Source organism: uncultured Tateyamaria sp. (assembly GCF_947504105.1).
GTDB lineage: Bacteria > Pseudomonadota > Alphaproteobacteria > Rhodobacterales > Rhodobacteraceae > Tateyamaria.
In genome coordinates this window covers 109,740-220,360 of the sequence record NZ_CANNGP010000002.1, presented here as the reverse complement: position 1 = coordinate 220,360, position 110,621 = coordinate 109,740, and the positions used below count along the sequence as shown (strand labels likewise).

At 58.4% G+C, this 110,621-nt stretch carries 106 protein-coding genes and 1 pseudogene (1 of these 107 only partly in view); 50 read left to right on the top strand and 57 right to left on the bottom strand.

Annotation, left to right across the window (positions count from 1 at the left end):
* Positions 1-552: 552 nt before the first annotated feature.
* Complete coding sequence (locus Q1A75_RS02665; RefSeq protein WP_299555613.1) at positions 553-900, bottom strand: DUF2794 domain-containing protein; 348 nt, start codon at positions 898-900, stop codon at positions 553-555.
* 115 nt (positions 901-1,015) lie between these two features.
* Between Q1A75_RS02665 and paaI the strand changes: the two genes are divergently transcribed.
* The gene (paaI, locus tag Q1A75_RS02660; RefSeq protein WP_299555611.1) at positions 1,016-1,450 is read left to right on the top strand and encodes a hydroxyphenylacetyl-CoA thioesterase PaaI; all 435 of its coding nucleotides are present in this window, start codon (positions 1,016-1,018) and stop codon (positions 1,448-1,450) included.
* Positions 1,447-2,739, top strand: a complete 1,293-nt coding sequence (paaK, locus tag Q1A75_RS02655; protein ID WP_299555610.1) for a phenylacetate--CoA ligase PaaK — start codon at positions 1,447-1,449, stop codon at positions 2,737-2,739. Before paaI ends, paaK begins: the two co-directional genes overlap by 4 nt.
* Positions 2,740-2,751: 12 nt before the next feature.
* Here paaK and Q1A75_RS02650 read toward each other — a convergent pair whose 3' ends face one another.
* The 3 genes from Q1A75_RS02650 to Q1A75_RS02640 all read right to left on the bottom strand — a co-directional run bounded on the left by Q1A75_RS02650 (position 2,752) and on the right by Q1A75_RS02640 (position 5,741).
* Positions 2,752-3,294 (bottom strand): septation protein IspZ, encoded by a 543-nt coding sequence (locus tag Q1A75_RS02650; RefSeq protein WP_299555609.1) that lies wholly within the window; start codon positions 3,292-3,294, stop codon positions 2,752-2,754.
* A 93-nt stretch (positions 3,295-3,387) separates the two neighbouring features.
* Entirely contained in the window at positions 3,388-5,046 is a 1,659-nt protein-coding gene (locus Q1A75_RS02645; RefSeq protein ID WP_299555607.1) for a DNA polymerase Y family protein, read from the bottom strand.
* A 77-nt stretch (positions 5,047-5,123) separates the two neighbouring features.
* Positions 5,124-5,741 (bottom strand): TetR/AcrR family transcriptional regulator, encoded by a 618-nt coding sequence (locus tag Q1A75_RS02640; RefSeq protein WP_299555605.1) that lies wholly within the window; start codon positions 5,739-5,741, stop codon positions 5,124-5,126.
* Positions 5,742-5,917: 176 nt separating this feature from the next.
* Here Q1A75_RS02640 and Q1A75_RS02635 point away from each other — a divergent pair, with 176 nt between their 5' ends.
* The 6 genes from Q1A75_RS02635 to Q1A75_RS02610 all read left to right on the top strand — a co-directional run bounded on the left by Q1A75_RS02635 (position 5,918) and on the right by Q1A75_RS02610 (position 10,657).
* Complete coding sequence (locus tag Q1A75_RS02635; RefSeq protein ID WP_299555603.1) at positions 5,918-6,841, top strand: AEC family transporter; 924 nt, start codon at positions 5,918-5,920, stop codon at positions 6,839-6,841.
* Positions 6,842-6,941: 100 nt separating this feature from the next.
* Positions 6,942-7,772: an S-formylglutathione hydrolase gene (fghA, locus tag Q1A75_RS02630; RefSeq protein ID WP_299555601.1), complete on the top strand. Its 831-nt coding sequence runs from the start codon at positions 6,942-6,944 to the stop codon at positions 7,770-7,772.
* Positions 7,769-8,218 (top strand): YaiI/YqxD family protein, encoded by a 450-nt coding sequence (locus Q1A75_RS02625; protein ID WP_299555599.1) that lies wholly within the window; start codon positions 7,769-7,771, stop codon positions 8,216-8,218. The genes fghA and Q1A75_RS02625 overlap by 4 nt, the downstream gene beginning before the upstream one ends.
* The gene (locus tag Q1A75_RS02620) at positions 8,215-8,835 is read left to right on the top strand and encodes an HAD family phosphatase (RefSeq protein ID WP_299555597.1); all 621 of its coding nucleotides are present in this window, start codon (positions 8,215-8,217) and stop codon (positions 8,833-8,835) included. The genes Q1A75_RS02625 and Q1A75_RS02620 overlap by 4 nt, the downstream gene beginning before the upstream one ends.
* Positions 8,832-9,746: an ornithine cyclodeaminase gene (locus Q1A75_RS02615; protein WP_299555595.1), complete on the top strand. Its 915-nt coding sequence runs from the start codon at positions 8,832-8,834 to the stop codon at positions 9,744-9,746. The genes Q1A75_RS02620 and Q1A75_RS02615 overlap by 4 nt, the downstream gene beginning before the upstream one ends.
* Entirely contained in the window at positions 9,743-10,657 is a 915-nt protein-coding gene (locus Q1A75_RS02610; RefSeq protein ID WP_299555593.1) for an alpha/beta hydrolase, read from the top strand. Before Q1A75_RS02615 ends, Q1A75_RS02610 begins: the two co-directional genes overlap by 4 nt.
* Here the strand turns inward: Q1A75_RS02610 and Q1A75_RS02605 are convergent.
* Complete coding sequence (locus tag Q1A75_RS02605; RefSeq protein WP_299555591.1) at positions 10,654-11,895, bottom strand: MFS transporter; 1,242 nt, start codon at positions 11,893-11,895, stop codon at positions 10,654-10,656. The two genes, Q1A75_RS02610 and Q1A75_RS02605, sit on opposite strands and share 4 nt — an antisense overlap.
* 135 nt (positions 11,896-12,030) lie before the next feature.
* On the opposite strand from Q1A75_RS02605, the gene zapE reads away from it, so the two are divergent.
* Entirely contained in the window at positions 12,031-13,086 is a 1,056-nt protein-coding gene (gene zapE / locus Q1A75_RS02600; RefSeq protein ID WP_299555589.1) for a cell division protein ZapE, read from the top strand.
* Here zapE and Q1A75_RS02595 read toward each other — a convergent pair.
* The 5 genes from Q1A75_RS02595 to Q1A75_RS02575 form a co-directional block, all read right to left on the bottom strand.
* Positions 13,083-13,658 (bottom strand): hypothetical protein, encoded by a 576-nt coding sequence (locus tag Q1A75_RS02595; RefSeq protein ID WP_299555587.1) that lies wholly within the window; start codon positions 13,656-13,658, stop codon positions 13,083-13,085. The genes zapE and Q1A75_RS02595 overlap by 4 nt on opposite strands.
* 139 nt (positions 13,659-13,797) lie before the next feature.
* The gene (locus Q1A75_RS02590) at positions 13,798-15,075 is read right to left on the bottom strand and encodes a folylpolyglutamate synthase/dihydrofolate synthase family protein (protein ID WP_299555585.1); all 1,278 of its coding nucleotides are present in this window, start codon (positions 15,073-15,075) and stop codon (positions 13,798-13,800) included.
* Entirely contained in the window at positions 15,072-16,013 is a 942-nt protein-coding gene (accD, locus tag Q1A75_RS02585; protein WP_299555583.1) for an acetyl-CoA carboxylase, carboxyltransferase subunit beta, read from the bottom strand. The genes Q1A75_RS02590 and accD overlap by 4 nt, the downstream gene beginning before the upstream one ends.
* 57 nt (positions 16,014-16,070) lie before the next feature.
* On the bottom strand, positions 16,071-16,976 hold the full coding sequence (locus tag Q1A75_RS02580; RefSeq protein ID WP_299555581.1) for a CPBP family intramembrane glutamic endopeptidase: 906 nt from the start codon (positions 16,974-16,976) through the stop codon (positions 16,071-16,073).
* Entirely contained in the window at positions 16,976-20,059 is a 3,084-nt protein-coding gene (locus tag Q1A75_RS02575; RefSeq protein ID WP_299555579.1) for an ABC transporter transmembrane domain-containing protein, read from the bottom strand. The genes Q1A75_RS02580 and Q1A75_RS02575 overlap by 1 nt, the downstream gene beginning before the upstream one ends.
* 166 nt (positions 20,060-20,225) lie before the next feature.
* Between Q1A75_RS02575 and ilvD the strand changes: the two genes are divergently transcribed.
* Genes ilvD through Q1A75_RS02555 form a run of 4 tightly spaced genes read left to right on the top strand, consistent with a single transcriptional unit; the run spans position 20,226 to position 23,825 of the window.
* Positions 20,226-21,989: a dihydroxy-acid dehydratase gene (gene ilvD, locus Q1A75_RS02570; protein WP_299591812.1), complete on the top strand. Its 1,764-nt coding sequence runs from the start codon at positions 20,226-20,228 to the stop codon at positions 21,987-21,989.
* A complete protein-coding gene (locus Q1A75_RS02565; RefSeq protein ID WP_299548161.1) occupies positions 21,970-22,617 on the top strand; it encodes a hypothetical protein in 648 nt (215 codons plus the stop codon). Before ilvD ends, Q1A75_RS02565 begins: the two co-directional genes overlap by 20 nt.
* Before the next feature lie 49 nt (positions 22,618-22,666).
* On the top strand, positions 22,667-23,440 hold the full coding sequence (locus Q1A75_RS02560) for a DUF6478 family protein (RefSeq protein WP_299548158.1): 774 nt from the start codon (positions 22,667-22,669) through the stop codon (positions 23,438-23,440).
* A gap of 13 nt (positions 23,441-23,453) precedes the next feature.
* A complete protein-coding gene (locus Q1A75_RS02555) occupies positions 23,454-23,825 on the top strand; it encodes a hypothetical protein (protein ID WP_299548154.1) in 372 nt (123 codons plus the stop codon).
* On the opposite strand, the gene Q1A75_RS24240 is transcribed toward Q1A75_RS02555, so the two are convergent.
* From Q1A75_RS24240 to Q1A75_RS02535, 5 genes are all read right to left on the bottom strand, one after another.
* Entirely contained in the window at positions 23,822-23,923 is a 102-nt protein-coding gene (locus Q1A75_RS24240) for a DUF2783 domain-containing protein (protein ID WP_366142164.1), read from the bottom strand. The two genes, Q1A75_RS02555 and Q1A75_RS24240, sit on opposite strands and share 4 nt — an antisense overlap.
* A 563-nt stretch (positions 23,924-24,486) precedes the next feature.
* Positions 24,487-25,131 (bottom strand): maleylacetoacetate isomerase, encoded by a 645-nt coding sequence (gene maiA, locus Q1A75_RS02550; RefSeq protein ID WP_299548151.1) that lies wholly within the window; start codon positions 25,129-25,131, stop codon positions 24,487-24,489.
* Positions 25,132-25,191: 60 nt separating this feature from the next.
* On the bottom strand, positions 25,192-26,193 hold the full coding sequence (locus Q1A75_RS02545; protein WP_299548148.1) for an ABC transporter substrate-binding protein: 1,002 nt from the start codon (positions 26,191-26,193) through the stop codon (positions 25,192-25,194).
* Positions 26,172-27,527 carry a sensor histidine kinase gene (locus Q1A75_RS02540; protein ID WP_299548145.1) on the bottom strand — a complete coding sequence of 452 codons (1,356 nt, stop codon included), beginning with the start codon at positions 27,525-27,527 and terminating at the stop codon, positions 26,172-26,174. Before Q1A75_RS02540 ends, Q1A75_RS02545 begins: the two co-directional genes overlap by 22 nt.
* Positions 27,517-28,182, bottom strand: coding sequence for a response regulator transcription factor (locus Q1A75_RS02535; protein ID WP_299548189.1), 666 nt, complete (start codon positions 28,180-28,182; stop codon positions 27,517-27,519). Before Q1A75_RS02535 ends, Q1A75_RS02540 begins: the two co-directional genes overlap by 11 nt.
* Before the next feature lie 104 nt (positions 28,183-28,286).
* Between Q1A75_RS02535 and Q1A75_RS02530 the strand changes: the two genes are divergently transcribed.
* The 5 genes from Q1A75_RS02530 (at position 28,287) to Q1A75_RS02510 (ending at position 33,387) form a co-directional block, all read left to right on the top strand.
* Positions 28,287-29,270 carry a tripartite tricarboxylate transporter substrate-binding protein gene (locus Q1A75_RS02530; RefSeq protein WP_299548142.1) on the top strand — a complete coding sequence of 328 codons (984 nt, stop codon included), beginning with the start codon at positions 28,287-28,289 and terminating at the stop codon, positions 29,268-29,270.
* Positions 29,271-29,413: 143 nt separating this feature from the next.
* On the top strand, positions 29,414-29,908 hold the full coding sequence (locus Q1A75_RS02525) for a tripartite tricarboxylate transporter TctB family protein (RefSeq protein WP_299548139.1): 495 nt from the start codon (positions 29,414-29,416) through the stop codon (positions 29,906-29,908).
* Positions 29,909-29,912: 4 nt separating this feature from the next.
* Entirely contained in the window at positions 29,913-31,427 is a 1,515-nt protein-coding gene (locus Q1A75_RS02520) for a tripartite tricarboxylate transporter permease (RefSeq protein ID WP_299548136.1), read from the top strand.
* Between the two features lie 23 nt (positions 31,428-31,450).
* Positions 31,451-32,608 (top strand): CoA transferase, encoded by a 1,158-nt coding sequence (locus tag Q1A75_RS02515; RefSeq protein WP_366142163.1) that lies wholly within the window; start codon positions 31,451-31,453, stop codon positions 32,606-32,608.
* A complete protein-coding gene (locus Q1A75_RS02510; RefSeq protein WP_299548133.1) occupies positions 32,605-33,387 on the top strand; it encodes a citryl-CoA lyase in 783 nt (260 codons plus the stop codon). Before Q1A75_RS02515 ends, Q1A75_RS02510 begins: the two co-directional genes overlap by 4 nt.
* On the opposite strand, the gene Q1A75_RS02505 is transcribed toward Q1A75_RS02510, so the two are convergent.
* The 3 genes from Q1A75_RS02505 to Q1A75_RS02495 all read right to left on the bottom strand — a co-directional run bounded on the left by Q1A75_RS02505 (position 33,384) and on the right by Q1A75_RS02495 (position 37,456).
* Positions 33,384-34,151, bottom strand: coding sequence for an SDR family NAD(P)-dependent oxidoreductase (locus Q1A75_RS02505; RefSeq protein ID WP_299548130.1), 768 nt, complete (start codon positions 34,149-34,151; stop codon positions 33,384-33,386). The genes Q1A75_RS02510 and Q1A75_RS02505 overlap by 4 nt on opposite strands.
* Entirely contained in the window at positions 34,148-35,182 is a 1,035-nt protein-coding gene (locus tag Q1A75_RS02500; RefSeq protein WP_299548127.1) for an alcohol dehydrogenase catalytic domain-containing protein, read from the bottom strand. The genes Q1A75_RS02505 and Q1A75_RS02500 overlap by 4 nt, the downstream gene beginning before the upstream one ends.
* 90 nt (positions 35,183-35,272) lie before the next feature.
* The gene (locus Q1A75_RS02495) at positions 35,273-37,456 is read right to left on the bottom strand and encodes an alpha-ketoacid dehydrogenase subunit alpha/beta (protein WP_299548124.1); all 2,184 of its coding nucleotides are present in this window, start codon (positions 37,454-37,456) and stop codon (positions 35,273-35,275) included.
* A 171-nt stretch (positions 37,457-37,627) separates the two neighbouring features.
* Here Q1A75_RS02495 and pcaF point away from each other — a divergent pair, with 171 nt between their 5' ends.
* The 15 genes from pcaF (at position 37,628) to Q1A75_RS02420 (ending at position 49,889) form a co-directional block, all read left to right on the top strand.
* A complete protein-coding gene (pcaF, locus tag Q1A75_RS02490) occupies positions 37,628-38,830 on the top strand; it encodes a 3-oxoadipyl-CoA thiolase (RefSeq protein WP_299548121.1) in 1,203 nt (400 codons plus the stop codon).
* A 4-nt stretch (positions 38,831-38,834) separates the two neighbouring features.
* Complete coding sequence (paaA, locus tag Q1A75_RS02485; protein WP_299548118.1) at positions 38,835-39,812, top strand: 1,2-phenylacetyl-CoA epoxidase subunit PaaA; 978 nt, start codon at positions 38,835-38,837, stop codon at positions 39,810-39,812.
* Positions 39,809-40,093: a 1,2-phenylacetyl-CoA epoxidase subunit PaaB gene (gene paaB, locus Q1A75_RS02480; RefSeq protein WP_299548115.1), complete on the top strand. Its 285-nt coding sequence runs from the start codon at positions 39,809-39,811 to the stop codon at positions 40,091-40,093. The genes paaA and paaB overlap by 4 nt, the downstream gene beginning before the upstream one ends.
* A gap of 20 nt (positions 40,094-40,113) precedes the next feature.
* On the top strand, positions 40,114-40,812 hold the full coding sequence (paaC, locus tag Q1A75_RS02475; protein ID WP_299548186.1) for a 1,2-phenylacetyl-CoA epoxidase subunit PaaC: 699 nt from the start codon (positions 40,114-40,116) through the stop codon (positions 40,810-40,812).
* The gene (gene paaD / locus Q1A75_RS02470) at positions 40,812-41,273 is read left to right on the top strand and encodes a 1,2-phenylacetyl-CoA epoxidase subunit PaaD (RefSeq protein ID WP_299548113.1); all 462 of its coding nucleotides are present in this window, start codon (positions 40,812-40,814) and stop codon (positions 41,271-41,273) included. The genes paaC and paaD overlap by 1 nt, the downstream gene beginning before the upstream one ends.
* Positions 41,270-42,334 (top strand): 2Fe-2S iron-sulfur cluster-binding protein, encoded by a 1,065-nt coding sequence (locus tag Q1A75_RS02465; protein ID WP_299548111.1) that lies wholly within the window; start codon positions 41,270-41,272, stop codon positions 42,332-42,334. Before paaD ends, Q1A75_RS02465 begins: the two co-directional genes overlap by 4 nt.
* Before the next feature lie 10 nt (positions 42,335-42,344).
* Complete coding sequence (gene paaZ, locus Q1A75_RS02460; protein WP_299548109.1) at positions 42,345-44,360, top strand: phenylacetic acid degradation bifunctional protein PaaZ; 2,016 nt, start codon at positions 42,345-42,347, stop codon at positions 44,358-44,360.
* A complete protein-coding gene (locus Q1A75_RS02455) occupies positions 44,350-45,096 on the top strand; it encodes a PaaX family transcriptional regulator C-terminal domain-containing protein (protein ID WP_366142162.1) in 747 nt (248 codons plus the stop codon). Before paaZ ends, Q1A75_RS02455 begins: the two co-directional genes overlap by 11 nt.
* Before the next feature lie 42 nt (positions 45,097-45,138).
* Positions 45,139-45,753 (top strand): ribonuclease D, encoded by a 615-nt coding sequence (locus Q1A75_RS02450; RefSeq protein ID WP_299548106.1) that lies wholly within the window; start codon positions 45,139-45,141, stop codon positions 45,751-45,753.
* The gene (locus tag Q1A75_RS02445; protein WP_299548103.1) at positions 45,750-46,733 is read left to right on the top strand and encodes a KpsF/GutQ family sugar-phosphate isomerase; all 984 of its coding nucleotides are present in this window, start codon (positions 45,750-45,752) and stop codon (positions 46,731-46,733) included. Before Q1A75_RS02450 ends, Q1A75_RS02445 begins: the two co-directional genes overlap by 4 nt.
* A gap of 10 nt (positions 46,734-46,743) precedes the next feature.
* Positions 46,744-47,340 (top strand): hypothetical protein, encoded by a 597-nt coding sequence (locus tag Q1A75_RS02440; protein ID WP_299548100.1) that lies wholly within the window; start codon positions 46,744-46,746, stop codon positions 47,338-47,340.
* A 7-nt stretch (positions 47,341-47,347) separates the two neighbouring features.
* On the top strand, positions 47,348-47,836 hold the full coding sequence (lptA, locus tag Q1A75_RS02435) for a lipopolysaccharide transport periplasmic protein LptA (protein ID WP_299548098.1): 489 nt from the start codon (positions 47,348-47,350) through the stop codon (positions 47,834-47,836).
* A complete protein-coding gene (gene lptB, locus Q1A75_RS02430) occupies positions 47,836-48,594 on the top strand; it encodes an LPS export ABC transporter ATP-binding protein (RefSeq protein ID WP_299548095.1) in 759 nt (252 codons plus the stop codon). Before lptA ends, lptB begins: the two co-directional genes overlap by 1 nt.
* A gap of 230 nt (positions 48,595-48,824) precedes the next feature.
* Positions 48,825-49,388 (top strand): ribosome-associated translation inhibitor RaiA, encoded by a 564-nt coding sequence (gene raiA, locus Q1A75_RS02425; protein ID WP_299548092.1) that lies wholly within the window; start codon positions 48,825-48,827, stop codon positions 49,386-49,388.
* 36 nt (positions 49,389-49,424) lie between these two features.
* Positions 49,425-49,889, top strand: coding sequence for a PTS sugar transporter subunit IIA (locus Q1A75_RS02420; protein WP_299548089.1), 465 nt, complete (start codon positions 49,425-49,427; stop codon positions 49,887-49,889).
* Here the strand turns inward: Q1A75_RS02420 and Q1A75_RS02415 are convergent.
* The 8 genes from Q1A75_RS02415 to cysQ form a co-directional block, all read right to left on the bottom strand.
* The gene (locus tag Q1A75_RS02415) at positions 49,886-51,313 is read right to left on the bottom strand and encodes a nodulation protein NodH (protein WP_299548086.1); all 1,428 of its coding nucleotides are present in this window, start codon (positions 51,311-51,313) and stop codon (positions 49,886-49,888) included. The genes Q1A75_RS02420 and Q1A75_RS02415 overlap by 4 nt on opposite strands.
* A gap of 6 nt (positions 51,314-51,319) precedes the next feature.
* Positions 51,320-53,017: a beta-1,6-N-acetylglucosaminyltransferase gene (locus Q1A75_RS02410; RefSeq protein WP_299548083.1), complete on the bottom strand. Its 1,698-nt coding sequence runs from the start codon at positions 53,015-53,017 to the stop codon at positions 51,320-51,322.
* Complete coding sequence (locus Q1A75_RS02405) at positions 53,014-54,024, bottom strand: glycosyltransferase family 2 protein (protein WP_299548080.1); 1,011 nt, start codon at positions 54,022-54,024, stop codon at positions 53,014-53,016. The genes Q1A75_RS02410 and Q1A75_RS02405 overlap by 4 nt, the downstream gene beginning before the upstream one ends.
* A 47-nt stretch (positions 54,025-54,071) precedes the next feature.
* Complete coding sequence (locus Q1A75_RS02400; protein WP_299548077.1) at positions 54,072-55,211, bottom strand: glycosyltransferase family 1 protein; 1,140 nt, start codon at positions 55,209-55,211, stop codon at positions 54,072-54,074.
* A 376-nt stretch (positions 55,212-55,587) separates the two neighbouring features.
* Positions 55,588-56,481, bottom strand: a complete 894-nt coding sequence (gene galU, locus Q1A75_RS02395; RefSeq protein WP_299548074.1) for a UTP--glucose-1-phosphate uridylyltransferase GalU — start codon at positions 56,479-56,481, stop codon at positions 55,588-55,590.
* A 125-nt stretch (positions 56,482-56,606) separates the two neighbouring features.
* The gene (locus Q1A75_RS02390) at positions 56,607-57,836 is read right to left on the bottom strand and encodes a glycosyltransferase (protein WP_299548071.1); all 1,230 of its coding nucleotides are present in this window, start codon (positions 57,834-57,836) and stop codon (positions 56,607-56,609) included.
* Positions 57,833-58,633 (bottom strand): manno-octulosonate cytidylyltransferase, encoded by an 801-nt coding sequence (locus Q1A75_RS02385; RefSeq protein ID WP_299548068.1) that lies wholly within the window; start codon positions 58,631-58,633, stop codon positions 57,833-57,835. Before Q1A75_RS02385 ends, Q1A75_RS02390 begins: the two co-directional genes overlap by 4 nt.
* Positions 58,633-59,430 carry a 3'(2'),5'-bisphosphate nucleotidase CysQ gene (gene cysQ / locus Q1A75_RS02380; protein ID WP_299548065.1) on the bottom strand — a complete coding sequence of 266 codons (798 nt, stop codon included), beginning with the start codon at positions 59,428-59,430 and terminating at the stop codon, positions 58,633-58,635. Before cysQ ends, Q1A75_RS02385 begins: the two co-directional genes overlap by 1 nt.
* A gap of 119 nt (positions 59,431-59,549) precedes the next feature.
* Between cysQ and Q1A75_RS02375 the strand changes: the two genes are divergently transcribed.
* Positions 59,550-60,374 (top strand): ABC transporter permease, encoded by an 825-nt coding sequence (locus tag Q1A75_RS02375; protein ID WP_299548183.1) that lies wholly within the window; start codon positions 59,550-59,552, stop codon positions 60,372-60,374.
* A gap of 28 nt (positions 60,375-60,402) precedes the next feature.
* Here the strand turns inward: Q1A75_RS02375 and Q1A75_RS02370 are convergent, their stop codons facing one another.
* Together Q1A75_RS02370 and Q1A75_RS02365 are read right to left on the bottom strand one after the other, a co-directional pair.
* Complete coding sequence (locus Q1A75_RS02370; protein ID WP_299548062.1) at positions 60,403-61,515, bottom strand: porin; 1,113 nt, start codon at positions 61,513-61,515, stop codon at positions 60,403-60,405.
* A 177-nt stretch (positions 61,516-61,692) separates the two neighbouring features.
* A complete protein-coding gene (locus tag Q1A75_RS02365; RefSeq protein ID WP_299548059.1) occupies positions 61,693-62,301 on the bottom strand; it encodes an alpha-ketoglutarate-dependent dioxygenase AlkB in 609 nt (202 codons plus the stop codon).
* A 191-nt stretch (positions 62,302-62,492) separates the two neighbouring features.
* Between Q1A75_RS02365 and dnaK the strand changes: the two genes are divergently transcribed.
* From dnaK to radC, 3 genes are all read left to right on the top strand, one after another.
* Positions 62,493-64,403 (top strand): molecular chaperone DnaK, encoded by a 1,911-nt coding sequence (gene dnaK / locus Q1A75_RS02360; protein WP_299548056.1) that lies wholly within the window; start codon positions 62,493-62,495, stop codon positions 64,401-64,403.
* Positions 64,404-64,481: 78 nt separating this feature from the next.
* Entirely contained in the window at positions 64,482-65,636 is a 1,155-nt protein-coding gene (dnaJ, locus tag Q1A75_RS02355; protein WP_299548053.1) for a molecular chaperone DnaJ, read from the top strand.
* A gap of 163 nt (positions 65,637-65,799) precedes the next feature.
* Entirely contained in the window at positions 65,800-66,549 is a 750-nt protein-coding gene (radC, locus tag Q1A75_RS02350) for a DNA repair protein RadC (RefSeq protein WP_299548050.1), read from the top strand.
* Here radC and Q1A75_RS02345 read toward each other — a convergent pair.
* The 3 genes from Q1A75_RS02345 to secA form a co-directional block, all read right to left on the bottom strand.
* Positions 66,546-68,099 carry a substrate-binding domain-containing protein gene (locus Q1A75_RS02345; RefSeq protein ID WP_299548047.1) on the bottom strand — a complete coding sequence of 518 codons (1,554 nt, stop codon included), beginning with the start codon at positions 68,097-68,099 and terminating at the stop codon, positions 66,546-66,548. The two genes, radC and Q1A75_RS02345, sit on opposite strands and share 4 nt — an antisense overlap.
* A 21-nt stretch (positions 68,100-68,120) precedes the next feature.
* On the bottom strand, positions 68,121-69,131 hold the full coding sequence (locus tag Q1A75_RS02340) for a hypothetical protein (RefSeq protein ID WP_299548044.1): 1,011 nt from the start codon (positions 69,129-69,131) through the stop codon (positions 68,121-68,123).
* Between the two features lie 108 nt (positions 69,132-69,239).
* On the bottom strand, positions 69,240-71,939 hold the full coding sequence (gene secA, locus Q1A75_RS02335; RefSeq protein ID WP_299548041.1) for a preprotein translocase subunit SecA: 2,700 nt from the start codon (positions 71,937-71,939) through the stop codon (positions 69,240-69,242).
* A 177-nt stretch (positions 71,940-72,116) separates the two neighbouring features.
* On the opposite strand from secA, the gene Q1A75_RS02330 reads away from it, so the two are divergent.
* The 4 genes from Q1A75_RS02330 (at position 72,117) to Q1A75_RS02315 (ending at position 74,835) form a co-directional block, all read left to right on the top strand.
* Positions 72,117-72,956 carry a peptidylprolyl isomerase gene (locus Q1A75_RS02330; RefSeq protein ID WP_299548038.1) on the top strand — a complete coding sequence of 280 codons (840 nt, stop codon included), beginning with the start codon at positions 72,117-72,119 and terminating at the stop codon, positions 72,954-72,956.
* Positions 72,957-72,959: 3 nt separating this feature from the next.
* Positions 72,960-74,186 carry a bifunctional glutamate N-acetyltransferase/amino-acid acetyltransferase ArgJ gene (gene argJ / locus Q1A75_RS02325; RefSeq protein ID WP_299548035.1) on the top strand — a complete coding sequence of 409 codons (1,227 nt, stop codon included), beginning with the start codon at positions 72,960-72,962 and terminating at the stop codon, positions 74,184-74,186.
* Positions 74,183-74,581 (top strand): 8-oxo-dGTP diphosphatase MutT, encoded by a 399-nt coding sequence (gene mutT, locus Q1A75_RS02320; RefSeq protein WP_299548032.1) that lies wholly within the window; start codon positions 74,183-74,185, stop codon positions 74,579-74,581. The genes argJ and mutT overlap by 4 nt, the downstream gene beginning before the upstream one ends.
* A gap of 119 nt (positions 74,582-74,700) precedes the next feature.
* Complete coding sequence (locus Q1A75_RS02315) at positions 74,701-74,835, top strand: hypothetical protein (RefSeq protein WP_299548029.1); 135 nt, start codon at positions 74,701-74,703, stop codon at positions 74,833-74,835.
* Between the two features lie 70 nt (positions 74,836-74,905).
* Here the strand turns inward: Q1A75_RS02315 and infB are convergent, their stop codons facing one another.
* The 6 genes from infB to pip all read right to left on the bottom strand — a co-directional run bounded on the left by infB (position 74,906) and on the right by pip (position 82,106).
* Positions 74,906-77,377: a translation initiation factor IF-2 gene (gene infB, locus Q1A75_RS02310; RefSeq protein ID WP_299548025.1), complete on the bottom strand. Its 2,472-nt coding sequence runs from the start codon at positions 77,375-77,377 to the stop codon at positions 74,906-74,908.
* Between the two features lie 9 nt (positions 77,378-77,386).
* Positions 77,387-78,007 carry an RNA-binding protein gene (locus tag Q1A75_RS02305; protein ID WP_299548022.1) on the bottom strand — a complete coding sequence of 207 codons (621 nt, stop codon included), beginning with the start codon at positions 78,005-78,007 and terminating at the stop codon, positions 77,387-77,389.
* 22 nt (positions 78,008-78,029) lie between these two features.
* Positions 78,030-79,649 carry a transcription termination factor NusA gene (gene nusA / locus Q1A75_RS02300; protein ID WP_299548019.1) on the bottom strand — a complete coding sequence of 540 codons (1,620 nt, stop codon included), beginning with the start codon at positions 79,647-79,649 and terminating at the stop codon, positions 78,030-78,032.
* Complete coding sequence (rimP, locus tag Q1A75_RS02295) at positions 79,649-80,242, bottom strand: ribosome maturation factor RimP (RefSeq protein WP_299203203.1); 594 nt, start codon at positions 80,240-80,242, stop codon at positions 79,649-79,651. The genes nusA and rimP overlap by 1 nt, the downstream gene beginning before the upstream one ends.
* Positions 80,243-80,367: 125 nt before the next feature.
* Positions 80,368-81,138, bottom strand: a complete 771-nt coding sequence (locus Q1A75_RS02290; protein WP_299548016.1) for an ABC transporter substrate-binding protein — start codon at positions 81,136-81,138, stop codon at positions 80,368-80,370.
* Positions 81,135-82,106 carry a prolyl aminopeptidase gene (pip, locus tag Q1A75_RS02285; RefSeq protein ID WP_299548014.1) on the bottom strand — a complete coding sequence of 324 codons (972 nt, stop codon included), beginning with the start codon at positions 82,104-82,106 and terminating at the stop codon, positions 81,135-81,137. The genes Q1A75_RS02290 and pip overlap by 4 nt, the downstream gene beginning before the upstream one ends.
* A 49-nt stretch (positions 82,107-82,155) precedes the next feature.
* On the opposite strand from pip, the gene ubiG reads away from it, so the two are divergent.
* Complete coding sequence (gene ubiG, locus Q1A75_RS02280; protein WP_299548011.1) at positions 82,156-82,902, top strand: bifunctional 2-polyprenyl-6-hydroxyphenol methylase/3-demethylubiquinol 3-O-methyltransferase UbiG; 747 nt, start codon at positions 82,156-82,158, stop codon at positions 82,900-82,902.
* On the opposite strand, the gene Q1A75_RS02275 is transcribed toward ubiG, so the two are convergent.
* The 4 genes from Q1A75_RS02275 to Q1A75_RS02260 are packed head-to-tail and all read right to left on the bottom strand — an operon-like array spanning position 82,889 to position 85,203.
* Entirely contained in the window at positions 82,889-83,341 is a 453-nt protein-coding gene (locus tag Q1A75_RS02275) for a MarR family transcriptional regulator (RefSeq protein WP_299548008.1), read from the bottom strand. The genes ubiG and Q1A75_RS02275 overlap by 14 nt on opposite strands.
* A gap of 6 nt (positions 83,342-83,347) precedes the next feature.
* Positions 83,348-84,178: a carbon-nitrogen hydrolase family protein gene (locus tag Q1A75_RS02270; RefSeq protein ID WP_299548005.1), complete on the bottom strand. Its 831-nt coding sequence runs from the start codon at positions 84,176-84,178 to the stop codon at positions 83,348-83,350.
* Complete coding sequence (gene grxC, locus Q1A75_RS02265) at positions 84,179-84,436, bottom strand: glutaredoxin 3 (RefSeq protein WP_299548003.1); 258 nt, start codon at positions 84,434-84,436, stop codon at positions 84,179-84,181. It lies immediately after the preceding gene.
* A gap of 41 nt (positions 84,437-84,477) precedes the next feature.
* Entirely contained in the window at positions 84,478-85,203 is a 726-nt protein-coding gene (locus Q1A75_RS02260) for a ComF family protein (protein ID WP_299548001.1), read from the bottom strand.
* 21 nt (positions 85,204-85,224) lie between these two features.
* Here Q1A75_RS02260 and Q1A75_RS02255 point away from each other — a divergent pair, with 21 nt between their 5' ends.
* Both Q1A75_RS02255 and hemH read left to right on the top strand, forming a co-directional pair.
* Positions 85,225-86,043, top strand: coding sequence for a methyltransferase domain-containing protein (locus tag Q1A75_RS02255; protein WP_299547999.1), 819 nt, complete (start codon positions 85,225-85,227; stop codon positions 86,041-86,043).
* Between the two features lie 54 nt (positions 86,044-86,097).
* Entirely contained in the window at positions 86,098-87,159 is a 1,062-nt protein-coding gene (hemH, locus tag Q1A75_RS02250) for a ferrochelatase (protein WP_299548179.1), read from the top strand.
* Between the two features lie 69 nt (positions 87,160-87,228).
* Here hemH and Q1A75_RS02245 read toward each other — a convergent pair whose 3' ends face one another.
* Both Q1A75_RS02245 and Q1A75_RS02240 read right to left on the bottom strand, forming a co-directional pair.
* Positions 87,229-87,408: a hypothetical protein gene (locus Q1A75_RS02245; protein WP_189367251.1), complete on the bottom strand. Its 180-nt coding sequence runs from the start codon at positions 87,406-87,408 to the stop codon at positions 87,229-87,231.
* A gap of 138 nt (positions 87,409-87,546) precedes the next feature.
* Complete coding sequence (locus Q1A75_RS02240; RefSeq protein WP_299547997.1) at positions 87,547-88,140, bottom strand: L,D-transpeptidase; 594 nt, start codon at positions 88,138-88,140, stop codon at positions 87,547-87,549.
* Positions 88,141-88,311: 171 nt separating this feature from the next.
* Here Q1A75_RS02240 and Q1A75_RS02235 point away from each other — a divergent pair, with 171 nt between their 5' ends.
* A complete protein-coding gene (locus tag Q1A75_RS02235) occupies positions 88,312-88,956 on the top strand; it encodes a CAP domain-containing protein (protein WP_299547995.1) in 645 nt (214 codons plus the stop codon).
* Here the strand turns inward: Q1A75_RS02235 and Q1A75_RS02230 are convergent, their stop codons facing one another.
* The 8 genes from Q1A75_RS02230 to Q1A75_RS02195 all read right to left on the bottom strand — a co-directional run bounded on the left by Q1A75_RS02230 (position 88,957) and on the right by Q1A75_RS02195 (position 98,169).
* Entirely contained in the window at positions 88,957-89,457 is a 501-nt protein-coding gene (locus Q1A75_RS02230) for a L,D-transpeptidase family protein (protein WP_299547993.1), read from the bottom strand.
* A 105-nt stretch (positions 89,458-89,562) separates the two neighbouring features.
* A complete protein-coding gene (locus tag Q1A75_RS02225) occupies positions 89,563-90,330 on the bottom strand; it encodes an ion transporter (protein ID WP_299547991.1) in 768 nt (255 codons plus the stop codon).
* An 11-nt stretch (positions 90,331-90,341) separates the two neighbouring features.
* The gene (locus Q1A75_RS02220; RefSeq protein WP_299547989.1) at positions 90,342-91,571 is read right to left on the bottom strand and encodes a class I SAM-dependent RNA methyltransferase; all 1,230 of its coding nucleotides are present in this window, start codon (positions 91,569-91,571) and stop codon (positions 90,342-90,344) included.
* A gap of 39 nt (positions 91,572-91,610) precedes the next feature.
* A complete protein-coding gene (locus tag Q1A75_RS02215) occupies positions 91,611-93,443 on the bottom strand; it encodes an ABC transporter ATP-binding protein (RefSeq protein WP_299547987.1) in 1,833 nt (610 codons plus the stop codon).
* Positions 93,440-95,281, bottom strand: coding sequence for an ABC transporter ATP-binding protein (locus tag Q1A75_RS02210; protein ID WP_299547985.1), 1,842 nt, complete (start codon positions 95,279-95,281; stop codon positions 93,440-93,442). Before Q1A75_RS02210 ends, Q1A75_RS02215 begins: the two co-directional genes overlap by 4 nt.
* 164 nt (positions 95,282-95,445) lie before the next feature.
* Positions 95,446-96,618 carry a CCA tRNA nucleotidyltransferase gene (locus Q1A75_RS02205; protein ID WP_299547983.1) on the bottom strand — a complete coding sequence of 391 codons (1,173 nt, stop codon included), beginning with the start codon at positions 96,616-96,618 and terminating at the stop codon, positions 95,446-95,448.
* Positions 96,591-97,190, bottom strand: coding sequence for a CoA pyrophosphatase (locus tag Q1A75_RS02200; RefSeq protein WP_299547980.1), 600 nt, complete (start codon positions 97,188-97,190; stop codon positions 96,591-96,593). Before Q1A75_RS02200 ends, Q1A75_RS02205 begins: the two co-directional genes overlap by 28 nt.
* A complete protein-coding gene (locus Q1A75_RS02195) occupies positions 97,183-98,169 on the bottom strand; it encodes an Hsp33 family molecular chaperone HslO (RefSeq protein ID WP_299547978.1) in 987 nt (328 codons plus the stop codon). Before Q1A75_RS02195 ends, Q1A75_RS02200 begins: the two co-directional genes overlap by 8 nt.
* Before the next feature lie 76 nt (positions 98,170-98,245).
* On the opposite strand from Q1A75_RS02195, the pseudogene Q1A75_RS02190 reads away from it, so the two are divergent.
* A pseudogene (locus Q1A75_RS02190) lies at positions 98,246-98,683 on the top strand (NUDIX hydrolase).
* Here the strand turns inward: Q1A75_RS02190 and Q1A75_RS02185 are convergent.
* The gene (locus Q1A75_RS02185) at positions 98,671-99,954 is read right to left on the bottom strand and encodes a SpoIIE family protein phosphatase (protein ID WP_299547976.1); all 1,284 of its coding nucleotides are present in this window, start codon (positions 99,952-99,954) and stop codon (positions 98,671-98,673) included. The pseudogene Q1A75_RS02190 and the gene Q1A75_RS02185 overlap by 13 nt on opposite strands.
* Positions 99,955-100,103: 149 nt before the next feature.
* Between Q1A75_RS02185 and Q1A75_RS02180 the strand changes: the two genes are divergently transcribed.
* Positions 100,104-100,436, top strand: coding sequence for an Hpt domain-containing protein (locus tag Q1A75_RS02180; protein ID WP_299547974.1), 333 nt, complete (start codon positions 100,104-100,106; stop codon positions 100,434-100,436).
* Here the strand turns inward: Q1A75_RS02180 and ilvA are convergent.
* Complete coding sequence (gene ilvA / locus Q1A75_RS02175; RefSeq protein WP_299547971.1) at positions 100,433-101,659, bottom strand: threonine ammonia-lyase IlvA; 1,227 nt, start codon at positions 101,657-101,659, stop codon at positions 100,433-100,435. The two genes, Q1A75_RS02180 and ilvA, sit on opposite strands and share 4 nt — an antisense overlap.
* 117 nt (positions 101,660-101,776) lie before the next feature.
* On the opposite strand from ilvA, the gene Q1A75_RS02170 reads away from it, so the two are divergent.
* Positions 101,777-102,994, top strand: coding sequence for an argininosuccinate synthase (locus Q1A75_RS02170; RefSeq protein WP_299547968.1), 1,218 nt, complete (start codon positions 101,777-101,779; stop codon positions 102,992-102,994).
* Here the strand turns inward: Q1A75_RS02170 and Q1A75_RS02165 are convergent.
* Positions 102,987-103,691, bottom strand: a complete 705-nt coding sequence (locus Q1A75_RS02165; RefSeq protein ID WP_299547966.1) for an HAD family hydrolase — start codon at positions 103,689-103,691, stop codon at positions 102,987-102,989. The genes Q1A75_RS02170 and Q1A75_RS02165 overlap by 8 nt on opposite strands.
* A gap of 122 nt (positions 103,692-103,813) precedes the next feature.
* On the opposite strand from Q1A75_RS02165, the gene msrA reads away from it, so the two are divergent.
* Positions 103,814-104,473 carry a peptide-methionine (S)-S-oxide reductase MsrA gene (gene msrA / locus Q1A75_RS02160; protein ID WP_299547963.1) on the top strand — a complete coding sequence of 220 codons (660 nt, stop codon included), beginning with the start codon at positions 103,814-103,816 and terminating at the stop codon, positions 104,471-104,473.
* Here the strand turns inward: msrA and Q1A75_RS02155 are convergent.
* Both Q1A75_RS02155 and Q1A75_RS02150 read right to left on the bottom strand, forming a co-directional pair.
* Positions 104,470-105,345, bottom strand: coding sequence for a ribokinase (locus tag Q1A75_RS02155; RefSeq protein WP_299547960.1), 876 nt, complete (start codon positions 105,343-105,345; stop codon positions 104,470-104,472). The genes msrA and Q1A75_RS02155 overlap by 4 nt on opposite strands.
* Positions 105,345-107,600 carry an NADP-dependent malic enzyme gene (locus tag Q1A75_RS02150; RefSeq protein WP_299547958.1) on the bottom strand — a complete coding sequence of 752 codons (2,256 nt, stop codon included), beginning with the start codon at positions 107,598-107,600 and terminating at the stop codon, positions 105,345-105,347. Before Q1A75_RS02150 ends, Q1A75_RS02155 begins: the two co-directional genes overlap by 1 nt.
* Positions 107,601-107,721: 121 nt before the next feature.
* Here Q1A75_RS02150 and mutS point away from each other — a divergent pair, with 121 nt between their 5' ends.
* The gene (gene mutS, locus Q1A75_RS02145; RefSeq protein WP_299548176.1) at positions 107,722-110,352 is read left to right on the top strand and encodes a DNA mismatch repair protein MutS; all 2,631 of its coding nucleotides are present in this window, start codon (positions 107,722-107,724) and stop codon (positions 110,350-110,352) included.
* Between the two features lie 33 nt (positions 110,353-110,385).
* Here the strand turns inward: mutS and Q1A75_RS02140 are convergent, their stop codons facing one another.
* On the bottom strand, positions 110,386-110,621 hold the final stretch of the coding sequence (locus Q1A75_RS02140) for a nucleotide exchange factor GrpE (protein WP_299547956.1). It continues 328 nt past the right edge of the window; 236 of the gene's 564 nt are visible here — the last part of the coding sequence; the start codon falls outside the window, past its right edge — the gene reads right to left on this strand; it ends in the stop codon at positions 110,386-110,388.

Genomic DNA, 110,621 nt, shown 5'->3' with positions numbered 1-110,621 from the left:
CCACCCACCAGCCCCGGAAACCATCGTCCAGATCGACCAAAGGCCGGTCATGCACTAACCAAGTTGGACTAACTTGGCGGTCCTGAGCAGAGAGTAGCTTAAGTTGCGCCAGATCTTGTCCAACAATTGGGGAGTGGCTCATTGCCGAGACCGTGTTCGAGATTGTCACCTGACGATCATCGGACAGGTTATGAACCGTCAGGCTAGCCTTCGAGACTTCAAATACAATGATGTTGGCGATCTACCTCGCTCAAGTTGCTGCTCATATCTTTGTCGTTCTCCTTGACTGTGCTCGGCCACGAAGGCCCTTCTACCGTTCGGATAGCCGGACTGATGTGGCAGGTGGCAAAATACTTTACGACCACAGATCGGGTTATTCCTGGGGGAGACCCACCCGCCACCAGTTCCCCAGATAGCTATCCAAGAAACCGACCGCCTTCATCTTCTCATAGAAGAAAATGGAGGCAATACCGTACGCATAACCGTCCGGGGAGCTCGAACGGACAGACAGCCCCTTCGTCAGAAAAAATGAACGTCCCTGCGCAGCAGACCTTACTCGACAGCGCGGATTAGTTTACGCTCCAACACCCGCAAAACGGTCTTCAGATCCTGCCCACGGCGCAACACCTGCCCGTCCATACCGATAACAGAATACATTCCCTGCTTTCCCCGCAGCTTCGGACGCTTCTCGATCCGGTACATCGGGTTCTCGGCCGTCCGGCGAAACACAGAGAAAACGGCCACATCACGCAAGCACGAAATCCCGTAATCTCGCCATTCCCCAGCCGCCACCATGCGGCCGTAAAGAGACAGGATCACCGACAGCTCGGTTCGGTGAAAGGCCACCTGCGGGCTCGGCATTTCGCGTGAGTTGGACGGGGGAGGCGTATGCAACGTCATGTCGCCACAGTTGCGCGACCGGACCACAATTTCAAGAGCCATACCAACATGCTTGAAAGCGTTACAAAACAAAGGCAAAGTCACGGAAGTCTGAAACGCATGGGGAGGATGCCGGATGACACCGGAAGAGCGCGCCCGGCGCAGTGCTGATACGATGTGGGCGACCGATGAGGCCAGCCATGCGCTGGGGATGCGTATCAGCCATATCGCCCCCGGTGCCGCGACACTGACAATGCAGGTGCGTAAACACATGCTGAACGGGCACGGCATCTGCCATGGCGGCATGATCTTTACGCTTGCTGACAGTGCGTTTGCCTTTGCCTGCAATACGTACAACCAGTTGACTGTCGCCCAGCAGAACCAGATCACGTACCTGTCACCGGGACAGCCGGACGAGACACTCACGGCAACAGCCATCGAAACGGCGCGACAAGGCCGCTCCGGCACCTATGATGTCACCGTCACAGGCGAAGACGGTCGCAAGATTGCCCTGTTCCGCGGCCTCTCACGCACAATCGCAGGCACGCATTTTGACGAGGGCCGAGAATGAAAGACCTTACACCTGACAGCAACACGCTCGATCCCATCGAAATCGCCAGCCGGGACGAGATTGTGGCGCTGCAACTCGACCGCCTGAAATGGTCCCTGAACCACGCCTACGCGAGTGTGCCCCATTACAAGGCCGCTTTCGACGCGACGGGCATCCACCCTGACGACCTGACATCGCTCAACGATCTTGCGAAATTTCCCTTCACCACCAAGCAGGACCTGCGCGCAAACTACCCGTTCGACATGTTTGCCGTACCCCGTGATCAGGTGAAACGCATCCACGCCTCCTCGGGCACCACGGGTCAACCGACGGTGGTGGGCTACACCGAAAACGATCTTGCCAACTGGGGCCAGGTCGTTGCCCGCAGCCTGCGGGCAGCGGGCATGCAACCCGGGGACCTTCTGCACAACGCCTATGGCTACGGTTTGTTCACCGGTGGGCTTGGCATCCACCTTGGCGCCGATGCCCTCGGGCTGACCACCATACCCATCTCGGGCGGCATGACCCCACGACAGGTCCGGCTGATCGAAGACTTCAAACCCAAGGGGATCACGGTCACACCATCCTATGCACTGTCGGTACTGGACGAATTCAACGCCCAAGGCCTCGACCCGCGCGCCTCTTCCCTTGAAGTGGGAATTTTCGGCGCGGAACCCTGGACCAACGCCATGCGGACCGAGATCGAGCAGGCGTTCGACATGCACGCCGTCGACATCTACGGACTGTCTGAAGTTATCGGCCCTGGTGTGTCGATGGAATGCGTCGAAACCAAGGACGGGCTGCACATCTGGGAAGATCATTTCTTTCCCGAAATCATCAACCCCGACACCGGCGAACCCGTCGCGGATGGCGAAATGGGGGAACTTGTCTTTACCTCCCTGACCAAGGAGGCATTCCCGATCATACGGTACCGCACCCGCGACCTGACACGGCTGCTGCCCGGCACGGCGCGCAGCATGCGGAGGATGGAAAAAGTGACAGGGCGCAGCGACGACATGATCATCTTGCGCGGCGTCAATGTCTTCCCCACCCAGATCGAGGAATGCCTGATGGCCACGCCCGGCCTTTCCCCTCATTTCCAGATTGAACTGACCAAGCCGGACCGCATGGACCAGATGCGCGTACTTTGCGAAGCGGAGGACACCAGCACAAACCACACAGATGCCGGAAAATACCTGGCTGGCCAGATCAAACAAACCATCGGCATCACCGTGGCAGTTGATGTGGCTGATCCGGGGCAGGTTGAACGGTCGCAGGGCAAGGCTGTGCGGATCGTGGACAAACGATAAAGGCACGGTCGCTCAGGCTTTGCCCTCCTCGATCCAGTAGTATTCCGCCACCACGCGTGTCGCGATCCAGATCAGACCAAACAGCACAGGGTCCGACAGGACATTGTAGATGGCCCAGTGATCAGTGGTCAAAGCCCGTCTGGCCACCTCGTTCGCTCCGGCCGAAAGCAACATGATTGCGATCCATGCAGCATGTAACACATGCCAGCCCGATGGTTCGATCTGCAGCACATACCCAAGGGTACGCTGCAAAAGGCTAGGCCGTGCCAGGGCACCGACTGCAAGAATTCCAGCAAAGGCCAGCGCACCGACGGTGGGGCGGATCAAAACAAATGTCTCGTCATTCAGGACAATACCAAACGCGGTCAGGATCAGGGCAAGGACCAGCGTTGAAACAGCCAGCCATGGCACGCTGCCATCCCACCGCCATCGCATCCCGACGGCCAGCGCTGTGGCCACAACTGCGGTTGCGGCAGCCCACAGCAGCCCACCAATCGCGTGCCCCAGCAGAAACGCAGCGCCCGGTAGCAGTTCAAGAACAAGTCGGCGATCCATTCGCGCAATAAAGGCACGCGACAAGAGCGTCGCAAGCGGCCCGCGACAAAAACCAACGGCAATTTATGTGCGACGGTGGAGTGCAGCATGCGCCTAGGCAAAGGACCCATGACAAAACCACCCGGGCGACATGCCGCCACCATGGGCATAGAATAGCCACAACCTCTGCCCGTCCTCGGTGTCCGTGACCCAATAATCCCGCGTGCCCGATCGCCAGTTGGGGTCGTCCAGCCACCATTCCGGCGCAATCCGCTCAGGTCCGATGGCCCGTTGCCGCTTCAAATCCATGCCACGCCATCGGAATATCTCGGGCAGTTTGGGTGTGGCCGGGGCGTGTACGGGTTCGGGATGCCACAGCAGCAAAGGACGTGGATTGGTCGGTCTGGGCCAAGGCCCATCATGCGGCTTCGACCACGCAGCCGCCGTAATTTTATGGGATTTTTCGGGGATATGACTGTCCGCCGGCTCAAAACGCCGGATCGCCTCCAATCCGACACGCGCACCCAGCCGCCCGATCAGATCATCCATGGCGTTGGCATTGTTAAGCCGCGCCTGTACCGCCGCCCCCGCCTCGCGGTGGCCCACGATCATAACGTCATGGACGGGCTCGACCTGTACCGCCAACAAGCGGATCATATCGATCCCAAAACCCGCATCGATGTCCTCGATTTTCATCTCCAGCAGGTGACGGATACGGTGTGGATCGTGACCGGGACGGGCCAGACCTACCTCGACCACCTCAACCGCGTGGTCACTGCGATACGCCTGCAGCATCACATGCCGCGTTCCTTTTCCCTTTTCTTCCAACATTTTGCACAGACGGGGTAGCATACGGTCGATGGCTGCCATCACGTCCTCAGCCAGCCCAATGGGATCGGGCAAGGTCATCCGTACGGCAAAATGATCAGGCGCCTTAGTCGGCGATACAGGCTCGGGCACGCTGCCCATCGCCTGATCCAACCGCAGCACCAACCCCCGGCCAAAACGACGCGCCAACCCGGCGCGTGGTTGGCCCAGCAAGTCTCCCACGCGGCGCAACCCAAGGCGACCCAACTGCGCTGACATATCAGGCTCCAATCGCAGGGCGGCAATCGGTAAGGGGGACAACGCACTATAGGTCTGACCAGGCGGTGCAATCCGTGTGATGTCAGGGGCCTGGGCCGTAAAAGTCGGGGCGGATCCGCCTTTGGTCCAATGCCGCCGCTTGCCTGCACGCGACCGGGTGGCGCGGGCCTCCTGATCAATAGAATCCCCAGACCGATCCGAGCCTGCCGCTTGGCCCGTATATCGGGACAAGGCCCATGCTGCACCTCGTGTATCGGCAAGCCCCATCAAAACACTCAGACCCAGATCAGTACAATCATCCTGCACGACCTGCATCAACTGCTCTTCCCCTCCGAACAGATGCGCACAGCCAGTCAAGTCAATAACCAGCGCATCACCATCCTCAGGCGCGACCCACGGGCTGAACCGACCCGCCCAGCGTTGCAGTGCTTCCAGAAACTGCGCCTCGCCCTGCGGACTGCGGGGAAAGGTCAGTAATCCAGGGCACATGGCATGAGCATCACGCACGGGCTGACCAACCTGCAGCCCCACCGCCTGTGCCTCCCCGCTCAAAGACGTGATGACCTGCATGTTCTGATGTTCTTCGACTACGGCCACAGGCTGATCTCCCAGAATGGGTTGGCGACGGATCAGACGTTCGGCCCCCAGCCGGGGGAACCAGATGGACAGGATGCGACGGTTGAGCATACAGAAATGTTCATTATTTGTTCTCTCCCTGAATACGCTGAGTCGGCTTTCAGAGTCGAGCAATCAGATCAGGAAAATCAGGGGCCGTAGCGGGCCAGGAACGTCTTGACCGCATTGTCGACGACTCTGTCGATATCTTCATCGGACACCGTGTCGATCACCCCGAACATCAGGCGCGGCCAGACGTCAGCCTTGCACAGCTCGCCAAACTGATCGGCAGCAAGGGTGAAATCATCGATCTTCAGATCACCCCGTGCGCCCGCAGCTCGGAAATACTCACCCATCACGGCCCGCATACGCTCAGGGCCAGACTTGTAGAAGGCACGCCCGATCTCTGGAAAGCGGTCTGATTCTGCGACGCATATCCGAAAGATCTGTTGCCCAAACTTCGATGTGATAAACCGCAGGAAATGTTTGCCAGCCTGACACAACACATCCCGCGGGGCGGCATTCATATCGATAAAGTCCACGGCAGACTGGCTTTGGCGCGTGCATTCCATGTTGGCGACTTCCATGAACAGCAAACGCTTGTCAGGGAAATAGCTGTAAAGCGTCGCCTTGCTGACGCCTGCGGCGCGCGCAATGTCATCCACACTTGCGCCTTCAAACCCATCTACCATGAACACATCGCGCGCACCGTCCAGCACCTGGTCGAATTTACGGCCCTTACGGACGATGGGGGTTGCGTCGTTCATCTGGCGTCCTGTTTTGCGGGATGATGCACAATATAAACCGATCTGTTCACTTTCTATAAGAAAAAGCGCGCAATAGATATGAGATATTGTGCTGGCACATCGGCCCAAGGTTCATTTCGCCCGCACCGGGCATATCAACAGTGGATAGAAATTCGCGCAACGGCTATCCAAGTCTCATGCTGCCTATACTGCTCAAAACACTTCCCTTTTTTACATTGATCGGCCTGGGCTATTGGGCGGGGCGCACCAAATTTTTCACGGAGGAGGCAACCGCATATCTGACCAAGTTCGTGTTCTATTTTGCACTGTCGGCGATGATCTTCCGCTTCGCCGCAAACCTGGAACTGGCGGAGGTATGGGATGGACGGCTGGTTGCCGCATACCTCTGGGGCACCGCATTCGTTTACGGCATTGCAACACTCGTCGGCTTCTTGCGCGGACTCGACGTGCAAACCAACGCGGTCGAGGCACAATGCGCCGTGATTGGAAACGCAGGTTTTCTTGGCCTGCCCATGCTGGCGCTTCTCTTTGGCCCACAGGCGATCGGCCCTGTGATGCTGGTGCTGGCCACCGACCTGATCGTCTTTTCCAGCCTGATCGTCATCCTGATCACCGTTGGGCGCGACGGGCGCATGTCGCCCGCAATCTTCAAGACCATTGGCATGGGGCTGATCAAAAACCCGATGATCGTTGCCATGGCGCTTGGTCTGACGTGGTCCGGCCTGCAAATACCAATCCCTGACCCCATGAATGATTTTCTGAGCATCTTAGGTGGCGCCGCCACACCAGGCGCACTCTTTGCCATCGGGGCCTCGCTTGCGTCAAAATCAACCGAACGCATCCAAATCGCGGGCTGGCTCAGCTTTTGCAAACTTGTGCTGCACCCCACCTTTGTCGCGTTCTCGGCGATCATTCTGTTCAATGTTGAACCGTTCGGTGCAGCCATGATCATCGCCTGTGCCGCCATGCCTGTGGCGGGCAACGTCTACATGCTGGCCCAACACTATAGCGTCGCTCCACAACGCGTCTCAGCGGCCATTCTTGTCTCGACCACACTCAGTGTCGCAACTTTGACGGCAGTTATTGCCTGGATAAGCTGAGCCTGCTTCATCTTGCCAAACAAACTCCCGCCGGAGGCTCCCGAAACTTGCCGCACGGCCCACCGCCAGATAGCGATAGGGCAACGAAAGGATCACGCCCATGGAAACCAAATCCGAAAACGCCTGCTTCGGCGGCACCCAAGGGGTCTACACCCACGCCTCGTCCGCCTGCTCCTGTGACATGACATTCGGACTGTTCCTGCCCGAAGAGGCCAAGGAAGGCCCGGTGCCCCTACTGTGGTACCTGTCGGGCCTGACTTGCACACACGAGAACGCAATGACGAAAGCGGGGGCGCAAGCCTGGGCGGCGGACCATGGCATCGCGCTTTGCTTTCCTGACACATCCCCCCGTGGCGATGATATCGCCGATGATGATGGCTACGATCTGGGCAAAGGCGCGGGCTTTTACGTGAACGCGACGGAACAGCCTTGGGCATCCCATTACCGCATGTGGGACTATGTGATGGACGAGTTGCCTGCGCTGCTCGGATACACCTTTGCCCTCGACATGGACCGCCAGTCGATCACCGGACACTCAATGGGCGGGCACGGCGCATTGACCATGGCGATGTCCCTGCAGGGACAATTCCGATCTGTGTCCGCATTTTCGCCCATCACCAACCCAACCGCCAGCGATTGGGGGCGTAAGCAACTGACTGCATATCTGGGCACCAACGAAGAACTTTGGTCGCCACATGATGCGACGCGGTGCATGCGCGCACATGGCTTCGATGGCCCGATGCTGATCGACACAGGCACCGATGATCAGTTCATTGACCTTCTAAAACCCGAGGCGCTGGCCGAAGCCGCCGCCGCCCGCCGCCAGCAGATCCAGTTCCGCATGCAACCGGGATATGACCATTCGTATTTCTTCGTCTCGACCTTCATGGAAAATCACGTCGCCTTTCACGCAGAACATCTGTGGGCATGACAACGCTCTACATCGACGCTGACGCCTGTCCTGTGAAGACAGAGGCAGAGCGGGTCGCCACCCGGCACAAGGTCCCCATGAAAGTGGTGTCCAATGGCGGACTGCGCCCCTCGCCAAACCCATTGGTAGAGACTGTTATCGTCCCAGATGGTCCTGATATCGCCGACATGTGGATCGCAGAGCGGGCCGGTCCCGGCGACGTGGTGATCACCGGCGATATCCCCCTTGCCGCCAAATGCGTGCAAGCTGGCGCGCGGGTTCTAAAACACAATGGTGAGGCTCTGACACAGGCTAATATTGGAAACGTGCTGGCAACCCGTGACCTGATGACGGACCTGCGCGCGGCGGATCCGTTTCGCCAAGGCGGTGGCAAAGGCTTTACCAAGGCAGACAGATCGCGTTTTCTGGACGCATTGGAACGAGAATTGAGAGCAGCAAAAAGATGACAATCAAAGCCGTCGTATTCGATATTGGAAATGTGCTGATCGAATGGCAACCCGAACGCTTCTATGACGGCGCAATCGGCGAAGAACGTCGCAAGGCGATGTTTGCCGAGGTCGACCTGCACGGCATCAATGAAAAGGTCGATCTGGGCCACCCCTTTACTGAAACCATCTATGCCGCTGCAACGGAGTATCCCGCGTGGCACGACGAGATTCGCATGTGGCACGACCGCTGGATCGAGATGGCCTCGCCTGCCATTGACCGCTCGGTCCGTTTGATGAAGGCATTGCAGGCAAACGGTACCCCGGTTTTTTCACTGACCAATTTCGGGATCAAAAGCTATGATTATGCCGCGACCCAATACGACTTTCTGCATGCCTTCGACCGCGATTTCATCTCGGGTCATATGCAGGTTATCAAACCTGACCCGACGATCTACGAGATGCTGGAGAACGCAAGCGGACTGCGGGGCGACAGCCTGATTTTCACCGATGACCGCGCCGACAACATTGCCGCCGCGCAGGCGCGCGGCTGGCGCACGCACCACTTCGAAGGGCCCGACGGTTGGGCCAACCGTCTGGTCGCAGAGGGGCTGCTGACCGAAAGCGAGGCGGCGTGACATCCGTTCCCGTCATCCCTTTTGCCGAGGGCGAAGCCCTGCTGGACTGGATCGGCCTGACCGATGCGATGGCCGCTGGACATACACTTCCCAAAGCCGAGATCGGGGATACGTTCCTTTACCGGGATCCCGATACGCTGCTTAGCCGGGCAGCTTGGATCGACGGGATGGGAATGGCGGTCAAAACGGCAACCGTGTTTCCCGGTAATCCGGGTCGTGGCGCGCCGATGATCAATGGTGGCGTCAACCTGTATTCCGACGGCGACGGCACACTGCAAGCGATCATCGACTTTCATCTGGTGACCAAGTGGAAGACGGCGGGCGACAGCCTGCTGGCGGCGCGCAGGTTGGCCCGCCCGGACAGCCGGAACATCCTGATCGTGGGAGCTGGCACTGTCGGTCGGTCCTTGCACGATGCTTATTCCGCGGTCTTTCCGGAGGCGCATTTCCAAGTCTGGAACCGCACCCGCGCCAATGCGCTGGCCATGGCAACAGAACGCCCGATGCTAACGGTCGCCGGTGATCTGGAACAGGCTGTGCGCAGCGCCGATATCATCACCAGCGCCACCATGTCGACCGAACCGCTGATCATGGGCGAGTGGCTGCAACCCGGCCAGCATATCGACCTGATCGGCGCCTACCGTCCGGACATGCGCGAGGTCGATGATGCCGCGCTGCTGAAATCACGCGTCTTTGTTGACAGTTTTGACACCACCATCAACCACATCGGCGAGGTGAAGATCCCGCTCGAAGCCGGTACAATCAACCGCGACCACATGTTGGCCGACTACTATGATCTAGACGCATTCAAACGCACGCCCGACGACATCACACTGTTCAAGAATGGCGGTGGCACGCATTTGGACCTGATGACAAGCCGGTACATCCTTGATCGCTGGACAGCCAAATGATGTGGGTCACGCTGATCCTACTTGGCCTGCTGGCAATTCCCGTCACCACGGAACTCACCCGTTCGGGCATGACTGATGCCGTACGCGACAAGGCGCCGGGCCAGTTTGCGCTTCTGTCGCAAGGCACCACACATTTTGAATGGATGGGGCCGGAACGTGGTCCTGTGGCGGTTTGTATTCACGGCCTGACCACTCCGTCTTTCGTCTGGTACGGGATGGCCAAAGGGCTGGCGCTAATGGGGTTTCGGGTGCTGGTCTATGACCTCTATGGCCGTGGATATTCTGACCGGGTAAGAGGCAAACAGGATGCAGACTTCTTTGACAGGCAGCTGACCGACCTTCTGACACATGAGAATGCAGGCGATCACCTGACGGTGCTGGGCTATTCGATGGGCGGGGCCGTTGCGGCCCATTTTGCCGCGCGCCATCCCCAACGGGTCAAACAGCTCATTCTATTGGCCCCTGCGGGCATGTTCAAACTCGCAGGACCCAAGATCGCCCTGGCCCGTGATCTGCCCGTACTTGGCGATTGGCTGTTCCTTGCCGCCTATCCTTGGCAAGTCCGCCGTGGGATCGCATCCGAAGCGCACCTGCCTTCATCGGTCGAGAGCATCTATGATCTCCAAGAGGAAGAAACCGGGCGTCGCGGGTTCTTTCCCGCCGTTCTCTCCAGTCTGCGCGGGCTGCTGCGGACGCCATGCGAAGACCAGCATCGTGTCATCGCCGCCCTGGGTGTTCCCGTTCTGGCAGTCTGGGGCGATCAGGATAATGTGATTCCGCTGACGTGCAAGGACACGCTGGCAGAATGGAATCCGGCCGTCCATCAGACCGTAATCCAAGGCGCAGGTCACGCCCTACTCCATACTCATACTGATGTGGTGCTGGATGCGATCCGGGAATCTCGCGGCTAAGCGGCAGCGGGCTGGGCCAAGGGTCGCTCGCGGATCGGCAAGTGCACGATGGCACTAAAAGCGCCGATCGCAATCCCGATCCACCATACCTGCTCGTAAGAGCCGTACAGATCGTACAAACGACCACCCAACCACACACCCAGAAAAGACCCCAACTGATGGCTTAGAAACACGATGCCATAGAGCGTGCCCATGTATCGCAAACCGTAAATATGCGCGACCAACCCGGACGTGAGCGGTACGGTCGCCAACCACAACGCACCCATGGCAATGGAAAAGACAATGACCGTCATCGGCGTCATGGGAAAGATGATGAACAGGGACGCCACCACGGTCCGACCGGCGTAAATGCCCGCCAAAAGGTACTTTTTCGGGAAATGCTTGCCCGCCCAACCGGCAAGCAACGTACCTGCAATATTCGCCAGACCAATCAGCGACAGCGCAATCGCGCCCAAGGCGGATGTCGTTGTGATGCCGATGTTGTGCAGCATGCCACCCGGCACGATCGGCCCGCACACCTCGGTCACGAAGGCGGGCAGATGCGCGGTCATGAATGCAACCTGATAACCGCACGAAAAGAAGCCCAGGAAGATCAGGGTATAAGACGGATCGCGAAAGGCCTTGATCAGGACCTGACCCAGCGTTTCCTCCAATTCAGCCTTTGTGGCCATGGGCGGCACGCGCATGGCAGGCAAGGTCAGCACAAGCAGGACGACCGCAAGCGCAAACCACAAGAACACCGACTGCCACGGCATGAAACTCAGCATCCACTCGGCCACGGGTGCGCCAAAGATCTGACCAGCAGAGCCCATGGCCGCCACGATCGCCAGCGACATCGATCGGTTTTCATCACTGCTGGCGCGGCCCACAACAGCAAGGATCACACCAAAACCGGTCCCGGCGACGCCAAAACCAACAAGCCAAGCATACAACTGATGTTCAATTGGCGTCGTCGCGCCCGCACTCAGCACAAGTCCCACCGCGTACAGGATTACCCCCATGATAATCGCCTTGCGGTCCCCGATCTTTTCGGCAATGGCGCCAAAGATCGGCTGCCCGATACCCCAAGCCAGGTTCTGGATAGCGATGGCCAGCGAAAACTCTGTTCGCAGCCAGCCGAACTCCTCGGCAATGGGAATCTGGAACACACCGAACGACGCGCGCACGGCAAAGCTGATCATGATGATGATGCAGCCCACGATCAGAACAGGGGTAAAGATGGGGGTCCGGGCGGTCATGGCAATGCCTTCAAAACTGTACTGCGACTGTATGGACCTGATGGCGTGCGTCAAATCAGGAATTCTGGGGGGCGCTTAACCATTCCTGAACCGACCGTGCTTCCCATGGACGGACCTGCACGCTACCACGGGGAAATGACTGATTTGCTGACTGAATATCAGGCGCTTGTAGCCAAGGGCGATTTGCAGGCAGACCCTGCACAACTGGCCATTCTGCCAGAGTTTGAACGCATCCGCGCCGCCCTTACCGCGCCCGTCAAAAAGGGGCTGTTCCGCAAGGCCACCGAGCCGCCCAGGGGGCTGTACCTGTGGGGCGGCGTGGGGCGCGGCAAATCAATGCTGATGGACTTCTTTGCATCGCGGCTTGATGTGCCAGCCCGGCGCGTTCACTTCCATGCCTTCATGCAGGAAATCCATGCCGCAATGCACATCGCCCGCAAGCGCGGTGTGGACGATGCCATCGCGCCTGTTGCCGCCGACGTTGCCGCATCGGTCCGCTTGCTGGCTTTCGATGAAATGCAGATCACGGATATCACCGACGCCATGATCGTCGGGCGACTGTTCGAAGCCCTTTTCGCTGCAGGCGTTGTTGTAGTCACCACATCCAACCGCGTCCCGGACGACTTGTACAAGGACGGGCTGAACCGCCAACTGTTCGTGCCATTCATCGATCTGCTCAAGGACAAGATGACAGTTTGGGAACTGGCCTCGCCCACCGATTATCGACAGGACAGGTTGTCGGGCAGCCCGGTTTACTTCTCTCCCTTGGGGGCCGCGGCGCGGGCCGAGATGGACAATATCTGGGCCGACCTGTCAGGTGGCGCGGCTGAGCAACTTGACCTGACGGTCAACGGGCGCGCCGTGACCGTACCCCTGTTTCGCAGCGGTATCGGGCGCAGCAGTTTTTTCGACCTGTGCTCAAAACCGCTTGGCCCTGCCGACTACCTCGCCATCGCCGAAGCGTGCAAAGTGCTGATGATTGATAACATTCCCTGCCTGGGACGCAGCAACTTCAACGAAGCCAAACGGTTCGTCACCCTGATCGACGCGCTGTACGAAGCGCGTGTGCGACTGATCTGCTCGGCTGCTGACACGCCCGAGATGTTATATCTGGAAGGGGAAGGGACCTTCGAATTCGAACGTACGGCATCGCGCTTGCGGGAAATGCAAAGCGCAGATTGGGCGGTCTAACCCTGCGACTGGCTGACCAACGCGGCCAACAGGGTTTCCGTGTCCAGACGCCCTGCCGCCGTGGTCAACTGCCGGGGCAACGTGAACTCACCCCGCGCCGCCGCCGTGTTCAAAAGTGCGTCTATATAGGCGTTTGATTGGCCTTCGGTCAGGGCTTGGACCAGCAACGCCTGCAAACGGTCATCTTGCGTGAGCGTGTGACCGAAGCCGATCAGGACAATACTTGTCAGACTGCGCAAATCCGTGTGCCGCGCATCGTTATCCGTCAGGCGGATCGGCTGCCGCAGCTGACGGCTCACAGCTTCGGATGCTGACACGGGTCGAGTACCCAGCAAGGAGGCGTCCGCACGGGTCACTTCCGCATCGGACAGTGCAGGATCAGCCGCAATCGACGTATCAGCGAAATACTGATTTTCAACTGCCGCGCCGCTGGGCTGCAGCAGGATCAACCCAATCGTCACAACCAGAAAGGCCGCGGCGATCACCAGCATCTTGATGTTGGATGAGGAATATTCCTCGGATTCTATGGCCGCTTGTGGCGGCTGATCGGCCGGGTCATGACGCCTGAACATACTGCTTCCCCAAAAGCAGACCCGTCACGGTTGATCCGTGTTGGGGTCGAAATAATATACTAAATATAGCAAATACGACCCCGTTTGGTCAACATCGTGCGTGTCGACCAAGGTACGCGTCTACCAGCAGTCATGCTTTTCAGCCGTTGTCGCGCAACACCGCTCCGGCCAGATAGAGCGACCCACAGATCAAAACACGTGCGTTCGGGTCGCGTGTAAGGATCGCCTCCAAAGCCGTGCCAACATCGTCGGCCTCATGCGCCGTCATGCCGACATCACGCGCAGCCTTGGCGGTCTCGGCGGCGGGCAGTGTGTTGGCCTCTCCCGGGATCGACAGGGCGGTCAGGCTGTCTACCTCGGTCGCAAGTGGGGCCATGTAACCACGCGCGTCCTTTGTGTTCAGCATTCCGCAGATCAAGTGCGTTGGCCGCTTGGGCAAGCTTTGCAAGACGCTGGAAAGGGCCGCACCCGCCGCCGGGTTATGCCCCCCGTCCAACCACAGCTCTGCGCCTGCCTGCACCGCACGTTCGGCCAGTGGACCCGAACGCAGGCGCTGCATCCGCGCGGGCCAGTGCGCTTGGGTCACGGCAGCATGACAGGCGCCTTCGTCACAGCCCAGATGGCGCAGTGCCGCCAGCGCCATTCCGGCATTCTGGATCTGGTGATCACCCGGCAATGCTGGGCGCGGCAGGTCCAGCAGACCCGCCTCGTCCTGATAGATCATGCCGTCACGTTCCGGCGCGGCATGCCAATGCTGCCCATAGGCTTGCAAAGGTGCGCCCAGCCGCGCAGCCTGCGCCTCGATCACATCCAGTCCGTCTTCGTCCTGCGGGCCGACAATGCAGGGCACACTACGCTTGATAATCCCGGCCTTTTCACCGGCGATCTTGGCCAGCGTATCCCCCAGAAACGCTTCGTGATCCATGGACACGGGCGTGATGATCGTCAGCGCCGGCGCATCAATGATATTGGTCGCGTCCAACCGCCCGCCAAGGCCAACCTCAAGCAACGTGTAATCGGCGGGTGTCCGGGCAAAGGCAAGGATCGCGGCACAGGTCGTGATCTCGAAATAGGTGATATCGGCACCACCGTTTGCAGCATAGCATTCATCAAGGTAAGCGGTCAGATCGGCTTCCGAGATCAACTCTCCGGCCAGTCGGACCCGCTCGTGAAAGCGTGCCAGATGGGGGGATGTATAGGCGTGAACCCGATGCCCCGCCGCCTCAAGCCCCGCGCGGATCATGGCCTGGGTCGATCCCTTGCCATTGGTCCCTGCGATATGGATGACAGGCGGCAAATCGTTCTGCGGATTGCCCAGCGCCTCTAGCAGCCGCCACACGCGGTCCAACGTCAGGTCAATCACCTTGGGGTGCAGCGCCATCATCCTTGCAAGGATGGCGTCAGAACCGCTGCTCATTCCTTGAGAGCGTCTTCGGCGACGGGTTCTTCTTCCGGTGCAGGATCAGCATCAGGGTCAGGGGCTGGCAAATCGCCTTTGATGGCAGGGGGCTGACCCGTCAGCATGCGCGTGATGGTGATCAGCTCTTCCCGCATCTCAGTCCTTTTGGTCACACGGTCGAGCATGCCGTGATCCAGCAGGTACTCGGCCCTCTGGAACCCTTCAGGCAGTTTTTCGCGAATGGTCTGTTCAATGACGCGCGGTCCGGCAAAACAGATCAGGGCGTTGGGTTCGGCCATATGTACGTCACCCAACATGGCATAGGACGCCGTCACACCACCGGTCGTCGGATGGGTCAGAACGACAATGTAGGGCAGACCCGCCTCTTTCAGCATCTGCACCGCCACTGTGGTGCGCGGCATCTGCATCAGGCTCAGGATACCCTCCTGCATCCGCGCGCCTCCGGCAGCAGAGAACAGGATCAACGGGCGTTTCAGCTTCACCGCTTCTTCAGCCGCAGCGATGATGGCATTGCCCACATACATGCCCATCGACCCACCCATAAAGGAAAAATCCTGCGCGCAGGCAACGATGGGCGTGCGTCCAATCTCACCACAGGCAACGAGCATCGCCTCACCTTCGCCCGTAGATTTCTGGGCAGCCTTCATCCGGTCCGGGTATCTCTTTTGATCACGGAAATTCAGCGGATCAGCCAAGGGGGCAGGCACCTCGACCTCGGTAAAGATACCGCCGTCAAAAAGGGCCGTGAACCGATCCCGCGGCGTGATCGCCATGTGGTGATTGCAGTTGGTGCAGACGTTCAGGTTGTCCGACAACTCACGGTGAAACAGCATGGTGCCGCACTCATCGCACTTGGTCCACAGATTGTCCGGGGTTTCGCGCCGCGAAAAGATCGAGTTGATCCGGGGCCGGACGTAATTGGTGATCCAGTTCATGTGGGCTTCCTGCTGCCGTTCTGCATTTCAGATAATCCGGTGGACCGGCAAATGCAATCAGGCGCGGATGGCAATGCGGGCAGCCAGCCAACTGACCAGCATGAACCCGAAGTCCACTGGCAACCATGCAGCCATCGCCGCTTCATCCGCGATGCCAAAGGGCAGAACATACAACGCAAGGCCCGACATCTCATCCGGGGTGGCGGTCAGGACCATGGCAGAGATGTTGTTGGAAAAGTGGAGCGCGATCGCCGGTCCCAACGTGCCGGACCGGGCGGTCAGATCGGCCATAAGCAGACCAAATAGGGTGGCCCAAAGGGCAATCGTCAACGCGTTGCTGCCCGCGCTTTCGGGCAGGTAATGGCCTGCGCCGAACAGGACAGCAGGGGCGACCATCCATATAAGGGGCGACCGAAACCGCGCCGCCAACTGCTGTTGAAGATAACCGCGAAACAGCACCTCCTCGGCACCAACCTGTACCAGCACGGCAACAAGGGCAAAGGGCAGCAGGAACAGCCACCGACCAACAGGCATGTTCAGATCAAGCGGCGCGCCAACATCGTATGGCGGCAGCACCCACAGCGCCACGGTCAGCAGTACCATCATGAACAGAACGGCCCCGAAGTGCCGCACAGCCGGACCAAATGGCCCAATCAATGTCGAAGGGCGCCTCTTGTGCACCATGATGACAACCATGCCCGATGCCACGGCCAAAAGGCCCAGCTGAAACAGCAGCAGCAGCATACCACCCGCTGTCTGACCCGTGCGCGCATCCCGCAAGAGCGTCCTGGCCGTCTCCGGCTCAAGCAGGCTAAGAATAGTGCCAAACACCAATTGGCTGAGCACAAGAAAAAAGCCGGCCACCAGCACAAGGCCAAGGGTCAGTCGCCACAGCTGCGCCCGATCCAGTGCCGGTGCAATGAACCGAGCGTGCGGTCGGTAATCGAAGCTCAACACACCCATCAGGTGTCCAGCGGTGGGGGCGGCGGCCCCTCGTCCTGAGGAATTTGGACATTGGCTTGGCGCAACAGTTCCGCCGCACCGGTCAGGTGGCCTGCCACAGTGTGCAGAAGGCTCATCAGAACAGATGGATCGTTTTCCAGAACCGAGCGGAACTCGGCGGCCCCAATGCGCAGGAACGTGACGTCGGTCAAGGCAGTCAAATGCAATTGCCGTGGTTCGTTGAGGATGATGGCCAGATCGCCAATCAGACGTCCGGGTTCAATCACGGACACATGCCAGTCCGTGCCATCCGTCGCATCATAACTCAGTACTGCACTGCCTTTGACGCACAGATAAGCCGCGTCCGGCTTTTCATCCATCGAGAAGATGCGCTGTCCCGCCTCGGCCGTGTACCATTGCGCGGCAAACGCCAAGAGCCGCTGGTTCCGACTCTCGACGCCGGAAAACAGTTCGGCCCGAGCAATCACGCGCAGTTTGCGGCTCAGATCATCGGTGTCATCGTCATCCTCGTCATGAGCCTGAACCCCATCGATGCGCCCATCCTTGATCTCGACAAACAGGTCATAAGCATCCGGATTGTTGAAATTCTCCTCCAGGAAAATCAGCGTCGCCTCGGGCAACAGCTTGCGCAGCGCTGACCGGGTCTCGCGCCTTTGATCAGCGCTGTGGCTGGCCAGGGCGCGGTCCAGAACAAGGACATCGGGACGTTTGATGCCCGCACGGGAAAAGGCTGCCCGTTCATGGAAAATGGTGGGCAGGTTGTTCCCACCCAATCCGGTGCGGATGTCAAAAATGGTTTCGGCCACTTGGCGGCGCAGCCCGTTGTCGTTGATCAACTCCGCAACCAAATCCTCGACCAACTCACCCTTGGCGCCGGCCACCATGGAAACCCGACCATACAACGCATTTTCCAGCAGGCTCAGGCGCGGCAAATACGTGTCCGGTGCGATAGGAATGAAGATTTCCTCGGTCTGCGCCCGCAAGGCGGCCCCGCTCGTCTTGCGGATCTGCACGATCTCGTTCTTGAAGCTTTCGGGAAAGGCCGGGCCAATCTGTTCCGCGGTAAAGGCGAACGGCACAGTCAGCAGCAATGAAAACTCGTCGTCGGTCAGCGCTACATCGCCCCGTTCGCGGCGCCGTTGCGCGATATCCACAAGCTCCTCGTACATTTCTTCTTCGATGTTGAGCGCGGTAAAAAGCGGGTGCCCTGTGCCGTCGCGGCCAAAGGTCTGGTGCAGCGTCTCGATCAGGGTTTGCGAGATGGCGATACCTTGTTCGGCCAACCCATGTTCAAAGACCAGGTTGATGAACCGATGATCCCGGGCAAGTCCCTGCTGGGAAATCTCGCGCGAGGGCGACGCAAACAAAAGGTTCCCGCCCAATGGGACCGCCGGGTTAAACTCGTCTGGGTCAAAGCGATACACCTCATCCAGCACGCCCTTTTCGCGCAGACACGCTTCGACTGCAGGGCGCAGATCGACGATCGCCTTGGCAAGCTCAGGGTGTTTCTGCGGGTCGATATGACTGACCAGCATGCGGCGGAACATGAACTCGTCAATGCCCATCGCCTCGACCAGTTCGAACCACCACGCACGGACCTCATCCTCGGTTCCAAGCCCGGCAAGGCTGGGGTCCACCCAATCCGCATCCACACGGTCCACACTGTTGCCGGAACGTTGCGCTTCCGTCGTGTATCGATCCTTGCGACTCTGATCCCAAGGCACGGTATTCGGACGGGTCATCAGCGGCATCAACAGGTTGCTGCCAAGGGTACCGTCAAACAGGTATGGGCGGGACTGAGCATAGCCGATCCTGGCGGCCACGACCTCTTGATGCAGTTCCGACAGATCATGCTCGGCAATGGTGATCGTTCCTCGGGTTGGCAGCACCTCGCGTGTCAGCAGCTCGGCCAGCGCGGTTCGTTCGGTCTGGTTCTTGACCTGGATCGCAACCCGTGCACCCTTTGGAATGGTCAGATCAATCCGCTCCAACACAGGCGTGTTTTCGGCATTGCGAATGGTCACGTTGTCCAGAACGATATCGCCCTGCAGATGCGGAATGACCTCGGGCTCTCCCTCAAACAGCGCTTCGTCGATCATGTCGCGCGGGGCAAAGCGGTCAGTCACGATCTCCCAGCGCAGCGACATGTCCTGCGTCTGGTTGTAATAGGTCAACAACTCTTTCCACGGGCTGGACAGGTCCTTGTAGGCGGCAATGGCCGCCACAAGCGCACCCACCGTGATGTCACCCCGAATGGCAAGGTACCCGCCCACCGAATAGAAGAAGAACGGGGTCAGCTGCGTGATGAAGTTGTTGAGAAACTTCATGAAGAACTTCTGCTGATAGATCTTGAACCGCAGTTCAAAAATCCGGCCCAGCCGGTCGGTGAACTGCGCCTGCCGATAGCGCAGACCGCCATTGGTGCGCAGATCCGATATGCCTGCGGCACTCTCGCCAATCTCAGCCGAAAAGGCGCGGACCTGCTTGATCCGGTCTTTGTTCAGCAAATTGATCCGGCGCTGCAGCATCGGAATGATCCACGCCTGCAGCGGGATCAACGCAATCCCTGCCAACCCGAACCACACGGACTGTAAAAACAGGAAGACCACGATGATCAGCATCTGGCCCGCCTGGAACACCGGTTGGGCCACCATATCGCCCATCAGGCCGCCCATCGGCTCGGCCTCGGATGTGACCATGCTGACCAGCTCGCCCTGGCTGGTGGATCGGAAGTAGCTGCGCGGAAAACGCAGCATGCGACTGATCAGCTGGAAGCGGAAGCGTCGCAGCAGGCGTTCAGCTGTCACCCCCTTCATCGTGTTCAGGCGCATCTTGAGCAAACCGTGCGCCAACACCGCAGCCAGATATCCAAGACACAGGGCCAGCAGGAATTGAATCTGGCTTAGCTCAAAACCAAAGGCGTTGATGATATCGCCCGAAGCGCCGATCGCATCATTGATGATGCGCTTGGGCAGCTCAAGCGTGGCGTACAGAAACGGGAACGTCACAACGGTCAGCGCAAGCAACATCAGCTGATCGCGCTTTGAGTGCTTCCAGATAAAAGCAAAAATGCTGGAATCCATGGTCCATCCCAATCGGCGGCGCCCCTGTCCAATTGGCTGCCAATGCAACCCGGCGCTACGCGTTGGAAACAACTAGTGCCAGCAACGCTTTATTACAACCGCGGGCGCTTGCAGCAGCGCAGGGCAATGGCTATTGCAGTGCGGACGCTTTCAGGGGAGACGCCAGATGCTTAAAGGCAAGTTCGATAAGTCCAAGCTACCCAGCCGACACGTGACCGAAGGACCTGCGCGCGCGCCGCACCGGTCCTACTACTACGCCATGGGTATGACCGAGCATGAGATTCACCAACCGCTCGTCGGCGTGGCAACCTGCTGGAACGAAGCAGCCCCCTGCAACATTGCACTGAACCGTCAGGCACAATCAGTGAAGATGGGTGTGAAATCAGCCGATGGCACACCTCGCGAATTCACCACCATCACCGTGACCGACGGCATCGCCATGGGGCACGAAGGCATGCGCTCGTCGCTAGCCTCGCGCGAAGCCATTGCGGACACGGTCGAACTCACCATGCGCGGCCACTGCTATGACGCGCTTGTGGGCCTCGCGGGTTGCGACAAATCCCTGCCGGGCATGATGATGGCGATGATCCGTCTGAACGTGCCTTCTGTGTTCCTCTATGGTGGGTCCATCCTGCCAGGCCGTGCGCCCGTCGGCGCCCAGGTACCCGCGGAATATGCCAACCGCGACCTGACCGTGCAGGACATGTTCGAAGCGGTTGGCCACCAGCAAAACGGCACCATGACCGAGGCGGAACTGGACGTGCTCGAACGCGTCGCCTGCCCCTCTGCCGGGGCCTGCGGCGGCCAGTTCACCGCCAACACCATGGCGTGTGTGTCCGAAGCGATCGGCCTCGCCTTGCCAAACTCCGCCGGTGCCCCTGCACCCTACGAGTCGCGCGACCAATATGCCGAAGCATCCGGTGCGGCCGTGATGAACCTCATCGAAAAGAACATCCGCGCCCGGGACATCTGCACACGCCAAGCGTTCGAAAACGCGGCCCGCGTGGTTGCCTGCACGGGCGGCTCCACCAACGCCGGTCTGCACCTGCCCGCCATGGCGCACGAGGCCGGGATCGATTTCTACCTCGATGACGTTTGCGAGATTTTCCGCGACACACCCTACTTTGTCGACCTGAAACCAGGCGGCCAATACGTCGCCAAGGACATGTACGAAGCGGGCGGCATCTATGTGGTGATGAAGGAACTACGCAAAGCGGGCCTGATCCACGAGGATTGCATGACCGCCACCGGCAACTCCATCGGCGAAGAGCTGGACAAGATCAGCCTCGAAGCCGACGGGCGTGTGATCTATCCCATCGAAAACCCGATCACCAAGACGGGCGGCGTTGTGGGCCTGAAGGGCAACGTGGCCCCCGAAGGTGCCATCGTGAAGGTCGCCGGCATGGAAGCGCAACACCAGGTATTCACAGGCCCCGCCCGCGTGTTCGAATGCGAGCAGGACGCCTTTGAATCGGTCCAGAACCGCACTTACGAAGAAGGCGACGTATTCGTCATCCGTAACGAAGGGCCGTCCAGCGGCCCCGGCATGCGCGAAATGCTGGCAACCACGGCGGCCCTGTCCGGTCAGGGCATGGGCAAGAAGGTGGCGCTGATCACCGATGGCAGGTTCTCGGGTGCGACGCGCGGCTTCTGCATCGGACACGTCGGCCCTGAAGCGGCACATGGTGGCCCCATCGCGTTACTGAAAGACGGCGACATGATCACCATCAACGCGATCGAAGGGTCGATTAACGTCGCCCTCTCGGACGAAGAGCTGGCGGAACGCAAGGCAGCCTGGACCGGCGCGCGCGAAACCATCTACGCCTCGGGCGCGCTGTGGAAATACGCGCAACTTGTGGGCGAAACATACAAGGGTGCGGTCACGCATCCGGGCGCCAAGGCGGAACGACATGAATACTGGGACCTGTAAGGGTCTCCTGCTCGGCGCACTCTTCCTGGGTCTTGCGGCATGCGAAGATTTCGCAGCGTTCGACCTTGATGGGTCAACCGGCGAAAACCTTGCCCTGCGCGGTGCAAAGCTGGCAGGCGGCACGATAAAGCTGGTGCCGCCACCCGGCTTCTGTGTCGACAAGCGCAGCCTGCGCCAAAGCTTTGCGCTCATGGCACGCTGCGACACGTTGGGCGGACGGGTCACGACGAATGCCCCGCTTGCCATTATCACCGCCACAACGGTCAAGGCGAATAATGCTGCGCAAATCAGCACATCAGAGTTCGAAAGCACGTCCGAGACGGTGATCAAACGCATTGAGGACGCACCGCTTGCGCTGGTCCAGATCAAGGGCACACCCCCCAGTCCCGATATGCGCGACACGTATTGGCGTGGCGCTGCCCGGATAGGGGATCACGTGATCGGTCTCACCCTTTATGAAAGGGCGAATGGCACGAGTTTGGGCGACAGCGCGCCCAATTTACTTGTGAAAACCATTGAGCAGACACAGGAACAGTCCATCGTCGCCGCCGTTACGTTTCAGGACAATTCTGCAACGCAGGCGCCGAAACCGGCAGGCCGGGGGTTTCTCTCGGGTTTATTTGAGTGAAACCTTTGACATAGATAAACTACCGGCACGGAACCGGGCGCAAGGGCATATGGCAGGCAACCGCATCTCATTCATGGACAAGGTAACGCATCGACGTACGGTGCGCCGCTGGGCACGCGCGGCCCGCAATGCCAACGATGCCCACCTGTCCGAACTGCGTGGCCTGCGTTCAGCCGCGCGGCTGCTGCGCAGCCATCTGGATCGCCTCATCCACCGTGCCGACGAACGTCTGGCCCTACCCGCCATCGGCTCAACCGCATTCCCTCGCCCGCACAACGCCGATTGGGCGTGGCGCCCCGAACTCTGGCGCGGATCGCTGCCCAACCCGGGCATGTCGTCGGTTCAGACGAAATCCATGCTCGGGAACGAAGTCACGCTGTTCCACGACTGCGCTTTCAGTGAACTGACCCTCCGCCAGCTTCGTAACCTGCGCGAAGAGGATCTGGCCCCCTACGGCGTGCGCCTCGATGTCTTCAAGTTCGACGGCTCGTTCCTGTCGCTTGTGATCGATCTGCCCGAGGATGCGGTCAAGGGCATGACCAAGAACCACCTTCTGGGCATGAACACGATTGTCGAGATGGAAAAACCGCTGGAAATCTTTGCGCGCCTCAACGTGCGCCATGGCCCCAACACCGAACAGATCGTGCGTGAACTGCCCTTGAACCAGGAAGACGTGACAGTCGAGTTTGACCTCGCCTATTCCAAGCTGAACGAAAAGCGGGTTGAACGGGCTTGGATCGACCTGATCTTTGAAGGCCCCGAAATGAACCAGGTCACCCTGCGTGACCTCACCTTCTCGCGCCGTCCGCGCGCCGCCTTGTGATGAAAGGGACGCGATGAGCACTCTGACCCTCACACCCACCAAGATGCGCTACGGGATCTGGCAGGGATTGATCCAGCAGAACGGCACCGGCGTGCCCCAGATCAAGGTGACACACCTGAACAACGACGTCCCGGACGTTCAGGTGACGGAACAAGGCGAAGACGGGAAATGGTTACTGCAGGTGCCCGTCCCAGCCGAGGCGATTGCCGACGGTGTGCAGGTCTTTGTCATCACCGACGCCACCAATGACGAAAAACTGGGCCATTTCACCCTGATCGCGGGCGAAGCACTGGGCGACGATATCCGGGGCGAAGTGGCGCTGCTGCGCGAAGAACTCGACATGCTCAAACGCGCCTTCCGCCGTCACTGCGTCGAAACCAGCTAGCGCTGAGCCGCCTTCAGGACGGCCCGCAGCACGTCCAGATCCCCGATATGGTTGGCAAGGATCAGGATCCGCCGCGCGGCAACCGATCCAGCAGACAGGTCTTCCCCGGTTTCACACCCACCGCGTTTGCTCTCACTCGGGTCGGAGCGGGCCAGTCCAGCATGCCGGACCGGTTCAGCAACAACCCATCATACACATTGCACCGACAACCGCCCCGAATTGACCAATAGACAGGAAAAGACATGGTCCCGCGCCGACTCCAGCACCGGCGTTCCCTTACGCACAAAATCGAGAGCAAGTGCCATGCGGATTGGACCGCCGCCACAAAGTAAGAACAGGATGCCGCTGCGCAGGTAGAGCCGGGATATGATGGGGGCGTATGGATAGGGTTTGAAAGCTATGTCATAGCGCAAATCGACAGTGGTCTACCACGGCAACGCCTCCCACGCATCTTTCAGCGCCCCAACACGGACCGCACCTTCCCGACCAAACGTGGGGGGGCCTGTGCTTCTAAAATTACCTCACTGTCATCGCCGATGACCATGCCGGAGTTCGGATCACTCTCGGCAATAAAGGCCTACGGACCATACGTGATCTCGTCAAAGATGATGGTCTTTTCGGTCAAGTGCCCCAAGAGTAAAAGGCCATGTGCCAGATCCTGTCAGGAGGCGTCGGGTTGCTCGTCGGGATGGGCTGCGGCGATGGCAGGGACGTTCAGACAGGCCGCCTCAATCCGCTGCACCTTGGGAAAGGGGGTCAGATCAACCCCCCAGCGATGCGCGTTATAGACCTGCGCGACAAGGCACAGATCGGCAAGGTCGGGCGCATGCCCAAAGGCAAAGGGCGTGTCGTCCTGCACCAACGCCTCGAACGCGGTAAATCCTTCGACCATCCAGTGCCGCATCCATGCCATCGCCTCATCGGTATCCGCGCCATAGGCGTCGCACAGATGAGTCACGACGCGCAGGTTGTTCACCGGATGCACGTCGACCGCCACAGTATGGGCCGCCGCCTGTACGCGTGCACGCGCCACAGGATCAGCTGGCAACAGGGACGGTTCGGGCCACCGCGCCTCGATATAGTCCAAGATCGCCAGCGATTGGGTCAGCACGCTGCCATCTTCCAACACCAGTGTCGGCACGCCCTTGCCCGGGTTCATCTCGGCATAGGCTTCGTCCTTCTGCGCTCCGGCCAACAGGTCCACCGGCACCGTTTCAAACGGCACACCCTTCAGGTGCAGCGCCGCACGCACGCGGTAAGACGTTGTCGAACGCCAATAGCTGTACAGGGTCAAAGGGGCGGTCATGCAGGCGTCCATCAGCAAAGTCGTCGTATCGGTAACTGTTGATTTTGTAACCAACAAGCCTCAGCGCAGCAGCGCCGACGACCAGGCCTCAAGAAACAGCTCTCGTTTCAGCCGGTCCAGGTAGACCAGCAAACCGGGATCAAGGCTGACGACGTTCAGCACCTGTGCATCCGCATCCCCAATCGATGGCAAGGGAAAGCCGGGCCGATCCTGCGCCGCCCAAGCCCCGGACGTCAGGTAAGACACCATTGCCTCAGCCGCGCCGCCCACATCCGTGCTGTCCAGCACCAGCGCCGTGCGCATCATCGTCGTGGCGAAATCCTCGGGCGTGATGATTGTGACCGTGTCCAGCGTCTCGGGTCGGGTCGACGCATAGCTTCCCAGCACATTATAGGCCACGAACAATTCACCCGAGGCCAAATCGTCGATCATATCGCCCGAACAACAATACAGCTGCGCATCCAGGTTCCCGAACACCTCCATCAGCCGCCAGAACGTCTCGGACGCGCGGGCATCTTGCGTAGCGAACAGGTAGCCCAGACCAGACAACCGCACGTCGTAGGTGCCAAGCCGCCCACGAAAATGCTCAGGGTCCGCGCGCAGGGCCTCGATCAACTCCTGCCGCGTGCTGGGCAGTGGGCGCCCTTTGAACGCTGCGCGGTTCAGTACCACGGTCGCAGGTTCCAGCGTGAAACCAAACACACTCTGCCGCCACTGCGACCCGCCCTGTTGCGCCAAGCCGGGCAAGCGGCGCGCCAGCCCGTCATTCGCCAGCTTCAATTGCAAATCCATGGCGCTCGAGATCACCACGTCAAAGCAATCGCCACACTCGGCAATCAGCGTCACTATATCTGCCGACCCAGCCACAGCATAATCCACCGAGACTGATGGATTGCGCGCGATGAACCCCTCTAAAATCGGCGCGAAAATGTCAGTGTCGGTGCTCGACAACACGCGCAGTGTCACACCGTCCTCTCCATGGAACATCTGGCGGTCTTCCAGCTCTGCTGCGACGAGCACACCCGCCCAAAGGCACAGGATCACAGATACAAAGTTGCGCATGCCCCACCCTCATCCAAGTTCGCCAGTCCCAGCCGCCCGCCATGGGCTTCGGCCACATCCTGCGCGATGGTCAGACCCAAACCAGAGCCCACCGTATCGCCGGCGTTCGCCCCACGTTGAAAACGTTTTGACAGCTCCGCCATCTGCTCGGTCGGAAACCCGCCACCCTCGTCACACACGACAATCGCGACCGGATCACGCTGCACCTCGATCCGCACCACCCCTTCGGGCGGGGAATACTTCAGCGCGTTGTCAATCAGGTTGCGCACTGCATTCTGGATCAGGATCGGATCACCCTGCACCTCGACCGGTCCCTCGGCAATCAGCACCAATTCCAGATCCTTCATCTCGGCCACAGGCGTCAGCCGGTCCACCAGCTCCCGACAGATGCCGACAAGATCAATCTGCCGCCGCTCCAACTGGTCCCCGCGAAAGGTAACCATGGCATGGTCCAGCAACTGTCCCGCTGCCCGGCTGCTCTCATCAATCGCCCGGATCATGGATCGCAGAGCGGCGCGGTTTTCATCCTTGTCCACGCGCATCAGCGTCGCCTCGGCATGGGTGCGCACAGTGGCCAAAGGCGTCCGTACCCGGTGCGCGGCCTCGGCAATGAATGTCTCGGATTGGGTCAGCGAATGGCTCAGTCGGGTCATCAGTGAATTCAACGATGTGACCAAGGGCGACAACTCGGTCGGCACCGGGCGCACCACAGGGCGCAAATCACGGGGACCCCGCCGCGCCACAGCTTCAGCCATCTGGCTCAGGGGGCGCACCGTCGACCGCGAAGTCCACAACGCCATGCCCGCCGCCAAGACAAAAAACGCCCCACCAAACAGCGCCGCATTCACCGAAATCGCCCAAAGCGTCCCGGCCAGGCTGTCGCGCGTCTGGGCCACACTCACGGTCAATAAAACGGGCGCTGGACCCGCAGGCAAAGCACGGGTCAACGTTGCACGCCGCACCTCCGCCCCACCAAACGTTTGCGTCTGAAAATCCAGCCCCACCGCCGGATCAAACGGACCCTCCGCCAACCCGTCATAACCGGTCAGCAACGCATCCCCCTGATGTACGGCATAAAACACACGGTCATCGGCCGCCGTATCCAACATGGCAAAAGCGGCATAGGGCACATCCACTTCGATCTCCCCATCGCGTACCACCGCCGCATCCATCAAAGATGTCAAAGACGCCTCAAGAATCCGATCCTGACTTTGCTGCGCGATCTGCTGGGCATAGGTGCGCACAACAAGGAAAAACAGAACAGCCAACAGCGTGGCGCCCCCAATCAGGGTCCAGGTCAGCCGCCGCCGCAAGGATGTCGCGCTACGCCTCATCCAACCGATACCCCAAACCCCGATGCGTCGAAATGGTCAGGCTCGACGGTTCCAGATGCTTGCGCAACCGCCCCACATAAACCTCGATCGCGTTCTCGGTTACCGTCCCGTCATAGGAAAACAACCGGTCCACCAGCTTGTCCTTGGAAAAGATTTGGCCGGGCGCGTTCATGAACAGCTCCAGCAAACGCAGCTCGCGATTGCGCAGGGTCACATTCTGCCCACCAATGGTCAAAACGGATGCCACCGGGTCCAGCGCAGCATTGCCCCGGCGAATGACAGTCTGCGCCGACCCAGTGCGACGGCGCAGAACGGCGCGGCAGCGGGCCTGCAATTCGGCGTGGTCAAAGGGCTTGGTCAGGTAATCATCGGCCCCAAGGTCCAGCATGCTCACCCGATCCGACACTTCGGATCGCGCTGTCAGGACAATGACAGGCGTGTCATCCTCTTGCGCGCGGTGACGCTCCAGAAACAAACGGCCGTCGCCGTCGGGCAGCATGATATCCAGCAGGATCAGATCGTACTCTCCGACACGCAAAAAGTCTGACCCCTCGGACAATGTCGCGGCATGGTCAATCACGTGCCCATCCAGACGCATCCGGGTACAAAGTGCACCCGCCAGTTCTGCATTGTCCTCAATCAGCAGGTATTTCATCCATTCCGCCCAGAACTGCGCCGCCATGACAGGTTTGTGTCAGGTTCGCATGTTTTCACGGCAGCATTCGCGTGAAAACGCGTGAAGTCAAATGGGAGGACATCATGAAAACGTTCCAGATGGGCCGCAGGGCCCTGCTTGGCGCAGCTATGGCATTTGGCCTGAGCAGCGCAGCATTCGCAGACGGCCACCAGGTCGTCGACAGCATCCACTTCCTGATCCCCGGCGGCGCCGGCGGTGGTTGGGACGGAACCGCGCGCGGCACGGGCGAGGCGCTGACCGGTGCAGGCCTCGTGGGCACCGCATCCTTTGAAAACATGTCGGGCGGCGGCGGCGGCAAAGCCATCGGATACCTGATCGAAAACGCCGACAGCAACCACGGCACGCTGATGGTCAACTCAACCCCCATCGTGATCCGCTCGCTGACAGGCGTGTTCCCACACAACTTCCGTGACCTGACACTGGTTGCAGGCACCATCGGTGACTACGCTGCGATGGTCGTGGGCAAAGACAGCCCCATCAACTCGATGGAAGAATTGCTGGCAGCTTATGACGCCGATCCGAATGGCACAGCCATCGGTGGTGGCTCTGTTCCCGGTGGCATGGACCACCTGGTTGCAGCCATGGTGATGGAAGCCGCGGGCAAGGACGCGCTGGGCGTGAAATACATCCCCTACGATGCGGGCGGCAAAGCCATGGCGGCACTGCTGTCAGGCGAAATCGCGGCGCTCTCCACCGGCTTCTCCGAAGCGGTTGATCTGGCCAACGCAGGCGAGGTCAAAATCATCGGCGTGACAGCACCCGAGCGTGTGGACGCGGCCCCGGATGCCATGACCATGAAGGAACAAGGCATCGACACCGAGTTCGTGAACTGGCGTGGGTTCTTCGGTGCCCCCGGACTGCCCGAAGACAAGGTGGCGATGTATCAAGACGCACTGACCAAGATGTATGACACCCCCGAATGGGAAACCGTGCGCGCGCGCAACGGCTGGGTCAACATCCACAACAACGGGGACGAGTTCAAAGCCTTCCTCGAAGGTCAGGAACAAGTCATTGGCGACCTGATGAAGAAGCTCGGCTTCCTCTGAATTGAAGCAACTTTGGTGCGGAGCGAACACGCTCCGCACCTGCCCTTTGCCGGGGCTAAACCGTTAAGATTAAGGAAAATTAACCCTTTTTCTCAATGAAATCATGAGTGTCCCCGCGGGGACAGATCAATCGGGGGGATATCATGGCACTGGATCGCTGGATCGGACTGATCCTTTTGGGCATTTTTGCCGCCTACGGCTACGCTGCATGGTTCACCATGGACGGCAGCCTTGCACCGTTCATGCAGCGCAACCCCATCTGGCCCTCGACCTTCCCAAAGGTGCTAAGCGTGCTCGGCATCCTCGTTGGCCTGATCATCGTTCTTGGCTTGGAAAAAGGCGACAAACCGCGCGAGGAAAATCCCTCGGTCATCGTCTACCGCCAACTCCGCGAATTCAAGCTGGGTCAGGCCGGTCTGCTCCTCGGTCTCATGGTCGCCTACGCCCTGCTCTTGCGCCCCGCCGGGTTCATCATCGCCACGGTCAGCTTCCTTGTCATGGGTTCTGTCATCCTCGGCGAACGCCGCTGGGTGACGATGATCGTTGTCGCAGGCGTCGCCACCGGCGTTGTCTGGTATCTGGTGCAGGTGGTGCTCGGCATCTTCCTGCGCCCCCTACCCGCATTCATGGGGATCTAAGACCATGCTCGAAGGTATCCTGATCGGCCTGCAAACGGCCTTTTCCATCCAGAACCTGCTTATGGTCATCGGCGGCTGTCTGATCGGCACGTTCATCGGTATGCTGCCCGGCCTTGGCCCGATGTCGATCATCGCCATCATGATCCCGGTCGCCATCTCTCTGGGTGACCCGTCCGCCGCTCTGATCCTGCTGGCGGGTGTCTACTACGGCGCCATTTTCGGCGGCTCGACGTCTTCCATCCTGCTCAACGCGCCGGGGGTTGCAGGCACCGTCGCAACCAGCTTCGATGGCTACCCCATGGCCCGCGACGGCAAGGCGGGCAAAGCACTGACCATCGCCGCCATCGCATCCTTCTGCGGCGGCTCCATCGGGGCGATCCTGCTGATGATTTTCGCGCCGATGCTGTCGTCGGTTGCGCTCCTGTTCCACTCCGCCGAATACTTCGCGTTGATGGTCGTCGGCCTGTCGGCCATCGCCGCCTTCGCGGGTACGGGTCAGGTCGCCAAAGCGATCATGATGACCCTTCTTGGCCTCATCATGGCAACCGTGGGCGAAGGTGCGCTGTTCAATATGCCACGCTTCACCATGGGGCTGATGGACCTCCAGTCCGGGTTCGCCTTCATTACCCTCGCCATGGCGATGTTCGCCCTGCCCGAGGCGCTCTACCTCGTGATGGACCCGAACCGGTCCAAGTCCGGCCAGTCCGGCGACATCAAGGATCTTCGGATCACACGGGACGAAGCCAGGTCCATCGCCCCGGTCATCGGTCGTCAGTCCCTGCAGGGCTTCTTCATCGGCGTACTGCCGGGGGCCGGAGCGACCATCGCATCCTTCCTAGGCTACGCGGTCGAACGCAACATCGCACCCGAAAAGGAAAAGCAGGAGTTCGGCAAAGGATCCATCAAGGGCCTTGCCGCCCCCGAGACGGCGAACAACGCCGCGTGCACGGGATCGTTCGTACCGCTCCTGACGCTCGGCATCCCCGGTTCCGGCACCACAGCCATCTTGCTAGGCGCATTGATCGCGCTGAACGTCACACCCGGTCCGCGCCTCATGGTAGACGATCCGCAGATTTTCTGGGCTGTCATCATCTCGATGTATATCGGCAACCTTGTTCTTTTGATCCTGAACCTGCCGCTGATCCCATACATCGCCAAGATCCTCGCGGTGCCACGCAACTTCCTGATCCCCTTCATCCTCTTCTTCACGCTGATGGGGGCGTATATTGGGCAGAACAACGCGACCGAACTGCTGCTGCTTGTGGGTTTCGGCATCTGCGCGACGATCCTGCGTTTTGCGGACTACCCGCTGGCCCCACTGCTAATCGGCTTCATCCTCGGCGGGATGCTCGAAGACAACTTCAGCCGGTCCATGCAGCTTTACGACGGCGTCAGCTTTGTCTGGGAACGGCCCATGACACTGGGCCTGCTGGTCATTGCAGCGCTTCTGGTGATCTTGCCCAGCTACCGTGCACGCCGGGCGCGTCTGCGGGCGCGGGGGGTTGCGGACGGTGACTAAACCGCTGGACGGGGTCCGGGTCCTTGACCAACGTCCTGGCTGGGCCGTTCTGTTGTCACCAACTGGCCCATATGGGCGCCGAAGTGATCAAGGTTGAGGCCCCCGGTCGCGGGGACCTTGCCCGGCAACTGGGTGCCGATCCCGCGCTGAATGCGAAAGGGATGGGGGTGTCTTTTCTTGCCCAGAACGCGGGCAAGAAATCGGTCACGGTGAACTTCAAACATGTGGACGGCAAGACGCTGTTCCTAAGGCTCGTCGAGACCGCCGACGTCGTGGTCGAGAACTTTCGTCCCGGCGTCATGGACCGCTTGGGGTTGGGCTACGAGGTGCTGAAGCCGCGCAGGCCTGATCTGATCTATTGCGCGATTTCCGGGTTTGGTCAGGACGGCCCTTGGGTCGATCGACCCGCCTATGACCAGATCGTGCAGGGTGTATCCGGCGTCATGTCGATCACCGGCGATGACGACAGCGCACCCCTGCGCGTGGGCTATCCGGTGGCAGATACCGTGGGCGGGATGACGGCGGCCTTTGCTGTGGCCTCCGCCCTCAACGCCCGTCCCCGCGGGGCTTTTATTGATTGTTCGATGCTGGAGAGTGTGTTGACGACTATGGGGTGGGTTGTATCGAACCATGTTATTGCGGGGGTGGAGCCACGGGCAAACGGAAACGAGAATCCAACGTCTGCCCCGTCCGGAACATTTGAAACCGGGCTTGGACTGATCAACATCGCGGCCAACAAGGATGAGCAGTGGGTATTACTTACAGATTTCCTTGGTTTGGATGAACTGCGCGACCGGGCCGAATACAGCACACGAGAAGATCGCAAACGGAACCGTATGGTGCTGCGCACAGAGATCGAGGCGGCGCTTTTGGAATGGACTGCAGTTGATCTTGCGCAAGCATTGAACGCCATCGATGTTCCCGCAGGCGCAGTAATGTCGGTGCCAGAGGTGTTGTCCCATCCACAGATCGCAGACCGTGGGCTGATGTCGCGCTACCCGGACGTACCAGGGGTGGGGCGCGATATCGAGGTTGTGAATACCGGGGTCAAGCTGGATGGCGCACCGTTGACGGTGCCCACCCCGCCGCCGCGACTTGGGGAACATGGGCACGAAATTTGGCGCGCACTGGGTCTGAGCGACCAGGACGTTGCGGACCTGACCGACGAGGGGGCGATATGAGTGACGTTTCAGATTGGTGGTCTACCGACATCATCGACATGGCGCCCGGTCAGGTCCGGCTGCGCGGACATCCGATTGAGGACCTGATTGGCGCGGTGAGCTTTCCGCAGATGATCTGGCTGATGACCCGTGGTGACATGCCGTCCGAGCCTGAGGCGAAACTGTTCGAAGCGGCTCTGGTCGCCGCCGTCGATCATGGACCGCAAGCGCCATCGATAGCCGCAGCGCGGATGGCCGTCACCTGTGGACTGAGCCTGAATGGCGCGATGGCGTCTGCCGTGAACATGCTGGACGATGTGCATGGTGGCGCGGGCGAGCAGGCGGTTCAGCTTTATGCCCGCGTGGAAGCGTCCGATACACCTTTGGCTGAGGTTCTGGACGCTTGGCGGACTGAGCATGGGCCGTTCATTCCCGGATTCGGACACCGGTTTCACAAGCCGGTCGATCCGCGTGCCCCAAGGCTTCTGGCCTTGGTGGATGAAGCGGCAAAGGCTGGAACTGTATCCGGGCGCTTTTCTGAGATTGCGCGCGGCATCGAGGCGGCGCTTGCCGCAGAGAAGGGCAAGCCCGTGCCCATGAACATCGACGGTGCCACGGCTGTGATATTTGCCGAGTTAAGTTTTCCCGCACCGTTGGCACGCGGACTGTTCTGCCTGTCTCGATCCGTCGGTATCCTGTCCCATGCGTGGGAACAAAAACAGCAGGGTGGTCGCAACAAGGGGCCGACGCCACCTGATTATCGCTGGACCTATACCGGCCCCAACCCGATCAAGGACTAGCGACCCATCCAGCCGCCATCGACCAGCATTACGTGGCCGTGCATGTATGCAGATGCGTCGGAAGCGAGGAAAACGGTGGGGCCTTTGAAGTCCTCAGGTTTGCCCCATCTGCCAGCTGGGATACGCTCTAGTATGGATTTCGAGCGTATCGGATCGTTGCGCAAGGCTTCGGTGTTGTCGGTGTCGATATAACCGGGAGCGATAGCGTTCACGTTGACGCCCTTACCCGCCCATTCGTTGGCAAAAGCCATGGTCAGTTGGCCAATCCCGCCCTTGGAGGCCGCATAGCCAGGCACCGTAATCCCACCCTGGAATGTGAGCAGAGAGGCGGTGAAGATGACCTTGCCTGAGCCCCGTTCGACCATTTTCTTGCCCACCTCACGTGTGAGGATGAATTGAGCGTTCAGGTTCACCTCAATCACTTTGTCCCACATGTCGTCGGGATGGTCAGCGGCAGGGGTGCGCAGGATGGTGCCCGCGTTGTTGATCAGGATGTCGATCTGCGGGTGGTCTGTGAGGACCTGCGCGGCGAAGGCTTTGACTGCTGGGCGGTCCGAGAAGTCGCAAGCGTATGGTGTGAATGTGCGACCCATGGCTTCGATGCGTTGTTGCACGTCCGAACCGGGGGCGAGCGTAGCACTGACGCCGATGATGTCGGCCCCGGCTTCGGCCAGCGCCTCGGCCATGCCGCGTCCTATACCGCGTTTTGCGCCTGTTATAAGGGCGGTTTTGCCGGTCAGGTCGAAGGAGTTGCGAACGTTCATTGCAGCCCCTCCGTGACCCGGATCATGGATTTCATGGCGTTGGGGTTTTCGGTGAGCGTTTTGAACGCGCCCTCGATGTCGTCCAGCCCCTGGATGTCGGTGATAAAGGCATCACAATCGACGACGCCTTTGGCGAGCAGGTCCATGGCCTTGTCATAATCCTCGGGCCGGTAGACGCGCGCGCCGATCAGGTCCAGCTCGCGCCAGAAGAACTGGAACATGTCGATCTGCGGTTTGGTGGCGTGGATGGCGACCATGACAATACGCTCCCGTGTAGCGGCGGCAGCGGTCATCAGATCGACGCCGGGTTGGCTGCCGGACACCTCGAACACCACGTCAGCCCCTTTGCCACCCGTCGCCTCATGCATGGCTTTGGCGACGTCGGTTGTTTTGGGATCCATCGTGGTGAACCCGATCTTTTGCGCGAAAGCGAGGCGGTTGTCGTTGATCTCGGCCACCGTGACGTTGGCCCCTGCGTTCCGCGCGGCCATGGCGACCAACATGCCGATGGGGCCACCGCCGATGACCAGAACGTCTTCGCCCGGTTTCACCTTGCCGCGGTCGACGTCGTGGACGGCGACGGCCAGCGGTTCGATCAGGGCAGCGTGGGCGAGGTTGAGGTCTGAGGGGAGGACGTGAACGGTATGGGCCGGGACGTTCCACTTCTGCTGAAAGGCCCCGTCGCTGTCGATGCCGATGAATTTGAGGTTGTGGCAGATGTGCTGGTGGCCGGCGTCGCAGGCGGGGCAGTCGCCGCAATGATCAAGCGGGCGGACGACGATGGGTTGGCCGGGTTCGAACCCGTCAACGCCCTCCCCGACAGCCGAGACAACGCCGGACATCTCGTGCCCGATGGTGCGTTCAAAGCCGACGCGGGCATCCATGTGACCGAGATAGATATGCAGGTCCGTGCCGCAGATTCCGCAATAGGCAACATCGATCTGTACCTGACCAGGACCGGGCGCAGGTGTCTCCACCGCCTCGACCGAAAAGTGTTTGTCGCCGCGATAGAAGGCCGCCTGATGCGTCATGTGTGGTGTCCTCTCTCCCTGTTCGCGCGACTTTGGACCGGATTGGAAAGACCGATCAAGGGCAAGGGTCAATTTCGTGAAACCGGAATCTCAGGACTTTGATATCAACGTCTTGGCGGCGCCCACAATACTGTCGGTCGAGGGGAGCGTGGCGGCATAGGCGGGGCCGGTAGCGATGAAGCAATCTTCGGCTGCAAGGCGGGCGATATTGGTGATGTCGGCCTCGGCAAATAGGGTCATGAGAGCTTCGGACTGGCTGCCGGTGCGGCGGCATTCATCGACGATAAGAGTGGCATTGCATCCCTTGACCTGTTCGATCAGGGCCGCTTCTGGGAGAGGCGCAAGCCAACGCATGTCGATAACGCGGGTATTGATGCCGTCAGATTGCAAACGTTGCGCCGCCTGTTCCGATAGGTAGCGTCCATTTCCGTATGTGACGATGGCGAGGTCAGTGCCAGTACCGCTGACACCAATATCGCCCAGCGCGATCCGCTCGTCGGGCGCCGGGTAGGTCGACATCCAGCTCTTGTCGCCCTCGGCGTGCAGGTCGCGCATGGGATAGAGGGCGATAGGTTCAACAAAGACCACGACGCGCTGTTCCTCGCGCGCAAGGCGGACTGCTTCGCGCAGCATCTTGGCAGCGTCATCGCCGCGCGACGGGCAGGCGATGATGAGGCCGGGGATGTCGCGCAGAACAGCCAACGAATTGTCGTTGTGAAAATGCCCGCCGAACCCGCGTTGGTAGCCAAGGCCCGCGATGCGCAGGACTATGGGATTGGTGTATTGGCCGTTCGAAAAGAAGGGGAGCGTGGCAGCTTCGCCTCTGAGCTGATCCTCGGCGTTGTGGAGGTAGGCGAGGAACTGGATTTCGGGGATCGGAACAAATCCGTTATGCGCCATGCCGATGGCAAGGCCGAGGATGGATTGTTCATCAAGCAATGTGTCGATGACGCGGTGCGGGCCGAAGCGGGACTGCAGTTTTTGCGTAGCGCCATAGACGCCGCCCTTTTTACCTATGTCCTCACCCGCCATGATGACTTCGGGGTGTTCGAGCATCAAGTCGGTGAGCGCCCATGAGATGAGTTTACTCATCACCTGTGGGTCTTCGCTGCTGCGCAGATCGGTGCCGAAGACCTGAGCGCGTTCTTCGACAGAAGGTCCGTTTGTGGTTGCGCATGTGCGAGCTGGGGGGATCAGGCTGGCGCTAACATCTGCTGAGGTTTGCAAGCGAGAACGCTTGGTGGCTCTGGCCGCAAGCGCTTCGCACTCCCCTCCGATCTTTTCGTAAAGCGCGAGCGCCTCCTCTGGCGTGATGGTCCCACTGTCGCGAAGCAGGCGAGCGGTGTGGAGGAGCGGGTCGTTGCCCTCATCAGCTTCGATGTCTGCCTTGGCACGGTAAGTGGCTTCGACGTCTGAGCCTGCGTGACCATAAAGTCGGACGGTGCGTATGTGCAGGAAAGCGGGGGATTTGTGGCGGCGGACAAATGCGGCGGCTTCTGCTGTGACCCTTTGGGTTTCGGCGACATTCAGGCCATCGCAAGCGAAATATGTGAGCCCCGGTTTGGTTGAGAAGTTCGCAGCCACCCATCCCGAAGGTGTGGGCGTCGAGATGCCAATGCCATTGTCCTCGCACACGAACAGCAGCGGCAGCGGTGCATTCTGAAAGCTTGTCCAGCAAGCCGTGTTGATCGCCCCTTGGGCCGTGGAATGGTTGACCGAGGCATCGCCAAAAGAACATATGACAAGGCTGTCGTCGGGCAAGTGTGCATGCTCTGGACGTTGCCGCTTGGCAAGTCCGATAGAATAGGCAGCCCCAACCGCCTTGGGCAAGTGACTGGCAATGGTCGAGGTCTGCGGCGGGATGTTCAGCGCCTTCGATCCCAGAACCTTGTGTCGACCACCGGACATTGGGTCCTCGGCAGAGGCGGCGAAGCTGAGCAGGATGTCCCAGGCCGGAGTCTGGTTGGGTACCTGGCCCGCGCGCGCGATCTGAAACGCAGCATCGCGATAATGGAGGAACGCCATGTCGGTGGGCCGCAGTGCGTGTGCAACGCCCGCCATCCCTTCGTGCCCGCTGGACCCGATTGTGTAGTATCCCTGCCCTGCCTTTTGCATCGCGCGACTGGTGCGATCGAGTTGGCGGGACAGGCATTGCGCGCGGAAAAGGGTGAGAAGCGTTTCGGCATCCATGTCGCCAGCACCACTGCCCATTGGCAAATCGTTGGCCTTTAGCCGCCGGTGGAAGTTGTCATGAACGATGGCGGCGCGATCCATGTGGCGTGGTCCGTATATGCGAAGCGTTGAAGGCCATAGAACAGGGACCAAGGGCAATGGTCCAGCAGGCAGTTAAAGTGTTACTAATTCTCATATGAAACACTAAATTGTGTAACATTAATTGTTGAACGGAATCACCATACGGCGTACTTAAGGCCTAAGGAGGAGCCGATGGACGCATGGATTTGTGATGCTCAGCGTACGCCCATTGGGCGGTACGGCGGTGCTTTGTCCGGCGTCCGCGCCGATGACCTGGCGGCTGCGCCCATTGCGGCATTGATGGCGCGCAACCCCGAGTTGGACTGGGCCGCTGTGGATGATGTCGTCATGGGCTGTGCCAATCAGGCCGGTGAGGACAATCGAAACGTGGCCCGAATGGCCGGTCTGTTGGCGGGTTTGCCTGTGGATGTGCCGGGAATCACCGTGAATCGCCTGTGCGCCTCGGGCATGGACGCGGTGGGCATCGCCGCACGCGGTATCAAGGCGGGTGACATGGACCTGGTCATTGCCGGCGGGGTCGAGAGCATGAGCCGTGCGCCGTTCGTGATGCCCAAGGCGGACACCGCGTTTTCGCGCGCCAATCAGGTATATGACACAACCATCGGCTGGCGGTTCGTGAACCCGAAAATGAAAGCGGAATATGGGATCGATTCCATGCCTCAGACGGCTGACAATGTGGCGGCTGACTGGGATGTGGGGCGTGCGGATCAGGATGCCTTTGCGGCACGGTCGCAAGAACGGTGGGCCGCGGCGCATGAGGCCGGTATCTTTGCTGAAGAGATTGCGCCTGTGTCGATCCCCCAGCGCAAGGGTGATCCGATTGTCGTACAAACGGATGAACATCCGCGCCCGGGAACATCTGTCGAGAAGTTGGCGGGACTGCGCGGGATCAACGGGCCGGACCTGAGCGTGACGGCAGGCAATGCGTCGGGCGTGAATGACGGCGCGGCAGCGATGCTGATCGCGTCGACAGAGGCGGCAGATGCGCAAGGCCTGACGCGCATGGCGCGGGTCGTTGGCATGTGTGCCGCCGGGGTCGAGCCGCGCGTTATGGGGATTGGGCCAGTGCCTGCCTCTGAAAAGGTGTTGAAGCGTGCGGGCCTGACCATCGACCAGATGGATGTGATCGAGTTGAACGAAGCGTTTGCGTCGCAAGGCTTGGCAACACTGCGCAGTCTGGGTGTGGCGGATGACGATCCCCGTGTAAACGCACAGGGTGGGGCAATTGCGATCGGTCACCCGCTGGGCATGTCGGGCGCGCGGCTGGTGATGACCGCCGCTTATCAATTGAAACGGACCGGTGGCCGCTATGCGCTGTGCACCATGTGTGTGGGCGTGGGGCAGGGCGTTGCCATGATACTCGAAAGGGCTTGAGACGATGTATGCACAGATGATCAAATCCGAAGCGACACAGGACGATCCCGAGAAGCTGGCTGCGTTCCAAGCCCGTATCGATGCGGGGGACAAGATCGAGCCGAAGGATTGGATGCCTGCGGGCTATCGCAAGACGCTGATCCGCCAGATCGGGCAACACGCGCATTCCGAGATTGTTGGTCAGCTGCCCGAGGGCAACTGGATCACCCGCGCACCCACGCTGGAGCGCAAGGCGATCCTGCTGGCCAAGGTGCAGGACGAGGCGGGGCATGGGCTGTATTTGTATTGCGCGGCGGAAACGCTGGGCGTGAGCCGCGATGAGCTGACCGAAATGCTGCTGGACGGGCGGATGAAGTACTCGTCCATCTTCGCATATCCGACCCTGACATGGGCGGATATGGGGGCTGTGGGTTGGCTGGTTGATGGTGCTGCGATCATGAATCAGGTGCCGTTGCAGCGCACATCTTATGGCCCTTATGCCCGGTCGATGGTGCGCATCTGCAAGGAGGAATCGTTCCACCAACGCCAGGGCTTCGACATCATGATGAAGATGGCGAATGGGACCAACACACAGAAGCGCATGGCGCAGGATGCGCTGAACCGGTTCTGGTACCCGTCGCTGATGATGTTCGGACCGTCCGACAAGGAAAGCGTGCATTCCGAGCAGTCGATGGCGTGGAAGATCAAGATGAATTCCAACGACGAGTTGCGCCAGAAATTCGTCGATCAGACGGTGCCGCAGGCGGAGTACTTGGGTCTGACGATTCCGGATGAAACGCTGGCCTGGAACGAAGAGAAGGGTGAGTATGACTTTGCCGAACCTGACTGGTCCGAGTTCTTTGACGTGTTGAAGGGCAATGGCCCGTGTTCGGTCGAACGGATCGAGGCGCGGCAAAAGGCTTGGGACGATGGGGCGTGGGTACGCGAGGCGCGGCTGGCGCATGCGGCCAAGAAACAGGCGGCGAAGGTGGCGGCGGAATGAAACAGGAATGGCCCCTTTGGGAAGTTTTTATCCGTGGTCAGCATGGGCTGTCGCACCGCCATGTCGGTTCGCTTCATGCCACTGATGCCACCCACGCGATCCAGAATGCACGAGATGTCTATACCCGCCGCAAGGAAGGTGTGAGCATCTGGGTGGTGCCAGCCGCCGACATCACGGCCTCATCCCCCGATGACAAGGGATCACTGTACGATCCGGCGGACGATAAGGTGTACCGCCACCCGACCTTCTTTGACATTCCAGACGATGTGGGGGCGATGTGAGCGTTCCGGGCCTGATCCGCATGGGCGACAACACGTTGGTGCTGGGTCAGCGGGTGTCAGAATGGTGTGGGCATGCGCCTGCGCTTGAGGAAGACATTGCGCTGGCCAACACGGCGTTGGACCTGATCGGACAGACGCAACTGTGGTTGGGTCTTGCCGCCGAGCGTGAAGGTAAGGGACGCACAGCCGACACGCTGGCTTATCACCGCGATGCGTGGGACTTCCGCAACCTGCTGTTGGTCGAACAGCCAAACCAGGATTTCGGCGTGACGATGATGCGGCAATTTCTATTTGATAGCTGGCATCTGGAAGCACTGACCACACTGGCAGAGCATGATGACACGGAGATCAGTGCAATCGCGCAGAAGTCCGTGAAAGAGGTCACCTATCACCGCGAACGCTCGTCTGACACCGTCATCGCGTTGGGGGAGGGGACCGAGGAAAGCCATGCGCGGATGCAGGCGGCGTTGGACCGGCTGTGGCCCTATGTGGGCGAAATGTTCAGCACGGATGGCGACGATCTAACGGATATGGCTGCGCTAAGACCCGCTTTTGACACTTATTTAGAGACTGTTTTGACCGAAGCCACGCTCGTGCGACCGCACAGCGACTTTGCCCATATGGGCGGCAAGACCGGGGCGCGTCATACAGAACATCTGGGGCATATGCTGGCGACGATGCAGGTTCTGCCCCGCAGTTACCCTGACGCGACATGGTAATGACGCAACCCTCTGTGGACGAGGTCTGGAGCTGGCTTGCCGCTATACCGGATCCGGAAATCCCCGTGATATCGATCGTCGATCTGGGGATCATTCGGGATGTGCAGTGGCTGGATGACACCCTCGAAGTGACGGTGACGCCCACCTATTCCGGATGCCCGGCGACCAGCATCATCAACATGGAGATTGAGACGGCTCTCCGGGTCAAGGGCATCGAAAACCTGTCTCTAAAAAGGCAGATTGCCCCGCCTTGGACTACCGATTGGCTAAGCGATGCGGGCAAGGCCAAGCTGGAAAGTTATGGTATCGCGCCGCCCAAAGCGGCTGGCGGACCAGATCGCTGCCCGCATTGCGAATCGTCCAGCGTGGAAAAGATCAGCCAGTTTGGATCGACGCCCTGCAAGGCGCAGTGGCGCTGCACCGACTGCCTGGAACCCTTTGACTATTTCAAGTGCATATGAGCCAGTTTCACACCCTGACCGTGACCGACATTCACCGCACCATCCGCGACGCGGTTGTACTGACCCTGGAGTCTGAGGACCCACAGGCGTTCCGGTTCATCCCCGGCCAGTACTTGACCTTCAAACAGGATTTCGACGGGACAGAGCTGCGCCGCAACTATTCGATCTGCGCAGGGCTGGATGACGGACATTTGCAAGTGGGCGTAAAGCGCGTCGACGGGGGGGCATTTTCCACCTACGCCAACACGGAGCTGCACGTCGGCGATACGCTGCATGCCATGCCCCCGATGGGCAGCTTTCACACAAAAATAGACCCCAACAAGGGGAAATCGTATCTTGGCTTCGCTGGTGGTTCGGGGATCACACCCGTTCTATCGATCCTCAAAACCGTGCTGGCGCGCGAACCAGACAGCACTTTTACTCTCGTCTATGCGAACCGGGCCGTACACACGATCATGTTCCGGGAAGAGTTGGAGGACCTCAAGAACCGCTACATGGGCCGATTCACCCTGATCCACGTGCTGGAGACGGGGCAAGACATCGACCTGTTTTCGGGTCGTGTGGATCAAGAGAAGTGCGCGCTGTTGTTCAAATCTTGGATCAATGTGGATGCCATCGACACCGCGTTCATCTGCGGGCCGGAACCGATGATGTTGGCAATCTCTGAAGCGCTTGAGGCGCATGGGCTGTCCAAGGACCAGATCAAGTTTGAGCTATTTGGCGCAGGTCAGGAGGGGCGCCTGGCGAAACAGGCGGTCAGCGCGCGGGCTGAGGGTGCGGTTGAAACCAGCGTGAAAATCACGCTGGACGGGACCACGTACCAGATGGAAATGTCCAAGGATTCATCTGTATTAGAGACAGCTTTGGCCAATAATCTTGATGCCCCCTTTGCGTGCAGGGCCGGGGTCTGTTCCACCTGCAAGGCCAAGGTGACCGAGGGTAAATACGAGATGCTGACCAATCATGCGCTTGAGGACTACGAGGTCGAAGCCGGTTTCGTGCTGACCTGCCAGTGCTATCCGCTCAGCGATACGCTGCGCGTCGACTACGATCAACACTAAGGGGGCCACCATGCGTCAGGTTCACAGTTTCGCTGCCGGTGCGTGGGTGCCGCCCAGGTCTGGCGCGCGGTCGATTGCAAGCGCTATCACCGGGGACATAATTGCCGAAGCGGGGAATGATGCCTTGGACGTGCAAGGCATGCGCGCCTATGCCCGTGATGTGGGTGGTCCCGCCTTGCGTGGGATGACATTCCATGGCCGCGCGCGGATGCTGAAGGCGTTGGCCTTGCATCTGCGGGAACATCGGCAGGCCCTGTATGATCTGAGTTTCGACACCGGGGCCACGCAGGCCGATCACCTGATCGATGTGGATGGCGGGATTGGGACGATGCTGGTTTTTGCATCGAAAGGGCGGCGCGAAATGCCGGACGCGCAAGTGTATCTGGATGGTGCGCCAGAGCAGCTGGGCCGCGCCGGGCAGTTTCATGGGCAGCACATCTGCACCCCGTTGCAAGGGGTTGCACTGCATATCAATGCGTTCAACTTCCCCGTCTGGGGCATGCTGGAGAAGGTCGCGCCAACCCTACTTGCCGGGGTGCCCGCAATCGTAAAGCCAGCCACCGCGACCTCTTATGTGACAGAAGCTTGCGTGCGGCTGATGATCGAGAGCGGGTACTTGCCCGACGGTGCATTGCAATTGGTATCGGGCGGTGTGGGTGATCTGCTGGATCATCTGGATTGCCAGGATGTGGTAACCTTTACCGGGTCTGCTGATACGGCGCGCACATTGCGCGGCAACGTCAACCTGCTGAACAACGCGGTGCGCTTCACGGCCGAGCAGGACAGTCTGAACGCTTCGGTTCTTGGGCCAGATGCGGAGCCCGGGATGCCGGAGTTCGATCTGTTCGTCAAGGAAGTGCAGCGCGAGATGACGGCGAAAGCAGGTCAGAAATGCACGGCCATTCGGCGGATCATGGTGCCCGAAGCGCAGGTTGATGCAGTGATTGAAGCCATCGGCGCGCGGCTGGAGAACGTCACGATTGGCGATCCGCGGGCTGAGAGCACGAAAATGGGTGCACTCGTGTCTAACAACCAAAAAGTGGATGTATTGGAGAAGGCAATCCAGATCGGAACCGAAGCCGAACATGTGTTCGGAGATCCTGAGAACTTTTCGATGGCGGACAGCAAAGGGGCGTTCCTGCCACCGATGTTGTTTCACTGCGCCGATCCCGACAACGCGCGGGCTGTGCATGATGTCGAAGCCTTTGGCCCAGTATCCACCGTGATGCCCTATCGTAATCTGAGCCACGCGGCGGATCTGCTGAACCGAGGGAAGGGATCACTTGTGGCGTCGATCATCACGCGGGATGGCGATGTCGCGCGGCAGATCACCATGGCCTCTGCCGCGTTCCACGGACGGTTATACTTCAACAACCGTGACAGCATGTCCGAAGCGACCGGGCATGGCGCGCCTTTGCCGCACATGGTGCATGGCGGACCGGGCCGCGCGGGCGGGGGCGAAGAATTGGGTGGCATTCGCGCCGTCAAGCATTACATGCAGCGCACTGCGGTTCAGGGGAGCCCAGACATCCTGACAGCAATTGGACAACGGTGGTTGCCCGGAGCTGCAGAAGCAACCGACAAACCGCATCCATTTACGCGCCCCTTTGGCGATCTGGTCATCGGCGACACGTTCAACAGCGCATCACGCGAGGTGACGTTGGAGGATATCGAGACCTTCGCACATTTCACCGGCGACACATTCTACGCCCACATGGACGACGCGGCCGCAAAGGCGAACCCGTTTTTCCCAGGTCGGGTGGCGCATGGCTATCTGTTGCTCAGTTTCGCCGCTGGCCTGTTTGTGCAGCCAGATCCGGGACCTGTGCTGGCGAACACCGGCCTGGATAACCTGCGTTTCATGAAGCCGGTGGAAGCTGGGGACAGCATCAAGGTGCGTCTGACGGTCAAGGCCAAGACACCGCGCAATGACGCGTATGGAGAGGTGCGCTGGCACGTCACTCTCACCAACCGGGACGACGAGGCGGTGGCTGAATACGAGCTGCTGACGATGAATGCCCACTGACGCCTATTTCCAAGCAATAAGCAGCCTGAGCAGCCTTGGCCCAATGCGTGTTTGGTCCTTGTTAGTCACTGTTTTTGGCGATTTGGCCCCAGATCGGCCCCTTGATGGACCCACCTTGTCCGCCATCATGGGCGAAATCGGGATCAAGCCCGAAGCGTCGCGCGTCGCGCTGCACCGTTTGCGCAGCGATGGATGGGTAGGGTCCGAGAAACAGGGGCGGACGAGCCTGCACAGCCTGACACCCAAAGGGCGCAGCGACAGCAAGGCGGCACGGGCGCGCATCTATGGCCAACCACGTGAAGCCGAGGCCCTCATGATCCTGACCAGCGCGCCGGTCGAGCTGGACCAGACACAGTTCGCGCAAATCGCGCCCCGCGTATTCCTATGCGGCCCGTCCGCCTCAATCCCCTTAGACGCAATAGGGTTGGCGCCACAGTCCCTGCCGAAATGGCTGGGCGCGCAGATTGAAACCGAAGCGATGCGTGACGCCTATAAATCCCTGCACGCGGTGCTGACCGACATTGCGGAGGAACTGGAGGACGGCCTGACTGCAGTGCAAACAGCCGCCCTCAGGGTCTTGATCGTGCATGGGTGGCGGCGTCTGACACTGAAGCACCCGGACCTGCCACGCGCCGCGCATTCATCGGATTGGCGCGGTCATGATTGCCGCGCGCTGGTGTCGCACCTTCTGACCCGCTTCGCGCGACCCGATCTGGATGCGATTAAGGCAACCTAAACCGAGCTTTCCCAACCGCGTCACCCGCGCTATAGCGGGCGCATGACAAACCATCTGCATATTTCCGACCTGCCCGATGATCTGGACCTTGGGCCTGTTGTCGCTATCGACTGTGAAACCATGGGCCTGAACCCGCACCGTGACCGTCTATGTGTGGTGCAATTGTCGGGCGGTGATGGCAACGCACATATCGTGCAGATCAAGCTGGGCCAGACCGACGCTCCGAACCTGTGCCGCCTGCTGGAAGATCCGAACGTGCTGAAGCTGTTTCACTTTGGTCGCTTCGATATTGCCGCAATGCTGAACGCCTTTGGCGCGGTCACGGCGCCGGTTTACTGCACCAAGATCGCAAGCCGCCTGATCCGCACATACACCGACCGGCACGGACTGAAGAACCTGTTGCAGGAATTGCTGGGCATCGACATCTCGAAACAGCAGCAATCCAGCGACTGGGGGGCGGATACGCTGACCGACGCTCAACTGGAATACGCCGCATCCGATGTTTTGTACCTGCACAAGCTGCGCGACGCATTGAATGAACGGCTGGTGCGTGAAGGGCGGATGGAGATGGCGCATGCCTGCTTCGACTTCCTGCCCATGCGAGCACGCCTGGATCTAGCGGGCTGGCCTGATACGGACATCTTTGCACACTCATGACCGGCAAGACCCCTTTCATCGACACTGCCCGACGCGTCATCCGCAGTGAGGCGGACGCGCTGACTGTCATGGCTGACCGGCTTGATGGCAGCTTTAGGACGGCTATTGACCTGCTGTTGCATGCCAATGGCAGGGTCATTGTCACAGGGATTGGCAAATCTGGCCATATCGCACGCAAGATTGCAGCGACACTTGCCAGTACAGGCACACCTGCTCAATTCGTGCACCCGGCCGAAGCAAGCCATGGTGATCTGGGCATGGTCACGCGATCTGATGTGGTGCTTGCCATTTCCAATTCAGGCGAAGCACCTGAACTGGCAAACATGATTGCCTTTTCGCGCCGGTTCGATATTCCGTTGATCGGAATCACCAAGGCCCCCCAAAGCGCACTTGGCAATGAATGTGACGTCGTCTTGCAATTGCCCGATCTGGGCGAGGCCTGCGGCACAGGGGTCGTGCCGACGACCTCGACGACGCTGACCCTCGCTATGGGCGATGCGCTTGCCGTGGCTTTGATGGAACATCGTGAATTCACGGCGGAACACTTTCGCGAGTTTCATCCAGGCGGCAAGTTGGGTGCGCAATTGGCACGTGTGTCCGATCTTATGCACTCTGGATCTGCTTTGCCGCTGGTCAACACAGACACTACCATGGCCGATGCGTTGCTTGAAATAAGCGAAAAAGGGTTTGGCGTTGTTGGCGTATTGGACGACGGCGGCAGCCTGATCGGCATTATCACCGACGGTGACCTGCGGCGTCACATGAGCGATGGGCTGCTGGACTTGAAGGCAGAGGATGTGATGACCATGTCTCCCAGAACAATCGGCCCTGATGTTTTGGCACAAGAGGCAGTCAGCATTATGAATGGGCGGGCGGGCGAACGGTCTGTGACATGCCTGTTTGTGGCTGAAGAAGAGAATAGCAGTGCGCCAATGGGTCTGATTCACATCCACGACTGCTTGCGCGTGGGGCTGGGTTAAGGGAAATGGCATGGACGGCTATTCAAAACTTGTTGCCTGGCTCAAGGTGTTGCTGCCTCTGACGGCGCTTGGTCTGCTGTCTACGTTGTTCCTGTTGTCGCGCAATATTGACCCTATCGCATCGGTACCCTTTGCAGAAACCGAAGTTCAGGAACGGTTACGTGGGCAGCAAGTGACGGCCCCGTTCTATTCCGGCACATCTTCCAGTGGCGACCGGATATCCGTTTCAGCGGGCACCATGGCGACAGCCGACGATCAGAATAATGCAGCAACCGATCTGGCTGCACATATCGACCTGTCGTCCGGCACACGTGTTGTTCTGTTTTCGGACTCGGGTGAATTTGATCTTGCTGGAGGTGCATCTTCTTTGGCCGGAAATGTCGTGATCACCACGTCGACCGGATACAAGCTGAATTCCGACGAACTATTGACCGATTTTGATCGTATGTCGGTGAGATCGCCCGGGCCTGTGACCGGCACAGGGCTGTCGGGAACGCTGGAAGCGGGCGAAATGAGACTCGAAAAAACCGACGGCGGCGAAAATGCCCATTTGGTTTTCACAAAGGGCGTAAAGTTGATATACCGCCCGGAAGAATTGGAAGAGTGATAGACCCGTGACTATTTTGCGTGCCATAGCCTGCCTGCTCGTACTGGGCCTGATCACACCGCTTTACGCCCAGGGGACGCAGGTCGCATTTGGCGCGATCCGGCAGGACACGTCAGCGCCGGTTGAGGTCAGTGCAGACGAGCTGAACGTGGATCAGACCACAGGTGCAGCGATCTTCACCGGAAACGTGGTGATCGGACAGGGTGAAATGCGCCTTTCTGCGCCCCGCGTCCTGATTGTCTATCGCGAAGATGAGGCTGGCATTGAGCGGATGGAAGCGACGGGCGGCGTAACGTTGGTGTCTGGTCCCGATGCCGCCGAATCGCAGCGTGCCGATTATAGCATCGACACAGGATTGATCGTGATGACTGGCGACGTGCTGCTGGCACAGGGACAAAGCGCCATCTCGGCGAACCGAATGACCGTAAACCTGGATGACGGCACCGCGCGGATGCAAGGCAGCGTCAAAACGATACTGCAAACCGGCAACAACTGATGGCAGCACCCGATCTTAAAGTGGCCGGCGGGTTGTCCGGTCTGCGTATATCGCACTTACGCAAATCCTATCGCAAGAAACTGGTCATCCGCGACTTTTCGATGGAATTGAACCGGGGCGAGGTCGTTGCCCTGCTGGGTCCCAACGGATCCGGAAAGACAACCACGTTCTATGCCGTGGCCGGGTTGGTCACACCGGAAGGTGGCACCGTCACATTGGACGGCACAGATGTTACCAGCTTGCCCATGTATCGCCGTGCCCAAATGGGCATCGGGTATCTGCCGCAGGAAATGAGCATTTTCCGCGGCTTGAGCGTGCAGGACAACATCCTTGCCATCCTCGACATCACCGAACCGGACAGACACAAGCGGCGCGAGCGGCTCGAAGAACTGCTGAGCGAGTTTTCCATTGAACACATGCGCAGGGCCCCTGCGCTGGCTCTGTCAGGTGGGGAACGACGCCGGGTCGAGATTGCCCGTTCGCTGGCCGCAAATCCCAACTACTTGTTACTGGATGAACCTTTTGCCGGGGTCGATCCAATCTCGGTTGGAGATATTCGGCACCTTGTTGCGGATCTAAAAAAACGCGGCATTGGCGTTCTGATCACAGACCACAATGTACGCGAAACGCTCGAAATTGTGGACCGGGCCTATATCCTCCACGATGGGCAGGTGTTGATGTCAGGCACGCCGCAAGAAGTCGTGCAGAACGACAATGTACGCCGGGTGTACCTTGGCGAAAATTTCCGTATCGGGTGATCGAAACGCTGTTCGGCGCGGTCGCTTTTCATTGACAGACACCAGCGTTTTGGCGTGCAATAGGGTATGGCTTTGACGCTGTTCCCGATCCGCGAGTCGTTCATCCTGATGTCAGGGTGGCCGAATGGTCAGGTTCAGGCAAAGCCACTCCCGCACTTCTAACAGCACATCGCCGTGTCGGTCATCGACAGGGAAAAGTGCGCGTTGCGGACACACCATAAGGAGCAAGAATGCAGTATCAAATCAGTGGCAAACAGATCGATATCGGTGAAGCGCTGCAAACCCACGTACGGGATGATTTGGGCACGGTTGTGCAGAAATACGCCGAACGCCCAACAAACGCCCAAGTGGTGTTTTCCAAGTCTGCGCATGAATTCGTATGTGAAGCAACGGTGCACCTGTCAACGGGATTGACTGCCCAGGCAAAAGCCCATGCCACTGAAATATATGCAGCTTTTGACGGCTGTTCCGAGAAAATGGAGAAGCAATTGAGGCGTTACAAACGCCGTCTCAAAGACCATCACAAGGAACGTGCACAGCCGGTTGAACTCTCTGGCGCGGCCTCTTATATCCTCGCGTCTGACGAAGGAGCTGGCGACTCGGAACCCGAGACGCTGCAACCGATGATCGTGGCCGAGATGGAAACCAAGATTCCATCGCTGTCGGTTGGTGAAGCGGTCATGCAAATGGAATTGGCGGGCGCCCCAGTGCTGGTGTTCCGGAACGAAGGAAAAGACGGGCTGAACGTGGTCTACCGTCGCGAAGACGGGAACATTGGTTGGATCGACCCGTAAGGGATCGGTGCCAAGACGCACCGACGAGAGAGCAGAATGAACTTTGGGACTCTTTTGAAACCCGAGGCGGTCAAGGTTGTTACCTCCGCCTCGTCCAAGAAACGGCTTTTTCACGAGATCGGTGATCTCGTGCAATCTGCCTATGATCTGAATGCGGCGCTTGTTGTTGAATCGCTAATTGCGCGCGAAGCGCTGGGACCCACAGGCGTAGGACATGGTGTTGCCCTGCCGCACGCACGCCTGGATGGTATCTCGGACGTTATGGGTGCATTTGTTCTGCTCGACAAACCCATCGACTTTGATGCGGTCGACCGCCAGCCGGTCGATATTGCCTTTGCCCTATTCGCCCCGGAAGAGGCGGGCGTGGAACACCTCAAGGCATTGGCGCTGGTGTCGCGGACACTCCGCGACACTGCAATCTGCAACAAGCTGCGCGCCAATCCCGACGCAAGCACATTGTTTGCAATCCTAAACGAAGCAAAGCCTGCGCAGGCAGCCTAGGTCGGCGCCCAATCCCTAAAGCCGAACATCAGGTAGTCGCACGCATAGGCTGCACGCGCCAAGCCCTCGATCTCTGTGTCATAGATATCGGTCAATTTGTGGGGCGTATCGGTGGCAGGCGCATCAAGTTGAGGCGCATCCGCAAGACCGATTGAGGCACCCAACTCCGCCAACTCATGTGCAAGTGTTTCAGCACGCATCAGACGATGTGGCAGCGCATATTCAGCAAACCCTTCGACTGTCTTGGCTTGACTGGCCCAGTCCGGGTCCACGCGTATAGCCGTTTGACCGTTCAGGTTAGCTTTTAAAAACCTCAGGAACGCTGCAAACGCATCGCGGTGCGCAACCTTGTCATAGGACACATCGGAAGGATCATCGGGCAACGCCAGTTTGTACCGTTTGCCCAAGGTCGCCCGGATTCCGCCATACCCGCCCTGTCCCGTGTTCAGAATACGGTGACAGAACACAGCGTGCGCGCGCTCCAGCGGATGGCGCAATACCGAAAAGCTGCGGTGACCGGGGTTAGCCCGCATCCAGTCGCGCATATCGTTCTGGGACAGTCTGGACTTGGGCTGGACCCCCTTTGCCTTGTCCAGCGCATTCAACCAGCCCAGCGCCTGGTCGTCAGGCCAGCCGCGGATTGGCAGATACAAAATCGGCTGGGATTGGCTGGCAAAGTAGGTGGGCACAGCCGCTCCGCGCCTTGGTTCGAAATTAGGCGTTCGGGTCAGATTGAACTGGTCAAGGTCCAACAATGCCTTTTGCATGTGCCCAAAGTTGCTGACCTTGTCGGATAGAGCACTGGGGTTTTGCACCTTCAAGCTTTTGTCCAACGCATCGAGCTGGCTATCGACACCAAGCCACTTGGCCAATCCGTTCATCGCCTGCAGGTTCTGCAAATCTTCATAGCCCACATAAAACGCCGTCTGGCCCGAGAACTGTAGACGGTTCAGCAAGGTGACCTGAAATTCTTGAAGCGCGCTGAGATGGGTGACGAATTCATCGGCAACAAAGGTGGCCTTGCCGTCTTTGCGCGCCTTGGCGTCTGTCAGCTTCCACTGGCCCGTTGCCTGCGCGATCTTCCACGACACATAGCTGTCCACCGGGTTGCGGGTTAGCACAATCTTGGCGCATTTGGGATCGTCCATAACCTTGTCAAAGATACGTAGGTCATGGTCGTGAAAGTATCGAAACCCACTGAGATCGGGAGTTTTCTTGATCTCACGCAGCAATGTTTTGGGGTCCGAATCGCGCATTTCCTGCGTGATACCAAGGATCCCATCGGCGTTCGGATATCCGATGAAGAATGGGTTGAACGCCTCACCATGACAGGACAGGCCGTCGAACGCATTCAGGTTGGTTTCCAAAAAATTTGAACCTGTCCGCATTTCTGCAAACACGACGAAATAGTCGAATTTAGCCATATCAGATTAACGCACCAAGTAAGGTTTGCGCGCGGGATCCGGGGCGGGTTTCGGGCCCAGCGCAACAGGAAAATCACCCATAAGATAGGGGTGCATTCCCTGATTTTTTAGGTTCTGCAGGAATTGGCCAAAGCCGGTCAGATTGGCCAGCTTCGGCACTTCGGACAAGCGGCGGGTGTGGGTCAGGCCGATCTCATCCAAGATACCCTGAAGCGGCTCCATCGGCGCCTCGACGAATTCGGCCATAGTCCAAACGCGAATACGCGCCTTGGCATAGGGCGAGCGCAGTACATTAAGATGGTCACTTTCAAGCTTTTGCAGGCGCGCTGCTTCTTTCCGAATATCCATAAAGTTCATGTTCGAACGGAATAACGGTACGGACCATGCACCGGAGATGACAGAGATCTGCGCATTCGGATCCTTGGCCACGCGCCAATTGATACTTTGGTTGTCAGCAGGGCCGAACTGGAAACACTGCCGCTCACCCCGCGTGTTCCAGATCAGGTTTGTCAGAAACGAATTCGGATTATAATCACGCGCTTTCGCGCTGTCGCTAAGGGCACCGTTCAGCGTGGCCTGCCCTTCGGCAAACTCGACCCGATCAGGGTGAAACAGGTGCCCATGCACGCGCGCGCCCGTCGCCTTGGCCAACCATGGTTCGAAATTCTCGAAAATCTCTGTAAAGCCCTGGAACACCGAGTAGGGGGCCGCGGTCACGCCGTTTTCCCAATCCTCGTTTGGAAAGCGGCTTTGCATGTACAAGCCCGGACGCCCGCGCGTCCGCCGTTCAACGGCTTTGGCAAAGATGCGGTCGATCTTGCCGGGATTGGGTTCTGTACGCTTCATCGCGCCTGCCGGGTCTGTCAGGAATGCTTCGTACAGACGATTGGCATGGGGCCAAATCTTGCGCGCGACAAAACAATCTGATCGCCGCAGAAGTTGCAGATGGTCATCATAAAAAATGTGCGGCTTGCCCTGAAAGTCGAACTTGGACAGGGTCAGTGATCTGCTTTCGATTTCAATCGCATATTGCCGGGCCAGCGTCTGGTAGTAGCTTTCGTCAGGGATCCATACCCGCTTGAAATAAGCATCATACTCTTTTCGGTCTGGTCCTTGAAGGATCGCCGACAGAGTCTGCCGCGTGAGACACCACCACTGGCTGCCCATGTGCGGCACCAGACCCACGGGTATCCTGCGTTTTGTTCCCAGCCTGCGCTGCAGTTCGACATATTTGTCGAAAAGGAGCCGTTGTCGTTTCCACGAAAATGGGAAGCGCAGCGTAAATCGTTCATGGTCGAGCCCTCCGACGGTCCAGGGTACGTCGGCGGTCGTTGCACTTTCGATGAAATCTGTGCGAGGGCGGGCAGCAAGGTAATCCACCAATTCTTCGACCGGGCGCAGGGGCAGGCACGACCCCGAAGCGAGGTAGACATGCCGCACATCTGCGAACTCGGTCAACATGAGTTCAGACGCAGCCTGGCTGGCCGCAACAATGCTCCAAGTGCCCCACTCGCACCGGAAGCGTTTCGAGAACTTGATGATCGGGATGTCAGACAACGCCTTGGTAAATGTGGCATATGTCTTGTTCGGCACATTCACATCGACATGGATGACAACCGGGCATCCACCCATGGCCCAGAACCGCGCTGCCTGTTCCGCACGATCAAGCGCGGTATGCACAAGCATGACGATACCAACACTCATGCCCAGTTCCCCTTGGACATAAGGCCCAGGATCTCAAGTTGGCGCCAGTTGATGTATTTCTCGGACCACTTGCACCACAGATCAGGGTCATCGCGCAGCGTTGCTGCATAGGCTTTGTACTCAACTGACGCCGCATAATGCTGTTTGCGGTCCAGTTCTTCTGACGCCTTGGCAGTGAATGTGTCCAGAAACTTGGCGTGCAACAACACTCCCGAGGCCTTTTCACCACCCCATTCGTCATAGACCTGATTTAGCCCACGTGGCAGCAACATGTGTGTGGAACTGGCATACGCATAGCGCCGATCCCACTTTACCAGCGGCATCTTGTTCAGCGCCGGTGCGCGCTCCGGCTCCTCCGGGAAAAAGACACGGGATCGTGGACCGCCCTGAATCCAAAGATTGCCGAGCCTGTTGTTCTTCGTGATCGTGTAGTTTCCACTGTCAAACCAACTCGCAATTTCCATTGGGTTCTGGCCAGCAGCATAGGGTTGCTCATCCAACCGGCCCTTTGGGTACATATCCAACAGCATGGCGGAAAAAGACTTGATCGAGGACGCATCAAGCCAATCGGTCAACGCGCGCAGGGGCCGCGTATCGCAAAACGGATAAATCAGGAACTCGTCCGGATCCACGACCAGGGTCCAATGCCCGTGACCGTATTTCATTTGCAACCAATTCAGCCAATCAACGCCAAATCGCGATCGCTTGTAGCTCGCTTCTGTGGACCAGACCGATACATCGGGCTGCTGAGCCAGATAGTCCAGCGACCCATCCGTGCTGTCATTGTCAACGATCAGGAAATGATTGATCCCCATTTCGCGATAGTAGTTCAAGAAATAAGGAAGCCGGACCGCCTCGTTCCGGAGTGTTGAAAAACACAGTAGGTCATTTGCGCGAATCTGGCCGGTACGATTGACAATACGAGACAGCTCACGGCGCTTCCGGAACGCCCGGATACGCCACCGCTTACGCTGAAGTCTCAGCCGATATGACTGCCAAGCGCCCAAATTGCCCCGTCCTTTGCCAGCCGACTTTTCGGTCTCACTCGCGCCTATCAGGTCAACCTTAACACAGTCTTGAAATGCGCATCCCAACTGGGCGGTTCAAACTGTGGGTGCTTTGGCTTGAGTGGCCCTGCCCCGGCCAGTGCGTTGATCGTCTTTATCCACAGATAACGATCTGAAACGCTTGCGTAAATGGGAATGTCGCCCAGGAATTCACCAAAGACACTGAGTGTGTTTACAACAACAGGGACGCCCCGTGCCGCCGCTTCGACGGCAGGCATACCGAACCCTTCAGCATGAGATGGTAGCAAAACACCCGCTGACCCGTCCACAAGTGCGGCGAGCGCACCATCACTCAGGCTAGTCACTTCACGGATACTGCCGCCCACAGGCAGCGCATCAAGTCGGGCAAATACATCCTCATTTTTCCATCCGCGGCTCCCGGCAATCACCAGCGTCGGTGCGTCAGCACCCATCGTTTCCCAAAGATCCAGCAGAAAGGCGTGGTTTTTGCGTGGTTCAATTGTCCCGATGACCACGAAATACGGCCACGTCGGAGGCAGATCATCGGGCAGATCATCCGGGCAGGCGGGTGACACATCTGTTCCCAAATGCGCAACAATCGACTCAGGTGCACGGCCGTGAAGGAACATCTCGGTCCGCTGCTTGGTGTCTTCCGAGTTGTAGATGACAAGATCAGCATATCGCCCGATCCGATCGATCATCGCCGCGAAGGGTACAGCGGCCCCATCGCGTTGGTATTGCGGAAACTCAATTGGAATAACGTCATGCACAAAAACCGCGATCGGGATGTCGACGGTTTTCAGCGTACGCAGCACGCGCTCAGTCAGGTTGGAATGTCCCGTGTTCAAATAAGCAGTACCGGACGGCAGATGCCTGCGCAACATACCCGACAAGCCGAACGGAGGCACGCGCGCAAGTGCGTTGCGGCGCGCCAACCTCCACGCGGATTTGCTTTGTCGATCAGGCATCGTGCCATCCGGGCCAGATAGAATGGGAACAGCATCAGCGACACCGCTTGGGTCCAGGAGGATGTAACCCAGTCTTGATCGGATCAGCCCGAAAAGAGGCTCTGGCATATCCTGCAGCGCCCGGAGATATGCCAGTTCAACACGGTCCACTCCGGTCAGAACACGACCTGCCCGACGCGTCAGGCGCGTCAGGTCCAAGAGACGCGCGCTTGGCCGCTTATGTGTTGTAGTGGCCAGTTTGGTGTCGTCCCCAGACGTAGGTAATCATGGTTTCAGGCGTGGACCGGGTCAGGTCCATCCAAGTTTAGCCTGCACGCGTGGCGATCAGTACACCAACTTGGTGCGGTGCCCGACACGACATTCGCAATGTGTATAAGATACGGACTGATTGGTTACGGCAATAGGCATGTACTGATCAAAAACCGCGTCAGGTGCGGCCCTGTTCACCAGATTGCTTTATATCAGTGGATCGAAAGCAGTGGCGTCCCACCAATCTGTTTGCGGATTGCCAAGTGTGACAGGCCACTTCCAGAGCCGCCCGTCACACAAACATGTTTCACGTCACAGCCCCGGCTTACTCAGCGGCCTTGTCCATTTGGACAACATCACGAATGTATCCAAGAAGGTCATCCCGCAACTCGTCCCGGGCCAGGCCAAACGCAACTGTTGCCTGCAGGAAGCCGGATTTAGAACCACAATCAAAGCGCTGACCGCGGAAACGGAAGCCATACACACCGTCTTCGCCGCCGATTTCGCTGGCGATTGCGTCGGTTAGCTGGATTTCACCGCCTGCGCCAGATTTCATCTGGTTGAGCGACCGCAAGACTTTGGTGGTCAGGATGTACCGCCCGATCACGGCAAGGTTGGACGGTGCTTCGCCCTCCGCAGGTTTCTCAACCATGCCCTGTGCCTCGACCAATTGGCCCATGTCGTTCTTGATATCGAGAACACCGTATGAAGATGCCCGCTCGGGCGGGACCTCCATGGCGGCGACAATGTTGCCACCCGTTTCGTTATAGGCCTCAACCATCTGCCGTAAACAAGGTGTATCGGCCGCGATCACGTCGTCGGGCAGGATGACAGCAAAGGGTTCATTTGCGATCAGGCGCCGGGCACACCACACAGCGTGCCCAAGGCCAAGTGCCTTGTGCTGGCGGATATATGCAATCGCGCCGCTTTCCATGTTGGTGTCTTTGAGGGTTTCAAGAAGCTTGTCCTTACCCTTCTTACGCAGCTCCTGCTCGAGAGTCGGAGCATGGTCAAAGTAGTCTTCAAGCGCGCCTTTGCCGCGGGAAGTGACAAAGATGAACTCTTTGATCCCGGCGGCTCTTGCCTCGTCAATCGCGTATTGGATCAACGGGCGATCAACGAGCGTCATGATTTCTTTGGGCACCGATTTGGTCGCCGGTAGGAACCGAGTCCCCAAACCTGCAACCGGAAAGATCGCCTTGGTTACCTTTTTGCGCATTGCTACCCTCTGCTTACAAAGCTCATGTTTTTAATGTCACTACTACTAAAGCCGGTTTAATAAATGTCCAATTGTTCAAAGCAAGTCGACACCGGCTAAGTGTTGCCTAGACACGCCGAAAACGGTCAATTGATAAGCCGCTGTTTGCCGATGCGGCGCGTTTCTGCCGCTACTCGTTCAGAGAAACTAAACATACGAAAAACGGGCGCATTTCGCATCGACCTGCCGAATAATCCACCACTTTGTTCCCAAAATCCAGCCGTATCAAACCGAAGACGATGCCTCAGTGTCGTAGGCGAGAAAAGAAACAGCGTTACGATCTCGCCATGCTGTGCACGTCGGGCCGCTTCGGCCCTCAGTCGCCGATGCTGCCAGCTGCGCCCCGCCAGAACAACGGACATACGCTTTTGCCATGGAAAGGGTTTGAAAGCCGAGATTGGACTGCGCGACACTTGGGCGCCACCACGTTGGCGCATCAACCCCTGTCCGTAGCCCCGATCCAAGCGCGACAGTAAATAGCGCACATCCCGAGGCAGGAGCCGCCCCGCAACCATGTGCGTCAAAACCCGCGCCCGCTCATCATTGCGAATCGCGCGCCAGTGTTTCCTGCGTTGACCCTCGGGTAAGTACTTGCGCTGAAACACTGCCCAGCTTGACCCGATATCGAACAAATCGCGCGGTACACGATCCCCGCGCCTGCGCGGGCTAGCCGCGAACCCATGGTGCACTTCCGCCATTGGCACGATGGCCGTTGCATGACCGGCATGGGCCAAACGCAGGTTCAGGTCGGTTTCATCCAGATAAAATGCAAATCCGGGATCGAACCCTTCCAGTGCCACCAGCACATCGCGGCGCACGGCCATGTTGGTGCCTTCTGTCTTGGTTGCGTGCTGTCCCTTTGGCGTCAAAAGGGTGGCACGGTTCTGGCTGACATCGAACGGCTTGGTATCACCCATTGTGTCCACGGTACGGGCCTGCCATTGCCATGAAATGCCGTTGCGTCCACGAACAAAGCCGCCGACGGCCGCGACATGCTCACGATCCGTTGGCGCGACAAGCTGGTGAAGCCAGCTGGGTTCCGGCACCGCATCGTCGTCAATGAACGCCACAATGTCACCTGCCGCGTGGCTGATGCCAAGATTACGGGCTTCGGAGATATTGGGCCGGTCGAATTCAATCAGTTTGACCTGATCGGCAAACGGCCCCGCCCGAACTGCTTCGCAGCCCATCGGGTCTGCGATGATCACAATCTCAAACGTCGGATACTGGAGCTGCGATAGCCCAGTAAGGCACCAGGTCAGCGCGGTCGGCCGGTCGCGGCTTACCACCACAACGCTGACCGCAGGTTGCGTCATGCCACTCCCATCTCTGCCATCATCGCCTCGATCCGGGGGACGTCGGCGGGGTTATTCAACTCCCAGAATTGGCGGCCGCGCGCTTCGACCTCGACGCACAAGACCTGACGCCCGTTTTCAAGGAAGCGTAGCTGTTCCAAGCCTTCCAGTGTTTCGAGTGGCCCCACGGGCCACATTGGATAGGCAGCGAGAGCGTCCGGCCGATATGCATAGACACCCACGTGATGGAACACCGGCGTATCGGCATCATCGGCATAGGCGGCGTCGGTAAAGGGGATCACCTCTTTCGAGAAATACAGCGCTTGGCCAGCGGTGCCGAATACGGCAGTTGTGCCACCAACACGACCTGCTTTCCGATCCTCCAGAAAACCATGCAGGGTTGCGCCGTCACATCGCAACACCGGTGTTGCGATCTCGGCATCGGGTGCGGCGCGCAAGCCGGCCACCAGCCCTTCGATGAACCACGCCGGGGTAAGTGGCGCATCACCCTGCAAGTTGACCACTATCTCGTAACCTGCACCTAGCGCCTCGTGCGCTTCAGCGCAGCGCTCGGTCCCATTGCCGCAGGTTTCGGACGTCATCACCACCTCGGCCCCAAAGGCTTCGGACGCGTCCTTGATCCGATCATCATCCGTCGCCACCACAACGCGGTCCACGCCTTCCACGGCCAAGGCCGCACGCCAACTGCGCTCAATCAACGTTTGTGACTGCCCGCTTGCACCAGCCAGCGGCACAAGCGGTTTACCCGGGTAACGGGACGACGCATAGCGCGCCGGGATAACGATCAAGACGGACATCAGGCCGACTTCAGATCAACGGCTGGGGCATAGGCAATGAAAAACGGGTTGGCATAGCCATCCTTGCCGTAGATCAGCGGGCTGTGGTCATCGAAGCGAACAACCTTGCCACCGGCCCCGGCCAATACAGCGTGACCAGCGGCAGTGTCCCATTCCATTGTACGGCCAACGCGAGGGTAGATGTCCGCCTCACCCGTCGCCACAAGGCAGAACTTCAGCGACGAGCCAGCGCTTTTCATATCTTTGACGGCATATTTGTTAATGTAGTCATCCGTGGCCTGATCTCGGTGCGATTTCGACGCGACCACCATGAGTGCACTGTTGTCGCTTGCAGCCACGGACAAGAGGGTCATGTCACCCACCGTGTCTTTGTCGAGCGCACCTGTCTCTTCTACCGTCTTGCCATCTGCTTGCGTGTAGAACATGCGGCCCTTGGCAGGCGCATAGACTACGCCGCGGGTCGGCACCCCATCCTCGACCAACGCGATGTTTACTGTGAAATCTCCACGGCGGTGAACGAACTCTTTGGTCCCATCAAGCGGATCAACAATCAGAAATGTCTTGCCGGTTGTATCGTGGGTGGCCGCCTGCTCTTCGGTCACAAGCATCACATCTGGAAACGCAGAACGAAGCCCGGCCGAAATCAGCGCATCCGCCGCCTCATCGGCTTCGGTCACCGGGCTGTCATCCGATTTGACTTTCACGTCAAAGTCGTCGGCACCATAAATCTCCATGATTTTGTCGCCTGCTTCCAAGGCAAGTTTACGGATCACAGGGATTAGCTCGTTATAGTTCATCAAGTAGCCTCCTTGGCTGAGGATTTGTTGAAAACAACCCGCGTGATCCTTATGATGCCGTGATAACGGAACGGCAAGATTTCCCTGCGACCTTCGCACTCTACGAGGCAAAACCGCTCATGTTTCAATCAACGCGCAAACCGCAGTCGGGGCTTGGCAGCGCCGTTGCCATGTTCGAGGTGATCTATCACTCGATCGTGCGCAGCGTGCGCAAAACCCATAACAACGCCTTTTTGGCCATCGCAATGAACATGCTTCAGGCGGTAATCTTCGTCATGGCCTTCTATGTCATGTTCTCGGTTTTGGGTCTGCGCGGGGCTGCAATCCGCGGCGACTTCTTGCTGTACATCATGACTGGCATTTTCCTGTATATGACCCACACGAAGTCACTGGGGGCCGTGGTTGGGGCCGAAGGACCCGCGAGCCCGATGATGCAACACGCGCCGATGAACACGATTGTATCGATCTGTTCGGCGGCGATGGGCGCGCTCTATGTACAGGTGCTGTCGCTGTTTATGATACTTTTTGTCTATCACGTAGCCTTCACACCGGTGGAGATCGAAGATCCGTTTGCGGCATTCGGGATGCTTCTGCTTGCGTGGTTCACGGGCTGCGCGCTGGGACTGGTGTTGCTGGCCATCAAGCCTTGGTTTCCCACCTTCGTCTCTATATTCACCCAGATTTACCAGCGCGCGAACATGATCGCGTCAGGCAAGATGTTCGTGGCGAACACGCTGCCGGGGTTCATGCTGGCCATGTTCGATTGGAACCCGCTTTTTCACACCATTGACCAATCGCGCGGCTACACCTTCATCAACTACAATCCACGCTATTCCAGCTGGGAATATGCGTGGTGGGTCGGCGTCATTCTTCTGATGGTCGGCCTGATGGGCGAGTTTTACACCCGTCGCCACGCATCTATCAGCTGGAACGCGCGGCGATAGCACTGCGCGTTCAGGTCTATTTTTCGCGTCAAAAGCTCCAGCGCGCGCCTACTATGTAAGACGACGCGTCCTGAAAACTCGTACCCGACGTGTCAGAGTATGAATAGTCGCGGTATCCAAAATACGCCTCGACATTCTGCTGATCAAAATCCTGAACAATCGCAACGCCGAAGGCATCTGCATCGTCCCCATTTGATACAGAATCAGATGCCGAGAAGTAGTCCAAGGACACTGCCGTCGAACCAACGTTCAACCAATCCGCCTCGTACCCGACTTTGGCATAGACATAGTTTCCGGCCGTGTTCCGATCACCCGCGGCAAAAGCAAAGTTCAGACCGCTGGGCAGTTTGACACCCACGGATCCAAACGTATCTTCGCGATCTTCGCTGCCAGGACGCTCACGCACTTGGTACCCGATGCCCGCTTCGACCTCGGTTGAGCCAATACTACCTTCGTAACTGACAGCGATGTCATAGAATTCATCGTCACTTTCATCGTCTAGAATGTTCTCGCCCACCGCAAATGACGCGGTGAACCCGCTGAATGCCGGGGTGTCGTAACGAACCCGGCCGGCGCGCGTACCGTCAAAACTGGCAAAGGCATCACCAACTTCGATCCCGGTCAGAGCGCCTGCGGTGTCTCGCAATTGGAATCCACCGGCAACGTCGCCAATCGCTATGGATGTTGCCAGCCCCGTACCGGATGAATCGAATTGGCCGACACCATCGGATGCCATACTGCCCTGACCGGCATAAAACGTACCAAACTGCGCGGTCCGATAGATTAGATCGACATGTCGCAAATTCTCTTGATCCCAGTCGAAATCATCGGGATCGGACGTCTGGCTGAATTCATCACTCGCGGCAAAACCGATGGATGTCTCAAATCGGAATGTCAGCTCATTCTCGCCAAAGGGCTGTGTCAGACGAAAACCCAATCGCGAAGACGAAGATTCGTTGTCGGCCAGTTGGCTGTTATCGTCTTGTCCATCATCGAAAGAAGTGATTGCAAAATTCAAATGGCCATAGGGCGTAAAAGTCCCGCCAGAAGCGTTTTCATATGTGGGCCCGGCCAGACCGGGTGTGGCCGCCATCCCCGCAAAGCAGGCAACAGCAGGTAATGAGAGCCGTGTATGTGTCACGATATGTGTCCAGTCATATTGTGGCGCCACGGGCAAACGAAGCTATTCACGCAAAGCCAGTGCCGCGCGGATTGAAAACGTTATGTGATGCTAGCGCGCAAGTGGTGTGGGGAAGATGGCGCGCTGTAAGAAAGTTAAGAACTGAACTACATAGTTCAATGACGTGTTATCAAACTTTTACAAAATTCCGCGAGCAACCCGACAGGTGAGATTTAGTCGACCGCCATACGGCAACAACGAGGACGATCCAAGGCGGATCCGGTCCAAACCGTGATATGTCAGGCGGGCGTCGCCCCCCATGATCATCACATCCCCACTTTCAAGCCAAAGCGATTCTGTCTTGCCACCGCGCGTCGTGTTGCCGATGCGGAACAACCCCGCATCGCCCAATGATACCGACAAGACAGGCCACTTGAAATCCGCCTCGTCCCTATCCTGATGCATCCCCATGCGCGCGCCTTCCCCATAGTAGTTGATCAGGCAGCAATCCGGGGCCTTTTCCAGCCCGGTCAAATCATGCCAAAGGCGCAACACAGCATCAGGAATCGGAGGCCAGTCCACCCCGCTTGGATGTTTGTCTGCATAGCGGTAGCCAGAGCGATCCGCGTACCATCCCAGCGCCCCGGCCGAGGTCATGCGTACGGACATTGGTTTGCCATAGGGTGTCTCGGGAGAGAACATGGGCGCCGCTTCAGCAACCTGTCGGATATCGGCAACCAACCCCGCCTGCTGCTCCGGATCCAGATACGCCTTGTAAATATCAAATCCCCGTACAGTGACGCGCATTGCCCACTCCCCTTCAGTTATGTGCAATTTTGCTGTTTTGAGGCCCGTTACAATGGTTGCAGCGTCTATTCACCCTCCTTATATACGCCGCAGCGCGCACGAAATCGTGCGCAATTCTATGCGTGGCGTCGATGCCGAAACGGGTCGCCGCCTCGTGTCATCGCCTTGAACTGATATGAGGGATCGAAAACATGGCTAAAGTCATCGGTATTGACCTTGGGACTACAAACAGCTGCATCGCCATCATGGATGGCAGCCAACCCCGGGTGATTGAAAATGCGGAAGGTGCACGAACCACACCGTCCATCGTCGCTTTCACCGAAAGCGAACGGCTCGTTGGCCAACCGGCCAAGCGTCAGGCCGTCACCAACCCCGACAACACCATCTTTGGCGTCAAGCGCCTGATTGGCCGTCGCAACGACGACGCGGATTTGGCCAAGGACAAGAAAAACCTGCCCTTCGCCGTGATCGATGGCGGCAATGGCGACGCGTGGGTCGAAGCACGCGGCGAAAAGTATTCGCCCAGCCAGATCTCTGCATTCATCTTGGGAAAGATGAAAGAGACGGCCGAAAGCTACCTTGGCGAAGACGTGACCCAAGCGGTCATCACCGTTCCTGCCTATTTCAACGATGCACAACGCCAAGCGACCAAGGACGCAGGCAAGATTGCCGGCCTCGAAGTGCTGCGGATCATCAACGAACCGACAGCTGCCGCGCTGGCCTATGGCCTCGACAAGGAAAACTCGCAAACCATCGCGGTTTATGACCTTGGTGGTGGTACGTTCGACGTGACCATCTTGGAAATCGACGATGGCCTGTTCGAAGTGAAATCCACCAACGGCGACACGTTCCTAGGTGGTGAAGATTTTGACATGCGGATCGTCAACTACCTGGCGGGCGAATTCAAAAAAGAGCACTCGGTCGACCTGACCGCTGACAAGATGGCGCTGCAACGCCTGAAGGAAGCGGCAGAGAAGGCCAAGATTGAACTGTCCTCCTCCAGCCAAACCGAAATCAACCAGCCCTTCATCTCGATGGGATCGAACGGTCAGCCGCTGCACATGGTAATGAAGCTGACGCGCGCCAAGCTGGAAAGCCTGGTGGGTGACCTTATCAAGGCGTCGATGAAGCCCTGTGCCGCAGCGTTGAAAGACGCGGGTCTGTCGGCTTCGGACATTGACGAGGTTGTTCTGGTCGGCGGTATGACCCGCATGCCCAAGGTGATCGAAGAAGTGACCAAGTTCTTTGGCAAGGAACCCCACAAGGGTGTGAACCCTGACGAAGTGGTTGCCATGGGCGCTGCCATTCAGGCCGGTGTTCTGCAAGGCGACGTCAAAGATGTCGTACTTCTCGACGTGACCCCGTTGTCGATGGGGATCGAAACATTGGGTGGTGTATTCACGCGCCTGATCGATCGCAACACCACGATCCCAACGAAGAAATCGCAAATCTTCTCAACTGCAGAAGACAACCAGAACGCTGTCACCATACGGGTTTTCCAAGGTGAACGCGAAATGGCGTCGGACAACAAGATCCTGGGTAACTTCAACCTCGAAAACATTCCACCTGCCCCGCGCGGGATGCCTCAGATCGAGGTGACCTTCGATATCGACGCCAATGGTATCGTGTCGGTCGGCGCCAAGGATAAGGGTACCGGCAAGGAACAGCAGATCACGATCCAGGCATCGGGTGGTTTGTCGGACGCTGACATCGAACAGATGGTCAAGGACGCCGAGGACAATGCCGAGGCGGACAAGGAACGCCGCGAACTGATCGAAGCAAAAAACCAGGCCGAAAGCCTCATCCACTCGACCGAAAAGTCGCTGGAAGAGCATTCGGACAAGGTCGACCCGACCACGGTCGAAGCGATCGAGCTGGCAATTGTCGCGCTCAAGGACGAGATCGAAACCGAAAACGCCGACAAGATCAAATCGGGCATCCAGAACGTGACCGAAGCGGCCATGAAGCTGGGCGAAGCGATCTACAAATCGGCGCAGGAAGACGGTGAAGACGAACCGCAGGCGGCAGATGAACCGCGCGCGGACGAGGATGACATCGTCGACGCCGAATTCGAAGATCTCGACGACGACAAACGCGCCTGATTTTGGGCCTCAGAGGAACCAATCACGAGGCCGGCCACACTGGGCCGGCCTCAGACGTTCCAGCAAAGGACATAATCCATGGCAAAACGTGACTATTACGAGGTGCTTGGCGTCTCTAAAGGCGCATCCGCCGACGAGATTAAGAAAGGCTATCGCAAGAAAGCCAAGGAACTGCACCCGGACCGCAACTCCGACAATCCAAACGCGGAGGCGCAGTTCAAAGAGGCGAACGAAGCCTACGATGTGCTGAAGGATGCCGACAAGAAAGCAGCCTATGACAGGTTTGGCCATGCCGCCTTCGAAGGAGGCATGGGTGGTGGTGGCGGACGTCCCGGAGGCGGCTTTGGCGGCCAAGGAGACTTTGGCTCTGCCTTTTCGGACGTATTCGATGACCTGTTCGGCGATTTCATGGGAGGCCAACGCGGCGGTGGTGGACGCCAACGCGCAGCGCGCGGCTCTGACCTGCGCTATAATTTGCGTGTATCGTTGGAAGACGCATTTGCGGGGATGCAGAAAACCATAAACGTGCCCACATCCGTGCAATGCGACAACTGTTCTGGCACCGGGGCCGAAGGCGGATCAGAGCCCACCACCTGCCCAACTTGCTCTGGCATGGGCAAGGTGCGCGCGCAGCAAGGTTTCTTTACCGTCGAGCGTACCTGCCCTACATGTTCCGGTCTTGGCCAGATCATCAAGGATCCCTGCAAGGTCTGCTCGGGTGCGGGTCGGGTCGAAAAAGACCGCGCGCTTTCGGTAAACATCCCCGCAGGCGTTGAAACGGGTACGCGCATCCGTCTCGCTGGCGAAGGTGAGGCTGGTATGCGTGGCGGACCGTCAGGCGACCTCTACATCTTCATTGATGTGGCCGACCACAAGCTGTTTGAACGCGATGGAACAAACCTGTTCTGCCGCGTGCCGGTCAGCATGGGCACTGCCGCCTTGGGTGGGTCAATCGAAGTCCCAACCATCGACGGCGGACGCGGACGGGTGCAAATCCCGGCGGGTTCTCAGTCGGGCCGCCAAATGCGTCTGCGGAGTAAAGGCATGCCGGCCCTGCGTGGTGGAGCGGCAGGTGACATGTTCATTGAACTGGCGGTCGAAACGCCCGTGAATTTGACCACCAGACAAAAGGAACTGCTGCGCGAATTTGAAGAACTTTCCGAGGAAAACAACCCGGAATCCTCCAGCTTCTTTTCGTCGGTCAAATCCTTCTGGGACTCGATGAAAGGCTAACGCCGTAGGTAAGGCGGAGTTAACTCCGCCTTACGCATTTAATCCCCGGTGTACAGCAGCAGACAAATCTGCGTGGCGGATCAAGATCCACGCCAGACCCGCTTCTTCAACTTCTGAGCCTTGGTTAATCCTTCGCTAACCTAAGTTACGGCACTCTGGCGACATGTCGCATTTCGCAGAACAGCCCCTACCTTTCGATCTGGATGAGGCCACACCCATCCCACTTCCCAAGGGACGCACCCCATCCTACATGGCGGATCATCGCAAACGCTTGCGCGCACGGTTCATGAACGGGGGTGCCATTGCCCTGCCTGATTACGAGATGCTGGAACTTGTTCTGTTTCGTGCCATTCCCCGGCAGGATGTCAAACCGCTTGCCCATGCGTTGATGGCTGAATTTGGTGACTTCAACCGCGTGGTGACTGCCCCGGTTGAACGGCTGCGCGCTTTCAAGGGCGTGGGTGACGCCGTCATCTGCGAATTGAAGATCGTGGAGGCCGCTGCACAGCGCTTGGCGCGGGCCAAAATAATGAACACGCAAGTGATCACCAGCTGGGACGCACTGCTTGACTATTGCCACACCACCATGGCCCATCGCGAGACGGAACAGTTCCGCGTGCTTTATCTGGACCGCAAGAATGTTCTGATCGCGGACGAAGAGCAGGCCAAGGGCACCGTCGATCACGTTCCGGTCTATCCGCGTGAAGTGGCCAAACGGGCGCTGGAGCTGAACGCATCCGCCCTGATCCTGGTCCACAACCACCCATCAGGTGACCCGACCCCAAGCCAGTCAGATATCGACATGACCACCAAGATGGAAATGGCCTGTTCCGCCCTCGGTATCACCCTGCATGACCATCTGATCGTGGGCAAAAGTCGCGAACTGAGCTTCAAGTCCGAAGGGTACCTCTAACGCACCCACACTTCGACACGCCGGTTGGCTTTGCGGCCCCAAGCACTGTCATCACACGCCATTGGAAGCGCCTCTCCAAAGGCGTCCACAACCAGTTGGATCCGCTCAAAATTTGCCGTCTCTGCCGCCGCTACTACGGCGCGCCGCACTGCATCGGCACGCCGGAGGGCGATATCCCGATTGGCTGTAGCAGGACCATCCCCATCGCTGAACCCAACCAGTAAAACCTGCCGCGCGTCGTACTTGCCCTGCTCCATCGCCCGCGCCAGTTGTTGAACATTTGACCGCGACTGCGCGTCCAAACGCACCGACCCTGCCTCGAACCGGAAAGAAGTCGTCAGGCGTGACATGCCATAGAACGTACGCGTCATGCGCTGTAGCTCCTCAAGCGATATCTCCGGGCCAGCGGACGTTACAGCGTTGGCAAAGCGATAGCCCTGATCGTTGATCGAAACCTCTTCAGGGGCTTGGTCCACGAATCCGGCCCGCCGAATGACAACTTGCGCCGAGGGCCCACGTGTAAATGCGAGAAACTCCCGCCCAATCTTGGGCAACCGTCTTGCAGGCAGATACAGAAACATCGGTGCGGTGAGTGGATAATCCTCGGTCTTGATCGTCTCGCGGCCCGCCGAAAGTGAGAACCCACAGGTCCCGGTCAGTGTAAGGGCGCGTGCATCGCCAGTATCAGCATAGCTCGCGATGCCAATAGCAAAAGGGTCGTTCAGAACAGCGTCCACCACGTCCAAGCCACGATCATGACGTATTATCCCATCAGCAAAGGCAGCGCGTGCGGGACCCATCACATCATCCTCAACCGATTGGCCAAGACCCGTCCGTGCATCCGGCAAGTGCAGAGAAATTGGCGCATCCGCGCCGCCCAGATCGGACCAGTTCGTGATACCTCCGGCAAACACAGCCGCCAGATCCTGAGGTGAAACACGGTCGACCGGGTTCGATGGTGCAACAATGGGCACCATGGCATCCAGCGCCAGCACGCGACTGCGATTGGCTTGGGTCATATCCCCCATGCCCGCATCACGCGCGCGCTGTCTTTCGTCGGCCCGTATCTCGCGTAACGCCATAACGATATCTGCGTCGTTGGCAAGGAGATCGGCAAACCCTTCATCAGTGGTGGACACGTGGAAAAAGAAACGGGCGACGGGTTTGCCGGTTTCTATATCCGCCAGTTGGTAAACGAAATTACGGGAATCTACTTCTTCCCGCTCCGCCTGGTAGTTGTTGCGCAGGGCGAACCCTTCGATCAGCGCAGGCATCAGGACCGCGCCCATGGTCGACGATCCGGACACGCTGATCTCGGCTACAAAGTCCTGCAGGTTGGGGCAAGCAGGTCCATCACACAGCACGCCAGACCCATCCACAGTCAGCTCACCGTAGACAGTTTCGATGCGGTAGAATTCACCATCAAACCCCAGAAGCGTCCCGCTAAGTTCCACCTGTCCATCCGGTGAAGTCAGCGTGACGTCCTGCGCAATAAGAATGGTTCCCCAAAAAGAAAGTGCGGCGAAAATCGCCGCACGTATCCAAGCCATGATAAGCCCTTGTCGCTGCGGTCAGTTGCTGGCGACTTTCAGGTCTGAAACCAAATTGTTCAACACCAGAAAACTGCCAACTGCGTCACAACCGGGCACGGCCAAGGTCAAATCTTGGGTTTTTATCTTTCCGCCCGCCATCATTTCCAGCGATTGCGCTTCAACCTCAAGTCCACAGTTAGCCATGGTCACTTCGGCCTCAACGCTCAAATTGATTGTACCGGATCTGGCCGACTTCCCTGAAGGATAGGTATAAACCTCGGCCATCAACGGCTCTACCGATCGGCTATCACCCAAACGGATGATGTATCCGTTTTCACCTTGGGTCATACCATCGGCATTCTGGTCAACGCCCGACCAAATGTGCCCGTCCTGTCCATACTCCGCACCAAACTCACGTGCGTGCAATTTGAAACCGGCGCGCCCGCGCCATTGCACCGTTGTACGTTCGTATTGGGTGAGGTCCGGCACGGTCGCTTGAGCAACGGCACCGTCACCATTTGTCAAAGCCAGAATGAACACCGCTTGTTCCATCAACGCCGGAACCGTGACTGTCAACTCGCCCGCTGCATCAGTTGTTTCGGTGAACATCATGCCGTTGTGGTGCACTGTCAGTCGTTCATTGATAGCACATGGCGCAGCCAAGGTCAGCGTAACCATGGCAGCCGATACAACTTCGGCATTTGCTGAAATCTGGCACCCGTCTGCCAATGGCAGGTTATCCGCGTCTTCAGGCAGTTCCGCTGTCACGGGGACTGAAACACGTTGCACGTTGCTGTCCGTTCGCGGAACAGGCATCGACTCGGCGTCACTGGCCGAAGTCAATTCGATCTCTTGCACCTCGAGCAGAATGTCAGCGCTGGCGTTTCCACTCAGCGGTTCGTCCGCCTCAGTGACCGCAGACAGCGTTGCTGGCCGCGCGGCTGCGCCATATCGCTCCTTTGCAGACTCGCTGCTTTGCATGACAAAGCCGATACCTATTGCAATCGACAATGTCGCGACTCCGGTCGCGATCTCTTTTACACGTCGCATTGTCCCATTCCCTTCCCACGGATTGGTTCAGGATCGGAGTCGCATAGCAACGCGGCCAGGTTGTGACCGGTGTTGGGAGTCTTTGAGGCAGGAATGCGGCGGCTGGGATCAGACCAGCGCGCCGTGACAATGCTTGAACTTCTTGCCGGAACCGCACGGGCACTGTTCATTGCGACCCGGATTGCCCCACGTGCTTTGATCGTTCTCGTCAAAGCCGTTTTCAACCGCTTCAGCCGTTGGGGCGGGCGGTGCGTTGGTCTCTGCGGCGTCTTGAACTTGCTGCTGCTGGGCCGTCATTTGGGCCAGCATCTCTTCACGTTCTTGATCCGTCAGGGGACGAATGCGGGACAACTTGTTCGTCACCTCGGTGCGCAGGCTCTCAAGCATCGTTTCGAAAAGTTGGAACGACTCGTTCTTGTACTCATTCAGCGGGTCACGTTGCGCATAGCCGCGGAATCCGACAACCGACCGCAAATGTTCCAGCGTCAACAGATGCTCCCGCCATTTCCCATCAATGGCTTGCAGGATAAGCTGCTTTTCGATGCTGCGCATGTTCTCTTCGCCGAAAGCTTCGGCCTTCTCCGCCAGCATCTTGTCGCTCGCTTCGATCAGCCGTTCTCGGATCTGCTCATCATCCACGCCCTCTTCTTCGCACCAAGCCATGACGGGCACGTCAATTCCGAGGTTTTCGATCACAGCAGCGTAAAGGCCTTCGGTGTCCCACTGATCTGCATAGCTTTTGGCGGGCATGTGCTCATCGATCAGGTCGTCGATAACCTCATCGCGCATGTCCGATGTAATTTCCGACAGATCCTCGGCTTCCATGATCTCGCGACGCTGGGAAAAGATCACCCGGCGCTGGTCATTCATCACGTCATCGAATTTGAGCAGCTGCTTGCGGATATCGAAGTTGCGTCCTTCGACCTTGGCCTGGGCGCGTTCAAGCGACTTGTTCACCCAAGGGTGCACAATTGCCTCGCCTTCTTCCATGCCAAGGGTCTTGAGCACCTTGTCCAGACGGTCGGACCCAAAGATACGCATCAAGTCATCTTCGAGGCTTAGGTAGAACGAGGTACGGCCAGGGTCACCCTGACGGCCAGATCGGCCGCGCAGCTGGTTGTCGATGCGACGGCTTTCGTGGCGCTCGGACGCCAGAACAAAAAGGCCGCCAGCAGCGAGTACCTTCTGCTTTTCGTCTTCGTGCTCGGCTTCGATCCGCTTGCGCATCTCTTCAGGATCAGCCTCGGGATCGGCGGTGATGGCTTCCAACACTTTCATCTCGACATTGCCGCCCAGCTGAATGTCGGTGCCGCGGCCCGCCATGTTGGTCGCGATGGTCACAGCGCCCAACTTGCCTGCGTCCGCGATAATCTGCGCTTCTTGCTCGTGCTGGCGCGCATTCAGAACGTTGTGCGCAATGCTCTGTGCCTTCAGTGCTTCTGAGAACATCTCGGACTTGTCGATAGACGTGGTGCCAACCAGAACAGGCTGACCTTTTTCATGGGCCGCCTTGATCTCATTGATCATGGCATTGTATTTTTCCTGCCCGGTACGAAAAACCTGATCGTCTTCGTCGACACGGGCGATGGGCCTGTTGGTTGGGACTTCTACCACACCAAGGCCATAGATCGTACCAAACTCTTCTGCTTCGGTGGCAGCCGTGCCTGTCATGCCCGCCAGCTTGTTATAAAGACGGAAATAGTTCTGAAAGGTCACGGATGCGAGCGTCTGGTTCTCGGGCTGGATCTGCACGCCTTCCTTGGCCTCGATAGCTTGGTGCAAACCATCGGACAAGCGGCGACCCGCCATCATGCGGCCTGTGAATTCGTCGATCAGAACGACATCGCCATTGCGCACGATGTAGTCTTTGTCCTTCTGGAACAGCTTGTGCGCGCGTAGGCCCTGGTTGACGTGGTGCACAATTGACGTGCTTTCCGGATCATAGAGCGATGCCTCAGGTTCGATCAGGCCGCGAGCACGGAGTTGCTCTTCCAGGAACTCGTTGCCTTCGTCGGTGAAGGTCACGTTCTTCTGCTTCTCATCGAGGGTAAAGTGATCTTCCTCGATCATCGGAATGATCCCGTCGATGGTCACATACATCTCGGACCGGTCGGCCAGTGGGCCGGAAATGATCAAGGGAGTCCGCGCCTCGTCAATCAGGATACTGTCGACCTCATCCACGATGGCATAGTTGTGGCCGCGCTGGACCATGTCCTCGATCGTGGGCTTCATATTATCGCGCAGATAGTCGAACCCAAGCTCATTGTTGGTGGCATAGGTCACATCACAGGCATATGCGGCGCGCTTGGCGTCCTCGTCCATGCCAGCAATGGCGACGCCAGTGGTCAGCCCAAGAGCGGAGAATACCTTGCCCATCCATTCGGCGTCACGTTGCACAAGATAATCATTCACGGTCACAACGTGCACGCCCTTGCCTGTCAGCGCATTCAGATAAGTTGAAAAGGTCGCGGTCAGAGTTTTGCCCTCACCCGTCTTCTGCTCGGCAATGTTGCCCTGATGCAAAAAGATGGCGCCCAGCAGCTGGGTGTCATATGCACGCAAGCCAAGCGTGCGCTTCGCGGCTTCTCGACAGTTTGCAAAGGCTTCAGACAAAAGGTCATCCAGATCCTCGCCCCCCATGGCCCGTTCGGCCAACACTTGGGTCTTGTCCTTCAGCCCTTCGTCGCTCAGCGCCTCGAATTCAGGCTCCAGCGCATTGATCTTTTCGACCAGCGGACGCGCTCCCTTGACCTTGCGATCATTGGGTGTGCCAAACACCTTCTTGGTGAGAGTTCCGAAACCGAGCATGCGTTCTCCAGCCGATCAATTCATGTTGCGCAGCAATTGCTTGCCGGGCGCGCGCCAAGCCCATAAATACGGTGGGCGAAAACCGGCCCGGGCCGCGTCCATAGGGCGATGTAAGGGTCACGCGAAACCGTGTCAATGCGCGCCTCCGGTGAGGCGCCAAAGCCCAAGGACTGTTCCATGAAAAAACGTTTCTTTTCCCTGCCCGCGCTTGGTCTGGTCGCCGCCATGGCGTTGCCAGCTGCCGCACAGGATGCAGACACGGTTGTCGCAACTGTCAACGGCACAGATATCACTGTCGGTCACATGATCGTGGCACGCGCATCTTTGCCACAGCAATTCCAACAATTGCCCAACGACGTGCTGTTCAACGGTATCCTGGAACAGCTGATCAACCAGACCCTTCTGTCACAGGCATTCGATGGCGAGCTGCCGAAGCGCACCGAACTTCAGATCGAGAATGAAACACGGTCCCTGACTGCCGGAGAAGAGTTGGAAAGCCTGTTTCAAGAACGACTGACCGACCAGGCGATCCAGTCCGCCTATGACGCCAAGTACGAAGGCGTAAAACCACAAGAAGAGTACAACGCCTCGCACATCCTCGTGGAAACCGAGGAAGAGGCCAAGGCCATCAAGGCGGAGATCGAAGGCGGTGCCGACTTTGCCGCGACTGCCCGCGACAAATCAACTGGTCCATCAGGTCCAAATGGTGGTGAATTGGGCTGGTTTGGCAGCGGCGCTATGGTGCCAAGCTTTGAGGCTGCAGTTATCGCGCTGGAAGTGGGCGAGGTATCGGATCCTGTGCAAACACAGTTTGGCTGGCACGTGATTATTCTGAATGAAACCCGCACCCCCGATGCGCCTACTCTGGATGACGTCCGCGAGGAGCTGACAGAGGAAGTACGCGGCACCACCGTTGAAACCTATGTGGCCGAATTGATTTCCGGTGCGCAGATCGATCAATCGGGTGCGGCCGAGGTTGATCCTTCCGTTCTGTCTGACCTGACGCTGGTGGAATAATACATGGCTGGGGCACTGCCGCGGTCGCCGCTGGCACCCGACCGTTTTCCTGACCTGCCGGCGATTGACGGAGTGACATTTGCAGCCGCAGCTGCAGGTGTGCGCTATGCCGGACGGCTCGACGTGATGCTTGCGATATGCGCTCCGGGCACCAAGGTAGCCGGGGTTTTTACAAAATCAGCAACGCGGGCGGCCCCGGTTTTGGACTGCCAGACAAAGCTTGGGCAACCCAGTACCGCGGGTGCGGCCATTCTGGTGAATGCGGGGAACGCAAATGCATTTACCGGCAGAAATGGGACGGACGCTGTAAACGCTTTGGTTGATGCGACAGCCAAGGCGGCGGATGTTCCGGCAAACCGCGTCTTTACCGCGTCCACCGGGGTCATTGGTGAGCTGCTGCCCCATGACAGGATCACGGCACATCTGTCCGATCTGGTTGCAAATCAATCACCCGGTACGATCGTCGACGCTGCCGCTGCCATAATGACGACAGACACCTATGCAAAGGGTGCCACGCAAACGGTCAAGGTTGGTGGAAAGGCCGTGAACATTGCAGGCATAGCCAAGGGAAGCGGCATGATCGCCCCCGATATGGCGACAATGCTGGTCTATATCTTTACGGATGCGCAGATCACGCAGGAGGATTTGCAAGGCTTGGTTGGCACCACCTGTGATCGGACCTTCAACTGTGTCACGGTGGATAGCGACACCTCGACCTCAGACAGCCTACTCGTTGCAGCTACCGGCGCAAGCGGTGCGGATGTGACCGGCAATGCGGACTTTGCAGACGCCCTTTATGCCGTGATGCTGGATCTGGCGCACCAGGTTGTCCGTGACGGCGAGGGGGCAACAAAGTTCGTGGAAATTGAAGTGACTGGATGCACAGACGATGGTGTGGCCCGGACCCACGGCCTATCCATTGCCAATTCACCGCTCGTCAAAACCGCCATCGCAGGCGAGGATCCTAATTGGGGCCGGGTCGTGATGGCTGTTGGCAAGTCTGGCGCGCCCGCGGATCGGGACACGCTGTCGATCTGGTTTGGTGACACGCTGGTGGCGGAAGACGGGTGGGTCAGCCCAACATACCAAGAGGAAGAAGCAGCGGAACATATGAAGGGCGACCACATCCGTATCCGTATCGATTGCGGCATGGGCGCAGGAAAAGCCACGGTTTGGACCTGCGATTTGACACATGGTTACATAGACATCAACGCGGACTACCGATCGTGAAGACGGTTCTTGTTTCCGCAGTTGCGCTTATTGACGTGGATGGGCGCGTGCTGCTGGCCCAGCGCCCTGAGGGAAAATCGATGGCAGGGTTGTGGGAGTTTCCGGGCGGCAAGGTCGAACCCGGAGAGACGCCCGAAGCTGCCCTGATCCGCGAATTGCAAGAAGAGCTGGGAATTGACACCTGGCAGTCCTGCCTGGCGCCCCTCACTTTCGCCAGTCACAGCTACGACGATTTCCATCTATTGATGCCACTTTTTGCCTGCCGGAAGTGGGACGGCGCACCCCAATCGCGTGAAGGACAAGCACTGAAATGGGTCCGTCCAAGGGACTTGCGAGATTATCCGATGCCCGCAGCAGACCTGCCATTAATCCCCATTCTACGGGATTGGTTGTAAAAACCCGTAAAAATGTTCCGAAACTGCTAAAGAAAGTGACGTTTTCGTGACATTGTTGATGACATATTAACCTTCGTACTTATAGTTGAAGCACAACTTTCTTTTTGGGGAGGAAAGTCATGCTACGCACGATTGCCATGGGCAGCGCCATTCTTATCCAGGGGATCTATGTCAGAACCCTTCCGGATGGGCGGGTGACTGTCAGAGTTGACGGGGCTCATTACTCCGGCACTCCGGTTTCGCAAGCTGCTTAACGCGACGATCTGAAAAAAAGGGGACGGTGCAAAACACCGTCCCCTTTTTCTTGCTTGAAAAGCGAATTGCTTAGTCGAGCGTCCGCGTAATCTCTTCCCGTTCGAAGATCTCGATCACGTCTTGCGGGCGGATATCGTCGTAATTCTCGAATACCATACCGCATTCCTGACCCGACTGAACCTCAGCCACTTCATCCTTGAAGCGTTTCAGCGTTTTCAGCGTACCTTCGTGGATCACCACGTTGTCGCGCAGCAGACGGACACCAGCAGACCGACGCGCCACGCCTTCGGTGACCAGACAGCCCGCAACCTTGCCGACGCCAGATACCTTGAACACTTCCTTGATCTCGGCATAGCCGATGAAGTTCTCGCGGATCTCTGCACTCAGCAGGCCGGAAGCGGCAGCCTTCACATCGTCCACAAGGTCATAGATGACCGAGTAGTAGCGAATTTCGACGCCCTTCTGGTTTGCCGTGTTCCTGGCCGATGCGTTTGCACGCACGTTGAAGCCCATGATCGGTGCACCAGACGCTTCGGCCAAACCAACGTCGGTTTCTGTGATGGCGCCAACACCCGAGTGCAGCACGCGCACGCGCACCTCGTCGTTGCCGATCTTTTCCATCGCCTGAACGATGGCCTCGGCAGACCCCTGCACATCCGCTTTGACCAAAATTGGCAGTTCGCTGACATTCTCATCCGCCTTGGCATTTGCCATAAGCTGTTCGAGTGTCGTTGCCGCGCCAGCGGCCGCACGTTTGTCTTTGGCCGCTTTTTCGCGATACTCGGCGATCTCACGCGCCTGCGCTTCAGTCTCGGTCACGTTCAGAACGTCGCCCGCTTCGGGTGTACCGTTCAAGCCAAGCACCTCGACAGGCACCGACGGACCCGCCTCTTTTACGCGCTCACCTTGGTCATTGATCAAGGCACGGACTTTACCGTACTGCTCACCCACAACAAAGATATCACCCTGACGCAGTGTCCCGGTCTGAACCAAAACGGTGGCGACTGGGCCGCGGCCCACATCAAGTTGCGCCTCAATCACGGCACCTTGGGCGGCACGATCAGGGTTGGCTTTCAGTTCCAAGATCTCGGCCTGAAGCGCGATGGCTTCCAGCAGTTCGTCCAGACCCTTGCCGGTGATTGCGGACACTTCGACGTCCTGAACCTCACCCGACATTTTCTCGACAATCACTTCGTGTTGCAGAAGGTCGGTACGGACCTTGTCCGGATTCGCCTCGGGCTTGTCGCACTTGTTGATCGCCACAATCATCGGCACTTCGGCGGCCTTGGCGTGGTTGATCGCCTCAATGGTCTGCGGCATCACGGCGTCGTCCGCCGCAACAACCAGAACCACGATATCCGTCACCTGCGCACCGCGTGACCGCATCGATGTAAAGGCCGCGTGGCCCGGTGTATCGAGGAAGGACAGTACCGCACCACCATCGGTTTTCACCTGATAGGCACCGATGTGCTGTGTAATGCCACCGGCTTCGCCAGCAACAACCTTGGCGTCACGGATCGCATCCAGAAGCGAGGTTTTGCCGTGGTCCACGTGACCCATGATGGTGATGACTGGCGGACGGCCTTGCAGGTCCTCGTCGCTGTCCTCAATCTCCTTGATCACGTCCTCAACGTCGGCATCGGACACGCGCTGAACTTTGTGGCCGAACTCTTCGATGATCAGCTCGGCAGTGTCAGCGTCAATAGTCTGGTTCTGGGTGACCATCATGCCATTGTTCATCAGCGCCTTGACGACATCGCCCACACGTTCGGCCATACGATTGGCCAGTTCAGACACAACGATGGCTTCCGGCAAGGCGACGGTGCGCATGACCTTTTCGCGTTCAACCGAACCACCCATGGCTTTCTGGCGGGCACGTTCTTGCTTGCGCTTCATTGCGGCCATGGACCGCTGACGACCACCATCACCAGACAGCGCCTGGTTCAAGGTCAGTTTGCCCGAGCGGCGCCCACCGTCGTCACCACGGCCCCTGTTGTTGGGGCGCTGATCACGGTCACGATCCGTCTTGCGCGGAGTCGCAGCAGGTTGAGCCTGGCGCTGCGCAGGTTTCGGCGTCTCGGCCGGGGCAGCGGCAGCAGCCTGAGCAGCAGCCGCGGCTTCAGCCACCTTACGTTTTTCTTCTTCTTCCTTGGCCTTGAGGGCCTGCTCGCGCTCGCGTTCAGCCTGCTCTTTGGCTTCTGCTTCGGCACGGCGACGTTCGCGTTCGGCCTCGCGGGCCTTTTCCTCGGCCTCACGCTTGGCAGCTTCTTCTACCTCGCGAGCCTTGGCGGCCTGCACAGCCTTCAGACGACGATCCATCTCTGCATCCGAAATACCGGCAGGGCGACGGCTGGGGTCACCACCAGCACCACCACCGGCGCCAGCAGGCTTGGCGGCACCCGGCTTGGGCACCACAACGCGCTTGCGTTTGGTCTCGACGACGACGTTCTTGGTCCGCCCGTGGCTGAAACTCTGTTTCACATTGCCCGGACGCGCGCCGCTGCGCAGACCCAGTGTCTTTTTCCCGTCAGTATCGCTCATAAAGCTCGTCTATCCTTCCCGGCGGCCCTTGCCGCCGTCATATTCGCGCACGCCGCGTAAACGGTTGGCTTCCTCTACAACACGTTTTGTGAGTCCACCAGAGGCGAGCGCCCCATGTATCACAGTTTGGCGTCCGAATGCCAAACCCAACTCATCCGCCGTCAGCCAGCCGATATACGTTCCGAAATGCGGCGTACTCAGCTTGGACTTGCCACGGCCCGAACCATCCGACGCCTGGATCAGAACCAGTGCTTCTTCTATCTGAAGCATGTTCTTGACCTTCTCGTACCCGGCCACTGCGCTGCCCGACTTCCGGGACAAAGCAATCAAATCAACAACACGCCGCGCCAATTGGCGTTCAACTTCATCCACCAAATCTTCAGGCACTTGCACGGGTTGCTTAGCCCCCCGCGCAAACAGCTTCTTTTGCACTGCCTTCTCAAGTGTCGCCCGATCCGCCGCAACATAAATGCCACGCCCGGGCAATTTGCCCGCAATGTCCGGCACAATCTGGGCATCGGGACCCACGACAAAGCGGATCAACCCATATTTGGGTTGCACCTCGCCCGTGGCAATGCACTTGCGCTCCGGTCCATCCGACCGATCCTTTGAGGCGCCACCGCGACCCATCAGGCTCACCCGAGGCCTGAAATCAGGCCTCGGCCTCCTCGGTTGTTTCTTCGCCGTCTTCTTCCGCTTCTTCGGCTTCCAGTTCGGCGGGATCGACCCAACCCAGCAAAATACGGGCTGTCATGACCAATTGCTGAGCCTCTTCCAAAGACACTTCGAAAGGTTCCAAGACACCATCGTCCTTATGACGTTCGCCATCGACAGTTGTCCAGCCACCGGCCAGTTCCCAGTCTGCGCATGTCGCGAAATCTTCAAGAGTTTTGACGTCGTCCTTGGCGAGCGCCTCTACCATTTGGGGTGTGAGCCCATCGAATTCAATAAGGCTGTCCTCGGCGCCCATGGACCGGGCATTGTCCAACGCTGCCTTGGCCTGCGCTTCCAACACGTCACGTGCGCGGGCCTGCAGTTCTTCTGCAGTGCCATCGTCCACACCATCGATGACCAGCAGTTCGTCCAGCTCAACGTAAGCGACCTCTTCAAGGTTCGTGAACCCTTCAGACACCAACAGCTGTGCAAAGAACTCATCCAGATCGAGCGTGTCCATGAACAGCTTGGTGCGCTGTTCAAACTCGGCCTGACGACGCGCCGATTCCTCGGCCTCGGTCATGATGTCGATGTCAAGATTGGTCAGCTGGCTGGCCAAACGCACGTTCTGACCACGGCGGCCAATGGCCAGCGACAATTGTTCCTCGGGAACAACCACTTCGATCTTGCCAGCCTCTTCGTCCAGAACGACCTTGCTCACCTCAGCAGGTTGCAACGCGTTCACAAGGAAGGTGGGCTGATCCTCATTCCACGGAATGATGTCGATCTTTTCGCCCTGCAGCTCGTTCACAACAGCCTGCACACGGCTACCACGCATACCAACGCAGGCACCGACAGGATCGATAGAGTTGTCATAGGAGATGACAGCGATCTTCGCGCGCGAACCGGGGTCGCGGGCTACGGCCTTGATCTCGATGATGCCGTCATAAATCTCTGGCACTTCCATCTTGAACAGCTCGGCCATGAACTCGGGCGCTGTGCGGCTCAGGAAAATCTGCGGGCCGCGCTGCTCGCGGCGCACATCCTTGATGTAGCAGCGGATACGATCATTGGGGCGGTATGATTCGCGGCCGATCTTTTCGTTGCGGCGCAGGATGGCTTCACCGGCACCCACATCGACGATGACGTTGCCGTATTCCTCGCGCTTGACCAGCGCGTTGATGATGGTGCCCGCACGATCCTTGAATTCTTCGAACTGACGGTCACGCTCGGCTTCACGCACCTTTTGCAGGATCACCTGCTTGGCAGATTGCGCGGCGATGCGGCCCATCTCGACCGGGGGGACTTCCTCGACAAAGGTATCACCGACGGCGGGGTTTTCCATGTATTGCTTCGCCTGGTCGATGGTGAACTCGGCTTGGTAGTTTTCCAGCTCTTCTTCCTCGACCACGGTGCGGACGCGGGTGAAGGTCGCCTTGCCAGTCTTGCGGTCGATGGACACACGAATGTCCATTTCTGCGCCGTAGCGGGACTTGGCGGCACGGGCGAGCGATTCTTCCATCGCCTCGACCACCAAACCTGGGTCGATCATCTTTTCGCGCGCAACAGCTTCTGCGGTTTGCAGCAGCTCAAGCTGGTTTGCAGATGTAATGGCCATCAGCTTTCCTCCTCTGACCCTTCGGTCTGAATCTCGTCAAAATTGTCTTCGTTCAACACGCCCGCAGCTTTGCGCTGGCGCAGCATTTCCTTGATCAGCTCATCCGTCAGGACCAGCTTGGCATCGCTCAGCCAATCGAACTTGAGGCCGATGGTGATCTCTTCGCCGTTCCCGCCACCCGGGACGTTGATCAGCACCTCGTCATCCTCGACACCTGCCAGCACACCCTTGAAGCGGCGGCGTCCGTCGATCAGCTCGTCTGTTTCCAGTTTCGCGTCGTAGCCTTCGAACATGTCGAAGTCCTTGAGCCGTGTCAGCGGGCGATCGATGCCGGGCGACGATACTTCGAGCGTGTAGGCGTCCAAAATCGGATCCTCGACATCCAGTGTCGCGCTGACCGCTGTAGAGATCGCACCGCAATCGTCGACCTCAATACCGCCATCGGGCTTGTCGGCCATGATCTGCAACGTCGTTTCCTTGCCGCTCATCAGCCGAATGCGCACCAATTCATAACCCAGATCCTCGATCACCGGAGTGATGATCTCGGCCAATCTGCGGTCGATAGCTGCTTTGGCGATCAGGTCGTTGGTCATAGTGTCCAAGCACAAAAAAACGGGCGCGCGGCCCGTTGATGTTTCCCGGTGGAGCGTCGGGTTTGGACCCCAGCGCGCCGCTGTTGAAAGGCATATACGCATGAGGGGGTGAGTCTGCAAGCCCCTCAGGACATCCACCACCGCTCGGCCATGCGCAGGTTGTCCAGCGGCCAGGATTTTCCAACCGCGACGGGCACCGTGACCGACCGACTGGCGATGTGTGTCGCGACATGTGCATTGGGCAATATCTGGAAATCACGGGGGTCTGCATAGTCATCCAAAACAACCACGTCCGCCACATCGACCAGCCCATCCCGCAGCGCTTCGCCGCGCACCTTGTCAGCGCTGAATTGAACAAACTCCACGCTGTCGAACCAACCTGCGTTCTGCTTCCAGTGGTTTCTCACCCGAGTGCCAATGAAGTGGCGGCCCTCATCAAGTTTCTGGACTTCGTACATTCCAGTTCCCGTGGCACCGCGCACCTCGAACCCCGGCTGCGCCAGCAGATAGGGCAGGCTCGGGTTGGGCGCATCCAAAGTAATCTGAAGGGTCAGCGGGTCCAACACCTCAATATTCCAGATCAAACCCGACACGGCGGCCGCATCAAAGGCAGTGCCATCGTGGAATGTTACACCGTCACGCAGGCCGAACCGCCAAACGCGGGCATCTGCATCAGACGACCAGTCTGTCGCCAACTCACCGCGCAGGGTCCCATCGGCTGCAACCTCGGTCAGGTTGTCGAACAAGGTCGCCGTGACGGCCTGATCGAACAATTCCGGCGACAAGGCCGCCCGCAACCGCCCACCCCGCCGGGGCAGCGCAGACGCACCGGTTGCTGCCAGCAAAGCTGCAGCAGCACCTGATGCAAAGAGCGCACGGCGGTCGATCCGGGTCATTTTCCTGCAATCCTGTCCATGGTGCGCACCAGTTCAGCCGAAATCCCCGGCTCAGACAAGGCATGACCCGCATTTCGAACCATTTTCAACTCGCCCAGTGGCCAGGCCTGCGCCAAAGCGTAGGCACTGTCGGGTGGACAAATCATGTCATAGCGACCCTGAACGATCGTACCGGGAATGTGCTTGATCCGCCCTACATGGGCGAGGATCTGACCATCGAATTCAAGAAAGCCTGCGTTGGTGAAATAGTGATTCTCGAGCCGGGCAAACGCACGCGCATAGTCCCCGGGCGCTTCGCCTCCGGATCCGGACGAATGGATCGACGCCAGCACGTTCTCCCATGCGGACCACGCACGGGCATAGCGCGTTTCCAGCGCGACATCCCCCGAAAACAGCCGCCGGTGATAGGCCCCGATCAGATCACCTCGTTCGTCTTCGGGGATCAGCCCCTCGAAGCGGGCCCAGACCTCGGGCCAGAACTTGCCGGCCCCGCCGCCGTAAAACCAATCTAACTCGGCCTGCGTCATCAGGAACACGCCGCGCAGAATTAGGTTACGGACGCGCGCGGGGTATGCCTCGGCATAGATCAGGGCAAGCGTCGCACCCCAGCTCCCGCCAAAGACGATCCATGCATCTATATCCAGTGTTTTGCGAATCAGTTCGATATCATCGACCAGATGCCAGGTCGTGTTGTTCATAACCGACGCATGCGGACGGGACCGGCCGCAACCACGCTGATCAAACAGAATGACACGGTAGTGCTCGGGGTCGAAATATCGCCGCATCGCTGGGCTGCACCCACCGCCCGGACCGCCATGCAGGACCACGACAGGCACACCGTCCGGGTTGCCGCATTGTTCGACATAGATACGGTGCCCTTGCCCGACCTCAAGCATCCGTTGGTCGTAAGGGTCCATGGGCGGGTACAGATATTGCACCGCACGCTTTTGATCGCTGTGTTTGTCCATTACTGACCTACATAGGGCTTGAGAGCCACATGAGCATACGGAGACGCAAATGCAAACGCATCAAACCACCGTTGACCCATCGGAAATCGCAAAATTTGAAGCGATGGCAGCGGAATGGTGGGATCCAAATGGAAAATTCAAACCACTGCATATGCTGAACCCGTGCCGGTTGGACTATATCACGACGCAGATCGCTGCAGAGTTTGATCGGGACCTGACCAGCCAAAAAGCGTTCGAGGGTTTGCGGATTCTGGATATTGGCTGCGGCGGCGGGCTGCTGTCAGAACCCATGGCACGTTTGGGGGCTGAGGTTGTGGGCGCGGATGCCGCCGAACGGAACATCCCTGTGGCGCAAGTGCACGCCGAACAATCGGGCCTGAACATCGACTACCGCCACACCACGGCCGAAGACATGGCCGCCGCCGGAGAACAGTTCGACGCTGTTCTGAATATGGAGGTTGTCGAACATGTAGCGGACCCGCTCAGCTACCTGACCGCCTGCCGTCAGCTGTTGAAGCCGGGCGGGCTGCACATCTGCTCGACCATCAATCGGAATCCCAAATCCTACCTCATGGCCATCATCGGGGCCGAACACGTCATGCGGTGGCTGCCCAAGGGCACACATGAATGGAACAAGTTCATCACCCCGGACGAACTCTTTGATCTGATGCGTGACGCGGGTCTTGATCCGGTGGACCGCAAGGGCTTCATCTTCAATCCCCTTACATGGGGTTGGAGGCTGTCGGACACAGATCTGAGCGTGAACTACGTCACGGCTAGCCTTAATCCGACTTAGGTTTGTTGGACATCTGCTCGCGCAGCTGCCGCAGAATGGGCAGCGTGGCGCGCACGCTGTCCTCACCCAGCTTGTCGATGACCTCACCCACCATGGGGGCAATTGCGCTAAGCGCCTGATCACGCGCGCGGCGCCCTGCGGGACTGATGGCAATCATCTTGCGCCGGGCATCATCCCAATCTGGACGAATATGGATGTACCCTGACCATTCCAGACGGCTGAGGGTGTTGGTCATAGCCCCCCGGGTGACATTGAATGTCTCGGCCAGTTGGGCAGGACTGCGTTCGCCTTCATGCCAAGTCAGGTGGTTCAGAACAGAAAAATGGGAAATCTCCATCCCCTTGGGCAACACGCGGCTTAGGCGGTTACGGACCATCTGGTCCGCCGCCAACACCTCGCTGAACAGCGAAATGGCAAGTGCGTTTTTTTCCGTGCTCATGCGCCATTAGGGGCCTTTGAAGGAACGCGCGTTGTCCCGTGAGGGGATACGGCGGCGCGCCTCGGCCACCTTTTCCAAGTCTAGATCAAAGACATAAATGCCGGGCGCCGTGCCTGCGTCAAGTACGACCTCGCCCCAAGGATCAACGACGAGGCTGTGCCCGTACGTGTCGCGGGTCTTGTGAACCGCACTGGAATGCGTGCCTGTCTGGGCGGGGGCCAGCACCCAAGCGCCACCTTCAATCGCGCGGGCCCGCAGCAAACTGTGCCAATGGGCCGCACCGGTGACTAGCGAAAAGGCAGCCGGAAAGGTCAGGATCTGCGCACCCGCGGTGACCAACGCATCGGCCAATCTGGGAAAACGCATGTCGTAGCAAATGGCCATACCCACTGCACCAAAGTCGGTTTGGGCCAATACAGCACGGTCACCAGGTTGGTATCCTGCCGACTCACGATATGTCTCGGAATTGTTGATCGCGACGTCGAACATGTGAATCTTATCGTACTGCGCGACAATGTCCCCGCGGGGACAAATCAGGAAGGAACGGTTTAACAACCGTTTGTCTTTCGCATCACTCTTGAGCCCGAGCGATCCGATCAGACTGTGTACACCGTTTTGCTTGGCAAGATCACGCAGCGCGGCAAGGGTTGGATCATCATCCTGATGGTGCAGCACATCATGCTGATGCATTCGGCTCGTGCTGACGCAGTTCGTGACCTCGGGGGTCAGGATAAACTCGGCACCCATATCGATAGCCTGCTGCACCATTTGCACTGTCCGGGGCAGGTTCGCCACCGGATCGTCAGATACATTCAGCTGCAGCAGAGCCGTTTTCATTTATGCAGCAAGCAGCGGATCAAGCTTGCCTTCGCGCTCAAGCGCATAGAGGTCGTCGCAACCACCCACATGGGTATCACCGATAAAAATCTGGGGCACGGTCCGGCCACCATTGGCACGTTGGATCATCTCGGTCTTGCGTTTCGGTTGTGCAAGCACATTCACTTCGGAAAAGGCCACGCCCTTTTCATTCAGCAACCGCTTAGCCGCATGGCAGAAGCCGCACAGGGGCGACGTGTAGATTTCGACAGCTTTCATGGCGCAGATCCTTTTCGCGCAAATTCTGAGTTGCGGCGTATTTAGGCATCTTTGGCGACCCGCGCCAGTACAGCCACGCACACCTCTGTTGCACCTGCTGCACGGCACGCGTCAGTACAGGCCGCAAGTGTGGCGCCCGTGGTCATCACGTCATCGATCAGAATGACTGGTCTGTTGATGACGCGGTGGCGGCGACGCGTTGTGACTCGGATCGCACCATCCAGTATGTCCGCCCTTTCACCTTTGGTCTTACCATCGAGGGACGGGGTGCGACGTGGCCGTTCGAGAAGATCGGGACATGCCTCAAGTCCGGTCATGACTGATAGATGCGTGGCAATCAGGGCGGCTTGGTTGTAGCGCCGCTTGACCAGTCGCATCCAATGCAAAGGCACCGGCGCTATCAGGGCATTGGCCGCTGCCATGTCTGTCACCGCCTGCCGCATCCACCCTGCGGCGGGCTTGGCGATTTCCTGACGATCCCCGTGCTTGAGTTGCAGAACCAGTTTGCGACCCATTCCGGTATAGATCAGTGCTGCACGCCCATGTTTCCAAGGCTTTGGCGCGCGGAGGCAGGCATCGCAATGCACCACCTCATCAGGCGCAGAGCCGGGTAAGGGCGTGCTACAACTGTCGCACACCGTCCCGCCCACAAAAGCGGTTTGACCCCAACACCCACCACAGAGCCCGAGGTCGCTGTCCACCATCTCGCCACAACCCAGACAGCGCGGGGGATAGATCGCGGTCAGTGCCGTTTGTAAAAGTTCCATGCCTGTCCTACCTATGCCGCCATGACGCAGCCCACACCTTTGACCGACTTGCAGGCGCTTGCCCGCAACCGCGCCCGCGCCGACGGCTCTTCCCTTTTCCTGCAGGAAGCTGCGCGGGATGAGATCAAGGATCGGGTGGCGATGGTTAACAAATCCTTTTCATCAACCGGAATTGTGGCTGCATTTCCTGAGCTGTGGCATAGGCACATCGAAGGGGCACAGATCGTGGATGAGGCAGAGACCCTGCCGTTGTCACAAGGTAAACACGATTTGGTGATACATAGCCTTGGCCTGCATTGGGCGAACGATCCTGTCGGACAGCTGATTCAATGTCGCCGCGCGTTGTGCGCGGACGGGCTATTGCTGGCCGTGGCCTTGGGTGGGCAAACACTGCATGAATTGCAGGCCTGTCTGGCCGAAGCAGAGATTGCCGAAACGGGTGGTCTGTCTCCTCGCGTGGCTCCAATGGCTGAAGTCCGCGACCTTGGCGCACTCTTGCAACGCGCCGGATTCGCGTTGCCGGTGGCAGATACCGTTCCGCTGCGCGTCCAATATCAATCCATATGGCATCTGATGCACGATTTGCGGGCAATGGGTGAAACCAACGCGCTGACATCACGGTCAAGGCTGCCGACCCGCGCCAACATCCTGAAACGTGCCGCAGACATCTATGCTGCGACCTTTCCCGGGGATGATTCCGGTGTTATCGCCACGTTTGAATTGATTGTTCTGACAGGGTGGGCGCCCGATGACAGCCAGCAAAAACCGCTGCGCCCGGGGTCGGCGCGGGCCAGGCTGGCAGACGCATTGCGGACGGACGAAACGTCGCTGCCAGATTGACGTGCAGGCAAAACCGTTTATCTGAGGCCCATTGCAAAGCAGGATATGACCCAGATGCTTGATACCAGCAAAACCGCGACCCGCCCGGCCCATGCGGCGGACGATCACCCGGCGGTCCCGCCGGCGCGTGTAGGCATCCTGCTTGCCAACCTTGGGACGCCTGACAACTATGACTACTGGTCGATGCGTCGCTATCTGGGAGAATTCCTGTCGGACAAACGCGTTATCGACTACAGCCCCTGGATCTGGCAACCATTGTTGCAACTGATCATCCTGACCAAACGTCCGTTTTCATCGGGTGCAGCATACAAGTCGATCTGGAACGAAAAGGCGGGTGAAAGCCCCCTGATGACGATCACCAAAGATCAAACGACCAAGATCAAGGACGCCATGCATGCCCAGTATGGCGATCAGGTCATGGTCGATTTCTGCATGCGCTACGGCAACCCTTCGACCAAGTCTAAAGTACGCGAGATGGTAGAGGCGGGTTGCCAGAAGATCCTGTTCTTCCCGCTTTACCCCCACTACGCCGGGGCGACATCAGCGACGGCGAACGACCAGTTCTTTCGCGCGCTGATGGAGGAAAAGTGGCAGCCAACAACGCGGACGGTGCAGCCCTATTTTGAGCACCCCAAGTATATTGAGGCATTGACGCAATCCATTGAACGGGCCTATGGCAGTCTGGAAACGCGCCCGGATATTCTGGTCTGCAGTTATCACGGTGTCCCGTTACGCTACCTTATGGAGGGCGACCCCTATCACTGTCAGTGCCAAAAAACGACACGACTGCTAAAGGAACGTCTGGGTTGGGACGGCACCGAGATCACGACGACCTTTCAATCCAAATTCGGCCCGGAAGAGTGGCTGAAACCCTATACGGTGGAGGAGGTTGCGCGACTGGCTGAAGCGGGCAAGAAAAGCATTGCCGTATGCGCCCCTGCGTTTTCAGCCGATTGCATCGAAACGCTCGAAGAAATCAACGAAGAGATCAAGGAAAGCTTTGAAGAGGCCGGGGGCGAGACGTTTACGTATATTCCATGCCTGAACGACGACGACGCACATATTGAAGCGTTGGGCGCGGTAATTCAGGAAAACCTGCGCGGCTGGCTGGATTAGTTTCTTAATTTGCCAAAGAAAAAAGGCGGCTCGCAATGAGCCGCCTTTTTAATGATGTGATTCCGGCAATTAGTCGGAAACAGCAGCCGCTACAACAATCAGCAGCAGCAGGGGCAGGATGATACCGCCCGAGGAGCTTTGCGTCTCTTCAACGATCACGGGTGCTTCGATGATCGGCTCGGCAGGTGCGCCAGCGAATGCGGTCGAAGCAGCAGCAGTCAGAGCAGCAGCGAGAACGAGTTTTTTCATATTAACCTCCAGTTACGCGCCCCAACAACTATCGTTGGAACGCACCCAAGACTTACCTCGTGAGTCTGTGTAAACAGCAATACCGCGCGATTGCAAACCATGTTTCAGGGACTTAGCCGCCGATCCGCCTTAATGTCGTCAAATTAGCAACACTTGCGTTCCGACATTCGCCATTCCGTACAGCTCTTCGATATGTTCATTATACAGACCGATGCATCCGTTCGAGGATTTGCGGCCAATCTTGCGCGTATCGTGGGTGCCGTGGATGCGATAATAAGTCCAGCTCAAATGAAGCGAACGCGTGCCCAACGGGTTTTCCGGGCCGGGGCCAATGTAGTCGGGCCATTCGGGGTTGCGCTTTTTCATGGACGGCGTGGGGCGCCAATCCGGTTCCGGATCTTTCAGGATCACGCGGGTACGGCCGCGACGGGTCAAATCCTCGGTCAGCGGCACACTGGATGGGTAAAGCTTGTAAATCGTCTTCTCTTCATTCCAGTAGTGCACGGCGCGGCTGTCGATATCGACCAGAATCGCGCCATTTCGAAGATTGTCGAAATAGGGCTGCCAGTCCAGTGACCGGAAGCTCGAAATGTTGCGTCGTGCGCTTTGTGTTGGATCACGCGACGCTTGGCCCGCAGGGATACTCTGTGCCAGTGCGGGTGCCCCGATCAGCGCGGCCGAACCTGCCAAAAAGGCACGGCGGCTTGGGGTGTTAAACGATTTTTTGGACATTTAATGCCTCTCCGATGGTGTAATCCTGCCATTCGCGCAAACAATATTGCCTGAAAGACGCAGTCGCAAATCAAACAGATGTCATCACGCAGTATCACGCCGATGTGGGTTTGTAATGCAACGTACAAGCCGCTATCGAGTTAAAAACAACAAAGATGATGTGCAGGAACAATGCGAATTTTCTCGGTCCTCTTGGTCGCTCTTCTCACTCTGGCGGCCTGTACAACACCCGAAGCGCCCACAATTGGCGAAGACGGGCGTGCGGCGCCCAAACTTTATCGTATCCGCAACGGTGACACGGCGAAGCTGCAATTCCGCATGCTGGATTCGGTCAATGCCCTGCGCAGCGCCCAAGGCGCTGCACCTGTTGAGTTGAACCCGCAGCTGAATGCGGCGGCTGCAACGCATGCGCGGGACATGTCGCTGCAGAATCGCCCGTGGCACTTCGGGTCCGACGGGTCATCCCCGATCGATCGCTTGCAACGCGTCGGCTACACCGGCAGCCTCATCGGTGAAAACATCTCGGAAACATACGAGACCGAGCTTGAGACCTTGGCCGCATGGATGGAGCAGCCCGACACACGCCGTACGATCCTGTCCCCGCAAGCCAGGGACATGGGATTCGCCTGGTTCCAAGAGCGGAATGGCAAGATCTGGTGGACCATGGTGGTGGCCAATCCATCAAACACGCCCGTCATTCCAACGGCCAATCCGTCGGCATCTCGGCTTGTGCCTGATCCAACGCCCAATCCAGAAGACACGGCGGCCGACTCGACGGAAGAGGACGCGGCAATCATCACTACGCCCGCGACCTGATTACGGGTTGATCTGTATCGGGGTGCCGTTGCGCACCATGGCATAGACGTCTTCCATCTCGCGGTTTGGGACCGCGATACATCCCCATGTCCAGTCTTCGCGCCTGCGCTTGAAGGGACTGGATTCGCCGTGGATAAAGATATCTCCGCCGGGCGGCTTACCCAGCGCCGCCGCTTCCATCCTGTCCTGTATATTCGGGTATGAAATACCCAGCGACAGGTGAAACTGACTGTTCGGATTGCGGCGGTCGATGATGTATGTGCCCTCGGGCGTGCGACCATCCCCCTCAAAGAACTTGTCGCCAATAGGCGCAAAGCCAAGGTCGATGTCATAATCCTTGAGCACCTTGTCATCGTTCAAAAGGTACATGCGCCGCGCTTCCTTGTTCACCACGATATACGTGACGTCAGGCCCGCTATAGCGTTTGAGCTTGTTTGGAGAAGAACAGGCGCCCAGCGTCACAGCTGCGGCCCCGCCCATCATCAGATGTCTGCGCTTCATGAAATTCCTGTCCCAATGGGTCGTTTTTGTGTTTGAGCAGAAAATACCACGGTTTACCGCAGTGCGCCTAGCAGGTTTTTGCCAGCAGAGATCACCAGACCGTGATCATTTGTCCTTCAATCGCGCCTCGATTGCATCCAGTCGCTTCAGGACCTCGTCCCGATAACTATCCGTCGCCGCATTGCTTTCCTCTGCATGGGCATCCTGCATCGAATTGACGATCAGACCGACAAGCAGGTTCACCACGGCAAAGGTCGTAACCATGATAAACGGCACAAAAAACATCCAGGCGTATGGATAAACCTCCATCACCGGACGGACGATACCCATCGACCAGGATTCCAATGTCATGATCTGGAAGAGGGAATAAGCGCTCAGACCCAAATCGCCGAACCAATCGGGAAAGCTTCTTGCAAACAGCTTCGTCGCCATTACCGCGCCGATATAGAAGATGAGTGCCATCAACAGAAACACGCTGCCCATACCGGGCAGGGCGGTCACGAACCCCTCGACCACACGCCGAAGGCTGGGCGCAACCGAAATGACACGCAGAACCCGCAGGATACGCAGGGCACGCAAGACAGACAGGCCGCCCGCATTGGGCACCAATGCGATCCCGACGATGACAAAATCAAAGATATTCCAGCCATTGCGAAAAAACCGGCCGCGGTAAGCGATCAGCTTGGCAATGATCTCAACCGTAAAGATCGCAAGACAGGCCTTGTCAATCGTCACGATCAGACCGCCGGCAACCGACATTGCAGCCTCTGACGTCTCAAGCCCCAGTGTTATGGCGTTCAGAATGATGATCGCAATGATGGCGTTCGTGACGCGCGGGCTTTCCAGCCAGCGGGCAAGGGTGGTGCGGTCCATAGTCGTCTCCTTCACGCGGCGATATGGGCCAAACGGAAGGCACCGACAAGTTCCACGTGGGCCGACCAGCGGAACTGATCCACCGGCTGCACCCAATCCAGCACATACCCGGCATTGCACAATGTTTCGGCATCTCGGGCAAAGGTCTGTGGGTTGCAGGAGACATGGGCGATGACCGGAACCTGCGCCACAGCCAACTCAGCCACTTGAGCGGCGGCCCCGGCCCGCGGCGGGTCGATCACGACGGCATCGAAGCGAGCCAGTTCATCCGGCAGCATCGGGCGGCGGAACAGGTCGCGGGTTTCCATTGTCACCCGTTTCAGGCCCTGCGTCTGTCGCCAAGCCGCATCGAGCGCCGCAATCATCTCGGCAGATCCTTCGACGGCATGCACCTCAGCGTTTTCCGCAAGGGGAAGGGCAAATGTGCCACAGCCCGCAAACAGATCCATGACAGATTTGGCCGGGCCGACAATCTTCGTCACGAGATCGGTCAGCGTCTCTTGTCCATGCACGGTGGCTTGAAGAAACGCGCCGGGCGGCGGCACAACCCGCGCCTTACCCATGCGCTGCGCCGGGGGAACGCGCATGCCGATCAGTTCGTCCTCCCACGTCAAACGCGCAAGACTGTGCTTTTCGCAAAGTGCTGCCAAAGCAATGCGCAACGGTCCGTCCAGCGGCTTGCCCCCCGTTACCGCAACATCCAAACCCTCCAGACTGTCAGTCACTGTGACGGCAAGTGCCGCTTTTCGACTGGCCCCAGCAAGGGCGAGATCCTCGGACACATTCAGCCCGGCCAACAGGGACGGGGTAACAAGGATGCAATCGGGAACGGGTATGACGGCGTCCGATTTGCGGGCGTGAAATCCGGCCATTGCCCCTTTCTTAGTCCGGCGAGCCGCAAATACCGCACGGCGCCGGGATCGGTCGGATGAGGTCAAAATTACCCGCATATCAGTCTCTAATCCGACCTGAGTCAGCGCAGCCGCAACGATCTCACGCTTCCAATCGGAAACCAGTTGATCGCTTGCATGCTGCATCTGGCAACCGCCACAGGACCGGAAGTGGGTGCAGAGCGGCGACACGCGATCAGGCGAGGGCACTTCAATCCGACCCTCCAGCAGATGTGTTCCGTCCAGCGTTCCACTGACCACCTCGCCTGGCAACGCCAGCGGCACAAAAACCGGCCCCGGAGCTACACCATCGCCGTGCTGGCCCAATCGTTCAATCGTCACAGTTGTCATGTGAGGTGGCCTACCCGGACCGGTTCGTTTGCAAAAGCCCTATTCCGCAGCGCGCGTGCTGATGAAGCCGCCCGACTGACGCTGCCAATATCGCGCGTAGAGCCCGCCCTTGGCTAGAAGCGCGTCATGAGGACCTTCTTCGACAATGCGTCCCTGGTCCATGACGATAATCCTGTCCATCTCGGTCAGGGTGGAGAGACGATGGGCGATGGCAAGCACGGTCTTGCCCTCCATGACGCGGGACAACGCAGACTGGATCGACGCCTCGACCTCGCTATCAAGGGCGCTTGTCGCTTCATCAAGAACAAGGATCGGGGCGTCCTTGAGAATGGCGCGGGCCAAGGCAATGCGCTGGCGCTGGCCACCTGACAGTTTCACGCCACGTTCGCCCAGATGGGCATCGTAGCCAGTGCGGCCCTTGTGATCCTGCAGATCAAGGATGAAGTCATGCGCTTCGGCCTTTTTGGCAGCAGCAATCATATCGTCTTCGGACGCGGCGGGACGTCCATACAGGATGTTCTCGCGCGCCGAGCGGTTGAACATGGCTGTTTCCTGCGTGACCATGCCGATGTTGTGGCGCAGGCTGTCCTGGGTTACGTAGTTGATGTTGTGCCCATCGATCAAAACTTGGCCCTTTTCCCCTTCGTAGAGACGTAAGAGCAGGGATACGAGCGTAGACTTACCCGCACCTGACGCACCAACGATGCCCACCTTCTCACCGGGCGTGATGTGCATGGTGATGTCAGTGATCCCACCTGTTTCGCGCCCGTAGGAAAAGCCCAGGCTGTCAAACCGGATCTCACCCGCCACATCACCGAGCGGATGGGCGTCCGCTGCATCCTGTACGCGGGTGCGAGGGGTCAGGGTGCGCATCCCATCCTCAACCTCGCCCACATTGGAATAGATCGCCATGAGGGTGAAACTGACCCATCCCGTCATTTGGGCAATTCGGATCGCAATTGCGCCAGAGGCGACAATATCACCCGGGGAGGCAATGCCTTGCCGCCACATCAGGATCGTGCCGCCTAGCAGGAACACCGGCAGTAATCCAGCGAGTGTCATCAGTGTAAAGCGGAACCAGGCGGACATGATGCCGTAGTCGACCGCTGTCTTGCGAAAACTGCCCATGGCGATCAGTGCCGCCTGATCCTCGTGATCGTCGTGGGCGAACAGTTTGACTGTCTTTATGTTGGTGACCGTATCCACAACTTGCCCCGACACCATGGCGCGTGCCGCCGCCCGCGCAGCGGACAGCTTGCGGATACGCGGCAAATACCAACGGATAAGCGCGAAATAGGCGACCAGCCAGACGGCGAACCCGGCCGCAACACGCCAGTCGATGGCAAGCAGTAACACAATAGATCCGACAAGGGACGCAAGTGCGAAAGCCACGACGTTGATGAATTCCGACACGATATCCGTCACAGCGCGCGCCGCCTGCATCTGCTTTTGCGCAATGCGGCCCGCAAAATCATCGTCAAAGAAGTTGACCGATTGGCCCAGTGTCCAGCGGTGAAGACGCGACAAGACCAGCGGGTTCAGGTTGGGCTGTACGATGATCGCATTGGTGGCAGCGCTAAGCCCGAACAGCAACGGCCTTGCGATCAGGAAAAAGGCCAGAGCACCCACGACGAGGGTAATGTTAGAGACTGAAAAGAAGCCGTCAGGTCCCAATTCAACCGTCGCGTCTATGACCCGACCAAGGATCAGCGCCGTGCCCGCCTCAAGCGCGCCAGCCGCAGCCGAGCAGAACGCGGCAAACCAAAGGGCAGGCCACGCACCAGACATGCACCAGCGCAGGAAGTGCCACAGCGTTTGCGGTGGTGGGCCCTCTGCCCGTCGGAACGCTTCTATCCAGGTTGAAATCTTCACTCTGCCGCCTCGGTCGCAAGGAACCCACCAGATTGGCGTGCCCAGAGGTCAGCATATAGCCCGCCCCTGGCCAAAAGCGCGTCATGTGATCCGTCTTCGACGATTTTCCCATCATCAAGGACAAGGATGCGATCCATTTCGGCAATGGTGGACAGACGGTGCGCAATTGCGATCACAGTCTTGCCCTCCATCATTTGATAGAGCGTGTCCTGAATCGCCGCCTCGACCTCACTGTCGAGCGCGCTTGTGGCCTCGTCCAACACGAGGATCGGCGCATTTTTGAGGATAATACGGGCCAAGGTGATGCGCTGACGCTGACCACCCGACAGTTTCACGCCTCGTTCGCCAACTTGCGCATCATATCCGGTGCGCCCCTCGGGGTCAGCGAGATCAAGGATGAAGTCATGCGCCTGCGCCTGACGGGCAGCAGCCAACATCTCCTCCTCCATCGCGTCCGGCCGACCGTAAAGGATATTGTCTCGCACGGACCGGTGCAAAAGCGAACTGTCCTGCTGCACCATGCCGATGTTCAGGCGCAGGCTGTCTTGAGTCACCTGTGCGATGTCCTGTCCATCGATGATGATTTGCCCATCTTCGGCATCGTAGAAACGCAAAAGCAACTTCACCAAAGTCGATTTGCCGGCACCAGACCGCCCGACCAGCCCAACCTTTTCGCCGGGACGAATGATGGTCGAAACATCCTGCAACCCGCCGCTGCCACGCCCGTAGTGGTGCGTCAGCCCACGCAAGGCGATCTCGCCCCGCGTCAACTCAAGTGATTTGGCATCCGGCGCGTCCACAAGGGTGACGGGCTGGGCAATCGTCTCCATCCCTTCGGAAATGATGCCGAGGTTCTGAACCAGAGATGTCATGGCCCACATGATCCAATAAGTCATGTTGTTGAGCCGCAATGCGATGGTCAGGGCTGCAGCCACCATACCTTCAGTCGTGAACCCGCCAACCCACAGCCAGATCGCAAGCGCGCCCATCGATACGATCATCATGGCGTTCAGGACCGTCAGGCACACATCCATCTTCACGACAATGCGCATCTCTTTCATGAATGTTTGACGCGCGTTCTCGATGGCGTCCTTGGCATAGTCGATCTCGCGATCGTGGTGCGCAAACATCTTGACGGAGTGGATGTTGGAATAACTGTCAACAACCCGGCCGGTGATCGCGCTGCGCGCATCCGAACTGGCCTTGGCCGCAGGGCCCGCACGACGGATGACCCAGCGCAACAAAAGCAAATACCCCACAATCCAGAAGATCAACGGCAGCGCCAGCCACAGATCGAAGCTCATCAACAAGATGACGGCACCAATGACCGACACCGCAAAGAATGACCCAGCATCAAGCACATGGAACATGGCCTCGCCTGTGGCGGGTGGCGTTTGCATAATCCGGTTGGCGATGCGCCCGGCAAAATCATCCTCGAACCAGCCGACCGACTGGCGCAGCACGTGCCGGTGTGACCGCCATCGGATAAGCGTGCCAAGGTTGGGCAAAAGGGTGTTGTGCAACAACGCTACGTCGACAAATCCCATTGCAGTGCGCAGCACCAGAACCCACAGCGCGACAAGTGTGAACTCAAGGCCATATTCCGGAATGATCATCTCCGGCTCGCCCTGTGCGAGGAGGTCCACGATGCGGGCCACATACCAGATCAGCAGAATTTCTCCGAATGCCACCACAGTGCTGAAGGCAAAGGTGATGGCGATAATCGCCCGGAACGGCCTCAGATACTCGCGCAGAAACGGCCACAGTTTGGTCGGCGGCGTGTCAGTTTCAGCGTAGGGAAGATAAGGATCGACAAGCGATTCAAAGAACTTGAACATGATGGGTTCCGTAGAATTTCAATGCAACAGAGGCGTGACGCAGGCGTTCCGCCTAACGCGTCAAAAAGGACAGTCAGCGACGATTAGGCGTCGTTCCAGATCCAGCTCACCATGTTGCTCTCCAATCAGGTTCTTCCATGACATAGCGTCAGGACTGCAAATTGTCACGGGTGCAGCAAGTCTTGTTTTGTTTTTGTCAGGTCGGACTCAAGCCAAGCCTGCTTTAACACTTTGAGCTCCGCGCCCAACGCCGGGCCATCGAGATATGGCAAATCACTGGCAGTAACGGGAAAAATGGCATTCGCACCTATTATGATACCGTTAAATTCCATGGCCGTCACCGGTGTGTTCGCATAGGCGGATCGCAGCAAAAACGCGCCGCCTCCCGCCGCAATACCGCCCATCTGGCCAAGGACCTTCGGACCGCCTGTTGCCGTCGATAGACTATGGATCGAATCGAGGTGACGCTGATCCCGCCGGGACAACCGCAGCCGATCTTTGACATCGTGCCCGCCCAGCGCGGCGAGGCGCACAATGGGATCATTTGGAGCACCGACACTCTGCTCGAGATGTACAAGCGGACCGACACATGTAGGGTCTGCCCCCGGCAAGACACGCGCCAATACACCAGTCTGTTGCATGATCGACAGGGCAGGTGTGGGATCGGTCGCCCCCAGCAGTTTCAGCATCTCTGATCCGACCCGTTCGGCCGACAGGCTTTCCAGCCCGTCCAGATTTTCGGCGATCCCCGCCAGCGCGTCGGCATTCCATTCTGCATCAATCGGAGCATATTGCGCGCTGAACCGAAAAAAGCGAAGGGTGCGCAGATAGTCTTCGCGGATGCGTTGACCTGCGTCGTCGATGAACCGAACCCGTCCCACACACGCATCCTCAAGCCCCTGCATCGGGTCGGTGATACGCCCATGCCGGTCCGCGTAGAGTGCATTCATGGTAAAGTCGCGGCGGCACGCATCCTGTGTCAAATCCGTTGAAAACGCGATGACGGCACGTCGGCCATCAGTCGCAACATCCCGACGAAAGGTTGTCACCTCGAACGGCTGATCATCAACCACGATGGTGATGGTGCCGTGATCGATACCTGTAGGGATAGCGCGAAACCCGGCGTGTTCCGACAGATTGATGACATCATCAGGTACCGCATCGGTCGCGATATCAATGTCCGAGATTGGCACGCCCATCACTGCGTTGCGGACACAGCCTCCTACAAAGTAGGCGCAATGACCTGATGCCTCCAAAGCCAAACACAGGCTTTGCGCGGCAGGATTCGTCAGGAAATCCGTATCCGGGTCTAGGAGGGTGGCAGTAAGTCGGTCCATGCACGCAATATACGCGCGGTTGCGCCCCAGATGTAATAGGGGCCGTAGGGAACCGTGTAGTACATCCGCTTTTGCCCGCGCCACCTGCGTGCTTCGATCACGTAGTTGTCAGGCGTCAGGACATGTGACAGGGGCACGCGAAAAACCTCTGACACTTCGCCCGCTTCCGGATTAACCCCAAACTCGTTCTTCACGAGCGCGACGACAGGCGTCACAGTAAAGGACGTGACAGTTTCATGCGGCGCAAATGTACCTAGCACATCGACATTGTGATCGTGCAGGCCAATTTCCTCGCGCGCTTCACGTAAAGCGGTGGCAACAAGATCGACATCATCGTCATCGCGCTTACCACCGGGAAAGGCGATCTGCCCCGGGTGATGTTTAAGCGCAGAAGACCGTTTCGTTAGGATCAGCTCGTAGCCGTTTCGCCCTTCAATGATGGGCGCAAGCACGGCTGCGGGGCGCAGCTTGCGACCAGCAGGCAAGGTGATCCCGCTGTTCAGATCAAAATCCGAGGATGCGGCGCCTGATCGCTCAAGCGCCGCACGTGTTTGGTCAAGAAGATCAGGCACCGTCTTGGGTTTCCGCCTCGAATCCCACGCTGGCCGGGTCCAGATCGTAATGCGCGCCGCAGAATTGGCAGTCTGCCGTGACCCGCCCGTCATCGGTGGTCATCTTCTCAATATCCCGCGCCGAATAGATGGACAGGCTTTGACGCACGCGATCTTCAGAGCAGGTGCAACCGAAACGCACAGGCTGCGTGTCAAAGACACGCGGCGTTTCCTCATGGAACAAACGCAGAAGCAAATCGTTCGGTGCCAGCGTTGGGCCGATCAATTCCAACTCTTCAACCGTGTCCAACAGGATGTTCACGCGGCCCCAATTCTCGGACTCTTCGCCATCAAGCAAATCGTCAGAGCGCAGCACTTCGCCTGTCCCTTCGGAGGTGGCAGCAAAGGGCGACGCCTTGGGCATGTGTTGCAGCATCACACCGCCCGCGCGCCAATGTTCGCGCGCGCCAGGTTCGGTCGATTTGCCAAAACTCAGTTGAAAGCGGGTTGGCAACTGTTCGGACTGGGCGAAATACGTCTGGGCGCAGGCCGCAAGCGATCCACCATCGAGTGGCGTAATCCCCTGATACGGGGTCATGTCAGTGCCCTGATCAATCATGATGGCAAAGTACCCCTCACCCACCTGATCGAATGGGGCACCTTCAGTCAGCCGGTCTCGATCAAAGCTGGCATAGGCTCGGATGCGGGCAATATCGCCATCGTTCTCAGGCCCGTAGTAGTCAGTCGCGATCATGCGCACCGGTCCCTTGGATTGAACCTGCAGCGACAACTTCCAACGCAGCTTGATTGTTTGGCCAATCAGCGCGGTCAGGAGGGCCATTTCCGCGACAAGCGCTTCGACCTGTTCAGGGTAGTCATGTTGTTTCAGGATGCCATCCAACACTCCGTCCAGACGCGCAACGCGCCCGCGAATGTCGGAAGCATCAAGTTGGAATGGCAGGACAGTATCGTCCCACGCGAGTTGCGAACCGAGTGTCATTGGGGTTTCCTTTGGCGCCGGTGATTGGCATATCGCGAGTATATAAGGCAGCGAGCAGAAACTGAAAGGGGGGCACATGATCCGGCGATTTGGTCAGCAGCCCGACCCCGGACGCAAGTATACAATCCGACCCAGCGCCTATGCGATCCTGCCGCGAGGTGCATCGCTTTTGTTGACCTTGCAAAATGCGCCTGCGCGCGAGTTTCAGTTGCCCGGCGGCGGTATCGATCCTGGCGAAAGCGCCGTGCAGGCCCTGCATCGCGAAGTTTATGAGGAAACGGGGTAGCTGATTGGATCGCCCCGGAGGCTGGGCGCGTTTCGGCGGTTCACCTTCATGCCCGAATACGACCTCTGGGCTGAAAAAGTCTGCCACATCTTCGTCGCGCGACCAGTCATGCGCCTCGGCGATCCCATTGAGCCCGATCATACAGTTGCTTGGATGGCGCCAGATATCGCAATGGATGCAGTATACAACGACGGCGACAGGATGTTTTTAAGGCGTTACTTCACCTGATCCGGACCACGATATTCAAACAATATACCTGAAACATCATCCGGGAACGTGTTTTCACCTGCAAAATCGCTGAGCCGCCAAAGCAGTGCTTCAAAGAATGCAGGCCCAGCCACATCCGAGAGATCCCGCATCATACCTTCCAGCCCGGACTCTTGCAGCATATCGCCGTTCAGGCTGGGGCATTCGGTCACGCCATCAGACAACAAGAGAATACGATCACCGGGCTGCAATTGGGCCTCGAACTGCGTGAATGAAATACCTGACATTAGTCCAACCGGGAAACCGCCCGGCCCATCCTGTTCAATCGCCCCATCCCGCCGTTGAATTGCGGGGTGCGGATGACCTGCCTGCGCCATCCGAACATGGCCAGTGTTCAAGTCAACATCGGCCAAAAGCAGGGTGAAGTAATGCTCTGTCTCCATCTCATCAAGAACAAGGTCGTTAAGCGTTTCAATGACCTGTTCAGGAGGTAGAAATGCATATGTTCCATCGTCTTGCCGCCGCAAAGCAACATTCTGATCAGGCGCCGCCGCCGATAGGTAGCCGGCAAGCCGCGCGGTCATCAGGGCGGAACTGATCCCATGTCCTGACACATCGATCGAGAATAGGCCCAAATGCCCCGCTTGCGCCGGGAAGAAGCCGACCAGATCACCACCGACGTGACCGCTGGACCGCAACATCAGGCTCAAATCGCCGGTGTCAAAGGATCTGTGGCGTTCGCGAACAAGCGACTGTTGTAGCTTCTTTGCCTCCTGCAAGTCACTGTCGAGCGAATCGTACAAGCGCTGCAATTCATCCAATGTGTCGGTGATCAGCCGGTTCTTTTCCGTCAGCTCGCGCTGCATATGCAGGATACGCTCGCCTGCAGCGATCCGCGCCCGCAATTCGTTGGCATCAACCGGTTTCGTGACGAAGTCATCGGCACCAGCCTCAAGCCCCATGGCGATCTCGGCCTTTTCGCTCTTGGACGTTAAAAGGATGAAGTAGCCGTACTGGTCCTGACTGAGCTTGCGGAAAGCGTCACAGAATTCCAGCCCGTTCATGCCGGGCATCATCCAATCGCTCAGCACCAGATCCGGCAGCGTATCCTTGCATATCTCAAGCGCTTCTTCCGCTGATCCGGCCTCGTGAACTTCGAACCCCCAACGCTTGACCGAACTCGACAGAATCTTGCGTTGCAAACGGCTGTCATCAACGATCAGCACCCGCTGCGGCGCATCGGTATCATCAGGTGCAGGAGGCACCTCCTGCTGGATCAACTCAACGTTCATTTGCCGTGTATTCCAACTGCTCGGACGCTTGATAGTCAAAGCCGCTTAACACCCGGTGAAGCGCTGTTGTTGATTGCCTAAACCTTTAACGGTCACCATTCCTTAAGGTTCCCTGTGTTCAAAGACTGGCGTATTTGTTGGAGGCGACCATGATTGATTGGGAACGAGTCAGCACCTTACGTGCAGAAATAGGCGAGGAGGACTTCGAAGAAGTTGTGCCGCTTTTTATCGAGGAGGTGACGGGCATTATCGACGGTCTACGGGATGGGCCCGATCTGTCCCGGCTCGAAGATGACTTGCACGCACTCAAAGGCAGTGCCCTAAACCTCGGCTTCACCGATTTTTCCATTCTCTGCCACAAGGGCGAGGCGATGTCGGCAAAGGGGAAAGCTGCAGAGGTCGACGTACCTGCGATCCTAAACAGCTTCGATGCGTCGAAAACCGCGTTCACTGATGGGTTGTCATCGGGCCAGGCCGCCTAGATCACGAACTGGGCCAACGTCTCGTCATTGGTTATGTCGGTGTAGGTAAAGCCGCCAGCATCAAGTTCGGCCAGAAAGCGGTCAAAGTTCTCAGGCCTAAGTGTTTCAATCCCAATTAGGACAGAGCCAAAGTTGCGGGCTGACTTCTTTAGGTACTCAAAGCGCGCAATATCGTCTTCAGGACCAAGAATATTTAGAAAATCTTTCAGGGCGCCTGGGCGTTGCGGCATGCGCAATATGAAGTATTTTTTGACCCCGGAGTAACGCTGCGCACGTTCCTTTACCTCCGGCAAACGTTCAAAATCGAAATTGCCGCCGGATGTCACGCACACCACGGTTTTCCCTTGAAGCCTGTCCGCTACATCGCCCAGCGCCTCAATGGCCAATGCGCCCGCAGGTTCCAGAACAATGCCCTCAACATTCAACATGTCGATTATGGTAGTGCAAATGCGATCTTCGGGAATATCGATGACATCGGCAGGGTCAGCGGACTTCAAACATGCAAAGGTGCGCGCACCAATCGTCGCGACAGCAGCGCCATCGACAAAGTTGTTGATCGGAGATACATCCACCGGACTGCCAGCGGCGATTGCCTTGGCCAGTGACGGCGCACCGGATGGCTCAACAAAGGTGTACGCGACGCGATCCTTGAAAAAACTGCGCGTGCCCGCCGACAGTCCACCGCCCCCAACAGGCAAGATGATATGATCCGGAGCGCGACCCAATTGCTCTTCTATCTCGACCGCAACGGATGCCTGCCCTTCTATCACATCGTCATCGTCGAAGGGGGATAGAAAATGCGCGCCTGCCTCGGCACAAAATGCCTGGGCCGACGCAAGCGTGTCGTCGAAATAGTCGCCGGTCAGACGCACCTCAACATGATCACCGCCGAACAGCCGAGTTTTCATGATCTTCTGCTGCGGCGTGGTAACTGGCATGAAAACCACGCCGCGCACCCCGAAATACTTGCACATGAACGCGACGCCTTGGGCGTGATTGCCGGCACTGGCACAAACAAAGACTGCACCGTCTTGCATCACCTTCCGCATGGCATTGAATGCGCCACGCAGTTTGTACGAACGTACCGGACTCAGATCCTCGCGCTTCAGCCAGATATCGGCATTGTACCGATCCGAAAGCACCTCATTCCGCAACAAGGGAGTGGGCGGGAAAACGGCTCGCATGGCCACAGCACCGGCGCGCGCATTATCCTGAAAGCTCATGTTTTGACCCCTTTGCGACAATCCCATTGACGTAGCGGCGCGGACAGCACGGGTCAATCTTGCCCCTGTGCCGCAAAACAGCTATCGGCACGCAACTCTTGCAAGGGACAAAGAACGATGAGCGCACCCAAGAAAGTCGTGCTGGCCTATTCCGGCGGCCTTGATACCTCGATCATTCTGAAATGGCTGCAGACGGAATATGGCTGTGAGGTTGTCACCTTTACCGCCGATCTCGGTCAGGGCGAAGAACTTGAACCCGCTCGTGCAAAGGCCGAGATGATGGGCGCGTCCTCTATCTACATTGAGGATGTGCGTGAAGAGTTCGTGCGCGATTTCGTCTTCCCAATGTTCCGTGCAAACGCTCTGTATGAGGGACTGTACCTGCTGGGTACCTCCATCGCCCGTCCGCTGATCTCAAAGCGTCTGGTCGAAATTGCTGCGGCTGAGGGTGCCGACGCCGTTGCCCACGGGGCCACCGGTAAAGGCAACGACCAGGTGCGGTTCGAACTGGCGGCTTATGCCCTGAACCCCGACATCAAAGTAATCGCGCCGTGGCGCGAATGGGATCTATCCAGCCGAACGAAGCTGATCGACTTTGCCGAAAAGAACCAGATCCCGATTGCGAAAGACAAACGGGGCGAAGCACCATTCAGCGTGGATGCAAACCTGCTGCACACCTCGTCCGAAGGCAAAGTGCTCGAAGACCCGTCGGAAAACGCACCGGACTACGTCTATCAGCGCACCGTGAACCCCGAGGATGCACCCGACACGCCCGAGTATATCGAAGTTGGGTTCGAAAAGGGTGATGCAGTCTCTATCAACGGCGAAACGATGTCTCCGGCCACTGTTCTGACCAAGCTGAACGAGCTGGGCGGCAAGCACGGCATTGGTCGCCTTGACCTGGTCGAAGGCCGGTTCGTGGGTATGAAGTCCCGCGGCATCTACGAAACACCGGGTGGGACCATCCTGCTGGAGGCACATCGCGGGATCGAACAGATCACACTCGACCGGGGCGCCGCACACCTCAAGGACGAGTTGATGCCGCGCTACGCCGAGCTGATCTACAACGGCTTCTGGTTCTCGCCCGAGCGCGAGATGCTGCAAGCGTTGATCGACAAAAGCCAGGAACATGTGACCGGCACTGTCCGCCTGAAGCTTTACAAAGGTCTGGCGCGCACGGTTGGCCGGTGGTCAGATCATTCGCTCTATTCTGAGGCGCACGTGACCTTCGAAGATGATGCGGGTGCATACGATCAAAAAGATGCGGCAGGCTTCATTCAGCTGAACGCCCTGCGTCTGAAACTGCTGGCCGCACGCGACCGTAGGCTCAAGTGATCTTGTGTGCGGCGAGCGCCTCGTAATGGGGCATCGCCGCATCCACCAGATCAGCATAGGCACCTTCCAACACCGGCAAGATCCCTTCAGCACCATCAAACCCGGTTGAGGCGTGCACGGCGTTGTACCAATGCGCGGCCCAAATGCCGTCCCCAGAGTGACCCCCGGCAGACCAGGACAGCATGTTTTCAGTCCAGGGCACGCCAATCTTGTTACAAAGCTTCGGCAACATGTCGCTTGGATCGGCGCGGATATCGCTTGAATCCACAACCACCCCGCCCCCGACCTGATCAAAAATCTGCGTCTGCTGAACGAACCCCAGATCGTCAAGCACGGGCGCTTCGCGCTTGCGCGCATCGCTGGCTACCACACGCGCCGGATGACGGATCAGAAAAACATGTTGGACGGCTGCCATCCACGCATCGTTCCAACCGGGCAACATGTGATGGGCCATGTGTTTTTGATAGAAAACAGGCTCTAACACAGGGGAAATAAGCGTTTCAGCGACCCGTTCGGGGTCTCGGTCCTGCGACCTCAAAACCGCATCACGCATTGGGTGACAAGCACCGGTCTGATCCAGATAGGCCGCATAAAATGGTTCATCCACCACCCGGCAATCGCCGCGCGCGGCAAAGCTGTACATCATGGCGGTTGACAGGTTGCGGGGCCCTGACCACATGGCAATTCGTATCGTCATATTGCGACGCTAGGTGGGTTTGACCGTTTGGTAAACAACCTCACGCTTGCGCGACCTCTCTGTCCTGTGAGTTGAGAGTGTGTGACGGTCAAGTCAGTCTGTTGGCAAAGAGGAGACATGGCATGACATCGCTTCGCACGTTCAAAACTGTATCCCTGAGCCTGATGATCGCCATTGGGCTATTCGCCCAATCCAAGGTTGGACACGCCCAACAATTGGAGACAATCACCGTCGCAGGCGGCTGTTTCTGGTGTGTTGAGGCCGATTTCGAGAAGGTGAATGGTGTGACCGAGGCCGTATCGGGGTTCGCCGGCGGCAAAGTCGCAAACCCGACATACAAGCAGGTCGTCAAAGGCGGTACCGGCCATTACGAGGCCGTTCAAATCACCTATGACCCCGCAAAAGTATCTGCAGAAACGCTGTACGATCTGTTCTTTCGTTCAGTCGATCCGACGGATGCAGGTGGCCAATTTTGCGATCGGGGCGACAGTTATAGAACGGCAATCTTTGCAACGCCCGGCCAAAAAGCAGCTGCCGAAGCCGCCAAGGCTGAAGCACAATCCGCACTGGGTCAGACAATCGTGACGCCAGTATTAGGTGCGGCGGAATTCTACCCGGCGGACGGATATCATCAGGATTACTACAAGCAATCGGGCCTGATCCTGACCCGGTTTGGACCGAAATCCAAAGCCAATGCCTACAAGGCCTATCGCGAGGCCTGTGGTCGGGATGCCCGGGTGACGCAGCTTTGGGGTGACGCAGCGGCGTTTGCTGGCAGTTAAGCCAGCTTCGCGTCTTCGATCTCTTTCAGATCGGGGATCACATCTGCAGTGCCAAGACGTGTGACCATCAACGCCCCCGCTTGTGTCGCAAGCCCAAGGGCTTGCCGCATGGGCATCCCGCGATCCAGACCAGCAACCAGATATCCAGTAAAGGTATCGCCAGCGCCTGTTGTGTCCACTGGCGTTACCGGAATGGCGGGGATATGGATTTGATCCCCCGCCGCGTTCAACCAATGGCACCCATCAGCGCCCAAAGTAACCACGATGTCTTCCACACCCAGCGCCGTCAGTGGCTTGCCCAGGCTTGCTTCGAGCTGCTGCGCCTCAATTTCGTTCAGCACAAGTAAGTCAACGAAGGGCAGAACATCTTGCACCGCACCAGAATCAAATGGCGCGGCAGCATAGACAACCTTTAGTCCCAACCTATTAGCCATCTCTGCGGCAGTGCGTTGCCGGTTGGTTTCATTCTGGGTCAGAAACGTGTCACCAAGCGATGCTTCGGCCAATGCAGCACCCACCATATCGTCTGTAATTGCCCTATTAGAGCCTGAAAACAGAACGATCTGGTTCTCACCATCATCTGCAACCGCTATGTTTGCGTGCCCCGTGGATTGATCTTGCAACACCTTGATCCGGCGTGTGTCGACTCCGTATTCCATAAGCCGTTCGACGGTCCATTTACCATCCACCCCAACAGCACCGATATGCGCCACGCGCGCGGCGGCCCGGGCGATGGCGACAGACATATTCGCCCCTTTGCCACCCAACCCCTGGCTGAACTCATTGGCGGCCAACGTCTCTCCTGGCGCGGGCAAATGGGGCACGCGATACACGTTGTCGATGTTGATTGATCCGAGGTTCCAGACCGCCATCAGCCCACCTTGCACGCGGCCAGAACGGCCATGTTGAGGATATCATTTGCGGTCGAAACAGACGAACAGATCTGGATCGATCCGCCAACCCCCGCAAGGATCGGGCCAATCACCGTAGCCCCGCCCATTTCCTGCATCAACTTGACCGAAATGCTGGCCGAGTGACGCGCAGGCACAACCAGAATGTTGGCCGGTCCTGTCAGGCGCGAGAAGGGATAGGCCGCCTGCGCCTGAGCATTCAGAGCAACATCGACGGTCATCTCGCCTTCGTATTCAAAATCCGCACCGCGCTGATCCAACACGACTGGCGCCTTGTGCATCTTCTCCGCCCGTTCAGACACAGGGTAGCCAAAGGTCGAAAAACTGACGAAGGCGACGCGCGGTTCAAGCCCCATGTTTCGGGCCACCACGGCAGCTTGTTCGGCGATGTCAGCAAGGTCCTCTTCATCCGGCCACTCGTGCACAAGCGTATCCGTGATGAAGACAATGCGCCCCTTGTGAATAAGCGCGGTGACACCCGCGGCTTTGCTTTTCTCGCCCACATCAAAAACGTGCCCGATGCGATCCAGAATATGCGCGGACTTGCGCGTCGCACCCGTCACAATCCCGTCGCCATGTCCGTGTGCCAGCATGAGAGCCGCAAACACGTGACGGTCTCGCGCGGCAAGCCGGTGGATATCCTGCCGGTCGAACCCGCCGCGGTTCAGACGGTCATACAGATGCGACTTGTAGGAATCGAGATGCGTGGTGTTTGCAGCATTGACCACATCCAACTCACGCACTGCGTCACCCAAACCGGCCGCTTCCAACTTGGCTTTAACGTCATCCTGCCGACCTACAACCAGCGCCTTGCCAAATCCATTGCGCTGATACATCACGGCGGCACGCAACACGCGTGGGTCATCGCCTTCGGCAAAAATCATGCGCGCTTGGGCAGCACGGGCACGAGCGTTAATCCCGGTCAGGATGCTGGCCGTCGGATCCATGCGCGACTTAAGGCTAAGTTCATACGCTTCCATGTCGATGATCGGACGGCGGGCAGCCCCGGTATCCATCCCCGCCTTGGCTACGGCAGGCGGAATGCGGTGGATCAGGCGGGGGTCAAAGGGCGTGGGAATGATGTAATCCCGTCCAAAGGATAGGGATTTACCATAGGCCAGCGCAACTTCGTCCGGCACATCTTCGCGCGCCAAAGCAGCAAGAGCGTGGGCACAGGCAATCTTCATCTCGTCATTGATAGCGCGCGCATTGATGTCGAGCGCGCCGCGGAACAGGTAGGGGAACCCAAGCACGTTGTTGACCTGGTTCGGATAGTCGCTGCGCCCGGTGGCAACGATGGCATCCATCCGCACCTCATGCGCCTCTTCGGGTGTAATCTCGGGATCAGGATTTGCCATTGCAAAGATGACCGGATTGTCGCCCATGCTTTCGACCATTGCAGGCGTCACCGCCCCTTTGACAGACACGCCCAGAAACACGTCTGCGCCCTTCATGGCGCTTTCGAGCGTGCGCAGTTCAGTTTTGACCGCGTGGGCTGACTTCCACTGGTTCATCCCCTCGGTCCGACCTTGGTAGATGACGCCCTTAGTATCGCAAACAATGCAGTTTTCGTGCCGTGCGCCCATGGATTTCAACAGCTCGATACACGCGATCCCTGCAGCCCCTGCCCCGTTCAGAACGATCTTCACATCCTCGATCTTCTTGCCCGAGATGTGCAGCGCGTTGATCAATCCCGCCGCACAGATCACTGCGGTACCATGCTGATCGTCGTGGAAGACAGGAATATCCATCTCTTCCTTCAGGCGCTGTTCGATGATGAAACATTCAGGCGCCTTGATGTCTTCGAGGTTGATGCCGCCAAAGGTCGGCCCCATCAGCTTGACCGCCTGACAGAACGCATCCGGGTCTTCGGTATCCAGTTCAATATCGATGGAATTCACGTCGGCGAAGCGCTTGAACAGAACCGCCTTCCCTTCCATCACCGGCTTGGACCCCAGCGCCCCCAGATTGCCCAAACCCAGTACAGCGGTCCCGTTTGAGATCACGGCAACAAGGTTGCCCTTATTGGTGTAGTCGTAAGCCGTCTCGGGGTTTTCGGCGATCGCCTCACATGGCACGGCAACGCCCGGGCTGTAAGCAAGGCTCAGATCGCGTTGTGTGGTCATGGGCACAGTGGCCTGAATCTCGAATTTGCCGGGCGTGGGTTCCATGTGGAATGCCAATGCGTCTTCCGGCGTGACCTTTGTCTTGCTCATGTGCGGCTGTCCTCCCGTGACACCATGGCGTCTTAACCTGCCGGATGCCGCGCCTCAATCGACTTTGGCTTTTCCTCGGGTCACACCGTTTGTAATGTCGCGCGACGAACAGGGGGATGTCATGTCAGTCACGCCGATGATGGCGCAATATCTTGAGATCAAGGCGGCGCATCCCGGTGCGCTCTTGTTTTATCGGATGGGCGATTTTTACGAGATGTTCTTTGACGACGCGGTCGCGGCGGCCGAAGCGTTGGACATCGCACTGACCAAACGCAGCAAGCATGACGGCGCGGACATCCCGATGTGTGGTGTTCCTGTTCATTCCGCCGAAGGATATCTGCTCACCCTCATCCGCAAAGGGTTTCGCGTCGCCGTGTGCGAACAGATGGAAAGCCCGGCAGAGGCAAAAAAGCGCGGTTCGAAATCCGTCGTGAAGCGCGACGTGGTGCGATTGGTGACGCCTGGCACCCTGACCGAAGATACGCTGCTTGAAGCGCGGCGACACAATTTCCTCGCGGCATTCGCCGATGTAAGGGGTCAAGGTGCGCTGGCTTGGGTGGATATTTCGACCGGTGCGTTTTCAGTTATGTCGCTTGATTTGGCCTTGTTAGGGCCTGAATTGGCTCGTCTCGCACCCTCCGAGCTGATCGTCACCGATGCAAAAGAGGCAGGGTTGCGCCCCTTGGTCGAGGAGTTTGGCATTGCGATCACGACACTCGGGGGCGCCGCTTTTGACAGCTCGGCTGGCGCGGATCGGCTGGGCGCGCTGTTCAACGTCCAGACCCTTGATGCGTTTGGGACCTTTGCGCGGGCCGAAGTCGGTGCAATGGGGGCGCTGGTCGAGTATCTTGAAATCACGCAGAAAGGCAAATTGCCCCTGCTTCGCCCGCCGCGGCAGGAGGTACAGACCCGAACGGTGCAGATCGACGCCGCGACTCGCCGCAATCTCGAGCTGACATCCGCATTGTCCGGCGGCCGAAGCGGATCGTTGCTTTCTGTCATCGACCAAACGGTGACGGCGGCAGGCGCGCGATTGCTTGAACGGCGCCTTGCCTCGCCTTCACGCATCCTGGAGACGATTTCGGATCGTCTGGATGCAGTTGCATATTGTGCCGAAGGGACAAGTTTCACCCAAACCACACGGGATTCATTGAAGCGTGTGCCCGATATGGACCGTGCCCTGTCCCGGCTATCTCTGGATCGAGGTGGGCCGCGCGACCTTGCCGCCCTACGCAACGGTCTGGGTCAGGCGCAGGCATTGTTCGATACCCAACCAAATGAACTCCCATCACTTTTGAAAAGTGCGTTCAAGGATCTGGCAGGTCACGCAGACCTGATTGATCGCCTTGAGAACGACCTGGTGGCAGATCCACCCTTGTTGGCCCGCGATGGTGGATTCATCGCGACAGGTTGTGATCAGGACTTGGACGAAGCGCGCCAATTGCGGGACGAAGGTCGATCTGTCATCGCCAAGATGCAAAAGGACTACGCCGCACAGTCGGGCGTGCAGTCGCTCAAGATCAAGCATAACAATGTGCTTGGCTACTTCATCGAAGTGACAGCCACCCATGCGGACAAGATGATGTCGGCACCGCTGAACGAAACTTTCATCCATCGTCAGACAACTGCAAATCAGGTGCGCTTTACAACGGTCGAGCTGTCCGACCTAGAAACCCGAATTCTGAACGCTGGTGGCAGAGCGCTTGAAATTGAAAAACGTCTCTACGAAGGGCTGAAATCACTGATCTTGGATCAGGCGGCCCATATCAGCCAAACAGCACGCGCGCTGGCCGAGTTTGATCTGGCGACAGCGCTTGCCAATCTCGCTGTGTCACAGAACTGGTGCAAACCCGATCTCGACACCTCGCGTGCATTCGAAATCGACGGTGGACGCCATCCGGTTGTCGAACATGCGCTGTCACGACAAGGCGGAACACCCTTTATCGCCAACGATTGCGAGTTGAATGCCGATGATGCAGCAGCTGTATGGCTTCTGACCGGACCAAACATGTCTGGTAAGTCGACCTTCCTGCGGCAAAACGCCTTGATCGCGATCCTCGCACAGATGGGCAGTTTCGTTCCGGCGCGATCCGCGCATATCGGTCTGGTCAGCCAAATTTTCAGCCGTGTGGGCGCATCTGATGACTTGGCACGCGGACGGTCCACTTTCATGGTCGAGATGGTGGAAACAGCTGCGATCCTGAACCAGGCAGATGATCGTGCATTGGTCATTCTGGACGAGATCGGACGCGGAACAGCCACCTATGACGGGTTATCGATTGCATGGGCGACGCTGGAGCATCTGCACGACGTGAACAAGTCACGCGCGTTGTTCGCAACGCATTATCACGAAATGACGGCACTGGCTGGCAAGCTGGACGGGGTCGAGAATGCAACGGTTTCGGTCAAGGAATGGGATGGCGAGGTCATTTTCCTGCATGAGGTGAAGCGCGGGGCGGCAGACAGATCCTACGGCGTGCAGGTCGCACAATTGGCCGGGCTTCCCCCGGCCGTGATTGCTCGCGCGCGCGTCGTTCTGGATGCATTGGAGAGTGGGGAACGCGAAGGAGGTGCGACGCAGAAAACCCTGATCGATGATCTACCGCTGTTCTCGGCCACACCAACGCCTCAACCCGTGAAAACAGTAAATTCGCCCGCTTTGGAGATGCTTGAGGACGTCCATCCCGACCAGCTGACACCGCGGGAAGCGCTCGACATGATCTACAAACTGAAAGACGCGGCCAAGTCCTGACCGCGTCTTTGTTTTTCAGGTACTTTGAGCCGTTCAGCTGGCAGGCATGGACGACACGCCGACCTGCGCGGGGCGCAGCAGACGATCGTGTAGCATAAACCCTTCGGCAGAGACTTGAATGATCTCGCCTGCTTTGGTGCCCGGTACGGGTGCTTCGAACATCGCCTGATGATGCTGTGGATCAAAAGTATCCCCCACCTCGGGTGAAATACGCTCAATCCCGTGTTTCTTGAACACGTTCAGCAACTCGCGCATTGTCAGCTCGACAC

What these genes read in the sequence shown, in the direction of transcription:
- Q1A75_RS02665 (WP_299555613.1), bottom strand. Translation starts at nt 900, where the DNA reads ATGACGTTGCATACGCCTCCCCCGTCCAACTCACGCGAAATGCCGAGC.
- paaI (WP_299555611.1), top strand. Translation starts at nt 1,016, where the DNA reads ATGACACCGGAAGAGCGCGCCCGGCGCAGTGCTGATACGATGTGGGCG.
- paaK (WP_299555610.1), top strand. Translation starts at nt 1,447, where the DNA reads ATGAAAGACCTTACACCTGACAGCAACACGCTCGATCCCATCGAAATC.
- Q1A75_RS02650 (WP_299555609.1), bottom strand. Translation starts at nt 3,294, where the DNA reads ATGGATCGCCGACTTGTTCTTGAACTGCTACCGGGCGCTGCGTTTCTG.
- Q1A75_RS02645 (WP_299555607.1), bottom strand. Translation starts at nt 5,046, where the DNA reads ATGCTCAACCGTCGCATCCTGTCCATCTGGTTCCCCCGGCTGGGGGCC.
- Q1A75_RS02640 (WP_299555605.1), bottom strand. Translation starts at nt 5,741, where the DNA reads ATGAACGACGCAACCCCCATCGTCCGTAAGGGCCGTAAATTCGACCAG.
- Q1A75_RS02635 (WP_299555603.1), top strand. Translation starts at nt 5,918, where the DNA reads ATGCTGCCTATACTGCTCAAAACACTTCCCTTTTTTACATTGATCGGC.
- fghA (WP_299555601.1), top strand. Translation starts at nt 6,942, where the DNA reads ATGGAAACCAAATCCGAAAACGCCTGCTTCGGCGGCACCCAAGGGGTC.
- Q1A75_RS02625 (WP_299555599.1), top strand. Translation starts at nt 7,769, where the DNA reads ATGACAACGCTCTACATCGACGCTGACGCCTGTCCTGTGAAGACAGAG.
- Q1A75_RS02620 (WP_299555597.1), top strand. Translation starts at nt 8,215, where the DNA reads ATGACAATCAAAGCCGTCGTATTCGATATTGGAAATGTGCTGATCGAA.
- Q1A75_RS02610 (WP_299555593.1), top strand. Translation starts at nt 9,743, where the DNA reads ATGATGTGGGTCACGCTGATCCTACTTGGCCTGCTGGCAATTCCCGTC.
- Q1A75_RS02605 (WP_299555591.1), bottom strand. Translation starts at nt 11,895, where the DNA reads ATGACCGCCCGGACCCCCATCTTTACCCCTGTTCTGATCGTGGGCTGC.
- zapE (WP_299555589.1), top strand. Translation starts at nt 12,031, where the DNA reads ATGACTGATTTGCTGACTGAATATCAGGCGCTTGTAGCCAAGGGCGAT.
- Q1A75_RS02595 (WP_299555587.1), bottom strand. Translation starts at nt 13,658, where the DNA reads ATGTTCAGGCGTCATGACCCGGCCGATCAGCCGCCACAAGCGGCCATA.
- Q1A75_RS02590 (WP_299555585.1), bottom strand. Translation starts at nt 15,075, where the DNA reads ATGAGCAGCGGTTCTGACGCCATCCTTGCAAGGATGATGGCGCTGCAC.
- accD (WP_299555583.1), bottom strand. Translation starts at nt 16,013, where the DNA reads ATGAACTGGATCACCAATTACGTCCGGCCCCGGATCAACTCGATCTTT.
- Q1A75_RS02580 (WP_299555581.1), bottom strand. Translation starts at nt 16,976, where the DNA reads ATGGGTGTGTTGAGCTTCGATTACCGACCGCACGCTCGGTTCATTGCA.
- Q1A75_RS02575 (WP_299555579.1), bottom strand. Translation starts at nt 20,059, where the DNA reads ATGGATTCCAGCATTTTTGCTTTTATCTGGAAGCACTCAAAGCGCGAT.
- ilvD (WP_299591812.1), top strand. Translation starts at nt 20,226, where the DNA reads ATGCTTAAAGGCAAGTTCGATAAGTCCAAGCTACCCAGCCGACACGTG.
- Q1A75_RS02565 (WP_299548161.1), top strand. Translation starts at nt 21,970, where the DNA reads ATGAATACTGGGACCTGTAAGGGTCTCCTGCTCGGCGCACTCTTCCTG.
- Q1A75_RS02560 (WP_299548158.1), top strand. Translation starts at nt 22,667, where the DNA reads ATGGCAGGCAACCGCATCTCATTCATGGACAAGGTAACGCATCGACGT.
- Q1A75_RS02555 (WP_299548154.1), top strand. Translation starts at nt 23,454, where the DNA reads ATGAGCACTCTGACCCTCACACCCACCAAGATGCGCTACGGGATCTGG.
- maiA (WP_299548151.1), bottom strand. Translation starts at nt 25,131, where the DNA reads ATGACCGCCCCTTTGACCCTGTACAGCTATTGGCGTTCGACAACGTCT.
- Q1A75_RS02545 (WP_299548148.1), bottom strand. Translation starts at nt 26,193, where the DNA reads ATGCGCAACTTTGTATCTGTGATCCTGTGCCTTTGGGCGGGTGTGCTC.
- Q1A75_RS02540 (WP_299548145.1), bottom strand. Translation starts at nt 27,527, where the DNA reads ATGAGGCGTAGCGCGACATCCTTGCGGCGGCGGCTGACCTGGACCCTG.
- Q1A75_RS02535 (WP_299548189.1), bottom strand. Translation starts at nt 28,182, where the DNA reads ATGAAATACCTGCTGATTGAGGACAATGCAGAACTGGCGGGTGCACTT.
- Q1A75_RS02530 (WP_299548142.1), top strand. Translation starts at nt 28,287, where the DNA reads ATGAAAACGTTCCAGATGGGCCGCAGGGCCCTGCTTGGCGCAGCTATG.
- Q1A75_RS02525 (WP_299548139.1), top strand. Translation starts at nt 29,414, where the DNA reads ATGGCACTGGATCGCTGGATCGGACTGATCCTTTTGGGCATTTTTGCC.
- Q1A75_RS02520 (WP_299548136.1), top strand. Translation starts at nt 29,913, where the DNA reads ATGCTCGAAGGTATCCTGATCGGCCTGCAAACGGCCTTTTCCATCCAG.
- Q1A75_RS02510 (WP_299548133.1), top strand. Translation starts at nt 32,605, where the DNA reads ATGAGTGACGTTTCAGATTGGTGGTCTACCGACATCATCGACATGGCG.
- Q1A75_RS02505 (WP_299548130.1), bottom strand. Translation starts at nt 34,151, where the DNA reads ATGAACGTTCGCAACTCCTTCGACCTGACCGGCAAAACCGCCCTTATA.
- Q1A75_RS02500 (WP_299548127.1), bottom strand. Translation starts at nt 35,182, where the DNA reads ATGACGCATCAGGCGGCCTTCTATCGCGGCGACAAACACTTTTCGGTC.
- Q1A75_RS02495 (WP_299548124.1), bottom strand. Translation starts at nt 37,456, where the DNA reads ATGGATCGCGCCGCCATCGTTCATGACAACTTCCACCGGCGGCTAAAG.
- pcaF (WP_299548121.1), top strand. Translation starts at nt 37,628, where the DNA reads ATGGACGCATGGATTTGTGATGCTCAGCGTACGCCCATTGGGCGGTAC.
- paaA (WP_299548118.1), top strand. Translation starts at nt 38,835, where the DNA reads ATGTATGCACAGATGATCAAATCCGAAGCGACACAGGACGATCCCGAG.
- paaB (WP_299548115.1), top strand. Translation starts at nt 39,809, where the DNA reads ATGAAACAGGAATGGCCCCTTTGGGAAGTTTTTATCCGTGGTCAGCAT.
- paaC (WP_299548186.1), top strand. Translation starts at nt 40,114, where the DNA reads ATGGGCGACAACACGTTGGTGCTGGGTCAGCGGGTGTCAGAATGGTGT.
- paaD (WP_299548113.1), top strand. Translation starts at nt 40,812, where the DNA reads ATGACGCAACCCTCTGTGGACGAGGTCTGGAGCTGGCTTGCCGCTATA.
- Q1A75_RS02465 (WP_299548111.1), top strand. Translation starts at nt 41,270, where the DNA reads ATGAGCCAGTTTCACACCCTGACCGTGACCGACATTCACCGCACCATC.
- paaZ (WP_299548109.1), top strand. Translation starts at nt 42,345, where the DNA reads ATGCGTCAGGTTCACAGTTTCGCTGCCGGTGCGTGGGTGCCGCCCAGG.
- Q1A75_RS02455 (WP_366142162.1), top strand. Translation starts at nt 44,350, where the DNA reads ATGCCCACTGACGCCTATTTCCAAGCAATAAGCAGCCTGAGCAGCCTT.
- Q1A75_RS02450 (WP_299548106.1), top strand. Translation starts at nt 45,139, where the DNA reads ATGACAAACCATCTGCATATTTCCGACCTGCCCGATGATCTGGACCTT.
- Q1A75_RS02445 (WP_299548103.1), top strand. Translation starts at nt 45,750, where the DNA reads ATGACCGGCAAGACCCCTTTCATCGACACTGCCCGACGCGTCATCCGC.
- Q1A75_RS02440 (WP_299548100.1), top strand. Translation starts at nt 46,744, where the DNA reads ATGGACGGCTATTCAAAACTTGTTGCCTGGCTCAAGGTGTTGCTGCCT.
- lptB (WP_299548095.1), top strand. Translation starts at nt 47,836, where the DNA reads ATGGCAGCACCCGATCTTAAAGTGGCCGGCGGGTTGTCCGGTCTGCGT.
- raiA (WP_299548092.1), top strand. Translation starts at nt 48,825, where the DNA reads ATGCAGTATCAAATCAGTGGCAAACAGATCGATATCGGTGAAGCGCTG.
- Q1A75_RS02420 (WP_299548089.1), top strand. Translation starts at nt 49,425, where the DNA reads ATGAACTTTGGGACTCTTTTGAAACCCGAGGCGGTCAAGGTTGTTACC.
- Q1A75_RS02415 (WP_299548086.1), bottom strand. Translation starts at nt 51,313, where the DNA reads ATGGCTAAATTCGACTATTTCGTCGTGTTTGCAGAAATGCGGACAGGT.
- Q1A75_RS02410 (WP_299548083.1), bottom strand. Translation starts at nt 53,017, where the DNA reads ATGAGTGTTGGTATCGTCATGCTTGTGCATACCGCGCTTGATCGTGCG.
- galU (WP_299548074.1), bottom strand. Translation starts at nt 56,481, where the DNA reads ATGCGCAAAAAGGTAACCAAGGCGATCTTTCCGGTTGCAGGTTTGGGG.
- Q1A75_RS02390 (WP_299548071.1), bottom strand. Translation starts at nt 57,836, where the DNA reads ATGACGCAACCTGCGGTCAGCGTTGTGGTGGTAAGCCGCGACCGGCCG.
- Q1A75_RS02385 (WP_299548068.1), bottom strand. Translation starts at nt 58,633, where the DNA reads ATGTCCGTCTTGATCGTTATCCCGGCGCGCTATGCGTCGTCCCGTTAC.
- cysQ (WP_299548065.1), bottom strand. Translation starts at nt 59,430, where the DNA reads ATGAACTATAACGAGCTAATCCCTGTGATCCGTAAACTTGCCTTGGAA.
- Q1A75_RS02375 (WP_299548183.1), top strand. Translation starts at nt 59,550, where the DNA reads ATGTTTCAATCAACGCGCAAACCGCAGTCGGGGCTTGGCAGCGCCGTT.
- Q1A75_RS02365 (WP_299548059.1), bottom strand. Translation starts at nt 62,301, where the DNA reads ATGCGCGTCACTGTACGGGGATTTGATATTTACAAGGCGTATCTGGAT.
- dnaK (WP_299548056.1), top strand. Translation starts at nt 62,493, where the DNA reads ATGGCTAAAGTCATCGGTATTGACCTTGGGACTACAAACAGCTGCATC.
- dnaJ (WP_299548053.1), top strand. Translation starts at nt 64,482, where the DNA reads ATGGCAAAACGTGACTATTACGAGGTGCTTGGCGTCTCTAAAGGCGCA.
- radC (WP_299548050.1), top strand. Translation starts at nt 65,800, where the DNA reads ATGTCGCATTTCGCAGAACAGCCCCTACCTTTCGATCTGGATGAGGCC.
- Q1A75_RS02345 (WP_299548047.1), bottom strand. Translation starts at nt 68,099, where the DNA reads ATGGCTTGGATACGTGCGGCGATTTTCGCCGCACTTTCTTTTTGGGGA.
- Q1A75_RS02340 (WP_299548044.1), bottom strand. Translation starts at nt 69,131, where the DNA reads ATGCGACGTGTAAAAGAGATCGCGACCGGAGTCGCGACATTGTCGATT.
- secA (WP_299548041.1), bottom strand. Translation starts at nt 71,939, where the DNA reads ATGCTCGGTTTCGGAACTCTCACCAAGAAGGTGTTTGGCACACCCAAT.
- Q1A75_RS02330 (WP_299548038.1), top strand. Translation starts at nt 72,117, where the DNA reads ATGAAAAAACGTTTCTTTTCCCTGCCCGCGCTTGGTCTGGTCGCCGCC.
- argJ (WP_299548035.1), top strand. Translation starts at nt 72,960, where the DNA reads ATGGCTGGGGCACTGCCGCGGTCGCCGCTGGCACCCGACCGTTTTCCT.
- Q1A75_RS02315 (WP_299548029.1), top strand. Translation starts at nt 74,701, where the DNA reads ATGCTACGCACGATTGCCATGGGCAGCGCCATTCTTATCCAGGGGATC.
- infB (WP_299548025.1), bottom strand. Translation starts at nt 77,377, where the DNA reads ATGAGCGATACTGACGGGAAAAAGACACTGGGTCTGCGCAGCGGCGCG.
- Q1A75_RS02305 (WP_299548022.1), bottom strand. Translation starts at nt 78,007, where the DNA reads ATGGGTCGCGGTGGCGCCTCAAAGGATCGGTCGGATGGACCGGAGCGC.
- nusA (WP_299548019.1), bottom strand. Translation starts at nt 79,649, where the DNA reads ATGGCCATTACATCTGCAAACCAGCTTGAGCTGCTGCAAACCGCAGAA.
- rimP (WP_299203203.1), bottom strand. Translation starts at nt 80,242, where the DNA reads ATGACCAACGACCTGATCGCCAAAGCAGCTATCGACCGCAGATTGGCC.
- Q1A75_RS02290 (WP_299548016.1), bottom strand. Translation starts at nt 81,138, where the DNA reads ATGACCCGGATCGACCGCCGTGCGCTCTTTGCATCAGGTGCTGCTGCA.
- pip (WP_299548014.1), bottom strand. Translation starts at nt 82,106, where the DNA reads ATGGACAAACACAGCGATCAAAAGCGTGCGGTGCAATATCTGTACCCG.
- ubiG (WP_299548011.1), top strand. Translation starts at nt 82,156, where the DNA reads ATGCAAACGCATCAAACCACCGTTGACCCATCGGAAATCGCAAAATTT.
- Q1A75_RS02275 (WP_299548008.1), bottom strand. Translation starts at nt 83,341, where the DNA reads ATGAGCACGGAAAAAAACGCACTTGCCATTTCGCTGTTCAGCGAGGTG.
- Q1A75_RS02270 (WP_299548005.1), bottom strand. Translation starts at nt 84,178, where the DNA reads ATGAAAACGGCTCTGCTGCAGCTGAATGTATCTGACGATCCGGTGGCG.
- grxC (WP_299548003.1), bottom strand. Translation starts at nt 84,436, where the DNA reads ATGAAAGCTGTCGAAATCTACACGTCGCCCCTGTGCGGCTTCTGCCAT.
- Q1A75_RS02260 (WP_299548001.1), bottom strand. Translation starts at nt 85,203, where the DNA reads ATGGAACTTTTACAAACGGCACTGACCGCGATCTATCCCCCGCGCTGT.
- Q1A75_RS02255 (WP_299547999.1), top strand. Translation starts at nt 85,225, where the DNA reads ATGACGCAGCCCACACCTTTGACCGACTTGCAGGCGCTTGCCCGCAAC.
- hemH (WP_299548179.1), top strand. Translation starts at nt 86,098, where the DNA reads ATGCTTGATACCAGCAAAACCGCGACCCGCCCGGCCCATGCGGCGGAC.
- Q1A75_RS02245 (WP_189367251.1), bottom strand. Translation starts at nt 87,408, where the DNA reads ATGAAAAAACTCGTTCTCGCTGCTGCTCTGACTGCTGCTGCTTCGACC.
- Q1A75_RS02240 (WP_299547997.1), bottom strand. Translation starts at nt 88,140, where the DNA reads ATGTCCAAAAAATCGTTTAACACCCCAAGCCGCCGTGCCTTTTTGGCA.
- Q1A75_RS02235 (WP_299547995.1), top strand. Translation starts at nt 88,312, where the DNA reads ATGCGAATTTTCTCGGTCCTCTTGGTCGCTCTTCTCACTCTGGCGGCC.
- Q1A75_RS02230 (WP_299547993.1), bottom strand. Translation starts at nt 89,457, where the DNA reads ATGAAGCGCAGACATCTGATGATGGGCGGGGCCGCAGCTGTGACGCTG.
- Q1A75_RS02225 (WP_299547991.1), bottom strand. Translation starts at nt 90,330, where the DNA reads ATGGACCGCACCACCCTTGCCCGCTGGCTGGAAAGCCCGCGCGTCACG.
- Q1A75_RS02220 (WP_299547989.1), bottom strand. Translation starts at nt 91,571, where the DNA reads ATGACAACTGTGACGATTGAACGATTGGGCCAGCACGGCGATGGTGTA.
- Q1A75_RS02210 (WP_299547985.1), bottom strand. Translation starts at nt 95,281, where the DNA reads ATGTTCAAGTTCTTTGAATCGCTTGTCGATCCTTATCTTCCCTACGCT.
- Q1A75_RS02205 (WP_299547983.1), bottom strand. Translation starts at nt 96,618, where the DNA reads ATGGACCGACTTACTGCCACCCTCCTAGACCCGGATACGGATTTCCTG.
- Q1A75_RS02195 (WP_299547978.1), bottom strand. Translation starts at nt 98,169, where the DNA reads ATGACACTCGGTTCGCAACTCGCGTGGGACGATACTGTCCTGCCATTC.
- Q1A75_RS02185 (WP_299547976.1), bottom strand. Translation starts at nt 99,954, where the DNA reads ATGAACGTTGAGTTGATCCAGCAGGAGGTGCCTCCTGCACCTGATGAT.
- Q1A75_RS02180 (WP_299547974.1), top strand. Translation starts at nt 100,104, where the DNA reads ATGATTGATTGGGAACGAGTCAGCACCTTACGTGCAGAAATAGGCGAG.
- ilvA (WP_299547971.1), bottom strand. Translation starts at nt 101,659, where the DNA reads ATGAGCTTTCAGGATAATGCGCGCGCCGGTGCTGTGGCCATGCGAGCC.
- Q1A75_RS02170 (WP_299547968.1), top strand. Translation starts at nt 101,777, where the DNA reads ATGAGCGCACCCAAGAAAGTCGTGCTGGCCTATTCCGGCGGCCTTGAT.
- Q1A75_RS02165 (WP_299547966.1), bottom strand. Translation starts at nt 103,691, where the DNA reads ATGACGATACGAATTGCCATGTGGTCAGGGCCCCGCAACCTGTCAACC.
- msrA (WP_299547963.1), top strand. Translation starts at nt 103,814, where the DNA reads ATGACATCGCTTCGCACGTTCAAAACTGTATCCCTGAGCCTGATGATC.
- Q1A75_RS02155 (WP_299547960.1), bottom strand. Translation starts at nt 105,345, where the DNA reads ATGGCGGTCTGGAACCTCGGATCAATCAACATCGACAACGTGTATCGC.
- Q1A75_RS02150 (WP_299547958.1), bottom strand. Translation starts at nt 107,600, where the DNA reads ATGAGCAAGACAAAGGTCACGCCGGAAGACGCATTGGCATTCCACATG.
- mutS (WP_299548176.1), top strand. Translation starts at nt 107,722, where the DNA reads ATGTCAGTCACGCCGATGATGGCGCAATATCTTGAGATCAAGGCGGCG.